Annotated in this window: 109 protein-coding genes, 3 tRNA genes and 1 other RNA gene (2 of these 113 running past the window's edge); 48 read left to right on the top strand and 65 right to left on the bottom strand. The window is 61.9% G+C overall.

Annotated features, from left to right (window positions below; translation table 11 throughout):
• Positions 1–31, bottom strand: partial view of a 3-dehydroquinate synthase gene (aroB, locus tag VWZ85_RS10840; RefSeq protein ID WP_416544386.1) — the beginning only. The gene continues 1,097 nt to the left of window position 1, outside the view; 31 of the gene's 1,128 nt are visible here — the first part of the coding sequence; it begins with the start codon at positions 29–31; its stop codon lies beyond the left edge, outside the window.
• Positions 31–621, bottom strand: coding sequence for a shikimate kinase (locus VWZ85_RS10835; RefSeq protein WP_416588253.1), 591 nt, complete (start codon positions 619–621; stop codon positions 31–33). Before VWZ85_RS10835 ends, aroB begins: the two co-directional genes overlap by 1 nt.
• Before the next feature lie 81 nt (positions 622–702).
• Between VWZ85_RS10835 and VWZ85_RS10830 the strand changes: the two genes are divergently transcribed.
• From VWZ85_RS10830 to VWZ85_RS10805, 6 genes are all read left to right on the top strand, one after another.
• On the top strand, positions 703–852 hold the full coding sequence (locus tag VWZ85_RS10830) for a hypothetical protein (RefSeq protein WP_340545428.1): 150 nt from the start codon (positions 703–705) through the stop codon (positions 850–852).
• Positions 842–2,590, top strand: a complete 1,749-nt coding sequence (locus tag VWZ85_RS10825; RefSeq protein ID WP_416542346.1) for a hypothetical protein — start codon at positions 842–844, stop codon at positions 2,588–2,590. The genes VWZ85_RS10830 and VWZ85_RS10825 overlap by 11 nt, the downstream gene beginning before the upstream one ends.
• Positions 2,591–2,614: 24 nt before the next feature.
• Complete coding sequence (locus VWZ85_RS10820) at positions 2,615–3,622, top strand: site-specific tyrosine recombinase XerD (RefSeq protein WP_416588251.1); 1,008 nt, start codon at positions 2,615–2,617, stop codon at positions 3,620–3,622.
• A 95-nt stretch (positions 3,623–3,717) separates the two neighbouring features.
• Positions 3,718–5,028: an HlyC/CorC family transporter gene (locus VWZ85_RS10815; RefSeq protein ID WP_340545425.1), complete on the top strand. Its 1,311-nt coding sequence runs from the start codon at positions 3,718–3,720 to the stop codon at positions 5,026–5,028.
• A 188-nt stretch (positions 5,029–5,216) separates the two neighbouring features.
• Positions 5,217–7,634, top strand: coding sequence for a GcvT family protein (locus VWZ85_RS10810; RefSeq protein ID WP_416588248.1), 2,418 nt, complete (start codon positions 5,217–5,219; stop codon positions 7,632–7,634).
• 245 nt (positions 7,635–7,879) lie between these two features.
• Positions 7,880–8,542 carry a nucleotidyltransferase family protein gene (locus VWZ85_RS10805; protein ID WP_416588245.1) on the top strand — a complete coding sequence of 221 codons (663 nt, stop codon included), beginning with the start codon at positions 7,880–7,882 and terminating at the stop codon, positions 8,540–8,542.
• A gap of 9 nt (positions 8,543–8,551) precedes the next feature.
• Here the strand turns inward: VWZ85_RS10805 and VWZ85_RS10800 are convergent, their stop codons facing one another.
• The 13 genes from VWZ85_RS10800 to VWZ85_RS10740 form a co-directional block, all read right to left on the bottom strand.
• Positions 8,552–9,139 carry a Hint domain-containing protein gene (locus VWZ85_RS10800; RefSeq protein ID WP_416588242.1) on the bottom strand — a complete coding sequence of 196 codons (588 nt, stop codon included), beginning with the start codon at positions 9,137–9,139 and terminating at the stop codon, positions 8,552–8,554.
• Positions 9,140–9,667: 528 nt separating this feature from the next.
• Positions 9,668–11,104: a xylulokinase gene (gene xylB / locus VWZ85_RS10795; RefSeq protein ID WP_416588241.1), complete on the bottom strand. Its 1,437-nt coding sequence runs from the start codon at positions 11,102–11,104 to the stop codon at positions 9,668–9,670.
• A 39-nt stretch (positions 11,105–11,143) separates the two neighbouring features.
• The gene (xylA, locus tag VWZ85_RS10790; RefSeq protein ID WP_416588238.1) at positions 11,144–12,448 is read right to left on the bottom strand and encodes a xylose isomerase; all 1,305 of its coding nucleotides are present in this window, start codon (positions 12,446–12,448) and stop codon (positions 11,144–11,146) included.
• A 2-nt stretch (positions 12,449–12,450) separates the two neighbouring features.
• The gene (locus tag VWZ85_RS10785; RefSeq protein WP_340545419.1) at positions 12,451–13,515 is read right to left on the bottom strand and encodes a LacI family DNA-binding transcriptional regulator; all 1,065 of its coding nucleotides are present in this window, start codon (positions 13,513–13,515) and stop codon (positions 12,451–12,453) included.
• 195 nt (positions 13,516–13,710) lie between these two features.
• Positions 13,711–13,800 (bottom strand) — tRNA-Ser (locus VWZ85_RS10780).
• Positions 13,801–13,892: 92 nt separating this feature from the next.
• A complete protein-coding gene (locus tag VWZ85_RS10775) occupies positions 13,893–14,624 on the bottom strand; it encodes an alanyl-tRNA editing protein (RefSeq protein WP_416553117.1) in 732 nt (243 codons plus the stop codon).
• Positions 14,621–17,155: a DUF3772 domain-containing protein gene (locus VWZ85_RS10770; protein WP_416538682.1), complete on the bottom strand. Its 2,535-nt coding sequence runs from the start codon at positions 17,153–17,155 to the stop codon at positions 14,621–14,623. The genes VWZ85_RS10775 and VWZ85_RS10770 overlap by 4 nt, the downstream gene beginning before the upstream one ends.
• The gene (locus tag VWZ85_RS10765) at positions 17,152–18,186 is read right to left on the bottom strand and encodes a cysteine synthase A (RefSeq protein ID WP_416588234.1); all 1,035 of its coding nucleotides are present in this window, start codon (positions 18,184–18,186) and stop codon (positions 17,152–17,154) included. Before VWZ85_RS10765 ends, VWZ85_RS10770 begins: the two co-directional genes overlap by 4 nt.
• 90 nt (positions 18,187–18,276) lie before the next feature.
• A complete protein-coding gene (locus VWZ85_RS10760; protein ID WP_416540256.1) occupies positions 18,277–19,395 on the bottom strand; it encodes an NUDIX domain-containing protein in 1,119 nt (372 codons plus the stop codon).
• Positions 19,396–19,424: 29 nt separating this feature from the next.
• Entirely contained in the window at positions 19,425–19,865 is a 441-nt protein-coding gene (locus tag VWZ85_RS10755; RefSeq protein WP_340545414.1) for a TrgA family protein, read from the bottom strand.
• A gap of 15 nt (positions 19,866–19,880) precedes the next feature.
• Positions 19,881–21,086 (bottom strand): class I SAM-dependent methyltransferase, encoded by a 1,206-nt coding sequence (locus VWZ85_RS10750; protein ID WP_416588231.1) that lies wholly within the window; start codon positions 21,084–21,086, stop codon positions 19,881–19,883.
• A 90-nt stretch (positions 21,087–21,176) separates the two neighbouring features.
• A complete protein-coding gene (locus VWZ85_RS10745; RefSeq protein WP_416588228.1) occupies positions 21,177–22,616 on the bottom strand; it encodes a cryptochrome/photolyase family protein in 1,440 nt (479 codons plus the stop codon).
• A gap of 32 nt (positions 22,617–22,648) precedes the next feature.
• Entirely contained in the window at positions 22,649–23,872 is a 1,224-nt protein-coding gene (locus VWZ85_RS10740; RefSeq protein WP_416542360.1) for an aminotransferase class V-fold PLP-dependent enzyme, read from the bottom strand.
• Positions 23,873–24,021: 149 nt separating this feature from the next.
• Here VWZ85_RS10740 and VWZ85_RS10735 point away from each other — a divergent pair, with 149 nt between their 5' ends.
• Positions 24,022–24,402 (top strand): VOC family protein, encoded by a 381-nt coding sequence (locus tag VWZ85_RS10735; RefSeq protein WP_416536081.1) that lies wholly within the window; start codon positions 24,022–24,024, stop codon positions 24,400–24,402.
• 67 nt (positions 24,403–24,469) lie between these two features.
• Here the strand turns inward: VWZ85_RS10735 and VWZ85_RS10730 are convergent, their stop codons facing one another.
• Together VWZ85_RS10730 and acuI are read right to left on the bottom strand one after the other, a co-directional pair.
• A complete protein-coding gene (locus VWZ85_RS10730; protein WP_340545409.1) occupies positions 24,470–26,107 on the bottom strand; it encodes a BCCT family transporter in 1,638 nt (545 codons plus the stop codon).
• Positions 26,108–26,598: 491 nt separating this feature from the next.
• Entirely contained in the window at positions 26,599–27,591 is a 993-nt protein-coding gene (gene acuI / locus VWZ85_RS10725; protein ID WP_416536082.1) for an acryloyl-CoA reductase, read from the bottom strand.
• A gap of 214 nt (positions 27,592–27,805) precedes the next feature.
• Here acuI and VWZ85_RS10720 point away from each other — a divergent pair, with 214 nt between their 5' ends.
• The 5 genes from VWZ85_RS10720 (at position 27,806) to VWZ85_RS10700 (ending at position 31,822) form a co-directional block, all read left to right on the top strand.
• A complete protein-coding gene (locus tag VWZ85_RS10720) occupies positions 27,806–28,555 on the top strand; it encodes a FadR/GntR family transcriptional regulator (RefSeq protein ID WP_416588831.1) in 750 nt (249 codons plus the stop codon).
• A gap of 60 nt (positions 28,556–28,615) precedes the next feature.
• Positions 28,616–28,968: a transfer-messenger RNA gene (gene ssrA, locus VWZ85_RS10715) on the top strand.
• Positions 28,969–29,331: 363 nt separating this feature from the next.
• Positions 29,332–29,772, top strand: coding sequence for a nuclear transport factor 2 family protein (locus VWZ85_RS10710; RefSeq protein ID WP_416536086.1), 441 nt, complete (start codon positions 29,332–29,334; stop codon positions 29,770–29,772).
• Between the two features lie 129 nt (positions 29,773–29,901).
• Positions 29,902–31,209: a chromate efflux transporter gene (gene chrA, locus VWZ85_RS10705; RefSeq protein ID WP_416588226.1), complete on the top strand. Its 1,308-nt coding sequence runs from the start codon at positions 29,902–29,904 to the stop codon at positions 31,207–31,209.
• Between the two features lie 136 nt (positions 31,210–31,345).
• The gene (locus VWZ85_RS10700; protein WP_416538673.1) at positions 31,346–31,822 is read left to right on the top strand and encodes an SspB family protein; all 477 of its coding nucleotides are present in this window, start codon (positions 31,346–31,348) and stop codon (positions 31,820–31,822) included.
• Between the two features lie 231 nt (positions 31,823–32,053).
• Here the strand turns inward: VWZ85_RS10700 and VWZ85_RS10695 are convergent, their stop codons facing one another.
• Positions 32,054–32,596: a hypothetical protein gene (locus VWZ85_RS10695; RefSeq protein ID WP_340545404.1), complete on the bottom strand. Its 543-nt coding sequence runs from the start codon at positions 32,594–32,596 to the stop codon at positions 32,054–32,056.
• 312 nt (positions 32,597–32,908) lie between these two features.
• Between VWZ85_RS10695 and fumC the strand changes: the two genes are divergently transcribed.
• Genes fumC through VWZ85_RS10675 form a run of 4 tightly spaced genes read left to right on the top strand, consistent with a single transcriptional unit; the run spans position 32,909 to position 34,944 of the window.
• Positions 32,909–34,303 (top strand): class II fumarate hydratase, encoded by a 1,395-nt coding sequence (gene fumC / locus VWZ85_RS10690; protein ID WP_340545403.1) that lies wholly within the window; start codon positions 32,909–32,911, stop codon positions 34,301–34,303.
• Positions 34,303–34,482 (top strand): DUF4169 family protein, encoded by a 180-nt coding sequence (locus VWZ85_RS10685; RefSeq protein ID WP_340545402.1) that lies wholly within the window; start codon positions 34,303–34,305, stop codon positions 34,480–34,482. The genes fumC and VWZ85_RS10685 overlap by 1 nt, the downstream gene beginning before the upstream one ends.
• Positions 34,475–34,693 carry a ribbon-helix-helix domain-containing protein gene (locus VWZ85_RS10680; protein ID WP_029601902.1) on the top strand — a complete coding sequence of 73 codons (219 nt, stop codon included), beginning with the start codon at positions 34,475–34,477 and terminating at the stop codon, positions 34,691–34,693. Before VWZ85_RS10685 ends, VWZ85_RS10680 begins: the two co-directional genes overlap by 8 nt.
• 29 nt (positions 34,694–34,722) lie before the next feature.
• Entirely contained in the window at positions 34,723–34,944 is a 222-nt protein-coding gene (locus VWZ85_RS10675; RefSeq protein WP_416588225.1) for an N-(5'-phosphoribosyl)anthranilate isomerase, read from the top strand.
• A 48-nt stretch (positions 34,945–34,992) separates the two neighbouring features.
• Here VWZ85_RS10675 and VWZ85_RS10670 read toward each other — a convergent pair whose 3' ends face one another.
• The 3 genes from VWZ85_RS10670 to VWZ85_RS10660 form a co-directional block, all read right to left on the bottom strand.
• Entirely contained in the window at positions 34,993–36,429 is a 1,437-nt protein-coding gene (locus VWZ85_RS10670) for a cytochrome P450 (protein ID WP_416588223.1), read from the bottom strand.
• On the bottom strand, positions 36,429–37,679 hold the full coding sequence (locus VWZ85_RS10665) for a hypothetical protein (RefSeq protein ID WP_416595462.1): 1,251 nt from the start codon (positions 37,677–37,679) through the stop codon (positions 36,429–36,431). Before VWZ85_RS10665 ends, VWZ85_RS10670 begins: the two co-directional genes overlap by 1 nt.
• 244 nt (positions 37,680–37,923) lie before the next feature.
• Positions 37,924–38,676 carry a cytochrome c biogenesis CcdA family protein gene (locus VWZ85_RS10660; RefSeq protein ID WP_416536090.1) on the bottom strand — a complete coding sequence of 251 codons (753 nt, stop codon included), beginning with the start codon at positions 38,674–38,676 and terminating at the stop codon, positions 37,924–37,926.
• A gap of 93 nt (positions 38,677–38,769) precedes the next feature.
• Here VWZ85_RS10660 and VWZ85_RS10655 point away from each other — a divergent pair, with 93 nt between their 5' ends.
• Positions 38,770–39,003: a sulfurtransferase TusA family protein gene (locus VWZ85_RS10655; RefSeq protein ID WP_340545398.1), complete on the top strand. Its 234-nt coding sequence runs from the start codon at positions 38,770–38,772 to the stop codon at positions 39,001–39,003.
• A gap of 82 nt (positions 39,004–39,085) precedes the next feature.
• On the opposite strand, the gene VWZ85_RS10650 is transcribed toward VWZ85_RS10655, so the two are convergent.
• From VWZ85_RS10650 to purC, 7 genes are all read right to left on the bottom strand, one after another.
• Complete coding sequence (locus VWZ85_RS10650; protein ID WP_416588218.1) at positions 39,086–39,508, bottom strand: DUF4440 domain-containing protein; 423 nt, start codon at positions 39,506–39,508, stop codon at positions 39,086–39,088.
• Between the two features lie 75 nt (positions 39,509–39,583).
• A complete protein-coding gene (locus tag VWZ85_RS10645; RefSeq protein ID WP_416588216.1) occupies positions 39,584–42,499 on the bottom strand; it encodes an Rne/Rng family ribonuclease in 2,916 nt (971 codons plus the stop codon).
• 565 nt (positions 42,500–43,064) lie between these two features.
• Positions 43,065–44,402 (bottom strand): sigma-54 dependent transcriptional regulator, encoded by a 1,338-nt coding sequence (locus VWZ85_RS10640; protein ID WP_340545395.1) that lies wholly within the window; start codon positions 44,400–44,402, stop codon positions 43,065–43,067.
• Between the two features lie 29 nt (positions 44,403–44,431).
• Positions 44,432–46,201 (bottom strand): ATP-binding protein, encoded by a 1,770-nt coding sequence (locus tag VWZ85_RS10635; protein WP_340545394.1) that lies wholly within the window; start codon positions 46,199–46,201, stop codon positions 44,432–44,434.
• Between the two features lie 37 nt (positions 46,202–46,238).
• The gene (gene purQ, locus VWZ85_RS10630; protein ID WP_416588214.1) at positions 46,239–46,907 is read right to left on the bottom strand and encodes a phosphoribosylformylglycinamidine synthase subunit PurQ; all 669 of its coding nucleotides are present in this window, start codon (positions 46,905–46,907) and stop codon (positions 46,239–46,241) included.
• Positions 46,904–47,137 carry a phosphoribosylformylglycinamidine synthase subunit PurS gene (gene purS / locus VWZ85_RS10625; RefSeq protein ID WP_416536096.1) on the bottom strand — a complete coding sequence of 78 codons (234 nt, stop codon included), beginning with the start codon at positions 47,135–47,137 and terminating at the stop codon, positions 46,904–46,906. The genes purQ and purS overlap by 4 nt, the downstream gene beginning before the upstream one ends.
• A 102-nt stretch (positions 47,138–47,239) precedes the next feature.
• Positions 47,240–48,001, bottom strand: a complete 762-nt coding sequence (gene purC, locus VWZ85_RS10620) for a phosphoribosylaminoimidazolesuccinocarboxamide synthase (protein WP_340545391.1) — start codon at positions 47,999–48,001, stop codon at positions 47,240–47,242.
• 280 nt (positions 48,002–48,281) lie between these two features.
• Between purC and VWZ85_RS10615 the strand changes: the two genes are divergently transcribed.
• The 3 genes from VWZ85_RS10615 to bmt all read left to right on the top strand — a co-directional run bounded on the left by VWZ85_RS10615 (position 48,282) and on the right by bmt (position 51,975).
• Positions 48,282–48,599, top strand: a complete 318-nt coding sequence (locus VWZ85_RS10615) for a DUF1476 domain-containing protein (protein WP_340545390.1) — start codon at positions 48,282–48,284, stop codon at positions 48,597–48,599.
• 113 nt (positions 48,600–48,712) lie between these two features.
• Positions 48,713–50,869 (top strand): phosphatidylglycerol lysyltransferase domain-containing protein, encoded by a 2,157-nt coding sequence (locus tag VWZ85_RS10610; protein WP_416588212.1) that lies wholly within the window; start codon positions 48,713–48,715, stop codon positions 50,867–50,869.
• 89 nt (positions 50,870–50,958) lie between these two features.
• Complete coding sequence (gene bmt / locus VWZ85_RS10605; protein WP_416536100.1) at positions 50,959–51,975, top strand: betaine--homocysteine S-methyltransferase; 1,017 nt, start codon at positions 50,959–50,961, stop codon at positions 51,973–51,975.
• Between the two features lie 86 nt (positions 51,976–52,061).
• Here bmt and VWZ85_RS10600 read toward each other — a convergent pair whose 3' ends face one another.
• The gene (locus VWZ85_RS10600; protein WP_416588210.1) at positions 52,062–53,168 is read right to left on the bottom strand and encodes a PA0069 family radical SAM protein; all 1,107 of its coding nucleotides are present in this window, start codon (positions 53,166–53,168) and stop codon (positions 52,062–52,064) included.
• Between the two features lie 222 nt (positions 53,169–53,390).
• Here VWZ85_RS10600 and VWZ85_RS10595 point away from each other — a divergent pair, with 222 nt between their 5' ends.
• Both VWZ85_RS10595 and VWZ85_RS10590 read left to right on the top strand, forming a co-directional pair.
• Positions 53,391–54,092: a corrinoid protein gene (locus VWZ85_RS10595; protein ID WP_340545386.1), complete on the top strand. Its 702-nt coding sequence runs from the start codon at positions 53,391–53,393 to the stop codon at positions 54,090–54,092.
• 1 nt (position 54,093) lies between these two features.
• Positions 54,094–54,819 (top strand): DUF1638 domain-containing protein, encoded by a 726-nt coding sequence (locus tag VWZ85_RS10590; protein ID WP_416588207.1) that lies wholly within the window; start codon positions 54,094–54,096, stop codon positions 54,817–54,819.
• Positions 54,820–54,865: 46 nt separating this feature from the next.
• Here VWZ85_RS10590 and VWZ85_RS10585 read toward each other — a convergent pair whose 3' ends face one another.
• Positions 54,866–55,495: a glutathione S-transferase family protein gene (locus tag VWZ85_RS10585; protein ID WP_416588206.1), complete on the bottom strand. Its 630-nt coding sequence runs from the start codon at positions 55,493–55,495 to the stop codon at positions 54,866–54,868.
• 95 nt (positions 55,496–55,590) lie between these two features.
• On the opposite strand from VWZ85_RS10585, the gene VWZ85_RS10580 reads away from it, so the two are divergent.
• Positions 55,591–56,301, top strand: a complete 711-nt coding sequence (locus VWZ85_RS10580; protein WP_416536944.1) for a helix-turn-helix transcriptional regulator — start codon at positions 55,591–55,593, stop codon at positions 56,299–56,301.
• Positions 56,302–56,334: 33 nt separating this feature from the next.
• Here VWZ85_RS10580 and VWZ85_RS10575 read toward each other — a convergent pair whose 3' ends face one another.
• The gene (locus tag VWZ85_RS10575) at positions 56,335–56,745 is read right to left on the bottom strand and encodes a SufE family protein (RefSeq protein ID WP_340545382.1); all 411 of its coding nucleotides are present in this window, start codon (positions 56,743–56,745) and stop codon (positions 56,335–56,337) included.
• Positions 56,746–56,908: 163 nt separating this feature from the next.
• On the opposite strand from VWZ85_RS10575, the gene VWZ85_RS10570 reads away from it, so the two are divergent.
• Entirely contained in the window at positions 56,909–57,433 is a 525-nt protein-coding gene (locus VWZ85_RS10570; RefSeq protein WP_340545381.1) for a hypothetical protein, read from the top strand.
• A 99-nt stretch (positions 57,434–57,532) separates the two neighbouring features.
• Here VWZ85_RS10570 and rnd read toward each other — a convergent pair whose 3' ends face one another.
• The gene (rnd, locus tag VWZ85_RS10565) at positions 57,533–58,690 is read right to left on the bottom strand and encodes a ribonuclease D (protein WP_416536108.1); all 1,158 of its coding nucleotides are present in this window, start codon (positions 58,688–58,690) and stop codon (positions 57,533–57,535) included.
• Between the two features lie 229 nt (positions 58,691–58,919).
• Here rnd and VWZ85_RS10560 point away from each other — a divergent pair, with 229 nt between their 5' ends.
• Entirely contained in the window at positions 58,920–59,114 is a 195-nt protein-coding gene (locus VWZ85_RS10560) for a hypothetical protein (protein WP_416588203.1), read from the top strand.
• Positions 59,115–59,143: 29 nt separating this feature from the next.
• Here the strand turns inward: VWZ85_RS10560 and purN are convergent, their stop codons facing one another.
• The 3 genes from purN to VWZ85_RS10545 form a co-directional block, all read right to left on the bottom strand.
• On the bottom strand, positions 59,144–59,740 hold the full coding sequence (gene purN / locus VWZ85_RS10555; protein ID WP_340545378.1) for a phosphoribosylglycinamide formyltransferase: 597 nt from the start codon (positions 59,738–59,740) through the stop codon (positions 59,144–59,146).
• Complete coding sequence (gene purM / locus VWZ85_RS10550) at positions 59,737–60,783, bottom strand: phosphoribosylformylglycinamidine cyclo-ligase (protein WP_416540276.1); 1,047 nt, start codon at positions 60,781–60,783, stop codon at positions 59,737–59,739. The genes purN and purM overlap by 4 nt, the downstream gene beginning before the upstream one ends.
• A gap of 123 nt (positions 60,784–60,906) precedes the next feature.
• Positions 60,907–61,884 (bottom strand): MBL fold metallo-hydrolase, encoded by a 978-nt coding sequence (locus tag VWZ85_RS10545; protein ID WP_416588201.1) that lies wholly within the window; start codon positions 61,882–61,884, stop codon positions 60,907–60,909.
• Positions 61,885–62,002: 118 nt separating this feature from the next.
• Here VWZ85_RS10545 and VWZ85_RS10540 point away from each other — a divergent pair, with 118 nt between their 5' ends.
• The 9 genes from VWZ85_RS10540 (at position 62,003) to VWZ85_RS10500 (ending at position 70,797) form a co-directional block, all read left to right on the top strand.
• Positions 62,003–62,938 carry a LysR family transcriptional regulator gene (locus tag VWZ85_RS10540; RefSeq protein WP_416544268.1) on the top strand — a complete coding sequence of 312 codons (936 nt, stop codon included), beginning with the start codon at positions 62,003–62,005 and terminating at the stop codon, positions 62,936–62,938.
• 34 nt (positions 62,939–62,972) lie between these two features.
• A tRNA-Ile gene (locus tag VWZ85_RS10535) sits at positions 62,973–63,048 on the top strand.
• A gap of 192 nt (positions 63,049–63,240) precedes the next feature.
• The gene (locus VWZ85_RS10530) at positions 63,241–64,272 is read left to right on the top strand and encodes a LacI family DNA-binding transcriptional regulator (RefSeq protein WP_340545374.1); all 1,032 of its coding nucleotides are present in this window, start codon (positions 63,241–63,243) and stop codon (positions 64,270–64,272) included.
• A gap of 114 nt (positions 64,273–64,386) precedes the next feature.
• Positions 64,387–65,688, top strand: coding sequence for an ABC transporter substrate-binding protein (locus tag VWZ85_RS10525; RefSeq protein ID WP_416538660.1), 1,302 nt, complete (start codon positions 64,387–64,389; stop codon positions 65,686–65,688).
• A gap of 116 nt (positions 65,689–65,804) precedes the next feature.
• Positions 65,805–66,671 (top strand): carbohydrate ABC transporter permease, encoded by an 867-nt coding sequence (locus tag VWZ85_RS10520; RefSeq protein ID WP_340545372.1) that lies wholly within the window; start codon positions 65,805–65,807, stop codon positions 66,669–66,671.
• A gap of 9 nt (positions 66,672–66,680) precedes the next feature.
• Positions 66,681–67,511: a carbohydrate ABC transporter permease gene (locus VWZ85_RS10515; protein WP_340545371.1), complete on the top strand. Its 831-nt coding sequence runs from the start codon at positions 66,681–66,683 to the stop codon at positions 67,509–67,511.
• A 12-nt stretch (positions 67,512–67,523) separates the two neighbouring features.
• Entirely contained in the window at positions 67,524–68,528 is a 1,005-nt protein-coding gene (locus tag VWZ85_RS10510) for an ABC transporter ATP-binding protein (protein ID WP_416588198.1), read from the top strand.
• Positions 68,525–69,298: an L-iditol 2-dehydrogenase gene (locus tag VWZ85_RS10505; protein WP_416588194.1), complete on the top strand. Its 774-nt coding sequence runs from the start codon at positions 68,525–68,527 to the stop codon at positions 69,296–69,298. Before VWZ85_RS10510 ends, VWZ85_RS10505 begins: the two co-directional genes overlap by 4 nt.
• 29 nt (positions 69,299–69,327) lie before the next feature.
• The gene (locus VWZ85_RS10500; protein ID WP_416588192.1) at positions 69,328–70,797 is read left to right on the top strand and encodes a mannitol dehydrogenase family protein; all 1,470 of its coding nucleotides are present in this window, start codon (positions 69,328–69,330) and stop codon (positions 70,795–70,797) included.
• A gap of 29 nt (positions 70,798–70,826) precedes the next feature.
• On the opposite strand, the gene VWZ85_RS10495 is transcribed toward VWZ85_RS10500, so the two are convergent.
• Positions 70,827–72,149, bottom strand: coding sequence for a cytochrome-c peroxidase (locus VWZ85_RS10495; RefSeq protein WP_416595491.1), 1,323 nt, complete (start codon positions 72,147–72,149; stop codon positions 70,827–70,829).
• A gap of 48 nt (positions 72,150–72,197) precedes the next feature.
• Between VWZ85_RS10495 and VWZ85_RS10490 the strand changes: the two genes are divergently transcribed.
• Complete coding sequence (locus tag VWZ85_RS10490; RefSeq protein WP_416544385.1) at positions 72,198–72,671, top strand: tetratricopeptide repeat protein; 474 nt, start codon at positions 72,198–72,200, stop codon at positions 72,669–72,671.
• Positions 72,672–72,730: 59 nt separating this feature from the next.
• Here the strand turns inward: VWZ85_RS10490 and dctP are convergent, their stop codons facing one another.
• The 6 genes from dctP to VWZ85_RS10460 all read right to left on the bottom strand — a co-directional run bounded on the left by dctP (position 72,731) and on the right by VWZ85_RS10460 (position 78,529).
• Complete coding sequence (gene dctP / locus VWZ85_RS10485; RefSeq protein WP_340545367.1) at positions 72,731–73,789, bottom strand: TRAP transporter substrate-binding protein DctP; 1,059 nt, start codon at positions 73,787–73,789, stop codon at positions 72,731–72,733.
• Between the two features lie 46 nt (positions 73,790–73,835).
• Positions 73,836–75,311: a TRAP transporter large permease gene (locus VWZ85_RS10480; protein WP_416588187.1), complete on the bottom strand. Its 1,476-nt coding sequence runs from the start codon at positions 75,309–75,311 to the stop codon at positions 73,836–73,838.
• Positions 75,311–75,901, bottom strand: a complete 591-nt coding sequence (locus VWZ85_RS10475; RefSeq protein ID WP_416588185.1) for a TRAP transporter small permease — start codon at positions 75,899–75,901, stop codon at positions 75,311–75,313. Before VWZ85_RS10475 ends, VWZ85_RS10480 begins: the two co-directional genes overlap by 1 nt.
• A gap of 62 nt (positions 75,902–75,963) precedes the next feature.
• Complete coding sequence (locus VWZ85_RS10470) at positions 75,964–76,485, bottom strand: flavin reductase family protein (RefSeq protein WP_416540284.1); 522 nt, start codon at positions 76,483–76,485, stop codon at positions 75,964–75,966.
• A complete protein-coding gene (locus VWZ85_RS10465; RefSeq protein WP_416588183.1) occupies positions 76,485–77,375 on the bottom strand; it encodes an aldo/keto reductase in 891 nt (296 codons plus the stop codon). The genes VWZ85_RS10470 and VWZ85_RS10465 overlap by 1 nt, the downstream gene beginning before the upstream one ends.
• Positions 77,375–78,529 (bottom strand): LLM class flavin-dependent oxidoreductase, encoded by a 1,155-nt coding sequence (locus VWZ85_RS10460; RefSeq protein WP_416588180.1) that lies wholly within the window; start codon positions 78,527–78,529, stop codon positions 77,375–77,377. Before VWZ85_RS10460 ends, VWZ85_RS10465 begins: the two co-directional genes overlap by 1 nt.
• A 101-nt stretch (positions 78,530–78,630) precedes the next feature.
• On the opposite strand from VWZ85_RS10460, the gene VWZ85_RS10455 reads away from it, so the two are divergent.
• Both VWZ85_RS10455 and VWZ85_RS10450 read left to right on the top strand, forming a co-directional pair.
• Positions 78,631–79,341 carry a GntR family transcriptional regulator gene (locus VWZ85_RS10455; protein WP_416588178.1) on the top strand — a complete coding sequence of 237 codons (711 nt, stop codon included), beginning with the start codon at positions 78,631–78,633 and terminating at the stop codon, positions 79,339–79,341.
• Between the two features lie 8 nt (positions 79,342–79,349).
• On the top strand, positions 79,350–80,456 hold the full coding sequence (locus VWZ85_RS10450; RefSeq protein ID WP_416588176.1) for a Gfo/Idh/MocA family protein: 1,107 nt from the start codon (positions 79,350–79,352) through the stop codon (positions 80,454–80,456).
• Between the two features lie 22 nt (positions 80,457–80,478).
• Here VWZ85_RS10450 and VWZ85_RS10445 read toward each other — a convergent pair whose 3' ends face one another.
• Positions 80,479–81,798: an ATP-binding protein gene (locus VWZ85_RS10445; protein WP_416588175.1), complete on the bottom strand. Its 1,320-nt coding sequence runs from the start codon at positions 81,796–81,798 to the stop codon at positions 80,479–80,481.
• Between the two features lie 84 nt (positions 81,799–81,882).
• On the opposite strand from VWZ85_RS10445, the gene VWZ85_RS10440 reads away from it, so the two are divergent.
• Both VWZ85_RS10440 and VWZ85_RS10435 read left to right on the top strand, forming a co-directional pair.
• The gene (locus VWZ85_RS10440; RefSeq protein ID WP_416588173.1) at positions 81,883–82,797 is read left to right on the top strand and encodes an MBL fold metallo-hydrolase; all 915 of its coding nucleotides are present in this window, start codon (positions 81,883–81,885) and stop codon (positions 82,795–82,797) included.
• An 86-nt stretch (positions 82,798–82,883) separates the two neighbouring features.
• Positions 82,884–82,958 (top strand) — tRNA-Asn (locus VWZ85_RS10435).
• A gap of 56 nt (positions 82,959–83,014) precedes the next feature.
• Here the strand turns inward: VWZ85_RS10435 and VWZ85_RS10430 are convergent.
• From VWZ85_RS10430 to VWZ85_RS10395, 8 genes are all read right to left on the bottom strand, one after another.
• Positions 83,015–84,220, bottom strand: coding sequence for an MFS transporter (locus VWZ85_RS10430; RefSeq protein WP_340545358.1), 1,206 nt, complete (start codon positions 84,218–84,220; stop codon positions 83,015–83,017).
• A gap of 153 nt (positions 84,221–84,373) precedes the next feature.
• Complete coding sequence (locus VWZ85_RS10425) at positions 84,374–85,807, bottom strand: sensor histidine kinase (protein ID WP_416588170.1); 1,434 nt, start codon at positions 85,805–85,807, stop codon at positions 84,374–84,376.
• A 25-nt stretch (positions 85,808–85,832) separates the two neighbouring features.
• Positions 85,833–86,510 (bottom strand): response regulator transcription factor, encoded by a 678-nt coding sequence (locus VWZ85_RS10420; protein WP_416588168.1) that lies wholly within the window; start codon positions 86,508–86,510, stop codon positions 85,833–85,835.
• 194 nt (positions 86,511–86,704) lie between these two features.
• Complete coding sequence (locus VWZ85_RS10415) at positions 86,705–87,073, bottom strand: glycine zipper family protein (protein WP_416540290.1); 369 nt, start codon at positions 87,071–87,073, stop codon at positions 86,705–86,707.
• Between the two features lie 119 nt (positions 87,074–87,192).
• Positions 87,193–87,675: a hypothetical protein gene (locus tag VWZ85_RS10410; RefSeq protein WP_340545354.1), complete on the bottom strand. Its 483-nt coding sequence runs from the start codon at positions 87,673–87,675 to the stop codon at positions 87,193–87,195.
• A 186-nt stretch (positions 87,676–87,861) separates the two neighbouring features.
• The gene (locus tag VWZ85_RS10405) at positions 87,862–89,262 is read right to left on the bottom strand and encodes a TRAP transporter large permease (protein WP_416588166.1); all 1,401 of its coding nucleotides are present in this window, start codon (positions 89,260–89,262) and stop codon (positions 87,862–87,864) included.
• An 11-nt stretch (positions 89,263–89,273) separates the two neighbouring features.
• Positions 89,274–89,924, bottom strand: coding sequence for a TRAP transporter small permease subunit (locus VWZ85_RS10400; RefSeq protein ID WP_340545352.1), 651 nt, complete (start codon positions 89,922–89,924; stop codon positions 89,274–89,276).
• An 86-nt stretch (positions 89,925–90,010) separates the two neighbouring features.
• The gene (locus VWZ85_RS10395) at positions 90,011–91,027 is read right to left on the bottom strand and encodes a C4-dicarboxylate TRAP transporter substrate-binding protein (RefSeq protein WP_340545351.1); all 1,017 of its coding nucleotides are present in this window, start codon (positions 91,025–91,027) and stop codon (positions 90,011–90,013) included.
• A gap of 603 nt (positions 91,028–91,630) precedes the next feature.
• Between VWZ85_RS10395 and acs the strand changes: the two genes are divergently transcribed.
• The 3 genes from acs (at position 91,631) to VWZ85_RS10380 (ending at position 94,977) form a co-directional block, all read left to right on the top strand.
• On the top strand, positions 91,631–93,592 hold the full coding sequence (acs, locus tag VWZ85_RS10390) for an acetate--CoA ligase (RefSeq protein WP_416588164.1): 1,962 nt from the start codon (positions 91,631–91,633) through the stop codon (positions 93,590–93,592).
• An 8-nt stretch (positions 93,593–93,600) separates the two neighbouring features.
• The gene (locus VWZ85_RS10385; RefSeq protein WP_416536148.1) at positions 93,601–94,284 is read left to right on the top strand and encodes an adenylate kinase; all 684 of its coding nucleotides are present in this window, start codon (positions 93,601–93,603) and stop codon (positions 94,282–94,284) included.
• A gap of 192 nt (positions 94,285–94,476) precedes the next feature.
• The gene (locus VWZ85_RS10380; protein ID WP_340545348.1) at positions 94,477–94,977 is read left to right on the top strand and encodes a flavin reductase family protein; all 501 of its coding nucleotides are present in this window, start codon (positions 94,477–94,479) and stop codon (positions 94,975–94,977) included.
• Between the two features lie 48 nt (positions 94,978–95,025).
• Here the strand turns inward: VWZ85_RS10380 and VWZ85_RS10375 are convergent, their stop codons facing one another.
• From VWZ85_RS10375 to VWZ85_RS10340, 8 genes are all read right to left on the bottom strand, one after another.
• The gene (locus VWZ85_RS10375) at positions 95,026–96,279 is read right to left on the bottom strand and encodes a 4Fe-4S dicluster domain-containing protein (RefSeq protein WP_416588162.1); all 1,254 of its coding nucleotides are present in this window, start codon (positions 96,277–96,279) and stop codon (positions 95,026–95,028) included.
• Between the two features lie 289 nt (positions 96,280–96,568).
• The gene (locus tag VWZ85_RS10370) at positions 96,569–96,787 is read right to left on the bottom strand and encodes a DUF6500 family protein (protein ID WP_416542393.1); all 219 of its coding nucleotides are present in this window, start codon (positions 96,785–96,787) and stop codon (positions 96,569–96,571) included.
• A gap of 137 nt (positions 96,788–96,924) precedes the next feature.
• The gene (locus VWZ85_RS10365) at positions 96,925–97,911 is read right to left on the bottom strand and encodes an ABC transporter substrate-binding protein (RefSeq protein ID WP_416536154.1); all 987 of its coding nucleotides are present in this window, start codon (positions 97,909–97,911) and stop codon (positions 96,925–96,927) included.
• A gap of 117 nt (positions 97,912–98,028) precedes the next feature.
• Positions 98,029–98,874: an ABC transporter permease gene (locus VWZ85_RS10360; protein WP_416588159.1), complete on the bottom strand. Its 846-nt coding sequence runs from the start codon at positions 98,872–98,874 to the stop codon at positions 98,029–98,031.
• A gap of 85 nt (positions 98,875–98,959) precedes the next feature.
• A complete protein-coding gene (locus VWZ85_RS10355; RefSeq protein ID WP_340545343.1) occupies positions 98,960–99,877 on the bottom strand; it encodes an ABC transporter permease in 918 nt (305 codons plus the stop codon).
• A gap of 105 nt (positions 99,878–99,982) precedes the next feature.
• On the bottom strand, positions 99,983–100,822 hold the full coding sequence (locus tag VWZ85_RS10350) for an ABC transporter ATP-binding protein (RefSeq protein ID WP_416553047.1): 840 nt from the start codon (positions 100,820–100,822) through the stop codon (positions 99,983–99,985).
• Between the two features lie 60 nt (positions 100,823–100,882).
• The gene (hydA, locus tag VWZ85_RS10345) at positions 100,883–102,337 is read right to left on the bottom strand and encodes a dihydropyrimidinase (protein ID WP_416588156.1); all 1,455 of its coding nucleotides are present in this window, start codon (positions 102,335–102,337) and stop codon (positions 100,883–100,885) included.
• 196 nt (positions 102,338–102,533) lie between these two features.
• A complete protein-coding gene (locus tag VWZ85_RS10340) occupies positions 102,534–103,784 on the bottom strand; it encodes a Zn-dependent hydrolase (protein ID WP_340545340.1) in 1,251 nt (416 codons plus the stop codon).
• 240 nt (positions 103,785–104,024) lie between these two features.
• On the opposite strand from VWZ85_RS10340, the gene VWZ85_RS10335 reads away from it, so the two are divergent.
• Positions 104,025–104,651 carry a TetR family transcriptional regulator C-terminal domain-containing protein gene (locus VWZ85_RS10335; RefSeq protein ID WP_416588829.1) on the top strand — a complete coding sequence of 209 codons (627 nt, stop codon included), beginning with the start codon at positions 104,025–104,027 and terminating at the stop codon, positions 104,649–104,651.
• A gap of 118 nt (positions 104,652–104,769) precedes the next feature.
• Here the strand turns inward: VWZ85_RS10335 and preA are convergent, their stop codons facing one another.
• The 4 genes from preA to VWZ85_RS10315 all read right to left on the bottom strand — a co-directional run bounded on the left by preA (position 104,770) and on the right by VWZ85_RS10315 (position 108,627).
• On the bottom strand, positions 104,770–106,074 hold the full coding sequence (gene preA / locus VWZ85_RS10330; protein WP_340545339.1) for an NAD-dependent dihydropyrimidine dehydrogenase subunit PreA: 1,305 nt from the start codon (positions 106,072–106,074) through the stop codon (positions 104,770–104,772).
• Between the two features lie 53 nt (positions 106,075–106,127).
• Positions 106,128–107,462, bottom strand: coding sequence for an NAD(P)-dependent oxidoreductase (locus tag VWZ85_RS10325; protein ID WP_416542396.1), 1,335 nt, complete (start codon positions 107,460–107,462; stop codon positions 106,128–106,130).
• A 315-nt stretch (positions 107,463–107,777) separates the two neighbouring features.
• The gene (locus tag VWZ85_RS10320) at positions 107,778–108,173 is read right to left on the bottom strand and encodes a RidA family protein (RefSeq protein WP_340545337.1); all 396 of its coding nucleotides are present in this window, start codon (positions 108,171–108,173) and stop codon (positions 107,778–107,780) included.
• A gap of 190 nt (positions 108,174–108,363) precedes the next feature.
• Complete coding sequence (locus VWZ85_RS10315; protein ID WP_014874404.1) at positions 108,364–108,627, bottom strand: DUF2312 domain-containing protein; 264 nt, start codon at positions 108,625–108,627, stop codon at positions 108,364–108,366.
• 233 nt (positions 108,628–108,860) lie between these two features.
• On the opposite strand from VWZ85_RS10315, the gene VWZ85_RS10310 reads away from it, so the two are divergent.
• Complete coding sequence (locus tag VWZ85_RS10310; protein ID WP_416542397.1) at positions 108,861–109,079, top strand: hypothetical protein; 219 nt, start codon at positions 108,861–108,863, stop codon at positions 109,077–109,079.
• Between the two features lie 116 nt (positions 109,080–109,195).
• On the opposite strand, the gene VWZ85_RS10305 is transcribed toward VWZ85_RS10310, so the two are convergent.
• Positions 109,196–109,426 (bottom strand): hypothetical protein, encoded by a 231-nt coding sequence (locus VWZ85_RS10305; RefSeq protein WP_340545335.1) that lies wholly within the window; start codon positions 109,424–109,426, stop codon positions 109,196–109,198.
• Positions 109,427–109,770: 344 nt separating this feature from the next.
• Between VWZ85_RS10305 and VWZ85_RS10300 the strand changes: the two genes are divergently transcribed.
• From VWZ85_RS10300 to VWZ85_RS10285, 4 genes are all read left to right on the top strand, one after another.
• Entirely contained in the window at positions 109,771–110,634 is an 864-nt protein-coding gene (locus tag VWZ85_RS10300) for an MBL fold metallo-hydrolase (protein WP_416536162.1), read from the top strand.
• Between the two features lie 61 nt (positions 110,635–110,695).
• Complete coding sequence (locus tag VWZ85_RS10295; RefSeq protein WP_416536164.1) at positions 110,696–111,124, top strand: YeeE/YedE family protein; 429 nt, start codon at positions 110,696–110,698, stop codon at positions 111,122–111,124.
• A complete protein-coding gene (locus VWZ85_RS10290; protein WP_416542399.1) occupies positions 111,124–111,555 on the top strand; it encodes a DUF6691 family protein in 432 nt (143 codons plus the stop codon). Before VWZ85_RS10295 ends, VWZ85_RS10290 begins: the two co-directional genes overlap by 1 nt.
• Before the next feature lie 11 nt (positions 111,556–111,566).
• Positions 111,567–112,016, top strand: a complete 450-nt coding sequence (locus VWZ85_RS10285; protein ID WP_416536168.1) for a TIGR01244 family sulfur transferase — start codon at positions 111,567–111,569, stop codon at positions 112,014–112,016.
• Between the two features lie 201 nt (positions 112,017–112,217).
• Here VWZ85_RS10285 and VWZ85_RS10280 read toward each other — a convergent pair whose 3' ends face one another.
• On the bottom strand, positions 112,218–112,828 hold the 3' end of the coding sequence (locus VWZ85_RS10280; protein ID WP_416588154.1) for a FliM/FliN family flagellar motor C-terminal domain-containing protein. Its footprint extends 748 nt past the window's final position; only the last 611 of its 1,359 coding nucleotides appear in the window; its start codon lies off the right edge, out of view; its stop codon occupies positions 112,218–112,220.

The following is a 112,828-nucleotide window of genomic DNA, read 5'->3' as shown; positions in this document are numbered from 1 at the left end:
GCACAACCCGTTCCAAGCTGAACTGCACCATCATATCCACTCCAGCACGTCCGGGCGGGCGCGCAGCGCCTCGATCACCCGGTTCACCATTTCATCTATCGACGCCTGCCCGTCCGACACCACGGTCAAATCCGCCTGCGCATAATAAGGCACCCGTTCATGATAGAGCGCCGACAGCGTCGCATGGGGATCCTTGGTGCGCAGCAGGGGCCGCGTGTCGCGGTGTTTGACCCGGTTCCACAGCACCTCAAGATCCGCATTCAGCCAGATCGCAACCCCGCGTTCGGAGATGATCCTGCGGTTTTCCGCGGTCAGGAACGCACCACCGCCGGTGGACAGCACGCCACGCTCCTCATCCAGAAGGCGACGGATGACCTGGCGCTCCTTCTGCCGAAAGAACGGCTCGCCATCGCGGGCAAAGATTTCGGGAATGGTGCGGTTGGCCGCGGCCTCGATTTCGTGATCGCTGTCCAGAAACGGGGCCTTCAGACGGGCAGCAAGGGCCCGGCCCACGGCCGTCTTCCCTGCCCCCATCATCCCCACCATGACGATGGTCTTCTTCAGCGCTCCGGGCACCCGGCGGTCACCCGCGCCACTGAGTGTTTGCTCTTTTTCGCTCATTCTTCAGTGAATGACGTGATATTGCTAAAAAGGCCATATATAACTTGCACAAAAGCCAAAGAAGCAGTCAGCGGGACACCCATGGGGCGATTGATCAAATACCTACTTTATTTAGTTATACTGGCAGCGATCGGATTGGTGATCTATGCCTATGTCGGGCCGTGGTTCGGGGCGGATTTCGACGCCCCCACCTCCGAGGTCCGCAAACCGGTGGTTCTGAATGCCGACTAGAAAACGGCGAGGTGAGTCGGCCCCTGCGCTCTCTCCCTCGGGCAGAGAATGCGAGGCCGCCCCCGCCCTGATCACCCAGCGACTGGCGCAGATCGCGTCCCTGACCCGCCCCCTGACGCTGAGCCTCGGGGTGGCGGTCGGCGTTGGCCTTGCCGCTTCGGCCCCGGCACAATCGCCCGCGACCACGCGCCCCCCCGCACCCGCTGCCACGCCCCCATCAACCACGCCCCCCGCGGCCAAGACGCCGCGACCGGGCAGCCGGGCCGCAAAACCGGATGATCCGCTCGCCGCCATCGACTGGCTGGCCACGCCGGCGCCGGATGCAGGGCTGCCCGGCACCGTTCTGCTGGAACCACCCGTCGCCGGGTCTGCCCGACGCCCCGAGGTCACCGTGACGCCGCTCGCCAGCCTTGTTGCGCCCGTCGGCCTTGTCAAACCCGCCTCCACCGGACTGCCTGTCGACCTGTGGCGCGGCAGCAGCGCCGAGGAGCTGGCCACCCTGCTGGCCGCCGTGCCTGTGCGCAACTCCCCGGCGATGCAGTCGCTGATGTTCACCCTGCTGCTGTCGGAAACCCGCCCGCCTGCCGAGGGCGGCGAGACGCTGCTGCTGGCGCGGCTGGACCGGCTGATGGATCTTGGCGCCCCGGACCCGGCGCAGGCCCTCGCCGAACAGGCAGGCCCCACCCGCAGCACCGCCCGGTTCAAGCGCTGGTTCGACGCCACCCTGCTGACCGGTGACGAGCAGACCGCCTGCCGTGCCCTGCAGGAACAGCCGCATCTGGCGCCCGATTACGCCGCCCGCATCTTCTGCGCCGCCCGGCTCGGCGACTGGCCGACCGCCGCGCTGCTGCTGGAGGCCGCCCATGCGCTTGAACTGGTCGACAGCCGCCAGCTCGACCTTCTGGACCGCTTCCTCAACCCCGATGTGTTCGAGGATGCCGCCCCCCTGCGAGCGCCCAAATCGCCGGATCCGCTGACCTTCCGCCTGTATGAAACCATCGGAGAACGCCGCCCGACCGCCAATCTGCCCCGCGCGTTTGCAGCGGCAGATCTGCGCGATATCGCCGGCTGGAAGGCGCAGCTGGAAGCGGCTGAACGGCTGACCCGCATCGGCGCGCTGAACCCCAATCATCTGCTGGGGCTCTACTCCGAACGCGCCCCCGCGGCGTCCGGCGGCATCTGGGACCGGGTTGCGGCGCTGCAACGCTTTGAAACCGCACTCGAAACCGGCAGCGCCGAGGCCGTCAGCAAGACCCTGCCAAAGGTCTGGCAGGCCATGCGCACCGCTGAGATCGAAACCGCCTTTGCCGATCTTTTTGCCGACCGGCTGGCGCGGATCCCGCTGGAGGGCAGCGCCGCACAGCTGGCCTGGCGCATCCGCCTGCTGGCCCCGACCTATGAAACCGCCTCCCACAGCCTGCCGGATCTGAAGGGCCACGCCGCCTTTGTCGCGGCGGTGGCGCAGGGCGTGCCCACGGCCGAGCTGGCACATAGCGGTCTTGAGCAGGCGATCGCCGCCGCCTTTGCCCCCGAAAGTGCTGCCCCCCGCAAGCTTCAGCGCCTGCTGGACAATGGCCAGCTCGGCGAATCGATCCTGCGCGCGATGCAGCTCTTTGCCCAGGGCGCCGAGGGCAATCTCGGCGATCTCACCGATGCGCTGGCAACCTTCCGCGCCGTCGGACTCGAGGATACCGCCCGCCGCGCCGCCTTGCAGCTACTGCTGCTGAACCGCCGTTAGGCCCGCCGCCATGGCCCCTCCCCGATGAGCAGCCCCGCCAATGCCCCGCAGGATGATCTGCAATGGATCTCCACCTTTCTGGATGCGCAGGCCGCCGATCTCGGTGCGGCGCGCAACACCTTGCTGGCGTATGGCCGCGATCTGAAGGATGTCGCCAGCTGGCTTTCCCATAAAAACCTCGGTTTTGGCAGGGCCTCCCGCGATGATATCGAGGCCTATCTGATCTCCTGCGACGCTGAAGGGCTGGCCCGCGCCACCCGCGCCCGCCGCCTCTCCGCGATCAAGCAGATCTACCGCTTTGCGTTTGACGAAGGCTGGCGCAGCGACAATCCCGCGATCCAGATCAAGGGGCCGGGACGCCAGAAGGCGCTTCCCAAGACCCTTGAGGTGATCGAGGTCGACCGGCTGCTCTATGCCGCCCGCCAGTCTGGCCGCAGCACCGCCGACCGGCTGCGCAACACCTGCCTGATGGAGCTGCTCTATGCCACCGGCATGCGGGTGAGCGAGCTGGTTGGCCTGCCGGTGGCGGCTGCGCGGGGCGATCCGCGCATGTTGCTGGTGCTGGGCAAGGGCGGCAAGGAACGCATGGTGCCGCTGTCGCCGCCGGCCCGCGATGCGCTGGCGGCCTGGCTTACCGCGCGCGACACCGCTGAGGAGGCCGCCGTTGCCAAAGGGGCTGCCCCCTCGCGTTTCCTGTTCCCGTCGCGTGGCAAATCCGGCCATCTGACCCGGCACCGGTTCTATCTGCTGATCAAGGAATTTGCCGTCGCCGGGGGCATCGCGCCCGAAGCGGTGTCGCCCCATACCCTCCGCCACGCCTTTGCCACGCATCTTCTGACCAATGGCGCCGATCTGCGGGCGATCCAGGCACTGCTTGGCCATGCCGATATTGCCACCACCGAGATCTACACCCATGTGCTGGACGCCCGGCTGAGCGAGCTGGTGCTGGACCATCACCCGCTGGCCCGCCCTGCCGGGGCCGCCGATCACCCCGCCCCACCGGGTAAAACCGACCTGTCGGGAACAGAATAGCTCCCGCACGGCGCGAGCGCGCCACCTCCCCCCTTGCGACAGGGCGGTCGGCACCCCATAACCATGGGGATCACAACATTTCTTTCGGGACTCTGATGGACAGCACCACGACCTTTGTCGATTCCACCTTCTGGACCACCGCCGGCGCAATTGTCTTTCTGCTGGTTCTGTCAGGGTTTTTCTCTGGCTCCGAGACCGCATTGACAGCCTCTTCGCGGGGCAAGCTGCGTTCGCAGGCCGACAAGGGCTCCAACGGCGCCAAACGTGCACTGGCGATCACCGAAGACAGCGAACGGCTGATCGGCTCGATCCTCTTGGGCAACAACCTGGTGAATATCCTCGCCACCTCGCTGGCCACCGCGCTGTTCACCCGCGCCTTGGGCGAAAGCGGTGTCGCGCTGGCCACCCTGGTCATGACCCTTCTGGTGCTGATCTTTGCCGAGGTCCTGCCCAAGACCTACGCCATCTCCAATGCCGAGAAAGCCGCCGCCGCCGTTGCCCCTCCGATTGGCATATTGGTAACCCTGCTGGCCCCCGTGGTGGGGGCCGTCCGCCTTCTGGTGCGCGGTGTGCTGCGCCTGTTTGGCGTACGCATCGACCCCAACAGCCACATCATGGCCGTCCGCGAGGAAATCGCCGGCGCCCTGCACCTTGGTCACTCCGAAGGCGTGGTCGAAAAGGAAGACCGCGACCGGATCCTTGGCGCCCTTGATCTCTCCGATCGCTTTGTCGAGGAAATCATGCTGCACCGCTCCAATATCGAGATGATCGACGCCAGCCTTGAGCCACAGAAGATCCTCGAACAATGTCTGACCTCGCCGCACACCCGCCTGCCGGTGTTCAAGGACGAGCCGGAGAACATCATAGGCGTGCTCCATGCCAAGGATCTTCTGCGGGAGATGTACGCCCAGATCGGCGGCCCCGACGGCGATGCCGCCTCGCTGCGCAACTTCAATATCACCAGCGTGACCAAACCGCCCTATTTCGTCCCGGAAACCACCACACTGGATGAACAGATGCGCCAGTTCCTGCGCGCACGCACCCATTTTGCGCTGGTGGTCGATGAATACGGCACCCTGCAGGGCCTGATCACCCTGGAAGACATCCTTGAGGAAATCGTCGGCGAGATCACCGATGAATTCGACCCGGATGAGGAAACCGTGGTGAAGAAAACCAGCGACGGCAACTATCTGGTCGATGGCGCCACCACCATTCGCGATCTCAACCGCGCAACCGACTGGTCGCTGCCCGATGACGAGGCCAACACCATCGCCGGTCTGGTCATTCACGAGGCGCAGACAATCCCCGTCGTGGGGCAGGTCTTTTCCTTCCATAATTTCCGCTTTGAGGTCACCGCGCGCGACGGCAACCGCGTGACGGAGCTGAAAATCCGCCCGCTGCAATAACGCAACCGCGCCCCCGCATCATCAGGCCGCCGCCCCACCGGGTGGCGGCTTTTTTTGATGCAGCGCCCCACGGCTGACGCCCGGTTCGTCCTCGCAGCGCTCAATCCCGACGGCTGATGTCGCGTTTTTGCTGGACTACTAAACACATCTGTCCAGAATAACCGCAAACAGCCAGTGGGGGATGCAAGATGAAGACGACAACACGGGTAGCGGTGATCGGTGGCGGCGTTGTGGGGTGCTCGGTGCTCTATCACCTGACCAAGCTCGGCTGGTCCGATGTCCTGCTGCTGGAACGCTCAGAGCTGACCTCAGGCTCCACCTGGCACGCGGCGGGCGGCTTCCATACGCTGAACGGCGACACCAACATGGCGGCGCTGCAGGGCTACACCATCAAGCTCTACAAGGAGCTGGAGGAGATCACCGGCATGTCCTGCGGGTTGCACCATGTCGGCGGCGTCACCCTCGCGGACAACCAGGAACGCTTCGACATGCTGAAGGCGGAGCGCGCCAAGCACCGGTTCATGGGGCTGGAAACCGAGATCATCTCTCCCGAGGAGATCAAGAAAATCGCCCCGGTCACCAATATCGACGGCATCATCGGCGGCTTGTATGACCCGCTCGATGGCCACCTCGACCCCTCCGGCACCACCCACGCCTATGCCCGCGCCGCGCGCATGGGCGGCGCCACGATTGAAACCCACTGCAAGGTGATCGAGACCAGCCAGCGCCCCGATGGCAGCTGGGATGTGGTCACAGACAAGGGCACAGTGCACGCCGAACATATCGTCAACGCCGGCGGCCTCTGGGCGCGCGAGGTGGGCGCCATGGCAGGCATCTACATGCCCCTGCACCCGATGGAGCATCAATATATCGTCACCGACGAGGTGCCGGAGATCGCCGAAATCATCAATGCAGGGGGCGAGCATCCGCATGTGATGGACCCGGCCGGCGAAAGCTACCTCCGTCAGGAAGGCCGCGGCCTCTGCATCGGCTTCTATGAACAGCCCTGCAAACCCTGGGCCGTCGATGGCACGCCATGGGACTTCGGCCATGAACTGCTGCCCGATGATTTCGACAAGATCGAGGACAGCATCGCCTTCGCCTACAAACGCTTCCCGGCGCTCGAACGCGCAGGCGTCAAATCGGTGATCCACGGCCCCTTCACCTTTGCCCCCGACGGTAACCCGCTGGTCGGCCCGGTGCCGGGGATGCGCAACTACTGGTCCGCCTGCGCCGTCATGGCCGGCTTTAGCCAGGGCGGCGGCGTCGGGTTGATGCTGGCGCAATGGATGGTCGAGGGCGAATGCGAGCGCGATACATTCGCGATGGACTGCGCCCGCTTCGGCGGCTGGATCACTCCGGGCTACACCCGGCCCAAAGTCATTGAAAACTATCAGAAACGCTTCTCCATCGCCTACCCGAACGAAGAGCTGCCTGCCGCCCGCCCGTTCCGCAGCACCCCGATGTATGACATCTTCGATGGCATGGGCGCGGTCTGGGGCGCGCAGTATGGCATGGAGGTGCCGAACTACTTTGTCGAAGGGGACGAACCGCGATACGAGACCCCCTCCTTCCGCCGCTCCAACGCCTTTGAGGCCACCGCACGCGAAGTGAAAGCCGTGCGTGAAAACGTCGGCATCAACGAGGTCCACAACTTCGGCAAGTACCTGGTCAAGGGTGCGGGCGCCCGCGCCTGGCTCGACCGCATCATGGCCGGCCGGGTGCCACAGCCGGGCCGCCTGTCGCTGACCCCGATGCTGTCGCCCAAGGGTCGCCTGATCGGTGATTTCACCATCTCCTGCCTCTCCGAGGACGAGTTCCAGCTCACCGCCTCTTACGGCGCGCAGGCCTATCATATGCGCTGGTTCCTGCAGAACCTGGACGCGGGCGTTCAGCTGGAAAACATCTCCGACACCCGCACAGGCTTCCAGATCGCAGGCCCCCGCGCGCGCGCGGTCCTGCAAGCCTGCACAAGGCAAGACATCTCGGACATGCGCTTCATGGATGTGCGCCGCCTGAACTTGGGCATGGCCGACTGCATCGTGCAGCGGGTCAGCTATACCGGGGATCTGGGCTATGAAATCTACTGCAACCTGCCCAGCCAGCGCGCCCTGTGGGATGCGCTGTGGAATGCAGGCCAGCCGCACGGCATGAAACCCTTTGGCATGCGGGCGATGATGTCGCTCAGGCTCGACAGGTTCTTCGGCTCCTGGCTGCGCGAATTCTCCCCCGATTACACGGCGGCGGAAACCGGCTTGGACCGCTTTATCTCCTTCAAGAAACCCGTTGATTTCATTGGCCGCGCCGCGGCTGAGGCCGGACGCGACACACCGCCAGCCCGCCGGCTCTGCGCCTTTGAGGTGGAGGCTGACGACGCAGATGTGACCGCCTATGAGCCGATCTGGCTGGACGGCGCAGTTGTGGGCTTCTGCACCTCCGGCGGCTACTCCCACCACGCGCAGAAATCCATCGCACTCGGCTTTGTCCCCACCGACCGCGCTCAGGACGGGCTCGAGGTCGAGATCGAGATCCTGGGCAAGATGCACAAGGCCCGACTGATCACCAGGCCGCTGTTTGATTCCGACGGCGCCCGGATGCGCGGCTGACAGCAGCAGGCGGGTCAATATTTCTGACCCGTCTCCCCCAGTGTTGCCATGTCAGCGCGCGCCGGGCCGCCGCTTTCGCGCAACAGATGGGTCCTGCCCCGGCCCCAATGTTTCGCACGCGAAACATTATGTCAGCCTCACTGACCTGCCCTGTCACTTTTTCTGGACCCCTCTCCTCTTCTGGCCCTAAATATCCCCGCCGGAGGCTTCCGACAGCGCGGCACCACGCCAGGGAGGCGACAGATATGACCGCCATCGCCATTCTGATCCTCGCTGCCGGCAGCGCCTCGCGGATGCGCGGGCGTGACAAACTGCTGGAGGAGATCGACGGAACACCGCTTCTGGCCCGGATCTGCGGGGCGGCCCTTGGCACCGGGCAGGACACCTATGTCACCTTGCCAGCCGCACCCCACCCAAGAGCCCAGCTGCTCAGCCGCGCCTGCCCCGCTGCAACAGCGCTCTTTGTGCCGGACGCGCAGGAGGGCATGGCCGCCTCCATTCGCTCAGGCATCGCAGGTCTGACCAAGAGCTACGAGGCGGTGATGATCCTGCCTGCCGATATGCCGGAGGTGACGCAAGCCGATCTGGCGCAGGTCGCGGGCAGCGCTATGGCGCTGCCAGACCAGATCCTGCGCGCGACCGGAACAGCAACCGGTGCAGCCACAGGCCCAATCACCGGGGCGCAGGAGCGGTTTGGACATCCGGTGGTCTTTCCCCGCCGGTATTTCGCCGCGCTCGGCCAGCTCAGCGGCGATCAGGGTGCCCGCGCGGTTCTAAAGGCTGCACAGGATCAGGGAGTGACCATTCACCCGGTGCCGCTGCCCGAGGCCCATGCGCTCACCGATCTGGACACGCCCGAGGCGTGGACGGCCTGGCGCCGCGCGCGAACGACATTCAAAAGCGATTAGGCCACAGGGCTAGTGGATGAACCACTGCGCCCCCGCCTTGCACCCCGGCCGTCGGCGTGACGGCTGCGCAGGGGGCGCACCGGGCACCGGCGGCCGTGTCTGCAACTCGGGAAACAGCATCAGCACCTCATCGCGCTGGGCGCGATCCAACCCGCGCTGGGACTGGTCGGCAGGCTGAAAACACTCGATCCACGCCCCGTCGGCACAGACCACCTGATGGTCCTCACAGACAAAATGCAGATAGTCGATGCTGGTGGTCTCTACCGCATCGACCCCGGACAATCCGGTCAGATGTTTGGCCGCGACCAGTATCTCGCGATTCTCGAAATAAAATGCGGTCTTGTCATTGCCGATCAGCACCCGATGGCTCGGGCTGAGCAGCAGATCCCGCTCCGGCATCCCATTGCCAAGCGACCCTGCCGCGATCAGCACCGGTTGCAGATGTGCCGCCGCCTGCAGGGCGCTGCGATCCAACCTCCGCCGCCCGATCCAGCGAATGGGCTGCAGGCCGTTGTCGCGGGTCATCACCCGATCCCCAACGCTCAGATCCTCGACAGCGCAGCTCCCCTGAGGGGTCGCAACAGTTGTTCCGGGCATAAAGCAAGGCACGTCATGATCTCCGTCCAAAAGCCCGACCACCCCGGTCGCACAGCCGTGCAACCGGTCCCTGGCCTGCCTTGGTATTGCAAAGGGGCGCCACACCTCGGGGTACAGCTTTGAAGAGAGCGCCACTCATCCTGTGGCAGCATGGGATTACCCTACGCGGGCAAATCTGCCTAAAAAAGAACAAAATCTTAATCAGCGTGCATCCGCCGGCCCGGCCGTCCGATGATCCCGTCCCCAGAGGCCGGGGATTGTTTCCGGTCTGACCGCCGTCACCGGGCGATCCCGCAGAAACTGCCGTCACCGCCGCGAAACAACCGCCGTTTGTCGCCATCCTGCAAACAATGGCAGATCATCAGAGCGCACAGCCGCCCTCTGTCAGATCCATCACGCGAACCGCTGGGCGCAGGGGTTGTCCCACGGCGCGCAACAATGGGGAGAATTTTAGACAACTTGTCGCCACCACGGGCTGATTTACGATTCGCCCGGCCCCGTGACGCCGCCTGAGGCGCCGACCAGCGCTTAGATCATGTCGCTGACCCGCTGGCGAAAGGTTGCATAGGCTGCGTCAAAACCATCGCGCAGGGCAGCATCAGGGGTGACCGTGCGCGCGATCTGCGGCGCGGTCAGAACCTCGGCGGGATCCTCACCTGTCACCGCCAGCCGGGCCAGTCGCGCCGCACCAAGCGCGGCGCCGAACTCGCCCCCCTGCGGGAGATGCAGCGGCAGGTCCAGCACCGTGGCCAGCAGCTTGACCCAATAGGGTGATCTGCTGCCGCCGCCGATGACCAGACAGCTGTCCAACTCAGCGCCGGTGCTGCGCAGCGCCGCCAGACAGTCGCGCAGCCCGTAGCAGACACCCTCCATCACCGCGCGGGCCATATCCTCGGGCGTGGTCGCGACCGACAGCCCCTGAAACCCACCGCGCAGGCTTGCCGAGTTATGCGGCGTGCGCTCCCCGGAGAGATAGGGAAGGAATGTCACCTCGCCGGGGGGGCGCAGCTGATCGCCAAGACCTGCTGTCAGATCCGCAGGGCTGCGTCCGGTGATCCGGCCCAGCCAGTTCAGGCAATCGGTGGCCGAGAGCATCACCCCCATCTGATACCAGCGCTCGGGGATCGCGTGACAGAAGGTATGCACCGCCGTTGCCGGATCCGGGTGGAACCCGTCGCGCGCGGTCAGCACCACACCGGAGGTGCCAAGCGAGACAAACCCCTGCCCCGGTGCCATCACCCCGGTGCCACAGGCCGCAGCGGCATTGTCGCCTGCGCCACCGGCCACAGTCACGTCTTTGCCAAATCCCCAGCGCGCGGCCAGTTCGGGACGCAGGATACCACCAGGCTCGCAGCCCTCGACCAGATCCGGCATTTGATCACGCCGCATGTGACCCGCGCGCAGCAGGGGCTCCGACCAGTCCCGCGCCCCCACATCCAGCCAGGAGGTGCCTGCGCTGTCGGACATGTCGGCCACATGGCGCCCGGTCAGATGCAGGTTCAGATAGGCCGCAGGCAGCAGGACCTTGGCCGTATTGGCAAAAATCTCCGGCTCGTGGCGCTGCACCCACAAAAGTTTCGGCGCGGTGAACCCCGGAAAGACGATATTGCCGCTCAGATCGCGGACCTTCGCCGTTGCGTCCAGCTCAGCCGCCTCAGCGGCGGAACGGGTGTCGTTCCACAGGATGCAGGGCCGCAGCACCTGATCGGCGCCGTCCAGCAGCACCGCACCGTGCATATGCCCTGCCACTGCAATGCCGCATATCTGACCATAGCCGGGGGTATCCCGCAGCTGGTCCATCGCGCGATCCAGCGCCGTGATCCAGTCGCCGGGATCCTGTTCCGACCAGCCGGGATGGGGGGTCTGCACGCAATACTGCGCCTCAGCCGAGGCGACGGGCCTGCCCGCCGCATCGGTCATCAGCGCACGCAGTCCCGATGTGCCAAGATCAATGCCTAGATACATATCTGTACCCTCTCCCCATTACGCCGTGGTCCTGCCGCCTCAGACGAAGCGGTTGACCAGCGCCTCCAGCTGTTCCTGACGGCCAGAGACCGGCTGCGGATCAAGCGCCCTGGCCTCGGCCTGATCGGCGATGGCCTCCAGCGTTGCGCCCTCGGCCAGATAGGCCTGCGCCTCGGCAGTGGTCCAACCGGCGTAACGGTCGCGGCGCTTGGCCTCGAGGCTATCACTTTCCAGCATGGCAGCGGCGGCGCGTAGCCCCCGCGCGCAGACGTCCATGGCCCCCACATGGGCCGCGATCAGATCCTCGGCATCCAGCGACTGACGGCGCAGCTTGGCATCGAAATTGGTGCCGCCGCTGGTAAAGCCACCGCCGCGCAGAATTTCATAATAGGCCAGCGCCACCTCCGGCACGTTGTTGGGGAACTGATCGGTGTCCCAGCCGGACTGGTAGTCGTTGCGGTTCATGTCGATGGAGCCAAAGATCCCCAGCGCATTGGCCATGGCGATCTCATGTTCAAAGCTGTGACCGGCGAGGATCGCGTGACCCTGTTCAATGTTCACCTTCACCTCATCCTCAAGACCAAAGCGTTTGAGGAAGCCGTAAACGGTGGCAACGTCATAGTCATATTGATGTTTGGTCGGCTCCTGCGGCTTTGGCTCGATCAGGATCGCGCCTTTGAAGCCGATCTTGTGTTTGTAGTCGACCACCATCGACAGGAAGCGGCCCATCTGCTCCAGCTCACGCGACAGATCGGTGTTGAGCAGGGTTTCATAGCCCTCGCGTCCGCCCCAAAGGACATAGTTCTCGCCCCCCAGACGGTGCGTCAGATCCATGCAGGCGCGCACGGTGGAGGCGCAATAGGCAAAGACATCCGGGTCAGGGTTGGTGCTGGCGCCGGCCATATAGCGGCGGTTGGAGAACATATTGGCCGTCCCCCACAGAAGTTTCGGACCGCCATCTGCCATTTTCTGTTCCAGCAGATCGCCCATCTGGTTCAGGCGTTTGTGGCTTTCGGCGAGGCTTGCGCCTTCTGGCCGGATATCATGGTCGTGGAAACAGTAGTACGGCACGCCGAGGATGCGGAACATGTCAAAGGCGGCCTCCGCCTTCATGCGCGCCAGACCCATGGTATCGGCGGGGAACCACGGCCGATCAAAGGTCTGCCCGCCAAAGGGGTCGTTCCCCTCCCAAACAAAGTTGTGCCAGTAGCAGACGGCAAAGCGCAGGTGATCCTCCATCCGTTTGCCCATGATCATTTCATCGGGGTTGTAGTGGCGATAGGCCAGCCCGTCGCCATCTGGATTGTAGGTGATTGCTGCGATATCGTCGAAATAGCCAGCCATGGTCAGGCCCTCTCTTCTGGCCCGACCGCAGGCTGCGGGGGCATGTTGTGTTTGAAATGGACGGCGGGAATGATCTGCGCGGTCAGCGGGTCGAACGGCAGCCCGTCGCTGAGCGCGACAAGGGCCGCAAGGGCGGCGGTGATTTCCTGCGCCGGTTTCTGGTCGATCACCGCATCAATAAGGCCCTGCGCCACGGCATCGCGGGTCGCGGCGCAGAGTTCGTGGCTGATCACCACCGGAGGGTGCGGCCGTGCCGTCGCCGACAGGGCCGCAACCAGCCCCGGAATGCCGGCACCCAGATTGTAGACCCCGGTAATGTCTGGGTTTGCATCAAGCGCGCGGCGCAGCGCCTGTTCCAGCACATCGGGGTCGTCGCCGGTCTCCAGCGGTGGCAGCACCGGCAGACCGGGCGAGACCACATCGCAGAACCCGGCGTAGCGGTCGGCATGATCGCGGGCGCTGAGACTGCCGGTGATGGGAAGGATCCGGCCCCGCCCTTCGGAGGCCGCTCCGCGATGGGCCAGCACCATCAGGTCGCCTGCGGTGCGACCTGCGGTCCGGTTGTCGATCCCCACATAGGCATCCCGCGTGGTTTCCGGGCTGTCGGCGACCAGTGTGACCACGGCAACACCCCTGGCCCGCAGGCTGGTCAGCGCGGCCTCAACCTGCGGATCCTCCACCGCCACAAGGCAGAGACCGTCGTAATCCTCGGCGGCGCAGTTTTCGATCGCCCGCACCAGCGCCGCCGCATCAAAGGCAGGCACATGGGTGATGGTGATCTGCTGGCGCGCCTGCGCGCGGCGGGTCTGTTCGCTTTGGACATGCTCATGCAGCCGGGCAAAGAAGCCCTCCCCCGCCATCGGCAGCAGAAAGGCAAACCGGTAGCGGCGACGGCGTGACAGATTGGCGGCGGTGATATCGCGCTGATAGCCCAGCTCGGCAATGGCGGCGCGCACCCGGTCCTGCGATTTTTTCGCCACCCCGCCGCGATTGTTCAGCACCCGGTCCGCCGTGGCGTAGCTGACCCCGGCCGCGGCAGCGACATCATGTAGGGTTGGTTTTCCCATCCTTGCAGCCCATCTGTTTCCGGCAGTTTTGACAGACGTATATCATTTTCTGATAGACGTCTATCATTTTGTCGATCAAGCCGCGGTCGCCACGATCTGACAGGTGGCTGATGGAGCGCGGGGGCAAGGTCTGAAACGCAAAAAGCCACCACATGCTGTGGCGGCTGTCATAAAACCATCTTGGTCTAGATGTTATGGCGGAGAGACAGGGATTCGAACCCTGGAGACGGTTCCCCGCCTACACACTTTCCAGGCGTGCGCCTTCGACCACTCGGCCACCTCTCCGTTGGGCGGACTTTTGACGGATCACGGAAGCAATTGCAAGAGCGAAAACAGCAAAAAATTCACTCTTGCAGAAACTTATTTGCAGCCCGTGCTCAAGCCCCCAGATGCAGGTAGACACGGCGGTTCTGCTTGCCCTTTTTTTCAACCTTTCCAAGGCGGATAGGACCAATTTCAGCGGTGCTGCGCACATGGGTGCCGCCGCAGGGTTGCAGGTCGATCTGCTCCTGCATCGTGCCGATCCGCACCAGCCGAATGCGGCCATTGCCACGGGGCGGCGCCACCGACATGGTTTTCACCAGATCGGGGTTTGCATCCAGCTCCTCTTCGGTGATCCAGCGTTCGCTGACCTCCAGATCGCGGCTGATGAGGGCGTTGAGCGCATCCTCCAGCGCCTGTTTGTCCTCCGGCGCCTCGGGCATGTTGAAATCAAGCCGCCCCTTGTCGGCGCCGATGGAACCGCCGGAGACCGGCAGGGGAATCACCACCGAGAGGAGGTGCAGCGCGGTATGGATGCGCATATGGCCGAGGCGGCGGTCCCAGTCGAGGGTCTGCGTCACCTCCTGCCCGACGCTGGGCAGCGGCTGGTCAGGTTCCGGCAGCAGGACAATGGCGCCCGCCTCCCCCTTTACCGTATTGGTGATGGTCAGGCGGTGCGCCCCTGCCCCATCGGACCAGCTGAGATGACCGGTATCGCCCGGTTGCCCGCCCCCGGTTGCGTAAAAGACGGACTGGTTCAGCACCAGCCCGCCTTCGGTTGTGTGGTCAATGATCTGCGCCGGGGCCTGTTGTGCATAGGCATCCGTCAGGAACAATTGGTCGGTCATCGATCGCCGTCTCCGTCTTCATCGCCGCTGTCGGCTGCATCGTCCCGGTTGGAGAGGTCCTCCAGATCCGGGGTTTCGGGGCGTTTGCTGGCGGGCGCCGCTGCCGCAGCCGGTGATGGCCGGGCCGCGCTGTCCTGAACAGATCCGGGGCCAGAGTCGGGGCCAGAGTCGGGCGCAGCTTCAGGCGCCGCGGCGGCCGCCGCCGCCCCGGCCAGCGCCTCGGGGTTGCGGATCCAGATATCGCGCTGGGCGAAGGGGATCTCGATCCCGGCCTCGTCGAAGCGGCGGGCGATGTCGTAGTTCATGTCGGATTTCACCGACAGGACCCAGTTCACATCGCGCAGGATCGCGCGGATCTCAAAGTTGAGACTGTCCGCCCCAAAGCCCTGAAACACCACCGATGGCGGCGGGTTCATCAACACCATCGGATGTGCCTTGGCGACCTCGATCAGGATGGCCTCGACCTTGCGCGGGTCGGTGCCGTAGCTGACCCCGACAGGCACGATCACCCGGCCCACGGTATTGCCGCGGGTGTAATTGGTGACGGTGCCGGTGATCAGATCCGAGTTCGGAACAATCACATCGGTGCGGTCGAAGGTCTCGATCCGGGTGGAGCGCACGGAGATATCGCGCACATAGCCCATCAGGCCGCCAACCTCGATCCAGTCGCCCTTGGACACCGGGCGCTCGACCAGAAGGATGATGCCGGAGACAAAGTTCGACACGATGGTTTGCAGACCAAAGCCGATGCCCACAGAGAGCGCACCGGCGACAATGGCGAGCGACGACAGATCCAGACCGGCCATCGAAATCGCCACCAGAGCGGCCAGAAAAATCCCGACATAGCCCATGCCGGAGACGATGGCATTCTGGCCGCCGACATCAATGCGGGTCTTGGGCAGCAGCGCGTTGCGCAGGCTGCCCTGCACCAGCCGGGTCAGACCGTAGCCGACGGCAAAGATGGTCACAAAGGTCAGAAAGGCGGTGGGCGAAATACGGGTGTCGCCAATCTGGAAGCCCTCGAGGAAGTTCGACCACAGCTCCGTCAGATCCGCAACGCGCGCGCCCCAGATCAGCGCCAGCATCGGCAGCGCCACCAGCGCCAGCGCAAAGCCGATCAGCGCCGTGAAGAGCGAGTCGCGGGCGGCGCTACCCTTGCCGGTGACAAAGCCGTAGAGATCGGCAAAGAACCGTTGCAGGACAAACAGGCCCGCCAGCATCGCCAGCGTCAGCATGGCCGGGTAGATCACCGCCTCGGCCGCGTTGAGATAGCCCACCGCAGCCAGCAGCGGCCCGGCAAAGCCGAGAAGGTAGATCGCCCGGCGCACCACCGCGATGATGCGATTGGCCCCGGCGGCGATGGCGCCTTCCTCGGGCTCCTCCTCGCTCTGTGCCTGACGCTGCTTGGCCCCGATGCGGTGCAGACGCAGCAGGATCAGCGCAGCACAGCTGATCAGCGGAAAGGCATAGACCGCGGAACTGCTGTCCGGGATGTTCTGGATCCGCTCGATGGTGGCAAAGACATCCTGCAGCACCAGGATCACCGCCATCATGTCGATCAGAAAGCGGGTCTCGGCCTGATTGCCCTCCTGTACGGGCAGCAGATCATTCTCGATCTGATTGGTATAGAGCTGCTCGCCCAGCCAGTGGAACGACAGCATGATAAAGGCCCAGGCCGGCACGGATTCGAGGAAGATGCTGCCGCGCACCCCAAGAATGCCCGAAAGATCGACAGCTGCGACCAGAAAGATGACACCGATCAGCGGCAGCAGCACCTGTAGCAGCGAGACGACAAAGGTCCAGACGCCGGTGCCCCGCGCGCCGTAGCGCCGCAGGTAATCACCCGCCAGATGCGCCCATGGGCGCCCGCGCAGGATCAGCAGCATACCGATCAGCACCAGCACAAGAATGCCCACCAGATCGCCGCTGATGCGTTCGCTGGTGGTGTCATTGCGCAGCTGCGACAGGGTTTCATTGCCCACAGCGCGGCTGGCGTGGACCAGATCCCGCAGCGCGCCGGGCCAATGTTCGGGGTTGAGCGGCGAGGTGCCGCGTTCAAACAGTCGTTTGGTCAGTCGTTCGCGGACAATCTTGTCGATCTCGTTGATCAGGCCGTCGGCGCGGCTGTAGGCCTCTTCGGCGACGATGCGCGGCACCCGCAGCTCATTGAGCTGCTGGGTCAGCGCGTCGCGCAGCTGGGCGATGTCTTCGGGCTCTTCCTCGCCCTCGCCCGGTGGGGCGCCAAGCGCGTCCAGCTGGCCCTGAAGGGTCTGGATACGCTCGCCGTTTTCCCCACGCTTGGTCTGGAAGGTCTGCCGGAATTCGGCCAGCTCGCTGCGCAGCTGTTCCAAGGCGATATTGGAGGCGCGGCTGGCATCAATGACGTTTTCGGCCCGGTTCGCGGTGCGCAGCCAATCCTCGTAATAGGATTTCGAACGCGCATCGAGCTGGGCCAGAGCGGGAAAGGCCAGGCTGATCAGAAGAACCAGCCCGGCCAGACATTTCACAAAACCACGCATGAGGGCGATCATACGTCCTCGAACACGCCGGGGATAGAGGCCGGGGTGTGAGTCATCCAATCCGGCACCGGCAGGTTCTTTTCACGCAGGAAGTCGGGGTTGAACAGTTTCGACTGGTAGCGCGTCCCATAGTCACAGAGCACGGTGACGATGGTCTTGCCCGGTCCCATGTCCTTGGCCATGCGCACGGCACCGGCGATATTGATCGCCGAGGAACCGCCCAGCACCAGACCCTCTTCGTGCAGGAGGTCGAAGACATAGGGCAGCGCGTCGCGGTCCTCGATCTGGTAGCAGAAATCCGGTTTGAACCCTTCAAGGTTCTTGGTGATGCGCACCTGGCCGATGCCTTCTGCGATGGAGCCGCCTTCGGTCTCGATTTCACCGGTGGTGTAGTAGGAATAGAGCGCCGCGCCCATCGGATCGGCAAGGCCGATTTTCACGCCCTTCGGCTGGAGCACATCGGCCACACCTGCCAGCGTGCCGCCAGAACCGACCGCGCAGACAAAGCCGTCCACCTTGCCGTCGGTCTGCTCCCAGATCTCGGGTGCGGTGGTTTCGATATGGGCCTGCCGGTTGGCGACATTGTCGAACTGATTGGCCCAGATCGCGCCATTGGGTTCGGTCTTGGCCAGTTCCTTGGCCAGACGTTCCGAATAGCGGACAAAGTTGTTGGGATTGCGATAAGGCGCTGCGGGGACCTGCACCAGCTGGGCGCCGGCCAGTCGCAACATGTCCTTTTTCTCTTCGGACTGGGTTTCGGGGATCACGATCACCGTTTTGAAGCCCATCGACGCGCCAACCAGCGCCAGGCCGATCCCGGTGTTACCGGCAGTGCCCTCGACGATGGTGCCGCCCGGCTTCAGATCACCGCGCGCGATGGCGTCCTTGATGATATAAAGTGCGGCGCGGTCTTTGACCGACTGGCCGGGGTTCATGAACTCGGCCTTTCCCAGAATCTCACATCCGGTTTCATCGCTGACGCGGTTCAGGCGGATCAGAGGCGTGTGGCCGATCGCGTCGGCCAGATCATGTGCAATGCGCATGGTATCCCTTTCGATCATTCCAGTTGAGGTGTAGCCAAGGCATTGGACAACCACAAGCCGAGATAGCGGCGCGCCGCGCGGTTGGCGGGGTCAGCCCTGCCGCAAGCGCTCACGATGGCGTGACAGCCAGAGGGCGGCGGTGACCAGTGGCATGTCCTGATAGGTCTGGTCATCTACGCCCTGTATCAGCGCCTCATAGGGCAGGATCTGGCTGCGGATATCTTCGCCCTCGCTCTCCAGTCCGCCGCCGCCAGCGATCTCATCAAAGTCGCAGAGACCCACAAAAATATGCAGAAATTCGCCTGAGGCGCCGCTGGAGGGGTAGACCTGGGCGACGGTTTCCAGCTGGTCGATCTTCAGCCCTGCCTCCTCCATCGCCTCGCGGCGGGCGGCCTGTTCGGGGGTTTCGCCGGGGTCGATCAGCCCGGCCACCGGCTCCCACATCCAGGGGCGCTGGTTGCCCGCGATATAGGTGGCAGCGCGGAACTGTTCGATCAGCAAAACCGCGTCGCGGCGGCGATCATAGGGCAGCACCACCGCCGCCTGCCCCACCAGCGCGACGCCCCGGTTGATCACCGGGCTGAGGCTGCCGTCATAGCGGCGGAATTGCAGGTCCATCTCCTCCATCGCGAAGAAGTTGAGATAGGCGCGTTTATGCTGGTGGACGACGACGTCGCGGGCCAGATCGTGATCTGGATCGCCGGGGCGGTTCTGCGCCGCGAGCCAGGCGGCGGCGCGGATGCGGATCGGGCGGAACCGCTCGGCCACCTCGGCGGCGGTCAGGCGACCGCGATAGGCCATGACCTCCTCTGCCGCGCGCAGGGACAAGGCGCCCCATTTCTGCTGCCAGTCGCCCAGATCCCAGGCCGCCCCGGTCTGCCACAGGCCCGGCTCTGGGAAATAGACCTCCGCCGGGGCGCTGCCGCCTGCGTCCAGCGCGACCGTGACAGGGCGCAGCGTATAGTCGAACCCGCCTTCGTAGAAATTCAGCGCCGCCATATCGTCCGGGGTGAGACCGCGCAGCAGCAGCCCCGGTGCGCGGTGGCCGACGCGGGCCTCTATCGCCGGGAAAGGCTGATCCACCACCGCAAAGGCACCGTGATCGGGCAGATGTGCAGGGGTGACATCCAGCGCGGCACCTGACCGCCCCAACACCAGTTCAAGCAGCGGCATATGGCGCAGCGTGCCATAGACAAAAAGATCAACCACGGTCTGTATCCTGTTGGAATTCTGTTATCTCAGCGCCAGCGTCTTGCGGCATTCTCGGTCACCAGACCGCTGAAGATGCCGCCGATCACCAGCGCCAGCAACACATGTGGCACCGCCATCACGAAAAAGAAATCCAAACCGATGACAAAAATCGCCGAAAGCGCCTCAAACGGGCCGTCATAGCGGTTGCGCATGGCGAGGCGAAACATTTCCCAGGCGCCTTGCAGAAACAGCCCCCAGAGCACCAGCAGGGCCACACCGGTGACGCCGTTGTTGATCGCATTGACCACGCCGCGGCCGACATGGCGGCCGACCCAGACCCAGCCGATCAGCGCGCCAAGCGCGGCGTTGAGCGGCACGAAATAGCCGAAATCGGTGCCCTCGGGCATCAGTGGCATGATCAGGAAAGAGGCGGCAATCGCGACAAGCGCCATGCTGACGGCGGCGATAAGACGGGCGGCTGTGGGCATGATCCGGGCTTTCGTTCAGCGGTGGGCCAGCGTGATCTGGGTCACGTCGCAGGTTTGCGCCTTGAACGCGGCGGCGCAGGAGGTGAGGTAGAAATTCCACATCTTTTTGAACCGATCATCAAATCCCATGGCCGCAATCTCGTCCCAGCGACTGTTAAAGGTGGTGTGCCAACGCCGCAGCGTCTGATCGTAGCTATCACCGAATTCGAGCGATTTCATGACCTTTAACCCGGCATTTTCAACCTGCTGGCGCAATATCCCGGGCGCAGGGAGCATCCCGCCGGGAAAGATGTGTTTCTGGATGAAATCAACGCCGCGTTTGTAGACCGTCCAGCGCCGGTCGGCGACGGTGATGATCTGCAAGGTGGCCTGACCGCCGGGGCGCAGCCGGTCGTGGATCATCCTGAAATAGGCGGGCCAGTATTTTTCGCCCACCGCCTCGAACATCTCGATAGAGGCAATGCCATCGAAGGTGCCGTCACAGTCGCGGTAATCCTGCATCCTGAGCTCGACCCGGTCGGAAAGCCCCGCCTTTTCAATGCGCTCGCGGGCGTATCTCAACTGTTCGGCACTGATGGTGAGGCCCGTGACCCGCAGGCCGCGTTCGCGGGCTGCATATTCGGCAAACCCGCCCCAGCCGCAGCCGACCTCCAGCACGTGATCGCCGGGCTGCACGCCCATCTGGTCGACCATGGAGGCATATTTGGTGGTCTGCGCCGCCTCCAGGCTTTCCTGCCCGGTTTTGAACAGGGCGCTGGAATAGGTCATCGTGTCATCAAGCCACAGCCCGTAGAAGGCGTTGCCGAGGTCATAGTGATAGGAGATATTCGCCTTGGCCTGCGCGCGGTGATTGCGTTGCAGCCAGAAGCGAAACTGTTCATAGGCGCGGATCAGCCCGCGTCCCGGAAAGCCATCATAGACGGTTTCAGACCCCAGATGCACCAGATCCATGAAGGCCTGAAGATCGGATGTGCTCCACCAGCCATCAAGATAGGCATCGGAGAACCCCAGATCCCCCTCGCGGATCAGCCGGGCGAAACAATCGGGGTTGTGAATGCGCAGATCGGCCACCGGACCGGGGCGGTCGCCAGTGACACGGAACACCCGCCCGTCCGGCAGATGGATGTCCAGCTGCCCCACCTCGAGCGCCTGCAACTGGTCAAAGATCGCCGCGAAATAGCGCGGCAGATTGGCCTGTCCTTCGGTCTGTGTGAGCGCCATTCTCTCCTCCCCTAGACGGGTCCGGTGGGTTCACGGCCCCTGTCCAGAGAAAAGGCTAGGCCAAATCAGGCGCTTCTGGCAAGGGATCTATCAGTCCTCGGGCAACTCGCGCTGGCCATAGACCTCAAGCGCGCGGGCGCGACCCTCTTTCAGATCAACGAAGGGGCTGGCGCGTCTGTCCTGAGGCGACAGCTCCCAGGACAGGGGTGTCGCGCGGTAGAAATCCAGCGCCGTCTGCGGCGGGCTGTCCTGACCTTCGGCGATCCACGCGGATTGGTAGCGGCCCTTGGGGTCGAATTTCTCCAGCTGGCCGTCGGGGTTGAATATCCGAAAAAACGGCGAGGCATCGGGGCCGGAGCCGGCCACCCACTGCCAGCCCATGGCGTTGGAGGCCGGATCCCAGTCCACCAGACACTCCTCGAACCATTTCTGACCGATGCGCCAGTGGGTGAGCATATGTTTGGTCAGGAAACTGGCCACGATCATCCGGGCGCGATTGTGCATCTTGCCGGTCACATAGAGTTCGCGCATGGCGGCATCGACGAAATTGTAACCGGTCTGACCACGCCGCCAGGCCTCGACCCGGTCGTCGTCCTGCTCGGACCAGCGGAAGCTCTCCCATTCGGGGCGCCAGTTGCGGGTCAGGATATGCGGAGTGTGGAACATCAGGTGGTAGGCGAATTCGCGCCAGACGATTTCCTTGAGAAAATGCTCAGCGCCGGATTTGCCTGCGCGACGTGCCTCCAGCCCGTGATGCCACATGCGGCGCGGGCTGATTTCTCCCCAGGCGAGGTTTTCAGACAGGCCGGATGTGGCATCCACCGCGGGAAAGTCTCGGTCCTGTTTGTAGTCGGCCACGCGGGAGTCGAGGAATTCCGCCAGCCGCTCCTGCGCGGCATCTTCCCCGACCCGGCAATACTGCGCCACGATGTCAGCGCCGCGGCGCATGTCAGCGGCGAGTTTCCAGCTGTCCAGATCATCAGAGGCGGGCCATTGCTCCGGCGCCGGTATTCGGGATGGGGCGGCGATCAGATCCGCGACATCGCGGTCGCGCACGGATTTCCAGTAGGGCGAATAGACCCGGTACATGCCGCCGGTCTTGGTCTCGACGGTCCAGGGTTCAAACAGCAGATGACCACCAAAAGACTGCGCCGCAACGCCCTGCCCATTCAGCTGTTCCTTGATGGTGGTGTCGCGGGCGATGGCGTCGGGATCATAGGCGCGGCTCCAATGCACCGCCCCTGCCCCGGTCTCCGCGATCACCTGCGCCAGCACCTCGGCTGCCGGACCACGCCGCAGGATCAGGCGGCTGCCGCGCTGCTCCAGCACCTTGGCCAGATGGGCAAGCCCCAGCCCCAGCCGGAACTTTGGCGCAGCGCCCAGGTGTTCATCCAGCGTGTCAAAGACAAAGAGCGGGATCACCGGGGTGCCCCGGGCGACGGCCGCCTCAAGGGCGGGGTTGTCGGCGAGCCGCAGGTCTCGGCGCAGCCACCAGATCACCGGCGCCTGTGGCGGGGTATGGTCAGTCATGAAAGATCAAGGTCCCTGTATCGCTGCGGTTTTCACAACACGCGATCTAGGGCCTCGATCAACTGTGTCATCTCTTTTTTCGAGGTGTAATGCGTAAAACTGAGCCGCAGCACGCCGTCACCGGTAGAGACACCCATCGCGTTCAGGGCACGCAGGGCGTAGAAATCACCGCCCCCCGCCATGATGCCATGTTCGGCCAGTTCACCGGCTACGGCTTCGGCGGGGCGATCCAGCGCCAGTGCCACGGTGGGCGCGCGTCTGCTGGCATCAGAGGGGCCGATCAGGCGCAGATCATTGCGGTCCTTCACCATATCGAGCAGCGGTTGCAGCAGCTCCACCTCATGGGCGCGCATCAGATCGTGGACAAAGGCCCCCTGTGCCGCGCCTTCGGTTAGCGGGCCGCCGTGATGATGGGCCAGCGCGGCGATGTAGTCGGCCATGCCCGCGCAGGCGGCGACCTGAGCGTGGTCCGGCCCCGCCGGAGTGAAGCGTTTGTAGAGCGTGTCACCGTTGAAGAAATGTCCCTGATTGGGCAGCAGCTCCCCCAGGGCGCGGCGGATCACCATCAGCCCCTGATGCGGCCCGTAGGTCTTATAGGCGGAGAACAGATAGATATCCGGCCCCAGCTCGCCGACATTGGGCAGGCCATGGGGCGCGTAAGAGACACCATCGACGCAGACAAAGGCGCCGGCCGCATGGGCCAGAGCGGTGATTTCGGTGACCGGGTTCAGTTCCCCGACCACGTTGGAACAATGCGGAAAACAGACCAGCCGGACGTTTTCGTCCAGAAGATTTTCCAGATCTGCCGGGTTCAGATGGCCGGTTTGCGGGTCGATCTGCCATTCGCGCACCTCGATCCCGGCATCCGCAAGGCGCCGCCACGGGCCGCTGTTGGCCTCGTGATCCTGATTGGTGACGATGATCGCCTCCCCCGGAGACAGGAACTGGCGAAAGGCCTGCGCCAGCACATAGGTATTCTGGGTGGTCGAGGGGCCAAAGCTCAGCTCATCCCGTGCCACCCCGAGGATGCCGGAAAGCCGGTGCCGCGCCTCGTCCATCTCGTCGCCCGCCAGCGTCGAGGCCTCATAGGGGGCATAGGGCTGCACTTTGCGTTCGGTATAAAAACGGGTGAGCCGGTTGATCACCTGCTGACAGGTATAAGAGCCACCGGCGTTCTCGAAAAAGGCCTGACCTTGCAGGTTGGGCGCTGCAAAGGCCGGAAACTGGCTGCGGACAAAGTCGATATCAAGGGCCATGGTCTCTCCTCTTTCTGTCTCAGAAGAAGTGACGGCGATGATGCGCAAGGTCAAGCGCGGAGAGACTGCGGCCACCGCTGACCTGATGTCATTTTCTGTCAACAGTGGCGGGTAGCTAGGGGATACATCAACACGAAAGGATGCAGATGATGGCCTATACGCCCAAGGATTTTCTGGTCTGGGGAGAGATCCCCGTCACCGACATGGACGGCGCGCGCAAGTTCTACGAGCATGTGACCGGCGCCGCGCTGGAACTGGTCAGCGATGGACCAAACCCGATGCTGCTGTTTCGCCCCAAGGACCCGGCAACCGGGGTCGCGCTGAGCATCTATCCCGGCACCCCGGCCCCGGATGGTGTTGGCCCGACCCTGCATCTGGCCGCCGAAGGTGCGCTGGCCGATGTGATGACGCGGGTGACCGACGCCGGTGGGCAGGTGGTGTCAGAGGCGGTGCCGCTGCCCGACGGGCAGTTCTTCTACGCCAAAGACCCCGACGGCAATTCGGTCGGCTTCTATGAGGCCAAGAGCTGAACGGCAAACGCCCCGGAGTTCTCCGGGGCGTTTCTGGGCATTGCCGGTCCGGGATGGCGGCGCGGGATCAGCGCGCCTCGGTCTGCAATCCGCGCAGGATCGCCCAGCACATCAGCAGCAGCACGATGGTGAACGGCAAGCCGGTGGAGATCACCATCGCCTGCAGGGCCACAAGACCACCGCCGAGCAGCAGCACGATCGCAACCGCACCTTCGAACACGCACCAGAAGACCCGTTGCGGCAGCGGCGCGTCGACCTTGCCGCCTGCGGTGATGGTGTCGATCACCAGCGAGCCGGAATCCGATGAGGTGACGAAGAACACGATCACCAGAAGGATGCCGACAAAGGAGGTGATCGAGGCCAGCGGCAGCTGATCCAGCATCTTGAACAGCTTCAGCTCAAGTGCGGCATCCTGCGCGCCGGTATAGCCATCAGCCACCACCTGATGAATGGCGGTGCCGCCAAAGACGCTCATCCACAGGACGCAGACCAGGCTGGGGATCAGCAGAACGCAGATGATGAACTCGCGCACGGTGCGACCCCGGCTGACGCGGGCGATGAACATGCCGACAAACGGCGACCAGCTGATCCACCACGCCCAGTAAAAGGCGGTCCAGCCCTGGCTGTAGTTGGCATCCTCGCGGCCGAAGGGCATGGAGAGCGCCGGCAGATACTGCACATAGGCCACCAGACTGTCGAAAAAGCCGGTGATGATCAGCAGCGTTGGCCCGACCAGAAGCACGAAGATCAACAGCAGGAAGGCCAGCCCCATGTTGATTTCGCTCAGCACTTTCACACCGCCATCAAGACCGCGCACAACCGAGATCAGCGCAACCGCGGTGATGGCGGAGATCAGCAGCACCTCGGTGGTTGAGCCAACCGGCACACCGAACAGCTCGTTCAGGCCCGCATTGGCCTGTGTCGCGCCAAAACCCAGCGAGGTTGCAAGGCCAAAGAGCGTGGCGAAAACCGCCAGAATGTCGATGATATGGCCGGTCCAGCCCCAGACCCGCTCGCCGAAGATCGGGTAGAAGGCCGAGCGGATGGTGAGTGGCAGCCCCTTGTTGAAGGAGAACAGCGCCAGCGACAGGGCAACAATCGCGTAGATCGCCCATGGGTGCAGGCCCCAGTGATAGATTGTCGCCGCCATGCCCAGACGCACGGCTTCGGTGCTGTCCCCGGCTGCGCCGCCCAGCGGCGCCCAGTCGGTGCGGGCGCCATTTTCACCCATGCTCACGCCACCAAAGGCGGTGGAGTAATGGCTCATCGGTTCGCTGACGCCGTAGAACATCAGGCCGATGCCCATGCCGGCCGCAAACAGCATCGCAAACCAGCCGATGTAGGTATAATCGGGCGCCGCGTCGGCCCCGCCAAGGCGCACCTTGCCCCAAGGCGAGACGATCAGGAAGAAACAGAACAGCACGAAGATATTGCCCGCGCTGAGGAAGAACCAGTCGAACGAGCTGGTCACGGCGGGGCGCAGCCAGCCAAAGAAGGTAGCCGCCTGTTCCGGCAGAACCAGCGCGTAGAACACAAACAGCATGATGCTGATGCCGGAGACCATGAAAACCGGGTTATGGATGTCAAATCCAATCGGTCCCACGGATCCTTCCAGATTGTCCTGTCCGATTTCATATTCAGTGTCGATGACGGCGGCCTCACCGTCGGGGGCGGGTATGCCCTGATTGGCCGTTTCGTCTGTCATGGGTGTCCCTGTTCTGTCTTATGTGAACGTCCAGTGTCTCAACCGTCGCGCGCTGCGCAGGTTCCCGCCGATCGCGAAAAAATGCAGCCCCCGCACGGGCGCCTCTCCATGACCGGCGCTTGTTGAGCAGGCGGTCGGGCGCGATCATCACAGCGCTCATGCCGACAACGATCGCCGATAGATCCGCGTCAGCCCAGTCACGCGCTGCGGTCAGGCAGCGGCTGGCGTGGCCATGGACAGATCACCAGCCTAGCAGAAAACCATGCAAATGTCGCGCCTTGTGGGGCGATCTGCGTGACAGCGTTGCAATCGCTGCGCGACATGCGCCCGGTTGCCGGGTCTATGACGCGGGGATTGACCAGCTGGCCCCACGGACGCGCAAAGAACGCGCAGGCTGGCTGCGCGTTCTGACAGGTTTCCCTGTGATCATCGCCCGATCAATCTCTGATCTGTCGACCTTCAGGCGGGTTGCCCCGTCAGCAGAGGCCGTGTCAGCCGTTCACATCAACGACAACGCGGCCCTTCACCTGCCCTTTCAGGATATCGGCGCCCAGCTGTGGCAGATCGGACAGGGTGGCCGGCTGCACCATCGCCTCCAGCTTATCCATCGGCAGATCGGTGGCGATGCGCTGCCAGGCCCGCAGGCGGTTGTCATAAGGCTGCATCACGCTGTCGATGCCGAGAAGGTTGACGCCGCGCAACAGAAACGGGATCACCGTGGCGGGCAGACCGGCCCCGCCTGCAAGGCCAACCGCCGCCACCGAGGCCCCATATTTCATCTGGCCCAGAACCCGCGCCAGCATCGCACCACCGACCGCATCAATGCAGCCCGCCCAGTTCTCGCTTTCGAGCGGGCGCTTTACCGTCTCGTTCAGCTCTTCGCGCGGCACGATCTGGGTGGCGCCAAGGGCGGTGAGATAGTCGGATGTCTCAGGGCGCCCGGTGACCGCCGCAACCTCATAGCCGAGGTTGGAGAGGATCGCGGTTGCCACCGACCCCACGCCACCCGCAGCGCCGGTCACCAGCACCGGGCCGTGGCCCGGTGTCAGCCCGTGATCCTCAAGCGCCATGACGGCCAGCATTGCGGTAAAACCCGCTGTGCCAACAGCCATGGCCTGGCGCGTGTCGATCCCATCCGGCAAGGGCACCAGCCAATCGGCGCGCACGCGGGCCTTTTGCGCATAACCGCCCCAATGGGCTTCGCCGACGCGCCAGCCAGTCAGCACAACCTTGTCGCCGGGTTTGTAACGCTCATCGCTGGAGGTCTCGACCGTGCCTGCAAAATCAATGCCCGGCACATGCGGATATTTGCGCACCAGTCCGCCGCCCGGACCAAGACAGAGGCCATCCTTGTAGTTCACGGTTGAGTAGTCCACTGCCACGGTCACCTCTGCATCCGGCAGCTGCTCGAGGCTGAGCGTTTGCACGGCGGCGGATGTCTCGCCGCTGTCTTCGTCCTTGGTCACAACCAATGCGTTGAACATGATGGGTCCTCCTCTGAATTCAACCTGACGCGCCAGGAGCGCGGACCCGCCGTGCAGCCGAAACGGCGATGGCGGGCGACTCAACTCTTGCCAATCAAATGTCAGACTTTTAAATGTCTGACAAATGATTTCTGCCGAGACGCGCGCCACGCCACAGGTCATCACAGAGATCATCACACAGGCCAAGACACTGGCCACCACACAGGGCACCGACATGAAGCTGAACCCCCGTAGCGCCGCGGATCTGTCGGCGCAGATTGCCGAAGCCATCCGCGATGCGATCATCAGCGGCGCCCTGCCTGTGGACCAGCGCCTGCCCTCGGAGGCCGAACTGGCCGAGCAGTTTCAGGTGTCCCGGCCAACAGTCCGCGAAGCCCTGAAGCGGCTGGCCGCGCAGGCGCTGATCCGCACCCAGCGCGGCGCCACCGGCGGCGCCTTTGTCAACCGGCTGAGTTTTGAGGATGCCTACGCCCAGCAGGTGACCACGTCGACGCTGCTGCTGAGTATGAATGCTGTCAGTTTCGACACTGCCTGCGAGGCGCGCTATGCGCTGGAACGGGCCTGCGCGCCGCTGGCGGCGGCACGTCGGACGGCGGATCAGCTGGCGACCATGCGCGCCGAGATCTTTCGTCAGGGCCAGCCCGGGCTGACGGATGAGGCGTTCTGCGCCTCGGATGTGGCCTTTCACCGGGCGCTGGTCGATGCGGCGAGCAATCCGGTGTTGTCCTACCAGCTGGCCGGAGCGGTCGAGGCGATGCAGCCGCTGATGAATATGATCACCTTTACCGCGCGCGACCGCGCCCGGATGGTGGCACTGCATGGCGCCATTGCCGATGCGCTGGAGGGGCGCGACGAGGCCGCCGCCACTGCCGGGCTGACCGCATTGGAGGACGAGACCCGCACGCTGGCCGCTGCGGTCTTTGCCCGGCGGGCTGCCGAAGCGACCAGGGGCGACCATGGCTAAACCACCGCCCCGGCGTCGTGGTGCAGCCGCTCCCGCCGGGACGTATTTTATGTGTCATTTCCCCTTTAACTCCGTATCGGCACGGCCTATATTCAGGGTGTTCCTTCGGGAACTATGGACATAAACGCGCTCGTAATAAGCGGATCGGACCCGGGGGCGGTACCCGGCGACTCCACCAAACATCCTTCATTTGGGGATCATGGGGTCGAAACAGGATCGACGAACGTCTAAAGGGGTTAGCTTTGTCTCGGCTGTCTGCCACCGTTATCGGCGAAACTTGTACAATTGCAAATGACAATCGTGCTCCGGCAATGGCAGTAGCAGCGTAAGCTGTTAATGTCGCCGAAACTAAGTCCTTGCGCCTAGCCGCGTAAGGCGGGGTTCGCAGGTACCTGGCAACAGAAACCTGCACTTCCTCCTCGCCTACTCCAGACTTCGATCTTGGCCTCGGCCCTACCGCAATATCTGTTTCTCACAATGCAGGCATCTCGGTACCACAGGCGCCCCCTGACGCCACATCCGGGGCCACGCCGAAGGTCGATACACCAGCGCAGATGCGCGGGAGGCACCAGAGGCGATCAAACTCGACTGCGGGCAGCGCCAACCGGAGCGAATGCCCATTGAATTGTTGTTAACACTTGTGCTTCAGTCTCATGTCTGACGACGGTCCAGTCTCGCGTCAGGCGTTGTTTCGACCAATGCTGCAACCCTGAATAAGGCTGCCTGCGCAACCCCGATGCTTCAACCGGTGTCAGTTTCTGACCCTTAGGGAATAAATGAAAAACAGTGAACGGCTCTTTCGATGGTTTCACGATGTCTGGGTCGGTCTGGACCTCGACCAGATTGAGCCGATGTTTCATCCTGAGCTTGAGGTAAACGGCCCTCTGCATGGCGCAATCGCAATTGCCGCGGACTACCGCGAAATTGTCGGCACGCTGCACAATCTCATGGAGGATCTTGACCTGACCCTGACCCATGCGCTGGATGACGGCGACTATTGCGCGATCCGGGTCCACGTGCGGTGCTATGGCCGCAGTTCGGATGACAAACTGGACTACTACGGCCAGCTGATTGTGCGGATGCAGGATGGTCAGATCCGGGAATTCCTGTCCAACTTCGACTATATGACCATGTTCGAGCAGCTCGGCCAGCTGCCACAGGACTGTCTGCCGATCTGCATGACCGGTGAGCGGCTGACCTGGATGGATGACACCTGACCAGGCAGCCGCAGGCGGCACTGTGAAGTTTCTGTAACCTCTCCGGTTTTCGGCCTCTCCACGGTCCGCGGCCACTGGCACTGGTCGCGCAGAATGCTACAAGGTCAGCGTCCAGCCAATGGTGCGCCTATGACCGACATGTCCGCAGACCCCGAGATTAGCCCAGCCCCCCCCCAGATCGCGATGGCGGATCTGATCCGGGTGTTTGGCCGCATTGGGCTGCTGTCCTTTGGCGGGCCTGCGGCGCAGATTGCATTGATGCACAAGGAGCTGGTCGAGGATCGCCCCTGGCTGAGCGAGGCCGGATTTCTGCGTGCGCTGTCGTTCTGCATGATGTTGCCGGGACCGGAAGCGATGCAGCTGGCCACCTACGCCGGCTGGCGGCTGCGTGGTGGCATCGGCGGGCTGATTGCAGGGCTGTTGTTTGTCCTGCCGGGCGCGCTGGTGATCGCCGCCCTGGTCTTTCTATACGTGAACTTTGGCACCCAACCTGTTGTTCAGGCGGCTTTCCTCGGCATCAAGGCAGCGGTGGTCGCGATTGTCCTTCAGGCGCTGCAACGGCTGGGAAAGAAGGCGCTGCATGGTGTCACCGATTATGGGCTGGCGGCTTTTGGCTTTGTTGCACTGTTCCTGTTCGGGCTGCCGTTTCCGCTGGTGGTTCTGGCGGCTGCGCTGATCGGCGCGCTGGGGGCCCGGCCCGCGCCCCCCTCTCCCGCCGGGCCGATCGGTCACGGGCCCGAGGCCGCAACGCCGTTCTGGTCGACACTGCTGATCTGGGGCGGGCTCTGGCTGCTGCCGCTGGCTGCTTTGAGCCTGTTCGGCCCGCAGCTGCTGGCGGATATCGGCTGGTTCTTTGCCAAGTTGGCGGTTGTCACCTTTGGCGGAGCCTATGCGGTTCTGGCCTATATGTCGCAGACGGTGGTCGGGCAGTACCAGTGGATCGATACCGGCCAGATGATTGATGCGCTGGGGCTGGCGGAAACCACACCGGGGCCGCTGATTCTGGTGACGCAATTTGTGGCGATGCTGGCCGGTGCGCTGGCCTCCGGGGCATGGATGGCGATTGCGGCCGGGCTGGTCGCGCTTTGGGCGACCTTTCTGCCCTGTTTTCTGTGGATCTTTCTCGCGGCTCCACATGTGGAGCGGATTGCCAGCCATCCCCGGCTGGGCGCTGCGCTGCGCGCAATCACCGCGGCCGTGGTCGGCGTCATCCTGAACCTGTCGGTCTGGTTTCTGCTGCATGTGCTGTTTCGCGAGATTGCGGTTCTGGAGCTGCCCGCGCTCACCCTGATGATGCCAGTCATGGCCAGCCTGAATGTCAGCGCTGCGCTTTTGGTGCTGGCCGCACCGGTGGTGGCGCTGGCCTGCGGTGGACGACTGGCGCTGATACTGCCGGTGATGGGCGGACTTGGCATCCTTCTGGCGCAGGTCATCTGAGCAACGCAATCCCAGCGCAAATGTCGGGCATTCCCCTGCTAGTGTCAGAAATTATTTACGAATCCCTAACGAGCGGGCCTTTAGTTTCCGGTAGAAATCCGTATTCTGAAACCAATAGAGACTTAAGGGTATCGGAATGTCCCGCGAAATTGACTATGGAAATCTGATGCATTCGGCCATGCGTGGTCTGATCCGATCTGTACTGGATGGGGTGGCTGAACACGGGCTGCCCGGAAATCATCATTTTTTCATCACCTTCGACACCTCGCACCCTGATGCGGAGCTGGCAGATTGGCTGTCGGATCGCTACCCTGGCGAGATGACCGTGGTCATGCAGCACTGGTTCGACAATCTGGAGGTCGGCGAGGACGGCTTTGCCATCACGCTGAATTTCGGCGATGCGCCGGAGCCTCTCTATATCCCCTATGACGCCATCAAGACCTTTGTCGATCCCTCGGTTGAGTTCGGCCTGCGGTTTGAGACGCCAGAGGATGACGACGACGCCGAAGAGATGATTGCCGAACTGGACGATGGCATCGAGATCGAGGTCGACGAAGACCCGGACGCGAAGAAGGCCGCCGACGTGGTATCGCTGGACAGTTTCCGCAAGTAACACGCGGTTCCACGCGCCCATTCATTCACATCTGACCGCTAAGGTTCGTGAACCGGTGCTTGCATCGGTGCGCTCCTGTGGAGCCACTGAATGGGCCTCGATAGACGGTGTCCCGTGCGGTGCAGCCCTGACACGCCCCGTAGCCGCGCCTGTTTGACGCCGCCCGTGACGCCTTAGCTTTGCGCCGCAAGAGACTGTTAATAAAATATTTCGCCGGATTCGTCGCGGCGGTCAGTGACGTTCGAGGAAAGTTTTCAGCTCCTTGCGCGGCAACCCGTTGCGATGAGAGGAATAGACCAGATCCAGCCCGCCCTCTGCCAATGTCCGGTCATATTGCTGCATCTCGTAGTCGCCATTGGGGCCGATGAACATCGAGAAGACCGTCAGCGTATCGCCCACGATGCGGCCCCAGACATAGGGTTCGCCCTTCATCGGATCGAGCTGCACGGTATGGCCAAACACATTGCGTTTCATCGCGGCGGCAAAGATATCGTCCCGCTCGGTCGGCTGGAACTCGACACTATAGGACTTGGTCTTGCGCCGCCCATCCTTCTTCAGCGAGGTGGTTGTCCATTGTACATAGAAGCCTTCATCGCTTTTGGCGATCGGGCCGATCTGCACGGTGGCATCACGGTGTTCCTCGCTGCCGTCAGCGTTGGGCACCACCAGAGAGCCCTGATAGCGGCCAAAGAATGGCCGCACATCAGCGGCCAGCGCCTGCCCGGCAAAAATCACGATCAGCGCAAGTGTCAGAAACCCGGCCTGAAGACGCATCTGCAGCCGTGATACACACCGCGTCGCCGCCTCGGGCGTGCAGTGGCGCCTGCCCTGTGAGGTGGCCAAAGATGGCTGCAATGGTCGGTGTCTGAGCACAGGCGGATCCTTCGGTTTGGGCTGACGTCGGATTGTCTGAGCCTAATCTAGCGGTCTTCTGCCCCGGTGCAATGGCTCATCCCGCATTGGCCTCTATACCTCGGGTGCGGAATGGCTATGCTGCGCGAAACTGCGCAATTGCCTCGTGGTCCGGCACGGGGTAGACGGCATACCAACGCATACATTTAGTCATCATCAGACGGAGAGAGACTTATGTCCGATACCCGCACCGAAACCGACAGCTTCGGTCCGCTTGAGGTCCCTGCAGACAAGTACTGGGGCGCTCAGACCCAGCGCTCGATCATGAACTTCCCTATTGGCTGGGAAAAACAGCCCGTCGCCATCGTGCGCGCGCTGGGGGTGATCAAACAGGCCTGCGCCATGGCAAACAAGGCCTCGGGCGCGCTGGATGCGACGCTGGCGGATGCCATCATCCAGGCTGCGGGCGAAGTGATCGAGGGCAAGTTCGATGACAACTTCCCGCTGGTGGTCTGGCAGACTGGGTCCGGCACCCAGTCCAACATGAACTCCAACGAGGTGATCGCCAACCGCGCCATCGAGATCCTCGGCGGCACCATCGGTTCCAAGGATCCGGTGCATCCGAATGATCACTGCAACATGGGCCAGTCCTCAAACGACACCTTCCCCACCGCGATGCATATCGCCACCGCGATGATGGTGCGCGACGTGCTGGTGCCGGGGCTGACGAAACTGGCCGAAGGGCTGGAAGCCAAATCCGAGGCCTTCAAGGATATCATCAAGATTGGCCGCACCCATACGCAGGATGCCACCCCGCTGACGCTGGGCCAGGAATTCGGCGGCTACGCCCATCAGATCCGTCAGGGTCTGGCCCGGGTCGAGGCGGCGATGCCCGGCATCTACGAGCTGGCACAGGGCGGCACCGCCGTTGGCACCGGACTGAACACGCAAAAAGGCTGGGGCGAGACGGTCGCTGCCAACATGGCCGAGATCACTGGCCTGCCGTTTGTCACTGCGCCGAACAAGTTCGAGGCACTGGCCGCCCATGACGCCATGGTGTTCCTGTCCGGCGCGCTCGCGACCATTGCGGGCAGCTGCTACAAGATCGCCAATGACATCCGCTTCCTCGGCTCCGGCCCGCGCTCCGGCCTTGGCGAGCTGATCCTGCCGGAGAACGAGCCCGGATCGTCGATCATGCCGGGTAAGGTGAACCCGACCCAAGCAGAGGCGCTGACCCAGGTTGCCGCCCACGTGATGGGCAATGATGCCGCGATCAAATTCGCAGGCTCGCAGGGCCATTTCGAGCTGAACGTCTACAACCCGATGATGTCCTACAACCTCCTGCAGTCGATCCAGCTCCTGGGCGATGCGGCGGACAGCTTCACCGAGCGGATGCTGAACGGCATCGAGGCCAATGAGCCGCGCATCGACAAGCTGATGAAGGAATCGCTGATGCTGGTCACCGCGCTGGCGCCGACGATTGGCTATGACAATGCCACCAAGGTTGCCAAGACCGCGCATAAGAACGGCACCACGCTGAAGGAAGAGGCCATTGCGCTTGGCTTCGTGGATGAGGCGACATTTGACGCGGTGGTGCGGCCTGAGCAGATGATCGGTCCCAAGGGCTGATGGTGAAACCGGTCAATCTGAACCGGTATCGCAAAGACAAGGCGCGGGCCGAGAAAAAGGCCCGCGCTGACCGAAACGCCGTGACCTATGGCCGGACCAAAGCCGAGAAGGATCTCGACAAGGCGCGCAATGCGCAGGAGATCGACCGGCTGGACAAGCACCGGCGCGACGATGACTAACCGGCCCAGAAAACACTCTCTGACCCTGCGGGGCCACCGCACCTCGGTCTCGCTCGAAGATGAATTCTGGCAGGCCTTCCGCGAGATTGCAGCCGAAGACGGGCGCGCCATCAATGATCTGGCCGCCGAGATCGACGAAACGCGCGGCGTGGATTGCGGTCTGGCCTCGGCCATCCGCCTGCATGTCTTGCGACGCTTAAGGTCACGTTAATCAGGGCTTGGGATCGTATCGCCATACCGATGCCCGCCCCGCCTACCACCGACAGCTGGCTGTTGCGGCTGTTCCAATCTCAGGCCACTGCCCGAGGTGGCGTGATCCGCCGCCAGAATCGCGACATCGACCGGCTGCTGGGTTGGGAGCGTTTTCGGCGCGAGCTGAAACGCAGGGGCGTTCACGCGGTTGAAAACGTAAGTCGGGTGATCCTCTTTTGCCATCAGGACGCATTGCGCATCATTCAGTGACGCAAATATCCTAGACGAAATTTGCCAATAGAATTCGAATTTCCTTGGCTAGCGCGGTGTCAGCTGCAGCCAGATCCCGTTCTTTGACCGAACCGTCAGATGGGCCACCGGGATCGGCTCTTTGCCTGATACCGGCGCCACGCGAAACCTTCGCAGGATCATCGACAGGATCAGCGGCCCCTCGACCATGGCAAACCCCGCGCCGGTACAGACGCGTGGTCCGGCCGAAAAGGGGATATAGGCCTCGCGCTGACAGGTCTTGCCATTCTCGGTCTGCCACCGCCCCGGATCAAACCCGTCCGGGTTCTCCCAGAGCCGCGTATGGCGGTGCAGGTGCCAGGGGCTGAGCACGACCTGAGCGCCCTTTGGCAGGGTGCGGCCACGAAATTGCTGCGGACAGGTCGTCTCGCGCACCATCATTGGCACCGGCGGGTAAAGCCGCAGCGCCTCGCGGAATACATCACGGCTGACCCTGAGCTTGCCCACTTCCGCGAAACTGTCGAGTGACAGATCCTGAGCCTCCGCCGCGATCCTGTCCTGCCAGTCGGGCGCAAGGGCCACCAGATAGAGTGCCCAGGCCAGGGCCGAGGCACTGGTTTCATGCCCGGCCAGAAAGAAAATCGCGACCTGATCGACCATCTCCTGGGTTGAGAACAGATCTCCGGTTTCGGGGTCCGCCGTGGTCATGATCTTGGTGGCCAGATCATCCGGGGCGCCGCCTGCCGCGATGGTCGCCATCCGCTGTTGGGTGAGATCGGTGATCAGAGCCCGGATCCGCGCGGCGTTGCGGCGTGTGGCAAGGCGGTGAAACCGCGGCATCCAGCGCGGCAGCGGCACCAAGGCGGCAATATTGAGGATCGGCTGCGCCTGCTGATAGGCCCGAAAGCGATGAAAGACCTCCTGCGCCATATGATGCTCTATCGGGATCGAAAACAGCGTGCGAAAGATCACATCGGCCGCCGCATGAGAGGTCACGGATTCGATTTCAACTGGGTGGCCGGGGGTTTCGCGCTGTTGATCGGTGAGTCGCGCCACCGCGGCCTCGGCGGCGTCATGGATGGCCGGATAGATCTGGCGCAGGCGGCCACCTTCAAAGGCCGGGTCAATGATCCGGCGCTGGCGCTTCCAGACCTCGCCATTGGTCAGAAACACCGAATTCCCGAGCAGCGGGCGCAGCCCCTCGCTGATGCGGCTGGATTTCGGGAAGCTCTCCGGGCGCTGTTTCAGCACCGTATCAACCAGATCCGGCTGATTGACCAGATAAGAGCGAAAGAAGGGTGTGCGAAACTCTGCCATCCAGGCGCGGTAGAGTTTGGCGGGCTGTGCCGATAGAAGATCGGCGCGAAACAGCCGCAGATAGCGCCAGAGCGAGACCTTGTCGGCGCGCGCGGGCGGCTTGGGCGGGGTTACCGTTGATCCTGCGGAACCGGGCGCCGAGCCGGGTATGGCTGTGGTTGGATCTGACGTTTTGCCTTTGCCCGCCATCAGTCCCCCAACGAGGTATATTTGGACGCGGTGACATCAATCCGGGACCGCGAGGGGTTGCGGTTGCGATAGCGGCTTTCGAGCGTCCTTGGCCCTGCCGTGATCTGAAAATAATCGTAATCCCCCGGCTGGTCGAAGGCGCAGAGATATTGAAAATGCAGCCGGAAAAACCGCCACCGCAGCGCGGCCCATCGTTCCGGGCTGAGGGTCTGGGTAAAGGCCGCCGAGATCACCAGCGGCCAGCGTTTTGTCGCGGGAGCAACGCCGCTCACGGCAACCGGATCACAAAGCGCAAAGGCACAGCCATCTCCCGGCGCCGTGACATCCACCCAGCACAGATCCCCGCGCCCGGACAGGTCGTGCAGATCACGGCGCAGCCGATGTGCCTCGGGCAGGAAGGAGACCATCGGGACCACCTGGCCGAGGCTCAGAAAGCCGAGGGTGGCATGACGTCCGGCCAGCCCGCTGCGCTGCACATCGGCCAGTACGCTGACCCCGATATAGGCGCCGGAGGAATGACCGACGACCAGCACCTCGTCATAGCTGGGGTCACTCAGGGCGACGGCAACCTCCCCGGCGAATTGTGCAATACGCTGTCCCAGTTCGGGCGCATAGGCGCCGCGCAGCGCGGCGGAATGGGCGTAATCATGCATCAGGTAATAGGCAAACAGCCGACCGTCCTGACGCCGGAACCAGCGCATCAGCGCCGCCGCCGCAATCAGCCCCAGCGCCCAGAACACCACCGCTGCCGCCGCAGCAGCCCAGCCCGCGGAGAGACCAAGCCAGGCAACAGCGCCCTGCCCGAGCCGGGCGATGGTCACGGCAAGCAGACAGGCAAGCACCAGCTGAAGCAGCAGCATACCCACAGGATAAAGCGCCGCGATCACCGGGCCTTTGCGCAGCCACATGAGCCGCCGCAAGGTGCCGGTGGAGATATAGATCCAGGCGGTGCGCAGCATCTGCCAATAGGTCTGCGCAATCGACGGCGCCATGCTGCCCTGAACAATGTCCGACCAGATCAGCACATCAACATCGGTGTGGACCTCGCAGCCCTCGATCTGTGCGGTGACCTGCCAGCCGAACCCGGGTGTTGCGGCAGCTGCCTGCGGTCTCTCGGATCGGGGCGAGAGCGACAACTGGTAGCCGGAAATCTCCGCCTGCCGGGCGCCCTCCGTCCGGTAGAGCTCGCGGTAGCGGCGCGGTGGCATCGGATCATAGCCCGGGATGTAGAACAGCTTGCGGCGGCGCACGGGCGGATCCTGCCCGTCGCACGGGGAGGCGCCACTCTTTTGCGCATCGGGCTTGCCAACGGCGGATGTCTTGGTTGTTTGCTCTTGCACGGACTGCGCGACCCGATTTGCCTGTTTGTCGTCGCGCCAGCTTAGCGGTGCCTTACAAAAAGAGTAAGCCCCGCCGGACCTCTGTCAGACGGGGCGATCTCGGGCGGGGATGTCGTGGCAACGGCGCAAAGCGACCGCCAGCCCGGACGGCAGGTCAGCCGAGGGTGGCCAGCGCCGGGAAGGTCTCAAGCAGCCAGAAAGAGAACTCAGAGAAAAGGCCGGTGACCAGCATGAACCCGACAACAATCAGCAGCAGGCCCATGAACTTCTCGATCACCCCCATGTAGGGTTTGATCCGGTTCATCAGGACCATCGACCGGGTCAGGAAGATCGCCGCCAGCAGGAACGGCACGCCAAGACCAAGCGCGTAGATCCCGAGCAGCAGCGTACCGCGCGCCACCGATGCCTCGGTCGCCGCCAGCGAAAGAATGGCACCGAGCTGCGGGCCGATACAGGGCGTCCAGCCAAAGGCAAAGGCGAGCCCGAGAATATAGGCCCCCACGGCCGAGCCACCGGATTGATCGGTTTCCATCCGCGCCTCGCGGTCAAGGATCGGAATGCGGAAAACCGACAGGAAATGCAGGCCGAAAATGATTACGACAACGCCTGAGATCTGCGCAAAGAGTTCCTGATTCTGCAGCACAAAGGCACCAAAAGCCGAGGCCGTGAACCCAAGCAGCAGAAACACCGTCGACAGCCCCATGACAAAGAACAGCGCTGCGACGATGGCCTTGCGCCGGGCATGGGTCGTGCCCTGAATCTCGCCAATGGAAACGCCGCTCATATAGGCCAGATAAGGTGGCACGATGGGCAGCACACAGGGCGACAGAAAGCTGATCAATCCAGCCGTCAGCGCCACCAGCATGGCAGGGATCAGCCCTGCGTCGATGATTTCAATACCAAACATGCCCAATCCTTAGACCAGCCTCTTGCAAAGGTCACGGGGGGCGCCGGTCACAACCTTGTGGACAGGATGAAACAACCGGATTATCTGCAAGGTATGACCGACACCAAAGAGACTCTGGACGCAATCGGGCTGCTGTGCCCCCTGCCCGTACTGAAGGCGCGCAAACGCCTGAAACCATTGGCCTCTGGCATGGTTCTGGAGGTTCATGCCGACGATCCGGCAGCGGTGGTGGATATCCCGCATTTCTGTCATGAGGCGGGCCATGAGCTGCTGGAAATCCGCGACAATCCGAAGCATCAGACCTATCTGATCCGCAAAGGCGGCTGAGCCTATCAGCCCGTGCAACCCTCTGTTCAGGGTACGGACATGGACAGGCTGTGCGCCTGGGCGGGCTGGTGATCGCCAGCGCCTAGGGGAGCGGGTTTTCCGCCCCCTCTGGCAGGGCCTCGGTGTCCTGGCTGAAGATATTGATCCAGACCGCATCGACGCGCTGCCAGATTGAACTGACATACATTGTGGCGGCCTCTGCATCCCCGCCGGTCTGGTCCGGGCGGGCATAGGTGGCACGATAGGCGAGCAACGCGCAATCGGGTGCCAACGACAGGACGCGCGCCTGCTCAAGTCTGAACCATGCCACTGTGGGTCCGTTGGCCAGCTGTTCGCAATGATCGTCGCGCCCGGCAAAGCCGCTGGGGTAGACGCCCAGAAACTGCGGATGCAGCGCGGCGCGGTCCGCGGCAACATCACCCCGCCGCAACGCCGTCCAAACGGCGGTTTCCGCCGCCAGCAGTTGGTCCAATAACGGATCCATCACGGGGGGCTCGCTCTGCATGGAGGTGCTCCTGATGTCTTGAGACCTGACATGAAAAAGGCGGGCTAAACGCCCGCCTTTCTTTGGTTTTGCTGATCAGCTACCAACCGACCACCAACCGCGCCGCTTGGGCTTGGGCGGGCTGACTGGCTCCGCCTCTGCGCCTGCCAGCGCAGGTTCGGCCTGGTCCTCAGGCGCCGCTTCGCTAGGCGCTTCGGCAGCGGTCTCCGTCGGCGCCTCGACGTGATCTGCGGCCACATCCTGCGCGGTCGCTTCATCGGTCTCGATCGGGTCGGCCGTTGCCGGTTCGGCTGGAACCTCCTGCGCGGCGGTCGGCTCAACCTCCGCAGTGTCTGGCTGTTCGGGTGTGGAGACGGTGTCTGCCGCTTGGGTTTCTTCCACCGGAGCCGCCCCGTTGAGAGCTGCTGCTGGTGTGGGTGCCACCTCCTCCTCGGTCGGGGCCTCCACAGACGCCTCCTCTGCCGTCGCCTGCTCATCCGAAGGCTCCGGGGCGGGATCCGCCTCCTCTGCGCCGGCTTCGGCCGGTGTCTCACCATCGGCTGCCACGGTCTCATCGGTCTTCTTCTTGCGGCTGCGCGAACGGGTGCGGGTGCGGGTGCGTTTCTTCACCTCGCCCTCACCCTCCTCGGGTGCGGCGTCCTTGCCTTCTGCGGCATCAGCTTTGTCGTCGCTGTCGTCTGCGTCGCCATCTGCCGAGTCTGCGGCCTTCTGGTCATCAGATTTCGCATCCGCCTGAGCGTCGCCGTTGGTCTCATCGCCCTCACCGCCGGAGGACTTCCGCCGCCGCCGACGACGACGCTTGCGCTTGGGTTTGTTGTCCCCATCGCCCTCGTCGCCAGAGGCTTGGGTCTCTGCGACATCCGCGTCATTGGTATCGGTCTCGACCTCATCATCGGCCTCCTCGGCCGCCTCGTCGGCGTCGACCTGATCCATGATCGAGGTATCAACGGATACCACCGGCGTCGTGACAACAGGAACCACACGCGAGGCGGTCTTGAACTTCTCGAGCGAGAAATCCGGGCTGACCAGATGCGGGTCACCCTCGATCCGCACGGACAGTCCATAACGGGTTTCGATCTGGGCGATATGCTCGCGTTTCTGGTTCATCAGATAGTTGGCAATGCTGACCGGGCAGCGCACCAGCACCTCGCGGGAGCGACGGCGGGTGCCCTCTTCCTCGATCTGGCGCAGGATCGACAGCGCCAGCGAGTCATCCGACCGGATCAGACCGGTGCCGTGACAATGCGGGCACGGCGCGGTGGTCGCCTCGATCATGCCGGGACGCAGACGTTGACGCGACATTTCCATCAGGCCAAAGCCGGAGATCCGGCCCACCTGAATACGGGCGCGGTCGGTCTTCAGCTTGTCCTTCATGCGCTTTTCGACGGCGGCGTTGTTCTTGCGCTCGTCCATGTCGATGAAGTCGATGACGATCAGACCGGCAAGGTCACGCAGACGCAGCTGGCGCGCCACCTCTTCGGCGGCCTCCAGGTTGGTCTTGAGCGCGGTTTCCTCGATCGAGCCTTCCTTGGTGGCGCGACCGGAGTTCACGTCGATTGCCACCAGCGCCTCGGTCACGCCGATCACGATGTAACCGCCGGATTTCAGCTGAACGGTCGGATTGAACATCGCACCGAGGTAGCTTTCGACCTGGAACCGGGCAAAGAGCGGCAGCTGATCCTGATAGTTTTTCACGTTCTTGGCGTGGGACGGCATGATCATTTTCATGAAGTCCTTGGCGATGCGGTAGCCGCGTTCGCCCTCAACCAGAACCTCGTCGATCTCGCGGCTGTAGAGGTCGCGGATCGAGCGTTTGATCAGATCGCCCTCTTCGTAGATCTTGGCCGGTGCGATGGATTTCAGCGTCAGTTCGCGGATCTGCTCCCACAGGCGCTGGAGGTATTCATAGTCACGCTTGATCTCGGATTTCGTGCGTTTGGCACCGGCGGTGCGCACGATCAGCCCCGCGCCGCTCGGCACGTCCAGTTCAACCGCAATATCTTTCAGCTTTTTGCGGTCGGCGGCATTGGTGATCTTGCGCGAGATACCACCACCGCGCGCGGTGTTGGGCATCAGCACGCAGTAGCGGCCAGCCAGCGACAGATAGGTGGTGAGTGCTGCGCCTTTGTTGCCGCGCTCTTCTTTCACGACCTGAACCAGCAGGACCTGACGGACCTTGATGACTTCCTGGATCTTGTAGCGACGCGGGCGCGGTTTGCGCACCGGACGAATGTCTTCGCTGTCGTCTTCCTCGGCAACGGATTCGATATTCTCATCCTTGGCCGTCGCATCGGCAGCGGTCTCGGCATCGTCACCGTCGTCATCGGCAGCCGCATCAGAAGCGTCTTCTGCCTCTGCCGCAAGATCGTCAGCGGAGCTGTCGTCCTGTGCTTCCGGCTCTGGCGAAGCTTCCTTCACCGCTTCTTCGACAACCACCTCTGCGGCGGCGGTCTCATTGCCGTCTGTGGCCTCGGGCACATCCGCCAGCTTGGTGTCAGCTGCGGCCATGTCATCGGTCAGGTCGATGGTTTCCATACCCGCGATGTCGGCGCCGCCTTCGCTGGCCTCCGGGCTGACATCTTTCGTCTCGACGACATCGGCGGATTTCACCTCGGCAGCCCGAGTGCGACCACGACGCGACCGCGACTGGCGCTTGGCAGGCCTTTCCTCTTCCTCGTCATCACGGGCGCGTTGTGCCTCGGCATAGGCGCGCTCTTCCTCCATCAGGGCCTCACGGTCGGCGACGGGGATCTGGTAATAGTCGGGATGAATTTCCGAAAAAGCGAGGAAGCCATGGCGGTTGCCGCCATAGTCCACAAAAGCTGCCTGCAGCGAAGGTTCGACGCGGGTTACTTTTGCGAGGTAGATATTGCCAGCGAGCTGACGTTTGTTTTCGGATTCAAAGTCAAATTCCTCAACCTTGTTTCCATCGACCACCACAACGCGGGTCTCTTCCGCGTGGGTGGCATCAATAAGCATCTTCTTTGCCATGAGTCCTTGGTGCACCTGCCGCGCACGCGCGCATCTGGCCCGTTTCCGGGCGGACGTGAACGATTGGGGTGGTGTCTTGTCTGGGCGATGTCTTGAGGCGCGCGATTGGCCCATGCAGTACAGCGGTTAGCCCCGGAACATCTGTCCGGCCCTCCTGCCTGTCTGCTGTTCTCTCTCGCGCGCGTCATCGCGTTTCTTCTCCGACAGGTGGGAATATCCGCGCCCTGCCCTGATTATATCCCTGCTGGGAAACCCCAGTCAGGTGCTAAACTGCCCCGAAATACTGCGGGGCCAATCGGTCTGACTTTGCTTTCTCGGATCTTGCCGGACAAAAACAAAGGCAGCGAATCTCATCAAGAGGGGCAGGATCACTCTAGTCCCGTCCCCATTTAGGCAGCATAAGACCTGTGGATAGGTAATGACAATGGTCATTCGTCACACCTGCAATCTAAATGCTATCCCCTTGGTTCCTAGACTGAAAATCATGAATATTCCGTTACCGGAACGACAAGGACCGCCCCCAGGAGGGAGGCGGCCCAATCTTGGTTAACGCGCGGTTTGGCGGTCAGGACAGATAGTCGGAGCGTTGCAGCCCGTATTTGGCCATCTTTTCGTTGAGCGTCCGGCGCGGCAGGCACAGCTCATCCATGACGCTGGCGATGGACCCTTTGTGGCGCCGCATGGTGTTGTCGATCAGCATCCGTTCGAAGGCTTCGACATATTCCTTCAGCGGCTTGCCTTCGGTGGTCATCACCGGTTGCATATCCTCGTGGTCCGACATCAACAGCGATGCAATGGTGCCAGAGCCACGACGCGACTGCAGCACGGCCCGCTCGGCGATATTGATCAGCTGGCGCACATTGCCCGGCCAGGGCGCCTGCAACAGCTGCGCGGCCTCCTGGGCGCTCACCTGAGGTGCGTCACAGCCGTATTCTTCGGAAAACTGTTCGGACAGGCGGGTGAACAGCGTCAGGATATCCTCGCCGCGCTGGCGCAGTGGCGGCACGGTGATCCGAAGCGCGGCAAGCCGGTAGAACAGATCCGGGCGCAGCGCGTCTTCGCAGGTCTTGCCGGCTTCCTGCAGGTTGGAGATCGCCACGATGCGCGTCTCCCCCGGAATGCCCTGCTCATTGATGACGCTAAGCAGCTTGGCCTGGAGCGTTTCGCTCAGGGCTTCGACATCTTCCAGCACCAGGGTGCCGCCACGGGCCTCCTCAATGGCGGGGAGCGAGCTGTCTTCGGGCTGCATCGGACCGAACAGGCGCTTGGACAGCGCCTCCTCTTCCAGCGCGGCGCAGGAGACCAGCACGAATTTCTTGCCCGCCCGGCTGCCGACCGCGTGCAGCGCGTGGGCCACCAGCGTCTTGCCGGTGCCGGTTTCGCCGTCGATCAGCACATGGCCATCCGCCTGCCCCAGATCCAGGATATCCTCGCGCAGGCGCTCCATCACCGGGCTGGAGCCGATGAGTTTCTTCATGATGGTGCTGCCGTCGGAGAGCTCGCGCCGCAGCACCCGGTTGTCGAGCGTCAGGCGGCGGGCCCCGGTGGCGCGCTTGGCCAGTTCCGACATGCGATCCGGGTTAAAGGGTTTTTCGAGAAAGTCGAATGCGCCAACCCGCATCGCCTCAACCGCCATTGGCACATCACCGTGACCGGTGATCATGATGACCGGCAAGGCTGAGTCGCTGCCCATCAGTTTCTTCAGGAACTGCATCCCGTCCATGCCCGGCATCTTGATATCCGAGATGACAATCCCGGGATAATCCGGCCCCAGCACCTTTAGCGCGTCCTCGGCGCTGGCAAAGGTCTCGGTGTCATAGCCAGACAGCGCCAGCCATTGGCTGATCGACTGTCGCATATCCTGTTCATCATCGACGATCGCGATTTTCATGGCCTGTGCCATTCGCGTGCCCTCCATCCAGTGATACCGCGCTATTCCGCGGCCTCGATACCGTCCACAAGGATCGGCAGTTGCATTTCAAATACGGCGCCACCGCTCTGCCCGTTGCGGGCGGTCAGCCGACCGCCTAGGTCGTTCACGATACCCGAGGAGATGGCAAGCCCCAACCCAACCCCGTCCCCCGGCTGCTTGGTGGTGTAGAAGGGTTCAAACAGGCTGCCGAAATCCTTGATCCCCATCCCGTTGTCGCGCACCGACAGAGTGGCTGTCTCGCCCGCCGCCAGCAGGATTTCGACCTCCGGGTCTTCGACTGACTTTGTAGCATCTAGTGCGTTTCGCAACAGGTTCACCATCACCTGCTCAATCCGCATCCGATCGCCCATCACATAGACCGGTTCCTCGGGCAGGATACGGGCGATCTTGACGTGCCGCTGACGCAGCTGCGGCTCCATCATCGACAGCGAGGAGGCAAGCGCATCGCCCATATTTACGGGGCTGAACGTATCACCGCCCTTGCGCGCGTAGGACTTCAGCTGGCGGGTGATCGCGCCCATCCGTTCAATCAGATCGTCGATCCTGCCAAAGGAGGCCAGCGCCTCCTCGGGGCGGTTGCGATTGAGCAGCAGCCGCGCCCCCGCCAGATAGGTTTTCATCGCCGCCAGCGGCTGGTTCAGCTCGTGGCTGACGGCCGCCGACATCTCACCCAGAGCGGCCAGTTTCGAGCTCTGCGCGAGGCTCTGTTCGGCCACTGCGAGGGTCTCCTGCATGCGTTCGCGTTCGGCAATTTCCCGCTGTAGCCGTGCGTTCAATACGCGAAGCTCTGCCGACTCGCGCTGGAACAGCGCCATGCGCAGCGCGGTGCGACGGCTCAGCGCATAGAAAGCCAGCGCCAGCAGAATGGCGAATCCCATGATCTCAAGCGCCAAAACCGTGTTCACCCGTTCGCGGATCGACGCGTAGGTGGTGAAAGAGGTCAGCCGCCAGCCCTGAAACGGGATCCGGGATTCCAGCCGCATCACCGCTTCGCCCTGGAGATAGGCATCGGCGGGCAGCGCGGTCCAATCCGTGGTGGCCCGGATCGCGCGCTGAATGGCCCCCTCAGGGGTCTGCAATTGCAGCGCATCCGCCTCCGACAGGCCGCGCCAGCGCGACTCCGTCGCCAGAATGATGGTGCCGGTGCTGTCGGACACCATCACCGCATCCGAAATCCCTGCCCATGCGCGCTCGAACTTCTGCAGATCGACCTCCACCACGATCACCCCGAGGATGCCGGAGGTGTCGACGATACGGCGCGAATAGGTGAAACGATAGCTGCCGACCTCGCTGCGGATCGCCGAGAACACGGTGGTTTTGGAGCGCAGCGCGTCGACGAAATAACCCGCATTGCGGTGAGTTTGGCCCAACCGGTTGCGATCGGTGGCGGCCACGGTGCGCCCGTCCTGCGCCATCAGCATGATGGAGGCGGCGCCGATTTCCTCGACAAAGGAGATCAGCCGCTGGGTCGAGAGCGAAAAATCATTCGATTGCAGCGCCGAGATCAGTGCCTGATCCCTCGCCAGAAGCTGCGGCACGATGGCGTGGCGCCCCAGCTCGCTCACCAGGTTGCCAGAGTAGAGCGCAAGACGCAGCTCAGCCCGGTTGCGGGTGCTTTCGGTGAAGCGATCGGTCAGCGCCCGATTGGTGACCCAGACGGTCACCGCAGCGACGGCCATAAGCAAGAGCAAAGCAAGACGCACCCGCCACGAGGTCGTGCGGGAGCGCGGTTTTCCAGAGGATAGGGTTGCGTCACGCGCGGCAGTCATAGGCAAAACCTAACGCAAGCCGCCGCGCATTCACAAGTCACGCCGCAGTGAATAGCCCGGCCAATGCGCGGAACACTGCCGCCCCGTCGGTGCCCCCGTGGCCTGCATCCGCAGCCCGCTCCGGGTGAGGCATCATGCCCAGAACCCGGCGGTTTTCCGACAGGATACCGGCAATATCGGCCACCGAGCCATTGGGATTGTCGACATAGCGGAAGGCGACGCGGTCCTGATCCTGAAGGGCGGCGATGGTGTTGGCATCGGCATAGTAGTTGCCGTCGTGATGCGCGATCGGCACGCCGATCACATCACCTGCCGCATAGCCTTCGGTAAAGACGCTGTCGGCTGTCGCCACCTGCAGATCGACGGTGCGGCAGATGTATTTCAGACCGGCATTGCGCAACAGCGCGCCCGGCAGCACGCCGGTTTCGGTCAGAATCTGGAAGCCGTTGCACACGCCGATGGCATAGCCACCGCGATTGGCATGATCGACAACCGCTTGGCAGATCGGTGACTGGGCGGCAATGGCGCCGCAGCGCAGATAGTCGCCATAGGAAAACCCGCCCGGCACGCCAACGATATCGACACCCTCGGGCAGCGCGCTGTCCTTGTGCCAGACCATGGAGACGTCACAGCCCGCCTGTTCAAACGCCACCGCCAGATCGCGGTCGCAGTTGGACCCGGGGAAGACAACAACAGCCGCCTTCATCCCTGCATCTCGATGCTGTAGGATTCGATCACGGTGTTGGCCAGCAGCTTTTCGCACATCGCGGTCACATCCGCCTCGGTGGCATCATCCGCCAGATCGAGGTCGATCACCTTGCCCTGACGCACGCCGCCCACCTTGTCAAAGCCCATGGCGCCAAGCGCGTGGCGCACGGCCTCGCCCTGCGGATCCAGAACCCCGTTTTTCAGCATTACATGCACGCGTGCCTTCATCGCATTTTCCCTCAGGTTTCGATGGCAAAGCCCGGATTAGGGGCCTCTAAGTTAGATAGTCAAAATCCCGCCCTTTGGTCAGGGCGGGATCCATGAATCAGGTCAGTTTACCAGCGTCGGCTTGCCGCTCGCCGGCGGGTTGTTCGGCATCACGCCCAGACGCCGGGCCACCTCGGTATAGGCGTCGGTCAGATTGCCAAGGTCGCGGCGGAACACATCCTTGTCCAGCTTCTGACCGGTTTTCATGTCCCACAGACGGCAGCTGTCAGGGCTGATTTCATCGGCGACGACCAGACGCTGGAAATCGCCGTCATAGATCCGGCCGATTTCGATCTTGAAATCCACCAGCTTGATCCCGACCGCCAGCATGACACCGGAAAGGAAGTCGTTCACCCGAAGCGCGAGGCTGAGGATATCATCCATATCCTGCTGGCTGGCCCAGCCGAAGGCGGCGATATGCTCCTCGGTGACCAGAGGATCCCCCAGCGCGTCGTCCTTGTAGCAGTATTCCACAATCGGGCGCGGCAGCTGGGTGCCCTCGTCAATGCCGAGGCGTTTGGAGATCGACCCGGCCGCATAGTTGCGCACGATCACTTCCAGGGGAATGATCTCGCAGCTGCGCACCAGCTGTTCACGCATATTGAGCCGTTTCAGGAAATGGGTCGGCACGCCGATCTGCCCCAGACCTTGCATGAAGAACTCGCTCAACAGGTTGTTGAGCACGCCCTTGCCTTCGATGACATCCCGCTTTTCCGCGTTGAAAGCGGTGGCGTCGTCCTTGAAGTACTGAACGATGGTGCCCGGTTCGGGACCTTCATAAAGTGTCTTCGCCTTGCCTTCGTAGATCTTCTTGCGACGTGCCATGCGGAGCCTTTCGGGAAAAAAGCGGGAATCTCATGCCCGGGAACTGTCGCCCTCATACGGCAAGGGGGGCCGTGCCGCAAGCTTGGTCCCTGCCCGCCCGCAATCACGATTGGGGAGACGGGCTTTTCGTCCCTGCGGGCTTGCTGTGCTATGATGGCCCGGCGTGGTCGGGGAGCCACGCGGATTCTGGGATCAATTGCCCCGCCCGCCTCTTGTTGGCGCAGCGCGCCATCCACATATCACAATGATCTACGACACTTATCGCCCTGAGGGAGGATCCATGACCACTTTCGACGACCGCGAACACGCCTTTGAAGCGAAATACGCCCATGACGAGGAAATGCAGTTCAAGGCGCAGGCCCGCTGCAACAAGATGCTCGGGCTGTGGGCCGCTGGGCTGCTGGGCAAAACCGGCGCTGATGCCGAGGCCTATGCGCATGAGGTGATCAAATCCGATTTCGAGGAACCGGGGTTTGAAGATGTGCTGCGCAAGGTCAGTGCTGATCTGGAAGGTCGGGCCACCGCGGATGAGGTACGCCAGAAGCGGGCCGCCCTGCTGCCGGAGGCCAAGGACCAGGTCCTGAACGACAGCGCATGATTTTACGCGCATTTCACGCAGGACCGGCAGCGATGGGACTGGCATTAACCGGGTGACAATCCATCAGGTGTAGCGTGTCGGATGGCGACCTGCCATTTGACACAAGGATGCTGATGCCCAGCCTACTGTCCCCTGCCGCCCGCATCTTTGCGCGGACTGCCGCACGCGGTCTGCGCCTGATGCTGCCTGTCGCCGTGATGATCGGCTGTCTGGCATTGCTGCAGGCCCATGTGGCGCTGCCCGATCTGGCGGAACTGCGCGGGATATTGCGCTCTCTTGCGCCGTGGCAATGGGGCGCTGCGCTGATGGCCACCGCGGTAAGCTTCTGGGCTCTGGGCCGCTATGACAGCGTTGCGCACAGGCACCTCGGGACCGGGCTGGATGGCCCGCAGGCGCGGCGCGCCGGTATGATAGCCATCGCGGTGTCGCAAACCCTTGGGTTTGGTCTGGTCACCGGCGCCTTTGCCCGCTGGCGCATGCTGACGGGGCTGCGCCCGATCCGTGCTGCCCAGCTGACCGGAATGGTCGCCATCACCTTCCTGATTGCACTGGCGGGTATCTGTGGCGGTGCCCTGATCCTGAGCCCGCCCCCGGTGTCCAGCCCATGGCTGGGATCGGCTATTCTCCTTGCAACTTTCGCCATGACCGCTGCCATGGTGGCGGTGCCGGTGGTGCGGATCGGCCGGATGACCCTGCGCTGGCCCTCGCTGATGGCGATTTCCGCGCTTGGGTTCTGGGCCATGATCGACGTGGTGGCAGCTGGCACAGCGCTGTGGCTGCTGCTGCCTGCCTCTGTCGAGCTGTCTCTTGCTGCAATGTTGCCCGCCTATTTTCTGGCGCTTGGCGTTGCGATCCTTTCCTCGGCGCCCGGCGGCGCCGGCGCATTCGAACTGGCGCTTTGCGCGATGTTGCCCGCAGATATCACCCCCGAAGTTATCGCGGCTATCCTCGGGTTTCGTCTGGTCTACTACCTGCTGCCGGCGATCATTGGCGGGATCTGCCTCGGGTGGCCTGCGCTGGCCGAACTGCCACGACGATTGGCAAGCAATGCGCCCGACGCTGAGCTCTCTGGTCCCGAAGACATGCAGGCCCTCAGCGGCAGTCGGATGCGCCCAGCCGCACAGCTGCCGCAGATCCGTCCTGTCGCCGAAACCGCGGTGATCCAGCAGAATGGCGGACATCTGCATGCTTTTGGCTTCAATCAGGTGGCGCTGCTGGACAGCCCGCAGGCCTCAATCGCGCTCTTTGGTGCGGTGAGCGGTCATCTAAGCGAACTTCTTCCGGGCCTTCACCACCATGCCAAACACCGCAATGCCGTTGCCTGCCTCTATAAGTGCACGGCCCGCGACGCGGTTGAGTGTCGCCGTGCCAGCTGGCGGGTGCTTCGGATCGCGCAGGAGGCGGTGCTTCACCCCGCGACCTTCAGAGAAACAGGCTCAAGCCGGCGCCAGCTGCGACGCAAACTCCGGCAGGCCGAAAAGGCGGGCGTCTGCGCCCTGCCCGCAACCGCCGAGCTGCCGATTGAACAGATGAAAGCCATAGATGCCGCCTGGCAGTCCACCCACGGACAAGCCAAGGGCACGACGATGGGACGGTTTCAGGTAGAATATCTGGCACAGCAGCAGGTGTTTATCGCCTGGCATGACAAGCGCATGGTCGGCTTTGTCAGCCTTCACGCCATCGCACATGAATGGTGCCTCGATCTGGTGCGCCTGCTGCCCGATGCCCCCGATGGCACCGGCCACGCGCTGATCCGCGCGGCGCTTGCTGCGGCGGCGGAGAGCGGCGTTTCGCGCCTGTCACTCGCCGCGGTGCCCGATCATCGTTTTGCCAAGCGCCTGGATCCCGGCTTGCGCCGCTTCAAGACCAGCTTTGCCCCGACGTGGGAAGATCGCTATGTGGCCGCGCCCTCATTCCTGCACATGCTCATCGCCCTTGGCGAACTGCTGCGGCTGGTCCATCATCCTGCGCCGCTGCCCCATTGGCCCAGATCGACCGAAACCGATGGCAGCGACGACACAGCACCGCGCGATGGCGACCGTGGACCGGATGGCGAGCGGCTGAACGGCAGCGTTGCCGACACAAACGCCCGGACCGAAGAGAGCCTGTGGCGCAAATTCGAGCGCCGCGCAGCAGCTGCCCGCGCGGCCCGAAAGCAGGCCTCGGGCAGATGGTCCGACGTGGCAGATCGCGATGATCCGCCGCCCGATGGTGATCGTCTTCATAATGAAGATGAAGAAAATGAAATTGCCCTCACCCGCCGCGCATGACAGACCGGGCCATTGACACAAGCCGACCCCAGGTGCCGATAGCGGCGAGCCGCGGCCCAACAACCGACATCACCCCACAGGAACATCCCATGACAAATACTTTCACAACCCTGCTGGAAACCAAGGACGCCCTGCTTGCCGATGGGGCCACTGGTACCAATCTGTTCAATATGGGACTGCAATCCGGTGACGCGCCTGAACTGTGGAATGTGGACGAACCCAAGAAGATCACCGCGCTTTATCAGGGATCGGTCGATGCAGGCAGCGACCTCTTTCTGACCAACACCTTTGGCGGCACCGCAGCCCGGCTGAAGCTGCACGACGCGCAGCGCCGTGTGCGGGAGCTGAACATTGCCGGCGCAGAGCTGGGTCGCAATGTCGCCGATCGCTCCGAGCGCAAGATCGCGGTGGCCGGATCCGTTGGCCCGACCGGCGAAATCATGCAGCCGGTGGGCGAATTGAGCCACGCGCTGGCCGTCGAGATGTTCCATGAACAGGCCGAGGCCCTGAAGGAAGGCGGCGTTGATGTTCTGTGGCTGGAGACGATCTCCGCGCCCGAGGAGTTTCGCGCCGCGGCGGAGGCGTTCAAACTCGCCGATATGCCCTGGTGCGGCACCATGAGCTTTGACACCGCAGGGCGCACCATGATGGGCGTGACCTCATCCGACATGGCGGAGCTGGTCGAGGAGTTTGATCCGGCACCGCTGGCGTTTGGCGCCAACTGCGGCACCGGTGCCTCGGATATTCTGCGCACCGTGCTTGGCTTTGCTGCGCAGGGCACCAGCCGCCCGATCATTTCCAAGGGCAACGCGGGCATTCCCAAATATGTCGATGGTCACATCCATTATGACGGCACGCCAGCCCTGATGGGCGAATATGCCGCCATGGCGCGCGATTGCGGCGCCAAGATCATTGGCGGCTGCTGTGGCACCATGCCCGATCATCTGCGCGCCATGCGCGAGGCCCTGGATACCCGCCCTCGCGGGGAGCAGCCGACGCTGGAGCAGATTGTCCAGATCCTCGGGCCGTTCAGCTCAGACAGCGATGGCACCGGCGAGGATAACGCGCCCGAACGGCGCAGCCGTCGCGGCCGCCGGCGCGGGTAACACCCGCCCGACCGGCATTGCGTTTTCAGCCCGAAGCGGTCTCAGGATGGCTTCGGGCGATCACCTTCGCAGCCCTGCGACGACTTTTAGAACAGCGCCAGCTGATCCCCGGCCTGTGCCGGTTTTGCAAAGAGATCGCAGCGCAGCTGAGGCGCGCGCTGCGCAAGGCCCAGCCGTTTGCACGCGGCATTGAACCGGTTGGCGATCACCGCCGCATAAGGCCCCTCGCCACGCATACGATGCCCCCAGCGCGGGTCATAGTCCCGCCCTCCGTGCATTTCGCGCAGCCGTGCCATGACTTTTTCGGCGCGCAGCGGCACATGCTCCGCCAGCCATTCCTGCCAGAGCTCCGACACGTCACGCGGCAGCCGCAGCATGATCCAGCTTGCCGCATCGGCGCCGGCATCGGCCCCGGCGGCCAGCAGCGCCTCCAGCTCATGGTCGGTCAGCCCCGGCACGACGGGCGAGGTCATGATACGCACCGGGACACCCGCCTCAGACAGGCGCCGGATGGTCGCGAGGCGACGGGCAGGCGTCGGCGCGCGCGGCTCCATGCGGCGCGACAGCTCCGCATCCAAGGTGGTGACGGAGATGCCAACCCGCACAAGGCCACGCCCGGCCATGGCCGACAGAATATCAAGATCCCGCTCAATCAGGGTCCCCTTGGTGACGATGGCGACCGGATGGGAGAACTGATCCAGCACCTCCAGACAGGCGCGGGTCAGCCCGAGATCACGCTCACACGGCTGGTAGGGATCGGTATTGGTCCCGATGGCAATCGGCGCCACCTTGTAGCGCGGCTGCGACAGTTCGCGGCGCAACACCTCGGCGGCATTGGGGCGCGCGATCAGCCGGGTTTCGAAATCCAATCCCGGCGACAGCCCCAGATAGGCATGGCTGGGACGGGCAAAGCAATAGATGCAGCCATGTTCACAGCCGCGGTAGGTGTTGATCGAGCGATCAAACGGCAGATCGGGCGATTTATTATAGGAAATCAACGAGCGCGCCACCTCATGCCGGATATCGGTTTCGATCCTTGGCGCGCCGCTATCATCGCCGTCATCACGCGAATCCTGCAGCCCTCCCCAACCGTCATCAATGGCATCTCGCGCCAAATCAAACCGCCCTGCCGCATTGCTGAGGCTGGCGCGGGCTTTGCGACGTTGTGGCGGTGGTGGCAAGATCTCGGTCATCGGGGCATCTTGCCGCAAAGTTGAGAACAAATAAAGAACAAACGCAAGAAACCGAAGATTTCCATGCGAAATCTTCATTATTATTCCGCCATTTTTGCGCCTATACGTCGGTTCGGACCAAGGCAACGTCGCAAACAATGCAGTCTCTTGGGGTCAATCTGGACCAATACGAGTTAAACGAGGCCAAACCGGGGTCACCCCGCCCAGTCAAGGAATACACCCATGTCGGAAGACGCAGATGACATCATCCTGGCAGATCTCAATGACGAGGAACTCGTCCAGCAGATGTTCGATGACCTCTATGACGGCCTCAAGGAAGAGATCGAAGAGAGTGTCAATATTCTGCTCGAGCGCGGTTGGGCACCCTACCGGATCCTGACCGAGGCGCTGGTAGGTGGCATGACCATCGTGGGCGCCGACTTCCGCGACGGCATCCTGTTTGTGCCCGAGGTGCTGCTGGCGGCCAACGCGATGAAGGGCGGCATGGCCATCCTGAAGCCGCTGCTGGCGGAAACCGGCGCGCCGCGCATGGGCTCCATGGTGATCGGCACCGTGAAGGGCGACATTCACGACATCGGCAAGAACCTCGTCTCCATGATGATGGAAGGTGCCGGTTTCGAGGTGGTGGACATCGGCATCAACAACCCGGTCGAGAACTATCTGGAAGCTCTGGAAGAGCACAAGCCGGACATCCTCGGCATGTCGGCCCTGCTGACCACCACGATGCCCTATATGAAGGTCGTGATCGACACGATGATCGAACAGGGCAAACGCGACGATTACATCGTTCTGGTTGGCGGCGCGCCGCTGAACGAAGAATTCGGCAAGGCAATTGGCGCAGATGGCTATTGCCGTGACGCGGCTGTGGCCGTGGAAATGGCGAAGGACTTCGTTGCGCGCAAGCACAACCAGATGAGCGCCTGATTTGGCACGCAAAGGACGCGCCGCCCGCCTGACTGAGCGGGCGGCGTTCCAACCGCCCACCGGGCGGTCGCTTGAGGAAACCTCCCTCACCGAGCGGGGCCTGGCCGCACCTTTGAGAAAAACGGGCCGTATCCTGTTGATTGCCTGCGGTGCGCTGGCCCGGGAAATTCTGGCTATCAAAGATGCCAACGGGCTTGATCACATTGATCTCACCTGCCTGCCGGCCAAGCTGCACCTTTACCCTGAACAGATTGTTGATGCGGTGGACGGGGCCGTCGCCAAACATTCCCGCGTCTATGACAGCATCTATGTCGTCTATGCCGATTGCGGTACGGGCGGCGCGCTGGAGCGCAAATGCGCCGAGCTCGGTGTCGAGATGATTGCCGGCCCGCATTGCTATTCGTTCTTCGAAGGCAACGACCAATTTACCGCCCATGGCGAGGCCGGAGAGATCACCGCCTTTTACCTGACGGATTTTCTGGTGAAGCAATTCGACGCCTTTGTCTGGCGGCCGATGGGATTGGATAAGCACCCGGAACTGCGGGACATGGTGTTCGGCAACTACACCAAGCTGGTTTACCAGTCGCAGATCGATGATCCGGCACTGCTTGAGAAAGCTGAACTCTGCGCCAAGCGCATGGGGCTGGCGTTTGAACATCGCCACACCGGTTATGGGGATCTGAAAACCGCGGTGATGGCCTGGAGCGATAAGACGGCGCGCGATTAGACCGCGCGCCGCAGATTTATCGGAATGGGTGGCTGCCCTGACCCGCTCAGGCGTCTTCCAGCGCGCTCAACTGCGCGGTTGTTTCGGCCTCGTAGGCCGCGATGGCCTGACCGTCCTGCGCGGCGCTGACCCGCTCCACCCAGGCCTTGATCACGGCGCTGTCGGGCATCAGATGCGGCGCCCACTGAAATGGCGACGCCAACAGGATATCCGCGAGGCAGAGCGTATCGCCCAGCAGGAAGTCACCTTCGGCCAGCGCTGTTTCCAGCGCCGTGCAGACTTCAGCCAAACCGCGATATGCCCCGTTGATGGCCGGATGATCCAAGCCTGAGAAGGCCGCAACCAGAACCGGATCCAGCACGCCGCCGGCGTAGGTCATCCAGCTGAGATAGCGGCCACGATCCGGCGTGCCGATCTTGGGGCTGAGCGGCTGACCGTACAGCTCATCCAGATACATCATGATGGCAGCGCTCTCGCGGACACCCTGCCCCTCATCGGTGACCAGATAGGGGACTTTCCCCTCGGGATGAGGATTGCGTGGATCACGGCGACCGGTGCCATCAAAGCGCTCTACGCTGACGGGAACGACCTCGACCGCATCCAGTTTGCCGATGAGCATAAGCTGCGCAATGACACGAGAGGAGCGGCTGTTGGGGCAATGATAAAGCGTCGGCATTTCAATGACTTTCCATTTGTTATGTTGCTGATGGTAGTGATATGCGACTACCCTCCTGCCAAATTCTGTCAGGATGCTTGCGGATAGATGGACCCATGCCTAAAACAGATCGCCTTTTTCGTCTGCTGCATCTGATCCGGGGGTTGCGCCCGCCGGTCACGGCGGCCCGGCTTGCCGCCGCGATGGAGGTGTCGGAGCGTACGATCTACCGTGACATCGACAGCCTGCGCGCGGCAGGGGCGCGGATCGAGGGAGAGGCGGGGCTGGGTTATACGATGACCGAAGATCCGGCGCTGCCGCCGCAGACCTTTTCCCAGATCGAGCTGGAAGCGCTGACCCTTGGGCTGTCGGATGTGAATCAGCGCGGCGACCCCGATCTGGCGAAGGCAGCGACAGATGCGCTGGTCAAGATCCTCGCTACATTGCCCGAACGCCAGCAGCGGCAGGCCATGCATGCGGTCAATCTGGTCCATCGCTATTATGCACCGGCCAAACCCACCATTGACATGACCCTCCTGCGCGAAGCGATGTGGGCGGAGGAGGCGCTGGATATAGGTTATCGCGACCTGAAAGACGCCCGGACCACGCGGCGGATCTATCCGCTGGCGCTATCCTATCACGACCGCAGCGTGATGCTGCTGGCCTGGTGCTGCAAACGCGAGGATTTCCGCAGTTTCCATGTGACCCGGATTGATGGTTACAGCAAGACCGGAGAAAGCTTTCGTCCCCGGCGTGTCACCCTGCTGCGTGCGTTCATTGACCACCTTCATTCGCGGGATCGCGGTGGCGAAGGCGCGGCCCGATGACGGGCGATGATCACCCGGGACCGGCCCGCTGGATCAGACGGCCGCCGCTGCCGTTTCGCGAATGCGCTGGACCATTGCAGTCAGCCCATTTGAACGCTGCGCCGACAGATGATCATTGAGACCCAGCCGCGCCAGTTCGGCCCGCGCGTCGACCGCCAGCACCTCCTCAAGGGAGAGGCCGTTATACAGCGCACGCAACACCGCGATCAGCCCGCGCACGATCATTGCGTCGCTTTCACCGTCGAAGTGGAACACACCGTTTTCGATGGTGGGATGCAGCCAGACCTGACTGGCGCAGCCGTCAACCTTGGTTGCGGGCACCTTCAGCGCGTCTTCCAGCGGATCCATCGCCTTGCCCTGTTCGATGACATGGCGGTAGCGATCTTCCCAATCGTCGAGAAACTCGAAATCTTCGACAATCTCTTCAAAGGCGGCACTGGCCATGGGGGTGTTCCTCGTCTGGTTTTGCGGCCCGGTGTCCTGCGCTGATCGACGCAACCACCGGCACCGCTGGACCTAAGGCGCAAACAATGGCTTTTCAACTGCTTTTCAAGTGGCTTGCAATCGGGTAACCACATGCGAGGACATATCGAACGGGTGAACCATCATGCAACGATCTCTCGCACTCCTCCTGATTGGAGCCGTGGCGCTATCTGGCTGTGGGTTTCGCGATTCGCGGGTGAACCCGTTGAACTGGTTTGGCGGCTCCGATGAGGTCGAGGTGCAGGAGACCAGCGGTGAGCCGGTCAATCCGCTGATCCCGGTGAAGACCCGCGTCAGCGTCTTTGCCCGCCCCGATGCGGTGGACAACAGCGTGCTGGTGCAAAGCGTCAGCGAGATGCGGGTGGAACGCACGCCAACCGGCGCAATCGTCTATGCTACCGGCATTGCCGCACGGCAGGGCGCCTATGGGGTCGAGCTGCGCCTGGACGAGGCCGATCGCGACGTGCGCACCCGTGACGACACGCTGGATTTCACATTCCGCGCCACCTACCCCGAGTATCGGACGGCTGTTGGCAGCGACCGCACCCGGACCTTGCGGGCTGCTTTCAGCCTCAGCAAGCAGGAGCTTGCCAGCGTACGCAGCATCCGGGTTGTCGCCGCACAGAACGCACGCGAAAGCCGCCGCTGAGGTTCACGCCCAACATAGGCTGAATATGCAAAAGGCGCCTGCAACGGGCGCCTTTATTGTTTTATGTCCCGGTGCCCCGGCGACGTGATCGGGCAGCGATCAGAGGGTTACAACCTTCACGTACTGCCCCTTTGCAGCCAGCGCGATCTCGCCGTTGCAGAGACGCAGCGCATCGGCGCCAAACACCTCGTGACGCCAGCCATTAAGCGCGGGAACATCGCGCTGACCGGCCGCGATGGCGTCCAGATCGGAGCTGGGGGCAATCAACTTGGCCGCAACACCGGAGGCCTCGGTCTTGGCCTTCAGGAGCACCCGCAGCAGATCGGCGAGCGCCGGATTCACCTGCATTTTCTCACGGCTGCGATCCGGTTGCGGCTGTGATCCCGCCGGGCAGTTCACGCCCTTGGCAACCGCCTGAAGGATGCCTTCGGCGATTGCGCCCTTGCGGGCCTCGCGCAGCAGCAACCGCGAATTGCCGAGGTCTGAGCTGTTCTTCGGCTTGGTCGAGGCCAGCTCCACCAAGGCGTCATCCTTGAACACACGGTTGCGCGGGACATTGTTGGTCTTGGCGTAGCTCTCGCGAAAAGCCGCCAGCTCGCGCACGATTGCAAGGAATTTGCCGGAGTTGGTGCGGGTTTTCACGCGCCGCCACGCCTCTTGCGGATCGACATCATAGGTCGCCGGATCGGTGAGCACCTGCAGCTCTTCGGCCACCCAATGGGCGCGTTCGGTGCGCTGCAGCTCGGCCGCGAGATGTTCGTAGATCTGGCGCAGATGGGTCACATCCGCCAGCGCATAGGTTTTCTGCGCCTCGCTCAGCGGGCGACGCGACCAGTCGGTAAACCGCGAAGTCTTGTCGACCCCCTGTTTGGCGATCTTGCGCACCAGTGTCTCATAGCCCACCTGTTCGCCAAAGCCGCAGACCATCGCCGCGACCTGCGTGTCAAACAGCGGCTTGGGAAAGACCTGCGCGTCAACCCAGAAGATTTCCAGATCCTGCCGCGCGGCATGGAACACCTTGACCACATTCTCGTTGCGAAACAACGCATAGAGCGGTTCCAGAGAAATCCCGTCAGCAAGCGGATCAACCAGAACGGCGTCAGTCTCTCCGTCACCGGAGAAGGCCAGCTGAATCAGGCAGAGCTTGGAATAATATGTCCGTTCACGCAGAAACTCGGTATCCACCGTGACATAGGCGTGCTGCGCTGCAGCTTCGCAGAAGGCCTGCAGTTCTTCGGTAGAGGTCAGAGTTTTCATCAATTACGGCTTTTTCTTTATCTGAATTATTGGGCCGTGATACGCGCTTGTCCCGGTCAATGCAAACATGTGCAGAGGGGGCCAGAGGATTTCAGCCCCGCCGTGATGTAGCAGGCGCACAGTCGCTGAAAATGTTCAATTTACGTGATGACAGGGCAATCAAACATTCATTTTCGGAATACCTAACGGATGGCTAGGTTGGTCATATAGCAAAAAAGGAGCATGAACGATGACCGCCCTGACCCCCTGTGAAACCAGCCCCCTTGCCCTCGCCTGCCCCGGGTCGTCCGCCGCCGGCCTGGCAGCCGTGGCGCTTGTCCTGGTGCTTGGCCTGCCCGCCCTGATGGCCCCGTCACCACAGGGGGCGACGCCGGACTGGCATGGCAACAGCGCGACACTGCCTATGCCAGGACCGAGCAATTAGACCGGGAAGATAGTCGTCGGGGCAGATCGTCAGGGCAGATAGACTGGCGTGCGATCTCCGGCGGCATAGCGACGCAACACGGCCGGATAGAGCTGATGCTCCTGCACCAGAACTTTTGCGGCCAGGCTCTCCGGCGTGTCGTCAGCAGCGACATCGACCCGCGCCTGCCCCAGGATCGGCCCGTCGTCGAGCACGGCCGTCACCTCATGTACGGTGCAGCCATGCTGGCGGTCGCCCGCCGCGAGTGCCCGTGCATGGGTGTTGAGACCGGTGTATTTCGGCAGCAGCGAGGGGTGAATATTCAGCATCCGCCCCTGAAACTGCGATACAAAACCATCAGTCAGAACGCGCATGAACCCCGCCAGACAGACGATATCCGCGCCGGAGGCAAGGATCGGCTTGACGAGTTCCGCCTCAAATGCGGCGCGATCCTTGCCATAGGGTTTGTGGTCCACCACCGCAGTTGGAATGCCTGCGGCGGCAGCCTTCGTCAGGCCACCGGCGCTGGCGATGTTGGACAAGACCAGACAGGGCCGCGCCGGATGATCGCCGGTCATGCTTTCGACCAGCGACACCATGTTGGAGCCGCCGCCCGAAATCAGGATCGCGACCTTCTTGTGGCTCACAGCAGCTTGCCCGAATAGCGCATACCGGCGCCTGCTGTGACGGTGCCCAGACGCGAGACGGTCTCGCCCTCGGTTTCCAGCACCTTCACCAGTTCATCCGCGCGGTCGGCAGAGACAGACAGGATCATGCCAATGCCGCAGTTGAAGGTCTTCAGCATCTCTGCCTCGGCAATACCGCCAGTCTCGGCCATCCATTTGAACACGGGCGGCAAGTCCCAGGCATTCAGGTCGATGTCAGCGCCCAGATCCTCGGGCAGGACACGCGGCAGGTTTTCGGTCAGACCACCGCCGGTGATATGAGCCAGCGCATGAACGCCGCCCGCCCGCACGGCAGCCAGGCATTGTTTTACATAGAGACGGGTCGGCGTCAGCAGCGCCGCACCCAGCGTGCCCTCGCCGAAGGGGCAGTCCGCGTCCCAGCCGAGGCCGGAGACGTCAACCAGCTTGCGCACCAGCGAGTAACCGTTGGAGTGCACGCCGTCAGAGGCCAGCCCCAGAAGCACGTCGCCTTCTTGCACGTCGGCAGGCAGCGCACTGCCGCGTTCCATTGCGCCCACCGCAAAGCCCGCCAGGTCGAAATCCCCTGCGGGGTACATGCCCGGCATTTCGGCCGTCTCACCGCCGATCAGCGCACAGCCAGAGCGCACGCAGCCCTCGGCGATGCCTTCGATGATGCGGGCCGCCACGTCGGTTTCCAGCTTGCCGGTTGCGAAATAGTCGAGGAAGAACAGCGGCTCAGCACCCTGGCAGACCAGATCGTTGACGCACATCGCCACCAGGTCGATGCCAACGCCATCCACCACACCGGTGTCGATGGCAATCCGCAGTTTGGTGCCGACACCATCGGTGGCGCCAACCAGAATGGGGTCGCTGTAGCCTGCGTCCTTCAGATCGAACAGCGCGCCAAAGCCGCCAAGGCCGCTCATCACGCCAGAACGGTTGGTCCGTTTCGCGGCGGGCTTGATGCGGTCCACCAAAGCGTTGCCTGCATCAATATCCACCCCCGCGTCCGCGTAGGTCAAACCGTTCTTGCCGCTGGTCATCTCAGTGCTCCTTCAAAGACGTTGGGCAGCCTTTAGCGCAAGGCGCATCAGAAGGGAACTAGGGAATCCGCTGCGCCATCCCGGACGGCGCAGCAGGCTGTTGTTCGAGACGGGACAGCTGTCTCAGATGCCAAACTGCCAAGGCGCTGCCTGATAGGCAAAGGCGTCCCCCTGCCGCAGCACCCGGCCGAGCGCCGGGAAGTCGAGATGCGCGCCAGTGACCAGCAGGTTGTCCGCCGCCGCCCGGTCCATCATCCGCCGCCGTGTTTGAGCGGTCTGGGCCGGATCGGTGTCAAAGGCGATGGTCCACTCCGGCAGCGCGAACTGCAGCGCGGCGCTGTGGATCAGGTCACCCCAGAACAGCAACCCCTCGCCGCCCGCATCCAGCATGAAGCCGGTATGGCCCGGCGTATGGCCCGGCAGTTCCAGCGCGGTGAAGCCAGGCGCGGCCTCGCCCTCGCCCTGTAGGAGGCGCAGGCGGTCCGCATAGGGGGCAACCGTGCGGCGCGCCATTTCAAAGAAACCGCGGTTGCTTTGCGGTACGCCCGCCATGATGGCATCGTCATGCCAGAAATCCCATTCCCGCTGCGCCACGACCAGCTCAGCACTGGCAAAGGCCGCAGCACCGTCGGGCGTGATCAGCCCGCCGGAATGATCCGGGTGGATATGGGTCAAGAGTACCGTATCAATACTCTCCGGCGCGACGCCCGCTGCGGCCAGTCCGGCACCCAGCGCCCCCAGCCCCGGCCCCATCAGCTGCGCGGTGCCGGTGTCGATCAACAGCTTCTTCCCGCCCCGCTCCACCAGGTAGCCGTTGACAGGGATCTGCAACGCATCGTTCTGAAGCCGGTGCAGGCCCTGTGCCAGGACGGTTTCGGCCTTGGCAGCATCGTAGTCGTTGAAGAGCTGCGTCCCCAGCGGCAAGTGGCCATCCAGCAATACCGTGATTCTGGCATCCCCAAGTGTGAATGCGTGGATAACCGGGCTCGCCGTTACAGCCCCTTCTGCCGCCCAAGCCCAGCTGCCGCCCGCGAACCCGGTTGCCACTGCCGCGGGGGCCGCTACCAGCCCGCCCAGAAATGCCCTGCGATTGATTGTCATAAGAAACTCCAATATCTGTTTCAGGAAATATTCCCGTGCACCGGACTTAAGGCCGTAATTTCACGGCTTGCAGCCCGGCAGCACCGATAACTGTTATTAGCAACTCTTATAGGCCACCATGGACAAACTGACGCTGCTGGAAACCTTCACCATCGCCCTGGACGAAGGCAGCCTGAACCGCACTGCCCAGCGCCGCGGCATTACCCAGTCTGCAGTTAGTCAGCAGATCAAGCAACTAGAGGCGCTGATGGGCCAGCAATTGCTGCACCGCACCGCCAAGGGCATTCACGCCACCCGCGCAGGCGATCTGGTGTTCAGCCATGCGCAGGCCCTGCTGTCCGGCTACAACCGCATGACAGCCGAAGTGGACGCCCTGGAAGGCAGCGTCTCCGGCACCTTCCGCATCAGCGTGAACTCCTTTCTGGGGCGCAGTGTGATTGGGCCGATGCTTTTGGATCTGAACCGCGAACACCCGGACCTGAATATCGTGATGCGGCTGGAGGACCGGCTGGTCCATGTGGTGCGCGAAGGCTACGACCTTGCGATCCGCACCGGGAGACTCGGCGACACAGACGGTTTTGGACGCAAGATCTCCACTCTGGAAACAGTGCTGTTTGCCACCCCGGACTATCTGGACCGCGAAGGTCGCCCGCAAACGCCGGAGGAGCTGAAACGACTCAAATTCATTCAGCACCACGAGGATCAGACCCGTGGCTTCTTTCCGCTGCGCCGCGGCGGGCAGGAATACCCGGCACCGGTGCAGGTTGGTTTCACCGCCGACGACCCGGACCTGATCATGCGCGCCGTCAGCAGCGGCTCCGGCTATACCCGCGCGCCCCGTTTCATGGTGGAGGATCAGCTGGCCAGCGGGGAATACGAACAGGTTCTTCCCGGCTTTGAAGCCCCTTTGAAGGACGTGTTTGCCGTCTACCCGTCGCGCCGCACGCCAGACCGCCGCCGGGACCTGACCATCGAACACACCGTGGCACGGCTGGACGCCCTGCTGCGGCCCCAAGCTGCGGAAACACCGGCGCCCTCTGCAATCACCGCTTGACCTTGGCTGCCCCATTTCCTAACCAACCTGTGGCGGGCCTGTAGCTCAACGGTTAGAGCAGAGCGCTCATAACGCTTTGGTTGCAGGTTCGAATCCTGCCGGGCCTACCATTCCTCCGCTACAGACCAGGGTGATACCACTACCGGAGCACCCGCAAGGAATTTGACGCGCGTCAACTTGCGTGACACAGTCCACATCCTGCGCGGCGCACCGCGGCGACGGGCGCTGGCATTCAGACCGCAAGGATGCCCCCGGACGCCCCCTCTCCGTACGCCCAAGGACGACAACAAGGACCGCGACTGATGAGTGATCCCAAGATCAAGAACATGGATGAATTCGCGGCCGTTAGCGGCATCTCCCGCCCGACGCTGTCGAAGTTCTTCAACGATCCGGCCAGCGTTCGAACCTCGACGCGCAAGCGGATTGAAGATGCGCTGGAGAAATTCGACTACCGGCCCAATCTCTATGCGATGAACCAGAACCGGCGGCTGACCAAGACCATCGGCATCGTGGTTCCAAATCTCACCGATCCGTTCTTTGCCAAGATCGCCGGCCATATCGAAGATCATGTCATCGCCGCAGGCTATCGGCCGGTACTGCTGGGATCAAACGGCACGCCGTCACAGGAATTGGAGAACCTGACCAATCTGCGTATGCTCAAACCCGCCGGTGCGCTGCTGGCGCCCCTTGGGCGCGGGTCCGAGGTCCCGCAGATCCGGCAGTTCTGCGAAGAGGTGCCGACCGTCCTGTTTGATGCCAATCTGGAAGAGACCGGTGCCGCCTTCATCGGCTCGAACAATCAACAGAGCATCGGCACGATCGTGGAGTATCTGTGCCGTACTGGCGATGCGCCGGCCTTTTTCGAGATGAAGACTCCGACGAACCCCAATGCGGTGAAACGGCGCAACGCCTATATTTCCGCGATGCAACAGCTGGGTCACGAACCCGAGCTGATCCAGGTCGAAGGTGACGGCTGGGACTTTGAAGAGATCGGCTTTCGCGAGGGCACCCGGGTGCTGTCTGGTCAGCGACCGCAAACCGATACCATCTTGTGCAGCAATGACCGGCTTGCCATAGGGCTGTTGTCCGCTGCCTATCAGCAGGGGTTGCGCGTCGGCCTTGGGGATGGCTGCGCCCTGCGGATCGCAGGGCATGATGACCACCCGTTTTCCCGCTACACCTGCCCGACGCTGACAACCGTTTCGCAGGATTACACCGCAATCGCCCGCACCAGTGCCGAAACACTGGTGGCCCGAATCGAAGGCAGCGCGGCGGCGGCGCCCCGCCGGGAAATTCTGTTTGACGGACAGCTGGTCATGCGCGGATCCGCATAGGCACTCCCATTCATCCAGCTCTTTCAAAACTTTACGCGCGTTAAATTTAAATTGACGCGCGATGATCCGTTCCGGTATCCTCACGTGGCAACATCCAATCATGGGAGGATAAGGATGTACCTTAAGAGCGCATTGCATGCGGCAACGGCCTTGACCGTTTTTGCCAGCACCGCCGCCTTTGCCGATACGATCACAATCGCCACCGTGAACAACGGCGACATGATCCGAATGCAGGGGCTGACAGAGGATTTTACCGCCAAGACCGGCCATGAGGTGGAATGGGTCACGCTTGAGGAAAACGTGCTGCGGCAGCGTGTCACCACCGACATCTCGGCCAAGGGCGGTCAGTTCGACATCATGACCATCGGCATGTACGAAACCCCGATCTGGGGCAAGAACGGCTGGCTGGTCCCTCTGGATGATCTGCCTGCCGAGTATGACGTAGACGATATCCTACCCGCCATGCGGGGTGGCCTGTCCCATGACGGCACGCTTTATGCGGCGCCGTTCTACGGCGAAAGCTCCATGATCATGTATCGCACCGACCTGATGGAAAAGGCCGGTCTTGAAATGCCCAGTGCACCGACCTGGGACTTTGTCGCCGATGCGGCACGTCAGATGACCGACAGGGACAATGAAATCTATGGCATCTGCCTGCGCGGCAAAGCCGGCTGGGGGGAGAATGCGGCCTTCCTTACAGCGATGTCCAACTCCTTTGGTGCGCGCTGGTTCGATGAAAACTGGGTGCCTCAGTTCGACAGTGATGCCTGGTCGAACACGCTCAATTTCTACATCGACCTGATGAATGACGCAGGCCCTCCCGGGGCATCGGGCAACGGGTTCAACGAAAACCTTTCGCTGTTCCAGCAGGGCAAATGCGGCATGTGGATCGACGCCACAGTTGCGGCGTCTTTCGTGACCAATCCGAATGACTCCACCGTCGCGGACAAAGTCGGCTTTGCCCTCGCGCCGGATACCGGGCTCGGCAAACGCAGCAACTGGCTCTGGGCCTGGGCGCTGGCCATTCCGGCAGGAACACAGAAGGAGGCCGCCGCAAAGGAATTCATCCAATGGGCCACTTCGAAGGACTATATAGAGCTGGTGGCCGAGAAAGAAGGCTGGGCCAATGTCCCGCCGGGTGCGCGGACCTCGCTCTATGACAACCCGAACTACAAGGATATCCCCTTTGCCAAGATGACACTGGACAGCATCCTGTCGGCGGATCCGAACAATCCGACGGTTGATCCGGTGCCCTACGTTGGGATCCAGTTTGCGGCAATCCCCGAGTTCGCAGGCATTGCGACGCAGGTCGGTCAGGAGTTCTCGGCGGCCCTCGCCGGGCAACAGACCGCTGACGAGGCGCTGGCCAAGGCGCAGGCGCTGGCCGCAGACGAAATGGAAGCGGCAGGGTACTGACGCCTCCTCCCTCCCAGAGGGCGGCGCCACGATCTGGCCGCCCTCTGGCCCCCCGGAACTAACAAGCCAATATTGCTCACGACGGCCTCAGCCCCCGGCGAGAATGGAGATTTGCCATGGCGACCCAGCATTCCCGGTCGGCAGCACGCATCATGATGGCCCCCGCAGTGATCCTGCTTCTGGGCTGGATGCTGGTCCCGCTGACGATGACGCTCTACTTTTCCTTCAAGAAATATCTGCCCCTGCGTGGTGGCGATCTGGGCTGGGTGGGATTTGACAACTACGTCCGGTTCCTGTCCTCCAGCTCGTTCTGGCCAAGCGTTCAGGCGACGCTGATCATCGTTGGTGGAGTGCTCCTCATCACCGTGATCCTCGGCGTGTGCCTCGCGCTGCTGCTCAATCAGCCGATGTGGGGACAGGGCATTGTCCGCATTCTGGTGATCGCGCCGTTTTTCGTGATGCCCACGGTCTCTGCGCTGGTCTGGAAGAATATGTTCATGGATCCTGTGAACGGTCTCTTTGCTCACCTGTGGAAGGCCTTCGGAGCCGAGCCGGTGTCATGGCTGTCCGAGGCCTCGCTGCAATCCATCATCCTGATCGTCAGCTGGCAGTGGCTGCCCTTTGCCACGCTGATCCTGCTGACCGCGATCCAGTCGCTGGACAGCGAACAGCTGGAGGCTGCTGAAATGGATGGCGCCCCGCCGGTTGCACGCTTCGGTTATATCACCCTGCCCCATCTCAGCCGCGCGATTACCGTCGTGGTGCTGATCCAGACCATTTTCCTCCTGTCGATTTTCGCGGAGATCTTCGTCACCACCCAAGGCTCGTTCGGGACCAAGACGCTGACCTATCTGATCTATCAACGCGTGCTGGAAAGCCAGAACGTCGGATTGGGATCCGCCGGTGGTGTCTACGCCATCATCCTCGCCAATATCGTTGCCATCTTCCTGATGCGCATCGTTGGCAAGAACCTCGACGCATAGGAGGCCACCATGGCACGAGCCGTTACACCTAGACGCAAAGCCATCAATACTGCGCTGGCCTGGGCTGTTGGGTTGCTGATCTTCTTTCCAATCCTCTGGACCATTCTGACCAGCTTCAAGACCGAGGCACAGGCCATCAGCGATCCGCCCGTCTTCCTGTTCTTTGACTGGACGCTTGAGAACTACAGCATCGTCCAGGAGCGCTCCGACTATATGCGCTTTCTGTGGAACTCGGTGATCATTGCCGGCGGCTCCACCATATTAGGCATAGTCATCGCCGTTCCCGCCGCCTGGTCGATGGCCTTCGTACCCTCGAAACGGACAAAGGATATCCTGCTGTGGATGCTCTCGACCAAGATGCTGCCAGCGGTCGGCGTGCTGTACCCGATCTATATCCTGTTCATCAAAATGGGTCTTCTGGACAACCGCTTTGGCCTGGTTGTGGTGCTGATGCTGATCAACCTGCCGATCATCGTCTGGATGCTTTACACCTACTTCAAGGAAATCCCCGGCGAGATCCTTGAGGCGGCGCGCATGGATGGCGCCACCCTGAAGGAGGAGATCCTCTATGTGCTGACGCCCATGGCCATTCCCGGCATCGCGTCCACGCTGCTGCTGAATATTATCCTGGCCTGGAACGAAGCCTTCTGGACGCTGAACCTGACGGCGGCGCAGGCTGCCCCCCTGACCGCCTTTATCGCCAGCTATTCCAGCCCGGAAGGCCTGTTCTACGCGAAACTGTCAGCCGCCTCGACCATGGCCATCGCGCCGATCCTCATCCTTGGCTGGTTCAGCCAGAAACAACTTGTCAGCGGCCTGACCTTCGGCGCAGTGAAATAAGGAAGATACCCCATGGGACAGATCAAACTTGAACGCGTGACCAAGCGCTTTGGCTCCGTTGAGGTTATCCCGCCGCTGGACCTGACCATTGAAAATGGCGAATTCACCGTCTTTGTCGGCCCCTCCGGTTGCGGCAAGTCCACGCTGCTGCGGCTGATTGCAGGGCTTGAGGATATTACCACCGGCACCATCCGCATCGACGGGCAGGATGCCACCGACATTCCCCCGGCCAAACGCGGGCTGGCGATGGTATTTCAGTCCTATGCGCTCTACCCGCATATGACAGTGCGCAAGAACATCGCCTTTCCGATGAAGATGGCGGGCATCCCGGCGGATGAGCAGAAGCGACGCATTGAAAATGCCGCGGCGGCGCTGAACCTCACCAATTATCTGGATCGCCGTCCGGGGCAGCTGTCCGGCGGTCAGCGCCAGCGGGTAGCCATCGGTCGCGCCATCGTGCGTGAGCCCGCAGCCTTTCTGTTCGACGAACCGCTGTCCAATCTGGATGCCGCCCTGCGCGTCGGGATGCGTCTTGAAATCTCCGAACTGCATAAGCGCCTTGCCACAACCATGGTCTATGTGACCCATGATCAGGTTGAGGCGATGACCATGGCCGACAAGATCGTGGTCCTGAATGCCGGGGTCATCGAACAGGTTGGCAGCCCGCTGGAGCTCTATCGCGCACCGCGCAATGTATTTGTGGCAGGCTTCATCGGCTCGCCCAGAATGAACCTGCTGACCGGACCGGCGGCAGCGGCGCAGGATGCCGCAACGATCGGCATTCGACCCGAGCACATCGCGATTTCCGAGACCGAAGGATCGTGGGAGGGAACCATCGGCGTTTCCGAGCATCTGGGCTCCGATACGTTTTTTCATGTTCAATGTGAGGCCTTTGACGATCCGCTCACTGTTCGTGCCGGGGGCGAACTCGATCTTCGCTATGGAGCGCGCGTTTTTCTGACGCCCGATATGGCGCATCTGCATCGGTTCGGCTCTGACGGGCTGCGGATCGGATGATGCGGCTGCTTGGAAAACGCGCCCTGATCACCGGGGCCGCGCGTGGCATCGGCGCAGCCTTTGCCGAAGCATATCTGCGCGAAGGTGCACGGGTGGTGATCGCCGATATCGATCATGCGCGCGCCGAGGCTACCGCTGCGCGTCTCGGCGACGCCGCCATTGCCATCGACCTTGATGTCACCGATCAGACCAGCATTGACCATGCGCTTGCCCGCACGGTGGAGGCGCTGGGAGGCCTGGATATCCTGATCAACAATGCCGCCGTGTTCACCGCAGCGCCGCTGGTCGAGGTCACGCGGGAGGCCTATCAGCGCACCTTTGATATCAATGTCTCCGGCACGTTGTTCATGATGCAGGCCGCCGCGAGGCAGATGATCGCGCAGGGCAATGGCGGCAAGATCATCAACATGGCCAGCCAGGCCGGCCGCCGGGGAGAACCGCTGGTGTCGGTCTACTGCGCAACCAAGGCCGCGGTGATCAGCCTCACTCAATCTGCCGGACTGAACCTGATTTCGCATGGCATCAATGTGAACGCCATCGCGCCCGGCGTGGTCGAGGGCGAGCATTGGGATGGTGTCGATGCTTTCTTCGCCAGATACGAAGGCAAGGCACCCGGCCAGAAAAAGGCCGAAGTGGCACAATCCGTTCCCTATGGCCGCATGGGCACCGCAACGGATTTGACCGGAATGGCAGTCTTTCTTGCAAGCGACGAAGCCAATTATATCGTCGCCCAGACCTACAATGTCGACGGCGGTCAATGGATGAGCTGATGCGGGAACACAAGCGGGAGGCAGCGGCCATGAAACTATCGAATGACACCCTGACACAATTGCCGCAAACAATCGCGCGCCCCGGCTACGACCGGGCACAGATCACGCCCGGCATCGTCCATATCGGGCTTGGGAATTTTCACCGGGCACATCAGGCCTGGTATCTCCACGCGCTGATGCAGCGCGGTCTTGCGATGGACTGGGGCATTATCGGAGCAGGTGTGCGCGCCGCCGACGCCAGAATGCGCGACCGGCTGCTTGCGCAGGACTGCCTGACAACTTTGATCGAACTCGACCCCACCGGGCGCTCGGCCGAAGTGATCGGCCCGATGATCGACTTTCTCCCCGTGGAGGCGGGCAACACAAGCCTGATCACGACGATGGCGAGCCCCGCGATCAGGATCGTATCGCTTACGGTGACAGAGGGCGGCTATTATCTGGACCCGCAGCAGGGTGGGCTTGACCTCAAACACGAGGATATCCGTCACGACATCGCCCATCCGGGCCATCCTCGCAGCGTGTTCGGCGCCATCGTCGAAGCGCTGAGGCGGCGCAGAAGCCGCAGCCTGCCTGCCTTTACCGTGCAGAGCTGCGACAATCTGCAGGGCAATGGTCAGATCACCCGCACCGCCGTTGTCACCCTGGCACGACAAACCGATCCCGAGCTTGCGGCATGGATTGATCAGAACGCAGCCTTTCCGAACTCCATGGTCGATTGCATCGTTCCGGCCACCGGCCCGGCAGAGGTGGCACTGGCGCGCGGATACGGGCTTGAGGACAGCGCCCCAGTGACCCATGAGAATTATCGCCAATGGGTGATCGAGGATGATTTCTGCACAGGCCGCCCCGATTGGGATCAAGTTGGTGCGATTATGACCGATGACGTGCACGGTTATGAAAGCATGAAGATCCGCGTGCTGAACGCAGGGCATCAGGTGCTGGCGAATGTCGGCGAGCTATTGTCGATCCCAACCATCGCCGATTGTATGGGTGACCCTTTGGTGGCGGCCTTCTTTCGCAAGGTCCAGCAGGAGGAAATCCTGCCCTATGTCGCGGCGGTCCCGGACATGGCGCCGAGCGATTACCTCAACCTGATTGAGGCGCGGTTTTCCAACCCGGAGATCCGCGACACGACGCGGCGGGTGGCCTATGATGGCTCGTCTCGCCATCCCGGTTTTGTGCTGCCCATCCTGCGCGATGCGGTGCAGCAGGCCGGAGCAATTGATGGCTTGTGTCTTGTCGAGGCGCTATGGGCGCGGATGTGTACCGGCATTCGCGAAGATGGCAGTCTCATCCCGCCAAACGATCCGGACTGGGAGGTCCGTAATACCCACGCCGAACGTGCACAGCACACCCCGGAAGCCTGGCTACAGCAGAGCGCGATCTACGCGGATCTGTCGGTTGAAGTGCCTTTCGTTCAGCGGTTTTCCCACTGGATGCAGGTCATAACGGCGCAGGGCTGTCGTTCGGCACTTCGCACCTATCTCGGCCCGGCATGAACATGTCCTATTGCGGAATGCTGGACCGGTCAGCGATTGGTCCCATCAACGGGCAGGCCGCTTGGAACGGATGCGGGCACTGATGACGTTTCGGCGCGGGCCTCTGCCCCGGTGAGTGCTGTGAGGAAAGCGATCAGCGCTGCGATGTCCTGATCGCTGAGGTCCCGGCGTAGATAGATATCCCGCGCGCGCGCCTGTCGCGCCATCTCGAACCGGTCCTGCTGTACCACAAAATCCGTGGCGGCCAGCCAGGGCACATCTGGCAATTGCAGATCGTCAGGCGTCCACGCCGAACGGCTTGCGACTGGATCGAGGTGATGCCGGATCATCCGGTCAAGCGTCGGAAAAGCGCCATTATGGCCATAAGGCGCGGTCAGTTCCACATTGCGCAGCATCGGCGTGCGAAAGCGGTAGGCATCTGACAGATCGTCGCTTTCTCCCATTCGACCGACATCCCGGGCGTAGGGGTCAAAGCGGCGCGCGCGACCGGGGCCAAAGGCCGGCAGACCAAGGGCGTAGAAGTTCTGATCCGAAAACAGCGGCCCAGCATGGCAGCCGCTGCATCCGGCGCTGCCAAAAAACAGATCGGCACCGGCTTTTTGCTGCGCGGTCAGCGCCGTCGCATCCCCGGCCAGATAGGCGTCAAACGGGCTGTCGAACGAGGTGAAATCCTGCACCATGAACTGGGCCAGAGCCTCCGCGATATCGGTGATCTGCACATCCTCAGGCGCCATGATGTGGTCAAAGGCGGCGACAAACCCTGCCGCATATGTCGGCAGGCCGCGGACGCGTTTGGCAATGATCGGCCAGGCCAGATCAATCCGGTCGCGGCTGGCACCGATGATTTCATTCTCGCCGACATTCCCGGCCATTTCCACGCTGGACGTCATCGGAAACAGCGCCTGCGCCGCCAGCAGGGATTGCAGCCCGTCAGGCAGCCATTCCTCTGCCGGGGTGTTGAAGCCATTGCCATAGACCGGATCCGCGCTGATCCGCCCGTCGTGCATCAGAACCCGGATGGATTTTGCCCCGAGGTTCCAGAGCGCGGGTGCATTGCGGGGGATGCGTTTCTGCACCCGGTTGCGGCCTCTGGTAGAAACCCGCGCCCGGCCCAGCCCCTCGCCGCCTTCTCCAAGGCCTAAGGATAGTCCGTCAGAGGTGCCATGGCGCGGATGATGGCAGGTTCCGCAGCTGATATTTCTGTTCCCGGACAGGATCTTGTCGTAAAATAGCAGCCGACCCAACTCGGCCTTTGCGGGGTCTACGGGTAGAAAATCGCTTGCCCCCAGCGGCGGCGGAAACCGCGGATCAGTCGCAGCCGCCGACCCCGCAAAAAGGCCAAACGCCAGCACAACACAGGAGAGCACATGCGCAAGAGATGGAAACCGGTTCTGGCCGCGATGGCGCTGTCCACGAGCAGCCTGGCGCTGCTGGTCCCGCAGCCTGCGCGGGCCGAAATCGAGCAGGCGCGCGACCTGATGGAGGCCGGCGAATTTGCGGCTGCGCGCGAGGCGCTCTGGCCAGCGGCGCGCTCCGGCAACGCAGACGCTGAAGAGCTGATCGGGGTGATGTATGCCATGGGGCTGGGTGTTGACCGTGACGACCAGCGGGCCTTTGAATGGTATCTGCGCAGCGCCATGAAAGGGCACCCCGGCGCGCAATCGGGTATCGGTTGGTACTATGAAATCGGCCGTGGGCTGCCCGCCCCCGACTTGGTGCGCGCCTATATGTGGTACACGCTGTCGGCCATTGGCGGTGATCCCGATGCGGCGATCAGCCTTGAAGAGGTGGTCAAGAAAATGACCCCTGCGGAGATCGAGAAAGCGCATGTTCTGGTCGCGGACTATAAGGTCTGGATGTATCCGTTTCGCTAGCCAACGGGGCAGCGGCGCGGCTAGATCCCGCACCGCCGGTTGGTGTTGCAGCCTACTGATCAGTTCAGATCGGCGGCACGGGCCGCGTTGACGTCGGCTTCGGCCTTGGCGACTGCATCGGTCAGCGCGGTAAAGATCTCATCGCCGCGCGTCACGTTGGATTTGAACCAGTCATAGACCGGCTCGGCTGCGGATTTGAACGCCGCCTTCTGTTCGGGCGTCGGAACATAGAGATCGCCGCCACCGGCAACAAAATCCTCATAGGCCTGGATCGACTTGCGCTTGGGCGAGGCAAATGTGGCCTGTTGCAGCGCGTAGAAGCCATCGACCACGACCTGCCGCATGTCTTCCGGCATACTGGTGAAGGTTTGGTTCGACATCCACCACAGCGCCCCCATATAGGCGTGTCCGTCCAGCGTCACATATTGCAGGCCAGCGTCGGGGAATTTCATGCCCATGATATCGGTGATGCCGTTCTTGGAGCCTTCGACCACGCCGGTCTGGAACGAGGTAAACAGCTCCGGCCAGGGGATCGGTGTCGGAGAGGCCCCGAGCGCCTTTACCAGCTCCTGCGGCAGGTCGGCGACGACCGTTCGGATTTTCAGACCTTCCATGTCGGCAGGTTCCGCGACCCGGCGTTTGGTATTGGCGAAGTTGCGCCAGCCGCCGGTGTTGCCAATGGTCATCAGGCGGATCGCATCGCCGGAATCCTCCAGTGCCATCCGGCGCATGGTGCGGGTGAAATCGCCCGACAGCACATGTTCGGCAATCCGGTCATCCGCCATCAGATAGGGCAGATCCAGCACCTGGACGTAAGGGAACAACCCCGACGCGCCACCGGAGGTGGAAATATAGATGTCGATTGAACCATCCGCGACGCCTTGCAGGCATTCTGCCCCGTTGGAGCAAAGCTGGGTGCCGATGAACAATTCAACCTCGATTGCGCCATTGGAGGCCGCTTCGACGTAGTTCTTGAACACGACCAGACCGTCGTAATCCTCGTCATTCTCGTTGGAATTGGCGGTCGCGCGGATCTTGTAGTCTGCGGCGTAGGCCGACAGCGCGGTGCCTGCCATCAGGGCCGACAGGGCCAGTGTCTTCACCATTTTGCTGAGCATTCGTGTCTCCTCCTGTTGCTCTCTTATTCTGGGTATCGGGTCGTCCTTAGTTCAGAAATCCGGTCAACCGCGGAATGGTCAGCGAAATGGCCGGCACAAAGGTGATCAGAAAGATCACCGCAATTTCAATCGCAAGAAAGGGCAGGATCGCCCGGGCAATTGTTGTGACCCGCTCTTGCGAAACGGCGGCTGCCACAAACAGCACCAGCCCCATCGGCGGTGTCGCCAGACCAACCGTCAGGTTCACACACATGATGATGGCAAAATGGACCGAGTCGACGCCAAGATCGGTGAACACCGGTCCGAGGATCGGGCCAAGGATGATGATCGCAGGGCCCGCATCCAGGAACATGCCCACGACAAACAGCAAGAGATTGATCAGGAACAGCAGGATCAGCGGATTTTCCGAGAGGGTGAGGATGAAATCCGCCAGCTGTTCCGGCGCGTGACTGAGGCTGACGACGGTCTTGAACGACATCGCGGCGCCCACCAGCAGCAGCACCACGGCGGAGGTGATCCCCGCCCTCGTGAACACCTGCGGCAGGTCCGCCAGCCGCATCGACCCCAGCACCAGAAAGCTGATCAGCAGCGCATAGGCCACCGCCACGGCAGCGGCCTCGGTCGGGGTGAATACGCCGGCAAGAATGCCACCAAGGATCAGGACAGGCGTCTGCAACGGCACCACCGCTCGTTTGCAAATGGTGCGAAACGCCGGGCTGACCATCCGGCGCAGCCCCAGCATCAGCCCATGGGCAAACAGAACCGCGCCAAGGAACACCAGCCATTTGATCTGCGCTCCGGCCCCCTCGCCCAGCGGGACAAACTGTGCCAGCAACAGGCCAAGGTTGAGCCGCACCAGCCCAAAGGAGAACCAGCGCTCCATCGCGCCGATCTCAACGCTGTCGAACACCACCCGCCGTGCGGCCGGCAGCTCATACCGGTTGGCCATGGCGCGGACCATGATCATCAGGCCGACGCCGACCAGAACACCCGGAACGATGCCTGCGAGGAACAGCGCGGCAACGCTTTCGCCCATGACATAGGCATAGATGATCATGATGCCGGATGGCGGAATGATTGGCCCGATCACCGAACTGGCGGCAGTGACGGCCGCGGCGAATTTGCGACTGTAGCCTTCGCGCTCCATCGCAGGGATCAACATGGACCCAAGGGCAGAGGTATCGGCCACGGCAGAGCCCGAGAGGCCGGCAAACAGGATCGACGACAGGATGTTCACCTGCGCCAGACCGCCGCGCAGATGACCCATCAGCGCCTGCGAGAATTCGACCAGCCGAACGGTGATACCACCGCGATTCATCAACTCGCCCGCCAGCATGAAAAACGGGATCGCCATCAGCGGAAAGCTGTCCATCCCGTTATAGAGGTTGCGATACAACAGGGTGAGATCGCGTTCTTGGCCATTCAGCCACAGCAGGGCACCCGGGGCTGCCAGAAGACAGAAAAAGACCGGCAGACCGACCAGCAGAAGAAACAGGAACAGCGGCAGGAACCAGATCAGCATCACTCGGCCCCTCCGATGGTCATGCCCGGACGGTCCGGCAGGCGATCACCCTGACCGAACAGTCGCACGATGCGTTCCAGGATCAGCTCGATATTGACCAGGATCAGCAGGCCCAGGCCCACCACAAGCGACAGCATCATCCAGCTGCGGGGCACCCGGTGCCAGCTGTCAAAACCGAGAGAGGTCGGAACATAGAGCGAGGCGGTGGCAAACCGCCCGCCAAGACCGGTGACCTCCCTATATCCGATCTGAATACCAACGATCAGCACGGTCAGGCCAATCGCCAATAGCAGCAGCTGCAGCAGGTGGAACAGCCGCCCACGCAGCAGGGAGTCGATAACATCAATGGCCACAAAACCACCGTTGCGCAGTGCGGTCGGCGCCATCAGGCCGATCATCCACAACATGCAGAACCGCGCGGCCTCATCCGGCCAAGGCAAGGCACTGCCCAGCACGTAGCGAAAGAAGACCTGAATCAGGATCGCCAGAACCATCAGGCCAATGGCAAAAACGCCCACCCATCGGCCGAGCGCAAGCAGGCCGGTGTTGAGCGGGCGCAGTATGTTCAGGACCGACAGAACTGCCGTCATCGCGTCTCTCTCCTCCCCCCAATGTGCCCGCACCAACCTCCCTTGGTGCAGGCAGCCGGTCGCTAGCGTGACACGGCGATCTGGCCCATCTGGCCCTTGTAGAATGTCAATGCGTCCCCTTCTTCGCGCATGGTGGCGCGGTCAACGTGACCCAGCACGATGGCGTGGTCTCCCCCGTCATGGATGGCTGAACGGGTGCATTCAAACCGCGCCAGACAGTTTTCCAAGAGCGGCACCCCGTTTTCGTTGCGCTCCAGCTGCAAATGGTTCAGCCCAAAAGCATCTTTTGCGACCTGCCAACACAGATCATCCTGATCCGCCGCCAGAACGTGGATGGCGTAGTGGCGGGCTCTCTCGAAATAGGGAAAGCGCCGCGAGTTGCGGTCGGGCGACCACAGCACCAGCGGCGGCGTCAGCGAGACCGAGGAAAAACTGTTGGCGGTGATCGCCACAACCCCCTGATCGGAGGCTGCGGTCACGATGGTGACCCCAGTTGCGAACCGGCCAAAGGCGTCACGCAGCAGCCGCGTGTTGTCCGGTGCCGGAACAAAGCTGTGTTTGCCCTGCCCTGCATGTGCCGACATCATGCGACCTCCCGGCCCAATGCCGCCTCGTACAGGGTGAACCAGGTCGGGCGGTCCAGCTCGACCTTCAGCGCGTCAGAGGCCTGTTTGATCCGCTCCAGATTATTGGTGCCCAGCACCGGCAGGATCTGAGCCGGGTGCCGCAACAGGAAGGCTATGGCGACGGCGGCGCGGTCAACGCCTTGCGCGGCAGCAATCACATCCAGCCGATCGGCCAATTGGCCGCTCCCGGTCATCAGCCCCCCACCGCCAAGCGGTGACCACGCCATCAGCGCATGCCCCTGCCGCTGATGAAAGGCCAGATCGCCGTTGGTGAAGGGGCTGATCTCGGACAAAGAAAGTTCGATCTGATTGGTGGCCAGCGGCGTCTTCATCGCCGATTGCAGCAGCTCCCAATCCCAGGGACGGAAGTTCGACACGCCGACGGCGCGCAACTTGCCTGCGGCGACCAGCGCGTCCAGCGCGGCCCCTGTCTCGACATGATCCATCAGCGGATCCGGCCGATGGATCAGCAAGAGGTCGATATGGTCGATGCCCATTTCCATCAGCGACGTCTCAACCGAACGGGTGATATGGGCGGCGGAGGTATCGTAATGTTTGACCGTCGCGTCCGCATAGCGCCCGACTGGAGCCACGATATCGCATTTGGTGACGATCTCCATCTGCTCACGCAGGGCTGGATTCGCCTTCAGCGCCCGCCCCAGGATCCCTTCGGCTGTATAGCCGCCATAGATATCGGCCTGATCAAAGGTGGTGATCCCCTGCGCCAGACAGGCCTCGATCTTGGCCTCGACATTGGCGGTTGAGGTATCGCTGTCATCGCCAAGACGCCACATGCCATAGACCAGACGGCTGAACTCCAGCCCTTCTGCGATCTCGATCCGTTCCATCAACGACGTTCTCCGTTCCCTAGGGGTGTCGCCGGGGTCGATTGCGGCACCCGGCCATATTCATGCGGCAGTGAGCAGGTTTTCAGATGTGGCATCACCCGCGCCCCGAAATGCCGCGCTTCCTCCAGATGCGGATAGCCCGACAGCACAAAGGCGCGGATGCCCATCTTCTGGTAGGCTTCCAGCTTTGACATGACCTGATCGGTGGATCCGACCAGCGCCGCCCCGCAACCAGAGCGTGCCCGCCCTATCCCTGTCCAGAGGTTCGGTTCGATAAACCCGAATTCATCCGCAATATCGCGGTTCTTGGCCTGATGCGCCACGCCCAGCGAGGTGGCATCCAGCGCCCGCTCCCGAATGGCCTTGCCCTGCGCATCATCCAGTTTCGATACAAGGTGATCGGCGTATTCATAGGCTTCTGCCTCGGTGTCGCGGACAATCACATGCACCCGCAGACCATAATCAAGCGTACGCCCATAAGTTTCCGCGACGCTATGAACCGCCTGCATCCGACCGGCCAGATCTTCCATCTTTTCCGGCCACATCAGGTAGACATCGCAATGTTCACCGCAGAGCTCCAGCGCCGCCGGGGAATAGCCCCCAAAGTACAGCAGCGGCCCGCCGGTCTGATAGGGTTTCGCCGGATCGGTAGTCAGCCCTTCGAATTGGTAAACCTCGCCCTTGTGGTTGATCTCATCCCGGGTCCAGGCCTGTTTCAGGATCTCCACCACCTCGCGTGAGCGCTGATAGCGAAAGCCGCTGTCGGCGGTCTCCCCCGGAAAATCGGAGGAGATAATATTGACCGTCAGCCGCCCCTTCAGCATGTGATCCAAGGTGGCCAGGGTACGCGCCAGCATGATCGGCTGCATCTCGCCGCAGCGCACCGCTGCCAGCATGTTGATCCTGTCAGTGATCGGCGCACAGCCCGCCACAAAGCTGAGCGTATCCTGACCCACCTGATAGGACGACGGGCAAAGGATATTGCGAAACCCCTGCGCCTCTGCCTCTTTCACGATGTCAGAGCAATGCGCCCAGGACGACCGCAGGTCACCATCCGGTACACCAAGAAACTGGTAATCGTCCGAGCAGAGTGCCGCAAACCAGGACACTTCGACCGCATCAAGATCCGCGGATGTTACCGGAACAACGCTCATCGGTCTCTCCCTCGCAGTTGGCAACTTAACTCTTGCATAGCCTGCGCCTTGATGTAGATCAATGGTGTATCAATTTTTCTCACATGGTGACGATTGGCCCCATGCCCACTGCCCGCTCCACTGCCAGCGCGCTGCCGCTTTACCTTCAGATCAGCGAGTCCCTGACCCGTGAGATCGCGGCCGGAAGGTTGGCCGACGGGGAGCGACTGCCGCCCGAGCGTCAGCTGGCGCAGCAGTATGGAACCACCGTAAGAACCCTGCGCAAATCCCTGTCGGAGCTAGAAAAACAGGGGATGCTCGAACGGATTCAGGGATCGGGAAACTACATCCGCACCACCCAGTCAGTGCAAAGCGTCTATTCGATGTTTCGGCTGGAGCTGCCCGGCGGTGGTGGCTTGCCCACGGCAGATGTTCTGTCGGTGACCGCGCTCGCCAAGCCCGAAACACTGCCCGAATTTGGCAGGTCAGGCAGTGGCACCCGGATCAGGCGGCTGCGGTATCTCGATGATGTGGTGATCGCCGTTGAAGAGATTTGGCTGGATGGTGGCGCGGGACAGGTTGATGCCGGACAGCTGTCCGATTCCCTCTATAGATATTATCGGCTGCATCTGGGCTTCTGGATCAGCCGAGCCGAGGATCGGGTATCGCTTGGTCGGGTGCCCGACTGGGCGCCGACACGGTTTGGCAAGCCCCCGGGCGCGACGGTTGGGTATATCGAACGGCTAAGCTGGGCACAGGATGAGGCCGCCGTGGAGTTCTCACGCACTTGGTTTGACCCGGACATGGCGCTTTATGTGCAGCGCCTGACGTAGGAGGAAACATGTCACACCCCACCACCTATGGGATCATCGGCTGCGGCATGATGGGCCAGGAACATCTGCGCAATATCGCCCTGCTGGACAACACGCGGGTCGGTGCGATCTATGAACCCAATGCGGCCATGCGCGAGATTGCCGCCACGCTGACCCCTGATGCAGCGTTCGTGGACAGTATCGAGGCCCTGCTGGCTGTCGCTGAGCTTGACTGCCTGTTGATCGCCAGTCCCAATTTCCGCCATCTGGAGCAGCTGGAGACCCTGTCCCGCCTGCGCCCGTTGCCGGTGCTGGTCGAAAAACCGCTGTTCACCAGTCTTGCCGATCTGGCACGACTGGACGGTTTTGCAGCAGATTATCCGGCCCCCGTTTGGGTGGCGATGGAATATCGCTATATGCCCCCCATTGCGGCTTTCCTGAAGCAGGCCCAGACAGCGACCGGCGGCATCAAGATGCTGAGCATCCGCGAGCATCGGTTTCCATTTCTCGCAAAAGTCGATGACTGGAACCGGTTTGACGCCAAATCCGGAGGCACCTTTGTTGAGAAATGCTGTCACTTTTTCGATCTGATGCGGCTGACGCTCGGTTCTGAACCGCTACGGGTTATGGCCAGCGGCGGTCAGGATGTGAACCATCTGGACGAACGCTATGCCGAGGGAACCCCGGACATCCTCGACAATGGTTATGTTATCGTCGACTTCAGCTGCGGCGCCCGGGCGATGCTGGACCTGTGCATGTTCGCAGAAGGCGCTGAATATCAGGAAGAGGTCGCCGCTGTCGGACCCACAGGCAAGATCGAAGCCTTTGTGCCCGGACCGGGGCGGTTCTGGCCCACCCATCTGGGCGCGCCGCCGCTGCCGAAGCTGGTGACCTCGCCACGCTCCCCCAAAGGCCCTGTAAAACAAGAGATTCCTGTTGATCCCGAACTTCTTGAGGCGGGTGATCACAACGGATCCACCTTTTATCAGCACCAGAAGTTTCTCGAACTGGTCCGCGGCGAACGCGCAACACCTGAGGTGACCCTTCATGATGGGCGGATGGCAGTGCTCATGGGGATGGCGGCGCAGATCTCCATTGCCGAGCGGCGCAGCGTAGAGATCTCAGAGTTGATCTGAGCGCGCCCCGGTGACGGGGATATTACAAGCCGATCACGATATCGGCCTGTAGCCCACCCAGCTCGGCGCTGATGCCCAGCCGGAGCGTCCCACCATGCGCGCGCGCAATATCGGTGACAATCGCCAGCCCCAGACCAACCCCGCTGCCAAGATCCTGATTGCGGGCAGGATCAAGCCGGGTAAAGGGCCGGGTCGCCTCGGTCCGGTCCGCCTCTGCAATGCCAGGACCGTCATCCTCGACCCTTATGCGCAGGAATTTCTCGGTCATGGCAACGGACACCCGTGCGCGGGTGCCATAACGCACTGCGTTTGAGATCAGATTCTGCACGGCCCGACGCATCGCTGCGCCGCGCAGCATCACCTTGCCTTCGCCGCTCATCTCGCCGAGCATCACATCCTTGCCCTGCCGCCGCCAGCCATCGACCAGCAGCGTGATCATCACATGCGGATCCACTTCTTCCGGCTCGCTGGTGGAGACACCGCGCGAGAAGTCGAGAAAGGCATCCAGGAGCGCCTGCATCTCGTCGACATCCTGACGCAGCGGCTCGGCCTCCTCGTCATCCAGCATTGACAGGCCCAGTTTCATGCGCGTCAGCGGCGTGCGCAGATCGTGGCTGACACCGGAGAGCATCAGCGTGCGCTGCTCCATCTGACGTTCGATCCGCGCTCGCATGTCCAGAAAGGCGCTGCCGGCGGCGCGCACCTCATTGGCCCCACGCGGCGAATAAGGCTCCGTTCGTCCCCGCCCAAAGGCCTGTGCCGCTTCCGCGAGCTGCTTGATCGGGCGCAGCTGGTTACGCATGTAGACGAATGCGATGACCGTCATCAGGAAACCAAAGACGATCATGGTGACAATCAGCTGATGCGGCGCCGCTGCCGTCAGTCGCCGCCTGTCAAACACCAGCGCCAGTGGCCCGTGTTCGCTATCCAGCACCAACTGCACCCGGCGCGTGTTGGGGAACTGGGCAGAGATGAACCGTGGCGCCGTCGCCTGCAAGGTGTCCCGCACCACCCGGCCCGAAAACTCCAGTAGCCCCATCTGATCCAGCGGTACCGGCTCCTCCGGCTCGAGAAAGCGCAGCTGCATCTGGAGCGGTCGCAGCAGCGGATCGGCCAGTTGCAGGGCCTCCTCGCGACTGCCAGCCGGTGCCATCATCTGCTCCAGCAGGCGCAGCTCGCGCAGCATTGTGAGCGTCATCTGGACCGTCAGATCCTCAAGGTCACGCTTGATGAACACAACCGAAATCACCAGTTGCAGCGTTACGATCGGCACCAGCAGGATAAGCGCCGCCCGCCCGTAAAGGCTGCGCGGCATATAGTGTTTGAGCCATTGAAAGAACATGCGCTACACCTACCGCGCGACCCCGCCGCTGAAAAGCAAAACGCGCATCTTCCGCGCCCCGTTTATCACCAAGGATCAGAGCAGATGCAGGCACCCGACGATTTCAATCCCCCCGCAGGCATCGCGGAGAATGTCGAACCGGGTCTGCGCCGTATCCTCGCACCGAACCCCTCTGCGATGACATATCGCGGCACCAATACCTATCTGCTGGGCCACAGCGATATTGCCATCATCGACCCCGGCCCAATGAGTGACGCCCATCTGCGGGCGATCCTTGACGCCGTGGAACCGGATCAGCGCATCAGCCACATTCTGGTCAGCCACAGCCATCTGGACCATTCCCCCCTCGCCCGGCCGCTTGCCAAGGCCACCGGCGCGCCGGTCTACGCCTTCGGCGATGCAACAACAGGGCGAAGCGCTGTGATGACGGAGCTGGCCGCCGCCGGCCTCGCCGGTGGCGGTGAGGGCATCGATGTGGATTTCACGCCAGACATTAGGCTGCGCGACGGTGATATCGTGGCCGGCCCGGACTGGCAGCTGGAAGTGATCCACACGCCCGGACATCTTGGCAATCATATCGCTTTTGCCTGGAAAGACGCCTGTTTTACCGCCGATCACGTGATGGGCTGGGCCAGTTCGCTGGTGTCGCCTCCCGATGGCGATCTGACAGATTTCATGGCTTCCTGCCAGCGATTGGCCGCGCGCAACTGGCGCGTCTTCTACCCCGGGCACGGCGCACCGGTTTGCGACCCTGCGGCCCGGCTCGCCTGGCTGATCACCCACCGCAAAGGGCGTGAGGCTGCGATCATGGCGGAGCTTGCGAAAGGACCGGCCACCGTGGCAGAGCTGACCGCGCGCATCTACACCGAAACTCCGGCAGCGCTGCGCATCGCCGCCGAGCGCAATGTTTTTGCCCACCTCGTTGATCTTGCAGGGCAATCCCGCGTCACATGCGCAGATCCTCTGTCATTCGGCGCGCTGTTCGCTCAGCTCCCATAGACAACCGGATGACCGCAGATTTTTTCAAAAAATCGCAAAACGACTCTGGACCTCATCAGATCCGACCGCTATACGGCACAAACCGTTCCGGCGTAGCTCAGCGGTAGAGCAGTTGACTGTTAATCAATTGGTCGTAGGTTCGATCCCTACCGCCGGAGCCAAAGATTTCAAGGGCTTGGAGATTACATCTCCAGGCCCTTTTCTTTTGTGAAGGCCGTCAGCCGGTGTCATGAGCCCTGAGACGCAGTACCAGCGGCACCATCGCCACCACAAGCACAGCGGCGACCAGAAACGGGGCACCGGGCAGATACCAGCCGGTCTCGCCGACAAACCGTTCAAACACCCCGGTAAGCACCAGCGGAGCCGCGACAGCAGCAACCGACGACAGCGAAGCGATGACGCCCTGAACCACACCCTGCTGATCCTCGCCAACCCGGTTGGCGGCAAATGCGGTGATCAGCGGCGGAGCCATATCTGACAGGGCGGCGATCGGCAAAAACACAATGACGACCCAGATGGCACTGGCAACGCCAAACCCGATCATGGAAATCACCGCCGCCACCATCGCGATGATCAGTGTTCTGAAATCCCCCAGGCGTTTGGTGAGCTGCGGCAGGATGCCCGCCTGTACCACGGCGATCAGAACACCATAGGCTGAAAGGGTCAGCCCGATGGTGAACCCGTCCCAGCCAAACACCTCGCGCCCCCAGAAGGACCAGAGTGTCGGGTAGACCAGATTGGCAAACTCGAAGACAAAGATACAGATCAAGGGGATCGCCAGACCGGGGATGGCAAAGGCGCGGAGGAGGGTCGCGAAGGGGTTGATATCACGGCGGCCAAACGGGCGACGGTTCTCCGGCTTCAGGGATTCCGGCAGAATGATCAGCCCGAACAGCACGTTGACCGCCGAAAGGCCCGCAGCGATCCAGAAGGGCGCGCTGATGTGCAGCCCCGACGCCATGCCGCCAATTGCAGGCCCCAGCACAAAGCCGATACCAAAGGCGGCACCGATCATCCCAAAGGCAGCGCCACGCTCTGCCGGTTTGGCGATATCCGATATATAGGCGGTCGCCGTGATATAAGTCGCCCCCGCCATCCCGGCGATGACCCGACCAACCAGCAGCATCCAATAGGTCTGGGCCAGCGCCATGATGACATAGTCGATCGTCAGGGTGACAAGCGCGAGGATCAGGATCGGCCGACGCCCATAGGCATCGGAGAGGCTGCCGACAATCGGGCCGAACAGAAACATGGCGGCGGCATAGGCCGACATCATGATGCCGCTCCACAACGCGCCTTCGGCGGTACTTTCGGCCCCCACTCTCAGCATTAGATCGGGCATGATCGGAAACACGATGCCAATGCCAATCGCATCAATCATCAATGTCGCAAGAATGAACAGAAAGGGGCCGGTCAACTTCATGGTGCTTGTCTTTTTTGATCTGAAACAGCGCCAACACGCGGCACAGCACTTAGTAGCTGAGGCGCGCGCGCAATGGGTAACCCTATTTCCGCAGCTTCGCGGCTTTTTGGCGCAGCGGTACAGAATGGCATCCTCGACGGCAGGCGGGCGACGTCAGCCCTCGGGAAATCTCACCTCGACCCGCAGTCCGCGCTGATCTGGTCCCGACATCAACGCCAGCTCCGCTTCGTGAAGGTCTGCAATCGCTTTTACCATGGCCAGCCCAAGCCCTGCCCCGGCGGTGTTGCGGCTGCGATCGAGCCGGTAGAGCGGATCCAGCACGCGGCTGCGTTCAGCCTCGGGTATTCCCGGGCCAGTGTCGGTGACTGACAGCCTGCGACCGCTCAAGTCGATTGCAATGCTGGCTCCCTCGCCGGCGTGGCGGATTGCGTTCTCGATCAGATTTGCCAGAAGCTGCATGATCAGGCTGCGGTCCGCATTGATAGTGACGGCATCGCTGACGCGGCAGGACAGCTCTTGCCCGGCGTCCTGCGCCACCGCCTCGTATATTTCATGCACCTGCTCCACGACTGCCGCCAGTTCGACGGGTGCAAAACCGTCCCGCCGCCGCTGGCTCTGCATCCGCGCAATCCGCTGAATGGCGCCAAAGATGGCAATGATATCATCCATCTGCGCAATCGCGGCCTCTCTATGGGCGGCCTGATCCTCGGCGTCTTCCGCCTGATCGAGATGCAGCCGCAGACGTGTCAGTGGCGTGCGCAGATCATGCGCAATATTGGCGGAAAAATCAGACATCTGCCGCATCGAGGCCTGCAAACGTTCGGTGGCACCGTCAATCCGCGCGGCCAGTTCATCAATATCATCGCGGATCACCCGGGGCGCCAGCCGAAGATCAAGATTGCCATCGGCAATACGGTCAAACCCCGCGCCGATCCGGTTCAGACGTCGCTGTGCCCGGATCCCGAAGATCAATCCGATGACCAGCGCAGGCAGCGACAGGATGATGACGAAGATAAGGATGACGCCGGTAAGATCCGCGCCAAAGGCACTGACACCGGGCGCATAGACCAGAAGGCGGCCATCCAGCACCGCACCGCTATAGATGCGCCAGCCGAGATCGGCGTCGCTGTCAAACTCCACATCGAAGCCCAGCTGGCGAGCGGTACCAGGGTTCCGCCCCGGCTGGTCAGAGGATATATCGTCCTCTTCATCTTCATCCTCGATCAGCTCAAAGATCCGGTCCAGAGTTTCCAGTGCCGCAGGTTGAAACAGCTGTTCGCCCTCCAGGATATCAAACCCCGGCCTGTCAAAAGCTCCCCGCAGCACGGGGCCGAGAACCTTGCCATCTGCGCGCAGAACGGCATAGCCGACACCGCTGTCGGAAAACACTTCGGCAGTCACGATCTGATCGGGGAAGCGCCCGGTGCGTGTCAGCCGATCGCTGATGCGCTGATATTCCTCCCGCAGCGCCGCTTCCGTCTCGGCGCGGAACTCTTCGGTGATGACATCGTCAAGCAGCAGCCCGCCAATGGTCAGCAGAACCAGAAACGCCAGCGACAGGGCAATCGCCTGACGCAGGGCGCTCATCCGCAACAGGCTCTTTATGAAGGATCTAATCAAGGAACATATACCCGGATCCGCGCACGGTTTTGATGAACTCCGTTCCGAAGGGTTTTTCAATCTTGTTCCGCAAGCGGCTCATATGGGTTTCGACAACGCTGGTGGCGGGATCGAAATTAATGTCCCAGACCCGTTCCAGCAGCATGGCGCGGGTCTGGATCCGCCCCTTGGAACGCATCAGAACCTCCAGCAGGCGAAACTCCTTGGGGTTCAGCAAGACGATCTGGCCATTGCAGGTACAGGTCTGGCTCAAGAGATCCAGCTCAAGCCCGCGATGAGAGAGCCGGGTTGTCATTTCTGCGGCCTCAGCCCGTCCGCGACGGCTCAGGGCGGTGATACGGGCCAGCAGCTCAGACATGGCGAAGGGTTTGCTGAGATAGTCGTCAGCACCGGCTTCCAGCCCCTCGACACGGTCCTCAACCGCGCCGAGCGCGGTGAGCAGGATCAAGGGGGTGGCAATCCGTGCAGAGCGCAGGGTTTTCAGCGCCGAAAGTCCGTCAAGATCCGGCGTCATCCTGTCAAAGATCAGGACATCATAGTCGCGGGTTGTTGCAGCCAGCAGCGCCTCGCGACCATTCTCGATCCAGTCGACCACATGGCCCGCTGCCATGAGGCCCTTGACCGTCCAGGTGCCAATTTCAGGATCATCTTCGAGCAGGAGAATTCGCATCAGGACTCCGCCGGTTTCAGCATCGCGCCCAAGTGACCAAGCCGGCCCCCTGGCGCTGCAATTGGGTGCAAGCTCGTTTCGGATGACCGGAGTTCAACGGATCACAATTAAGCTCCCCAAGGTTGAACCCGGCGCACCGGACGATCGGCAGTATTTGCCGACCGACAAGTCGGCGACGGGAGCTGGACAGGGCATCACGCCAGCACACGATGCCCGCGCCCCTGCATGCAGCGGATAAGAATGGTGCGGCGCTGTTTGTCGCGTTCATTCTGCCCGTCAAGCGCCCCGATACCACCGCCGAGTGCAGCTCCGATCCATGCGTCATCGGCGCGGTCTCCATCCTCACTGTCTACCGCTCCGATGATGCCACCGATCACCGCACCTTGAACAGCGCTGGATTTCAACGTTTTGTCTACGTGTTGTTCGGCCAACGCACGGCAGGCGCCCAAATCGGAGTGAAACCCGACTTGCTGCGGCCCATCTAACAGGAGCGGTTCTTCATAGCTGTCGCCACAGGCTCCAAGGGCGACTGCCGCGAGGCAGCCAAGATATAGCTTTTTCATGAATGGTCTCCGGCCAGCCGCCTGATCTGTCTTTCTCGCGGCGGCAAGGATGGTCTAGGGAATACTTCGATAAGGCCGGAGCCCACGCTCCGGCCCGTCATCAGATCCGGACGAGGTAATCAGCCTTTGTGATCGTCATCCTCATCGTCGTCATCGTCGCAATCGCACTCATCATCTTCGAGTTCATCAATCAGGCTTGCGAAGTCCAGCCCGTCCTCGAACTCATCGTCCAACAGCTGCTGCATCATTTCGGGTGAGGCCGCGGTTTGGGTCGCGGTGTTCAGGATCGAGCCATCGGTGGCTGACACCACGATCTCTGTCAGGCTGGTCGGACTGGCGACAACCGCAACAAACACAGGCGTGTCGTGAAGGTCATCAAGGCTGATTTCCACCAGTCGGCCTTCGGCGTTTTCCAATGCTGTGCGCATGACCTGATCAAAGGTGACAGGCACGGCGAGCATATCCGCATAGGTCAGCTCGGCCTCTGCCACCTCGACCGGGGCCACCTCCGGCGCCTGCTGCGCGCGCAGGCTCTGTGCGGCAAAGCCACCTGCAATCAGGGTTGCGGTCATAACGATACGTGTCGTTGTCTTGGTGATCATCTTCCATTCCTCTCATCTATTGCGCCAGGGCGGTGGACGCCGTGTCTGGCTGATGAGACGAATATGCAGGTCCAGTCTTACAGGGTCTCTGCGCGGAGCTTACAATTCTGTAAGCTTGGGATTTTTTGGGCCACGGCAGAGGATCTGTCGTGGCCCGAAGCTGTATTCTTTATATCTGGCAGAACCTTAGGCGAGGCTTGGCAGCCAGAGCACGATAGAGGGGAAAGCAACCAGCAAAGCGATGGTAATACCATCGGCAATGAAGAACGGCGTCACGCCCTTGAACACATCCTGCACCGTCAGATCGTCCCGCACACCCGCAACGACAAAGCAGTTGAGACCGATCGGGGGGGTGATCAGGCAGAACTCGGCCATTTTCACCACCAGAATACCAAACCAGATCGCACACATCGGCCCGGACATGCCAAATGTGCTTTCCGCCGCTGAAACGTATTCACCTCCGTTGAGCGCCATCACCGCCGGATAAACCACCGGAAGCGTGAGAAGCAGCATACCGATGGCGTCCATGAACATGCCGAGCACCGCATAGGCCAGCAGGATGCAGATCAGGATCAGCATCGGCGACAGGGTGAGCGAGGTGATCCAGTCGGAAAACGCCGCCGGCAGTTCAGCAAAGCCAAGGAAGCGGACGTAGATCAGGACGCCCCAGATGATTGTAAAGATCATCACCGACAGTTTTGCGGTTTCCAGCAGCGCGTCCTTGAACTCCGCCCATCGCATCCCGCGATACAGCGCCATCAGAAACACCACAAAGGCCCCGATTGCGCCACCCTCTGTCGGGGTCCCCCAAGCATCGCCCCCAAAGGGGTTGTAGACAAACAAAATGATCGTCGCGACCACAAACAGGATCGGCAGCGCAGGCGGCAGCGAGACAAAGCGCTCGCGCCAGGTAAAGCCGGTGACAGCAGGGCCAAAGCCCTTGATCGTCATCGCCATGCCGATGATCAGCAAACCGTAAATCAGTGCCGAGAAGGCACCGGGGATAAAGCCTGCCAGCAGGAGCTTGCCCACGTCCTGTTCGACGATAATCGCGTAGATAACAAGGATCGCAGAGGGCGGAATCAGCGAGGCCAGCGTGCCGCCGGCCGCCACCACACCTGCGGCAAAGCGTTTGTCGTAACCGATTGCCAGCATCTCGGGGATCGCGATCCGGGCAAAGACGGCGGATGTCGCAACAGAGGCGCCAGAGACGGCGGCAAAGCCCGCCGTGGCAAAGACGGTCGACACCGCCAGCCCGCCCGGCACCCAGGCCAACCAGCGTTTTGCGGCCTCAAACAGCGCTTTGGTGAGGCCTGCGTAATAAGCGAGATAGCCGATCAGGATGAAGGTCGGAATGAGGCTCAGCGCCTGGCTTGAGACCTTGGAATGGGGCACCTGCCCTGCGGTCTTCACGGCGATGGTCAGCGCCTTCGTGAACCGCGCCGGATCATAGCCAAACTTGGCCCAGAAGATCCAGACAAGGCCGACCAGCCCAGCGAGACCGGCGGCAAAGGCCACCCGCATCCCCAAGAACACAGTTATCAGAAGAAAGCCGCTGACCCAGAGGCCAATTTCGATAGGTTCCATAGTCTGCCCCTTTAGTCGCGGTCACTGGCGGTGGTCGACACCCCGCCCAGATGTTCAGCCTCGGCCGCTGCCTGCTCTGCGGCGCTCTGCACCAGCGGAACCGCAGCCGGGCTGTCCAGCCCCAGAACCAGCGCGCGGCCATAGCCCCAGACCTGCAGCAACAGGCGCAGGCACAGCACGCCAAATGCGACCGGCGCCAGCAGCTTGGCCGGCCAGATCGGCAGACCGATATCGATGGAGCTGTCGCGGCTCCACAGGGGGGCGGCAAAATCGAAGGAGCGCTGGAAATGCGACCAGCTGCCCCAGAGCAGCGCCAACATCAGGGCCAGGATCAATAACACCGAGAACAGCTCAAACAGCCAGAGTGCACGCCCCCGCAGCGACGAGATCACCAGATCCATGCGAATATGGCTGCCGTCGCGCTGAACAAAGGAAATGCCCATAAAGGCGATCAGCGGCATCACCTGTTCGATCCAGTCCACATAGCCAGGTAGCGGCGCGTTGAAACCATTGCGCCCGCCAACCGAGACCACCGCAAGTACCATCAGCGAAAACACCGCAAGACCACTGACCAGGGCCAATCCGCGTTCCAGCCGCAGCAGACGCCTGTCCAAACTGCTGATCAGGCTGTCATCTACCAGCACCGCCGCACTGCCTGCCATCGTCTGCCCCCGTCATATCTACTTTGCAATCACGTAAGAAAGGGCCGGCGCAGCTTTGCCCGGCCCTTTCATCACTTGGATGAAAATCAGCTTCCCGAACGCAGGTCGCTCAGGGTTTTCTGCACCAGGTCATAAAGCTCCTGCGCAGGCAGTCCCTGCGCGCTCATGTCGGCGATCCACTGCTCGCGGATCGGATCGGCGGCAACCTTGCGGAATTCAGCCAGCTGATCCTCGGAGATCGTGACCTTCTCGACGCCTTTTTCGGCCAGAACACTGTCCCATTTCTCAAGCAGCACGCCATAGTTCGCAAGGTAATGGGCAATTGCCTCATCCACCGAGCTGTCCAGGGCTTCACGCTCGGCATCGCTCAGCGCGTCGTAGGCATCGGTGTTCACGACCACCGGGCAGTTCACGGTGCCGGGGTTGAGGTTTTCGGTCCACCAGTCGGCCTTGTTGATGGTGCCAAAGCTGAGATGCGCGTGCTGGGCAAAGGCAACGGTATCGACAACGCCGGATTCCATCGCGTTATAGGCTTCTGTTGCAGTCACGGATGTCGGCACCGCGCCCACGGCAGAAAATGCCTGACCGATGCCGCCGGTGGCCCGCACCCGCATATCCTTGAACTCACCCAGCTCATCGCGCGCTTCGCCGGTGCCGACGATATTGTACTGCGGCATGGGTGAAGTCATCAGCAGCTTGGCGTTCCAGCGCGCCAGATCCTTTTGTACGGCCGGATGTGCATAGACCGCATGGCTGACAGCGACTTCCTCTTCCAGCGTATTCACGCCAAGGAACGGCAGTTCCAGCACTGTGATCGACGGGTTCTTGTCGCGGTGGTAGCCCGCGCAGAACTGCGCCATCTCGAAGGCACCGATGGAAATCCCGTCAAGATTTTCCTTGTTCTTCGACAAGCCACCATAGCTGATGTTCATGGTGAATTCGCCGCCGGTTTTCTCGGACACGAGCTCAGCCAGCTTTTCGACATGTTCGGTAAAGGCGCGGCGTTTGCCCCAGACAGAAACGTTCCATTCGGTGGCCGCAGCGCTGCCTGCAATGGACAGGCCGACAAGCGCCGCAGTTGCGGCGGTCAAATTGGTCTTCATGAGTACCTCCCAGTTTGTGCCCTTGTCCCTCTTGCGCCCCCCCCTGCACCTTGGCGTCGCCGGGTGCCGGGCTTGCTGTGATCCTGCGATCACAGCCCTCAGGTCCGCAGAGTTGCGAGCATCTGGCACCACGCTAGCGCTAAGCCAGGGCGCTGCCAACCCCACAAGGCGCTGGTGCGCCATGGGCACAAAACCTGCCTGACAACTTGGCAGCGGTCCGCAGACGCGCCCGGCCCCATGGACCGACAGGCACCCGAGGGCGTCGCACCCTGGCACAGTTTGCCGCAGGCGATGGTGCCAGTCGGTGCCCGTTGATAGCGCCAGCATTGGGCAGGCCGCTGATTTGCCAGCACGGGCGCTCCGGTCGATATTTACACCTAACATCATGATAAACAAAATATTAATTTGCCAACGCCATAATAAGTTTACTACCTCAGACCAACCTCGGAAATAGATTTACAGGTAAATCCTTATTCCTCGGACACTTATTTCCTTATTTTCAAGCTTGGGTATTATCGCTGTGGAGGACGGAAAAGGTTTGACACATCTCGCTGTGCGCTGTGGTGTGCCATTCCGAGAACAGACTGGAGGGAGGGACACAAGATGACCCAGGAGAGCGACAGCAAAGCCTATGCGCCGTCGGAGGAGACGGTTGCACGCGCCCATGTCAACGCTGCACAATACGACGAGATGTACGCCGCTTCGATGCGGGATCCCGAGGGGTTCTGGGGCGAACAGGGCAAGCGGATCGACTGGATCAAGCCCTTCAGCCAGGTGAAGGATGTGGATTTCACACTCGGCAATGTCTCGATCAACTGGTACGCGGATGGCACATTGAACGTCTCCGCCAACTGTATTGATCGCCACCTGGACACCCGAGGCGATCAGACCGCGATCATCTGGGAACCGGATGATCCGCAAGAGCCTGCCCAGCATATCTCTTACAAACAGCTGCATACCCGTACCTGCCGGATGGCAAACATCCTAGAGACCATGGGCGTGCGCAAGGGCGACCGGGTGGTGATCTACCTGCCAATGATCCCCGAAGCGGCCTATGCCATGCTGGCCTGCGCCCGCATTGGCGCCATTCATTCCATCGTCTTTGCAGGCTTCTCCCCCGATGCGCTGGCGGCCCGGATCAACGGCTGCGACGCCAAGGTGATCATCACCGCCGACGAGGCGCCGCGCGGCGGCCGCAAGACCCCGCTGAAATCAAACGCCGACGCAGCCCTCTTGCACACAAAAGACACAGTGAAATGTCTCGTGGTGAAGCGCACCGGCGGTCAGACCACCTGGGTCGACGGGCGCGACTACGACTACAACGAAATGGCACTGGAAGCAGATGATTACTGCAAACCGGCCGAGATGAATGCCGAGGATCCGCTGTTCATCCTCTACACATCCGGCTCAACCGGCCAGCCCAAGGGCGTGGTGCATACCACCGGCGGCTATCTGACCTATGCCGCGATGACCCACGAAATCACCTTCGATTACCACGACGGCGACATCTACTGGTGCACCGCGGATGTGGGCTGGGTCACCGGCCACAGCTATATCGTCTATGGCCCGCTGGCCAATGGCGCCACCACGCTGATGTTTGAGGGCGTGCCGACCTACCCGGATGCCTCGCGCTTCTGGCAGGTCTGCGACAAGCACAAGGTGACGCAGTTCTACACCGCACCCACCGCCCTGCGCGCCCTGATGGGTCAGGGCAATGAATGGGTCCAGAAATGCGATCTTTCCTCGCTGCGCACCCTCGGCACCGTCGGCGAGCCGATCAATCCGGAAGCCTGGACCTGGTACAATGATGTGGTCGGCAAGGGGAAATGCCCCATTGTCGACACTTGGTGGCAGACTGAAACCGGCGGCCATCTGATGACCCCCCTGCCCGGCGCCCATGCGACCAAACCGGGTGCTGCGATGAAACCCTTCTTTGGTGTGGCCCCCGTTGTTCTGGACCCGCAGTCCGGCGAGGAAATCGACGGCAACGGCGTCGAGGGCGTGCTCTGCATCAAGGACAGCTGGCCCGGCCAGATGCGCACCGTCTGGGGTGATCATGAGCGGTTCGAGAAAACCTATTTCTCCGACTACAAGGGGTACTACTTCACCGGCGACGGCTGCCGCCGCGACGGGGACGGCGACTACTGGATCACCGGTCGGGTCGATGACGTGATCAATGTCTCCGGCCACCGCATGGGCACCGCTGAGGTCGAAAGCGCGCTGGTGGCCCACGCCGCCGTGGCCGAGGCCGCCGTGGTTGGCTACCCGCATGAGATCAAGGGCCAGGGCATCTATTGCTATGTCACCCTGATGAACGACCGCGAGCCCTCGGATGAGTTGATGAAGGAGCTGCGCACCTGGGTGCGGACCGAGATCGGGCCGATTGCCAGCCCGGATGTGATCCAATGGGCGCCGGGTCTGCCAAAGACACGGTCGGGCAAGATCATGCGGCGTATCCTGCGCAAGATCGCCGAGAACGATTTCGGCTCGCTTGGTGACACTTCGACCCTCGCCGACCCCTCCGTGGTCGACGACCTCATTGCAAACCGGGCCGACAAAGGATGATTGCTGACATGGAGACTGATGTTCTCACCCGCCCTGCGGTTCTGATCCTGCTTGGACCGCCCGGCGCTGGCAAAGGCACCCAGGCGCGTAAACTGGAACAGAGTTTTGGCCTTGTCCAGCTATCCACCGGCGATCTGCTGCGGGCTGCCGTCGCTGCGGGCACTCCGGCGGGCCTCGCGGCAAAAGCCGTAATGGAGGCAGGCGAGCTGGTCAGCGACGAGATCGTGATCAACATCCTGCGTGACCGGCTGGCGGAACCGGATTGTGCAAAGGGCGTCATCCTGGATGGCTTCCCCCGCACGACGGTCCAGGCGGAGGCACTGGACAAGCTGCTGGCGGAAACCGGTCAGCGGATCAACGCCGCTGTCAGCCTGGAGGTGGACGATGCCGCAATGGTGGCGCGGGTTGCCGGACGGTATACCTGCGCAGGCTGTGGCGAAGGTTATCACGACCAGTATAAACAGCCACGCGTCGAGGGCACCTGTGACGCCTGTGGTGGCACCGAGATGACGCGTCGGGCGGACGACAATGCCGAAACCGTAGGCAGCCGTCTGGCCGCCTATCATGCCCAGACCGCGCCGCTCATCAGCTATTACGACGACAAAGATGTGTTGAACCGAATCGATGCAATGGGCGAGATCAACCAGATCGCGAACTCGCTGAGCAAAGTTGTGCGTGCTGCAACCGCTTGACGAAGGTCAGCGCGACGACGTTCAATCAAAGCGTGTTGTCGAAAAACATTAATTACCAGACAGGTCCGCAGAAATGTGGGCCTGTTTTCAATCCTCTCTGGCTTTTGAGGGGATGCGTGCCACATTGGTAGCTGGTGGACATGGGCTGGTTCCCATGGCACCCAGCACAGAACTGAACCAAAGGCGCGCGAGATGTCCGAAACCAGCTTTATCCCCGGTCCCGACAGCCTGCGGGCCTACCGAGACGCCCTAGGGTGTTTCGGCACTGGCGTGACCGTGGTAACCACCCGCACGGACCGTGGGCCGCTGGCAATCACAGCCAACAGCTTCACCTCGGTCTCGATGGATCCGCCACTGCTGCTCTGGTGTCCCGCCCGCGCGTCCAAACGCCACGATCCCTTTGTTGCTGCCACCCATTTTTCGATTCATGTCATGGCCGAGGATCAATTGGACATGGCGATGCATTTTGCCCGCAACGGCGAAGATTTTTCCTGTATTCCAGCGCGAGACAATGACGAGGGAATACCCGTTCTGCCTGATGTCATTGCCCGATTTGATTGCCGCACCCATGCCTGCCACGACGGCGGCGATCATAGTATTCTTGTCGGCGCGGTGCTGCGAACCACCAGCCGCCCGGGCAAGGGTCTGATCTTCAAACGCGGCCAATACGGCGGGTTTATGGAGCAGAGCTAACTTCGGATCTCCAGATCTGTCGCCCCCCTGCACAGCCACGCCAAGGTCCTAGGACAGCGGATCTTCGCGCCGTTTTGCCATAAGTCCCGTCAAACGCGCCCAGTCAGGCCAATGCGCGCCCAGATCATTCAGCCGCAGCAGCGACGAACCCGTGCCAGCCCCCCGGTCTGTCCTCTCCCGGACAGTATGCCCGGACCAGTCAGCGCCGCCACCGCCCATCCAATCATCGGGATCGTCATGATCATCATCGATCTCGGTCTTGCCCGATGCCGCTGCGTCAGTCGCCCGAGCAGCGCCCGGCGTATCGATGGTCGGCCCGGAACCGCAACTGGCCGTCTGCGGCGCCGTCTCCACCATTGCGGTTTCGGCCCCGCCGGACAGCCCATCCGACCAGAAGAAATCCGGCTGGGTCAGCGATACCGGCAGCCGGTCCCGCTTCAGCTCCAGCCGTGGCACCAATCTGATCGCATTCTGGCGGCACACTGATACGCATAGCCCGCATTGCATGCAGTCCGCCTCTATGAAGTCCAGCCCGCCTCCGTTCTCCGCTCCGATTAGCGCATTGGTGGGGCACATCCAGGTGCAGGCCTGACAGAGGGTGCAATCCCCAGTCAGCTCGATCCCGCCATAAGGGGCGTCCTGCGGCAACGCGATGACATCAGTGTCTTGCGACAGGGTCACACTGGCAAAGAGCTGCAGCGCCTCGCGCCGACGGCGCGGCTTGGCGTTGCTCTCGGTGTCGACACACCGGTGCTCCATCACCGGCAGCTGCGCAATACCTTCCGCCAGCAGCTGCTCCAGATGCGCCGCCGAATGGAACAGGACCACCCGCCCCTCAAGCCCCAGACAAGCGGCCAGCTCCATCTCCCGCAGTTGCGCCAGACGCGCGTTCTCTTCAATTGCGGATTCCAGCAGCACCCAGTCAAACCCGTCGGAAATCGCGTGTAACAGATCCGCGTGACCAGCGCGTTCCAGACCGCTGGTGGCCGCGGCTGTGACATCCATACCCGCAACCGGGGGATGGTTCTTCAACCAGGATAGCTGCTCCACTGCGCGGGCATCATACATCACCAGCACCTGATCGGAGCGCGGCGCCGACGCTCCCAACCGCGAATGCTGCTGACGCCGCCGCACCGCCGCCTCACAGAGATCTGCCAGCGGCCAGCGCACCTGGCTTTCGGGGTTATACCGTCGATAGGAGGCACCGGGATGCGACACCCGGACCGCAGTCCGCAGATCAGCCATTTCGCGCACATTGGGTTGAGAGCGCAGGCAGAGTTGCACATTTTCCCAGACAGTCATGGCCTCTCCCTTCAGATTGAGAACCAAACCACAGCCGAAAATCCCCATCGTTTGATGAGATGAGGCTAACATGGAATTTCGACCTGTAACGTGTAATCGAAAATAAGACTCAACTTTTAACTGTCATTTATTCTGAAAGATCCGCCCTATCCGATCGGCGGTCACGCCGTTTCTGTCGGCGTCAACAGCTGCTGAAGGGACAGGGAAATGGGCCACCTGCCCACAGACCGGGCGCAACTGGTGCAGAACCAGCCGCCGCACCGGCTGCAGCGCAACAACGACGGCAGGGTCACAGACCTGTCTCCACCATCTGGCGAATCTTTACAGCCTTTTCAAAATGGTCCAGCTCATGATGCTTGATCCACCATTCTGCCGCCTCCATCAGCGCCTCGGGATCGTCATTCCGATTGGCAAAAAACGCATAGAAGGAAAGGCCAACGCCATCCCCCTTTTTCGCGATCTTGTCGTTGCAGACGGCGATGATCTTTGCCCTCAAACTGTCTCTCATAAGATGCTTCCGCCCCCACCGCTGGCCTGCCGAGACAGGCGAGGATCACAGCGCCCAATAGCGCGCCTGTGCGCAATACAATAGAAAAGCCCCCGCCCGCAGAACAGCGGACAGGAGCCAGATCACTGCACTAAAGCTCAGTTCAGCGCGGCATCGGTGATGACATGGGTCCAGGCGCCTTCCGGCTCCTTGGTGATCACCGGGCTTGAGCCGCCATCAAGCAGCGTCTTCACCGTGCGCTGGTAATCAGCCTCGCTCAATGCGCCGTTGCTGCCAGCTGTCAGCTTGGCGACTTCCGACATCATCCGCTTCTGATGCTCTTCGGTCTGCGCGCCCGAGGCATCATTGTCCAGGACGATCTCTGCTGCGGCGTCCGGGTTCTCCTCAGCCCATTTCCAGCCCTTCATGGAGGCCCGGACAAAACGCTGCATCTTGTCGACAAAAGCCGGATCAGAAAGCTTGTCTTCGAGAACGTAAAGACCATCCTCAAGCGTTGCTACGCCCTGATCCTCATATTTGAAGGTAATCAACTCATCCGGCGACACGCCGGCATCAATCACCTGCCAATACTCATTGTAGGTCATGGTCGAAATGCAGTCGGCCTGACGCTGCAGCAGCGGATCGACATTGAAGCCCTGTTTCAGAACCTCGACGCCCTTCTCACCCTTGCCCTCGGTGGAAATCCCGAGCTGGCTCATCCAGCTCATGAAGGGGAATTCATTGCCAAAGAACCAGACCCCCAGCGTACGATTTGCCAGATCTTCAGGCGCTGCGATGCCAGTGTCCTTCCAACATGTCAGCATCATGCCCGAGCTTTTGTAGGGTTGCGCGATATTGACCAGTGGCAAGCCCTTTTCACGCGCCGCAAGCGCGGCCGGCATCCACTCGACCGTGACATCCGCACCGCCGCCTGCAATCACCTGCGTCGGCGCAATATCGGGACCGCCGGGCAGAATGGTCACATCGAGATTCTCGGCCTCGTAGAACCCCTGATCCAGCGCGACATAATAGCCCGCGAACTGGGCCTGCGTGACCCATTTCAGTTGCAGCTTCACCTCATCGGCAGCCTGCGCAACCGATGCCGTTCCCAGCGCCAATGCGGCGGCGGTCAGCAGTGTTTTCATCTGTCTTCTCCCTGTTGTTATGTCTGTTGTTCTTTGCGAACTCTGCGCGAATTTCCCTGTGTCTCCAAAGGTTTTTTCCAGTTTTTACGGGGCCGGGCAACGACGGCCCGCCCCCGCCTATCCCCGTTGCGACGGGTGCCAGAAAGTAAGCGTTTTCTCAACCAAAGCCATCATGCCGTAGAATGCCGACCCCGCCAATGCAGCCACCAGGATTTCGGCCCAGACCATGTCCAGCGCCAGCTGTCCGACCGAGGTCGAGATCCGAAATCCCATCCCCACCGTCGGTGAACCAAAGAACTCCGCCACAATGGCCCCCACCAGGGCCAGCGTTGTCGAAATCTTCAGACCATTGAAGATGAAGGGCAGCGCCGCAGGCAGGCGCAGTTTGAAGAACCCCTGCCAGTAGCTCGCCGCATAAGTCTGCATGAGATCGCGTTGCATGGCCGAGGTTTCCCGCAGCCCGGCCACGGTGTTCACCAGAACCGGGAAAAACACCATCACCACCACAACGGCCGCTTTTGACTGCCAGTCAAAGCCGAACCACATCACCAGAATCGGTGCGGTGCCGACAATCGGCAGCGCGGCCACAAAATTGCCAACCGGGAGCAATCCCCGCCGGAGGAAGTCACTGCGGTCCACCGCAATGGCCATCAAAAGCGCCGCGACGCAGCCGATGATATACCCAGACAGCGCCCCTTTGAGAATGGTCTGCTGAAAATCCTGCCAGAGAATGGGCAGGCTGGTCGCAAACCGCTCCGCAATGACCGAAGGCGCAGGCAGGATCACCAGCGAAACCGCAAGCCCCCGCACCAGAAGCTCCCAGACGACAAGAAGCGTCACGCCAAAAATTGCCGGGACAAGCAGCTTCACAACACGGGTATGGGCGCGTGGACCATTGGCCAGACTGCTGTTCAGCCACCAGCCTCCACACCAGACCAGCAGCGCAATCGCAACCATCGTCATGATCTGATCCCCTTGTTCTTCTGGCCGAAAATATCCCGGGTGAGCCGCGCAGCGGCGAGGGCAGAGCCCTTGGCCCAAACATCAATCATACGGTCACCCCCATCCGTTTCAGCACCAGCCGTTCGATCAGTCCCAAGAATGCAACCAACGCGGCGGCCAAGATCGCAGCCGCAAAGAGCGCCGACCAGATCTGTACGGTCTGCCCATAGTAGCTCCCCGCCAGAAGCCGCGCGCCTAGGCCCGCAACGGCGCCCGTTGGTAACTCCCCGACGATGGCCCCGACCAGCGATGCGGCAATGCCGATCTTGAGGGAGGCAAAAAGATAGGGAATCGAGGCAGGCAACCGCAGCTTCCAGAACCCCTGCCCGACACTCGCATTGTAGGTCTTCAGCAGGTCAAGCTGCATCTGGTCCGGGCTACGCAAGCCTTTCACCATCCCCACAACAACCGGGAAAAAACTCAGATAGGCCGAGATCACCGCCTTTGGCAGGATTCCCTGTACCCCGATGGAATAAAGAACCACGATGATCATCGGTGCCAGTGCAATAATCGGGATGGTTTGGCTGACGATGGCCCATGGCATCACCGACATATCCATCACCCGGCTGTGTACGATTCCAACCGCCAGAAGAATGCCCAACCCGGTGCCGATCACAAAGCCGAGAAGCGTCGCCGACAGCGTCACCTGACCGTGATAAATCAGACTGCGCTTTGAGGTGATCCTCTTCTCAACCGTGGTCTCCCAAAGCTCCACCGCCACCTGATGAGGAGCCGGCAGTCGGGGCCGGTCCTGCGACCAGACCTGTGTCACCACAGCGGGGTTGCCAAAAACCAGCCCAAACGCCGCCATATCTCGCCGCTCACGCGCGGTGGCCGGTGTCACCTCGGCACCCGCGCGTTCAGCAGCGTCCAGAACTCCCTTGATGTTCATCGGCACACAGGCCGCGTACCAGATCGCGGTTATCGCAGCGAGAACACTTAATATAGCAAGTGCGGTTTTCATGATCCTGCCCCTCCGGACCCAGCGCTCCGCGACCCCCTGTTTCTTCCACGAAAATGTCCCGGAAAATTGGAATCTTCCGGTGCCCTGCCCCGCAAACAGACCACATCAGTCATCGGCATGCCCCGCTCGCAGACCGTCACGAACACGATGCGCAATCTCGATGAACTCCGGGCTGTCGCGAATATCCAGCGGTCGGTCCTTTGGCAGCGGGCTGTCAATCACGTCATGGATCCGTCCGGGTCGCGGCGACATGACCACAATCTTGGTCGACAGATAGACCGCCTCCGGGATCGAGTGGGTGACAAAGCCGATGGTCTTGTTGGTGCGCGCCCAAAGCTTCAAGAGCTGCTCATTCAGGTGGTCGCGCACAATCTCGTCCAGCGCCCCAAAGGGTTCATCCATCAGGAGGATATCCGCATCAAAGGCGAGCGCCCGCGCGATCGAGGCCCGCTGCTGCATACCGCCCGACAGCTGCCAGGGGTATTTGCCGCCAAACCCGGTGAGTTCCACGAGGTCCAGAACCCGTTCGACCCGCTTGTCCTGCTCCGCCCTTGAGTAGCCCATGATCTCCAGCGGCAGCTTGATGTTCTTGGCGATGGTTCGCCACGGATAGAGCCCGGCCGCCTGGAACACATAGCCATAGGCCCGCTTGCGCCGCGCTTCATCGGGGGTCATGCCATTGACGCTGAGACTGCCACCGGTGGGCTGTTCCAGCGCCGCGATGCAGCGCAGGAAAGTTGTCTTGCCGCAGCCGGACGGCCCGATAAAAGAGACAAAGTCGCCGCGATTGATCTCCAGGCTGACATTCTTCAGCGCGTGCACCGGCCCGTCATTGGTCTGAAACGTCAGATCGAGCGCCTTCGCCTCTATGACAGGGCCAAGCGGGGTGATGTCGGAAGCGGCGGCCTGGGAGTTGAGCGCCTGGGTGGTCGTTTCCATGTTCATTTCTTCGCCTTGATTACACACAGGAAAACGGGCCGCCATAGCTGGCAGCCCGTCCCTGGATTACACACCTGTTGCCGGAATTCCCGACCGCTCCACCGGGCGCGGCGCCGTCAGCTCCTTCCAGGTCGACAGCGCCTTGTTCACAGTGGCATTGGCCTCGCGGGCGACGAACTTGCCATGGCCCTCCTGACAGCGGATCTCGCCGTCATGCACCGCCACATGGCCGCGGGTCAGGGTAAAGCGCGGCAATCCCTTCACCTCATGTCCCTCGAACACGTTATAGTCGATCGCCGACTGCTGGCTGGCCGCGGAAATCGTCTTGGTCTTGGCCGGATCCCAAACCACCAGATCGGCATCGGCGCCAACCAGAACAGCACCCTTTTTCGGATAGCAATTCAGGATCTTGGCAATGTTCGTGGAAGTCACGGCGACAAACTCATTCGGGGTCAAACGTCCGGTTTCCACGCCATGGGTCCACAGCATCGGCATCCGGTCTTCCAGACCGCCGGTGCCGTTCGGAATCTTGGTGAAATCGCCAACGCCATAGCGTTTCTGCTCGGTGGTAAAGGCACAGTGGTCCGTCGCCACCACTGACAAGGAGCCCGACTGCAAGCCGTTCCAGAGCGAGTCCTGATGCTGCTTGTTGCGGAACGGCGGCGACATCACCCGGCGTGCGGCGTGGTCCCAGTCCGTGTTGAAATACTCGCTCTCATCCAGCGTCAGATGCTGGATGAGCGGCTCGCCCCAGACGCGCTTGCCCTGCATGCGGGCGCGGCGAATGGCCTCGTGGCTGTCCTCGCAGGAGGTATGCACGACGTACAGCGGCACACCTGTCATGTCGGCAATCATGATGGCGCGGTTGGTGGCCTCGCCCTCCACCTGCGGCGGGCGGGAATAGGCGTGTGCTTCGGGGCCGGTGTTGCCTTCTGCCAACAGCTTGGCCGACAGCTCCGCCACCACATCGCCGTTTTCAGCATGCACCATGGCTATGCCGCCAAGCTCAGCCAGCCGCTGGAAGGAGGCATAGAGTTCGTCATCATTCACCATCAGCGCGCCCTTATAAGCCATGAAGTGCTTGAACGTGTTGATGCCGCGCTCCTGGATCACGGTCTTGATATCGTCAAAAACCTGCTCGCCCCACCAGGTCACCGCCATGTGGAAAGAGTAGTCGCAGTTGGCGCGGGTCGATTTATTGTCCCAGCGTTTCAGCGCGTCCAGCAGGCTCTCGCCTGGATTCGGCAGCGCAAAATCCACCACCATGGTGGTGCCCCCCGCCAGCCCGGCCCGGGTGCCGCTTTCAAAATCATCCGAGGAATATGTCCCCATAAAGGGCATTTCGAGATGCGTATGCGGGTCAATCCCCCCCGGCATCACATAACAGCCGGTGGCGTCCAGCTCCTCGTCGCCTTTCAGGTTCGGGCCAATCTCGGTGATCACCCCGTTCTCGATCAGCACATCCGCTTTATAGGTCAGATCGGCCGTCACGACGGTGCCGTTCTTGATGACTCTACTCATGGTAACAACTCCCTGGATTGGGGCGTGTTTCTACGCCTCCGCGTGTTCTTTAAGAACAGGTGCCCTGTTCCTCTGGTTGTTCTTCTGGCCGGAAATATCCCGGGGGAGCGGCCCGGCGGGCCGCGGGGGCAGCGCCCCCTTCACTGCACGCCGCAGATTGCCGCAACCCACACCCCAAACCTTTCCGGGGCGCATCTCACGAGACGATCTCTGCAGTTTCCAGCACCGCATGTAGCATGACATCGGTTCCGGCGGCCGCCCAGTCCTTGGAAATATCCTCGGCTTCATTGTGGCTCAGACCGTCCACACAGGGGCACATGATCATCGCCGTCGGCGCCAGATCATTGATCCAACAGGCATCATGTCCTGCACCTGACACGATATCCATATGGCTATAACCGAGCCGCTCGGCCGCCGAGCGCACCGCGCTGACGCAGCCCTCATCGAAGGTGACAGGATCAAAATGACCGACCGGTTCAATCTCCAGCCCAAGGCCCAGCTCGTCGGCGATCTCCTTCGCCTTTACCTCGTATTTCGACCGCATCGACGTCAGCTTTTCAAGATCGGGCGACCGGAAATCGACGGTGAAGACCACCTTTCCGGGGATCACATTGCGCGAGTTCGGGTAGACGTCACAATGTCCGACTGCCCCGACCGCATGGGGCTGATGCGCCATGGCAATCTGATGCGCCGCCTCCGTCATGCGCGCCATGCCAAGGCCTGCATTGACACGCATGTTCATCGGGGTCGATCCGGTATGGGCGTCCTTGCCCGTGACCGTACATTGCAGCCACCACAGGCCCTGGCCATGGGTCACCACGCCGATATCCTTGTTTTCCGCCTCAAGGATCGGCCCCTGTTCGATGTGCAATTCGAACATCGCGTGCATCTTGCGCGCGCCAACCTCTTCATCGCCCACCCAGCCAATGCGTTTCAGCTCGTCACCAAAGGTCTTTCCCTCGGAATCTTCCCGCGCATAGGCCCAGTCCTGCGTATGCTTGCCTGCAAAAACACCGGAGGCCAGCATCGCCGGAGCGAACCTCGTGCCTTCCTCATTGGTCCAATTGGTTACCACGATCGGATGTTTGGTCTTGATGCCTAGATCATTGAGTGTGCGGATGACTTCGAGCCCGCCCAGCACCCCAAGGACGCCGTCATATTTACCGCCAGTGGGCTGCGTATCCAGATGTGATCCCATATAGACCGGCAGCGCATCGGGGTCGGTTCCTTCGCGACGGGCGAACATATTGCCCATCGTGTCCAGCCCCATAGTGCAACCTGCCGCTTCGCACCATGTCTGAAACAGTGCGCGCCCCTCGGCATCTTCATCGGTGAGCGTCTGGCGGTTGTTGCCGCCCGCGACGCCGGGTCCGATTTTTGCCATCTCCATCAGACTGTCCCACAGCCTGTCACCATTGATCTTCAGATTCTGTCCAAGCGACGTCATCTCAGCTTCCTTCCCTGTTGCCCTGCTTTTTTGCAGGGTCCCGCGGCTTTGCGCCTTGTCGGTGGCTTTGAAACGCTGGTCATGATTTGACCAACTGGTCAAACTCAGGCTATCACGGGTGGACATTCAGTCAAGAAATTGCGTCTAACAAGACAAGAAAACTCCGGCGCGCAGAGCCGGTTGAGCGAAATTCAGGCGCGCAGCGGTGTTGCGGCCACCAGCGAGAGCCCAAACAGCCCCATGCCCAAGGATCGCAACCCCACCCGCATTCAGAAAAAGAATCGCGCCACCATTCTGGAGGCCGCATTGGAAGTATTCTCCAACAGCGGATTCCGCGGCGCCACTGTCGACCAGATTGCCCGTGCCGCCGGGTTAAGCAAGCCCAATCTTCTCTACTATTTCCCCTCGAAGGAGGCGATTTTCACGGAACTGCTGTCGGGGCTGCTTGACACCTGGCTGGATCCGCTGCGCGCCATCGACGCCGCGGGTGACCCGCTGGAGGAACTGCTGTCCTATGTACAGCGCAAGTTGCAGATGAGTCGGGATTACCCGCGCGAAAGCCGCCTGTTTGCAAATGAAATTGTCCAGGGCGCCCCACGAATGCTGGAAACCCTGTCCAAGGATCTAAAACCGCTGCTGGAAGAAAAAGCGGATCTGATCGAAGGCTGGATGACAAACGGCAAGCTGAACCCGACCCATCCGAAGCATCTTCTGTTTTCGATCTGGTCGCTGACCCAGCATTATGCGGATTTCGATGTGCAGGTCCGCACATTGATGGGGGATGAGGATCCGTTTGATGCGGCACCAGAGCATCTCGACCGGATGTTCCGCCGGATGCTGACACCTCCCGGTTCCGGCAGGTCCTGATCCTAGCCGCCCCCCCCGTTCAACAGTGTGATGCGATCAATAGCAAACGGCGCGCCGATCAGGACGCGCCGTTTCCAATTATGTCAGTCGGGCAGCGTGTTAGGCCGCCAGCCCCCCCCTATTCGGCCGCCGTCACCGACGGATTGTTGGGATGGGTTGTCCAATTTGCATATTCATCGGACACCACTTTGCCCGTGCGTTCGTCGATCTGACCGGCGGGCACCTCCTCCATGGTGATGCAGCCTTCGACCGGGCAGACATTCACGCAAAGATTACAGGCGACGCATTCGTCATCCTTGACGGTAAAGACGCGGTCCTCGCTCATCGCGATGGCCTGATGCGAGGTGTCTTCGCAGGCGGCAAAGCAGCGACCACATTTGATGCAATCATCCTGATTGATCTTGGCCTTAGCGACGTAGTTCAGATCCAGATACTGCCAGTCGGTGACATTGGGCACGGCTTTACCAACAAAATCATCTAGACGGTTGTAGCCTTTGTCATCCATCCACTGGTTCAGGCCCGAGATCATCTCCTTCACCACGTTGAAACCATAGGTCATGGCAGCGGTGCAGACCTGCACGTTGCCTGCACCCATGGTCATGAACTCAGCCGCATCGCGCCAGGTGGTGACGCCGCCAATGGCCGAGATCGGCAGGCCATGAGTCTGCGGGCATCGGGCGATTTCGGCCACCATATTCAGCGCAATCGGCTTCACTGCCGGGCCGCAATAGCCGCCATGTGTGCCCTTGTCGCCGATGGTTGGCTCAGGCGCCATGGCATCAAGATCCACCGATACGATCGAATTGATCGTATTGATCAGGCTGACCGCGTCGGCACCGCCCGCTTTGGCCGCCCGCGCTGGGTGGCGAATGTCGGTAATATTCGGTGTCAGCTTCACAATCACCGGCTTGGAGTAGTATTTCTTACACCACTCCGTGACCATCTGGATGTATTCCGGTACCTGCCCCACGGCAGAGCCCATACCACGTTCGGCCATCCCATGCGGGCAGCCAAAGTTCAGCTCGATCCCGTCAGCACCGGTGGCTTCGACACGCGGCAGGATATCCTTCCAGGCCTGCTCCTCGCAGGGCACCATCAACGAAACGATGATGGCGCGATCTGGATAGTCCTTTTTCACGCGGGTGATTTCTTCCAGATTCACCTCAAGCGGGCGGTCGGTGATCAGCTCGATATTGTTGAGCCCCAGAAGGCGGCGGTCCGCCCCCCAGATCGCGCCATAGCGCGGACCGTTCACATTGACCACCGGCGGGCCTTCGGAGCCGAGGGTCTTCCAGACCACCCCACCCCAGCCGGCCTCAAAGGCGCGGCGCACGTTGTATTCTTTATCCGTCGGCGGCGCAGAGGCGAGCCAGAACGGGTTCGGAGATTTGATCCCCAGAAAATCTGCTGTCAGATCAGCCATTTGTCTGTTCCTTACACTGGCAACACAGGGCCGGGTCCGGCCCTGCTGCTGGCTTAGCCCATCAGGCTGGCGTGAATATCCATGGCCGCATCGCGACCTTCGGCGACGGCCGTCACTGTCAGATCCTCGCCGCCAGAGGCACAATCACCCCCGGCCCAGACCCCCGCGACCGATGTCCGGCCCTGCGCGTCCACCTTGATCTTGCGCCCATCAAGCGCCAGCGCGTCCGGCTGGCCCTCAAGCGTCTGCCCGATCGCCTTGTAGATCTGGTCAGCTGCGATCCGCACCGTCTCGCCGGTGCCGGTCAGCTGACCGCCTTCGCTGGTGGTATACTCCAGCTCGATTTCCGCACAGGCGCCATTCCCGTGCACAGCCACCGGCTGAACGTTGAACATCAGCTTTACACCCTTGGTGGCCGCAAGGTCCTGCTCGAACCGGCTCGCCCCCATGGCGTCACGGCCGCGGCGGTAGGCGATGGTGACATTCTCGGAACCAAGAAGCTTCGACTGCACAGCCGCGTCAACCGCAGTCATGCCGCCGCCGATCACCACGACATTGCGACCGACCGGCAGGTTTGCCAGATCATCGGCCTGACGCAGCTCGGCGATGAAATCGACTGCATCACGCACACCGTCCTTGTCCTCGCCCGCCGCCCGCAGGGCGTTCACACCGGCAAGACCGATGGACAGAAACACTGCGTCATATTCGGCCTTCAGAGCATCGAGGCTCAGATCGCCACCAAGCTTCTTGCCGTATTCCATGGCAATTCCACCGATCTGCAGAAGCCAATCGACTTCTTTCGCCGCAAAATCATTGGTGGATTTATACGCGGCGATCCCGAATTCATTCAGGCCGCCCGCCTTGGACCTGGCGTCATAAACGACAACGTCATGGCCCAACATCGCAAGACGGTGCGCCGCAGAGAGACCCGCCGGACCGGCACCAACCACGGCCACTTTCTTGCCGGTTGTTTCGGCGCGGCTGAAAGGGTGCACGCCCTTTTCCATCAGCGTGTCGGTTGCATAGCGTTGCAGACGGCCAATCTCGACCGGCTTGCCTTCGGCCGCTTCACGAACGCAGGCCTGCTCGCAGAGGGTTTCGGTCGGGCAGACCCGCGCGCACATCCCGCCAAGGATGTTCTGTTCGAGAATAGTCTTCGCCGCCGTTTCCGGGTGGCCGGTCTGGATCTCGCGGATAAACTGCGGAATGTCGATGGAGGTTGGGCAAGCCGTAATACACGGCGCATCATAGCAGAAATAGCAGCGATCCGCTGCCACCGCCGCCTCATGCGCCTCATATTGCGGATGCAGATCTCCAAAGTTGTCGGCAATTTCTGAGGCGGACAAACGCCCTGCCTGAACGCCGGATGCCTGATGGCTGGTCGCCATTGGGTGTCTCCCTGGATTTGTTTATTATGCAAACCAGAGTGCCACAGTTTGATTTTTTATCAACTGGTAAAATTTTTGAAATGACGTTTTTCTTAGCCTGCCCTGCCGATCCTCTACTCAAGGTGTTAAAAACAAAAACGAAAACCGCGCCGCCCAGAATATGGGCAGGCGCGGCATCCCTCAATCTACCCGCGCGCTCGGGGCAGTATTGGTGTCAAAAAAGGTCAGGAAAACTGATCTAAAACAGCGCCCGCAGCGCTGCCAACAGGACCATTCGCATGGAGAGATTCAGCGCGCGGCTAAGCCCCAGCCACCTCAGGCAAGCATGGCCGTCGCTTCGATCTCGATCTTGGCACGGTCTTCCACCAGGTCTGCAACAACGACCATTGTCATGGCTGGAAAATGATAACCCATCACCGCACGATAGGCGGCGCCAACCTCCGCCTGATGGGCCAGATACTCCGCCTTGTCGGTGACATACCAGGTCAGCCGGGTGATATCGCTGGCCTGCCCGCCTGCCTGCTGCACCACGGTCAGGATATTCTGAAGCGCCTGGCTCATCTGGCCGATGAAGTCATCGGTTTCAAACACCTGATCGGCAGTCCAGCCAATCTGGCCACCGACGAACAACATCCGCCCCTCGCCGATCATGCCATTCGCATAGCCTTTTGCAGGTTTCCAGCCATCGGGGTGCACGTTGATTGTGGGCATTGGGGACTCCTGCATCGGCGGACGGGGGACAATTATCCGCCAATATCGGTCACCTAAGATAATACTTCAAGCTTAAAATTTACAGACCTAAAGCATAACCGGGATCAAAGGCCCAGAAACAACAAAGCCCCCCGCATTGGCGGAGGGCCGATGTCGTCACCTTGCAGTCACGCGCGGTCTGAGGCCGCCGTTACATGCCAAGCGCTTCTTTATACATTTCAAGAACCGCTTCTTCCTCGGCGATATCGTCCTTGTCTCGCTTGCGCAGGGCGATCACCTTGCGGATCACCTTGGTGTCATAGCCGCGCGCTTTGGCTTCGGCCATGATCTCTTTCTGCTGCTCTGCGAGATCTTTTTTCTCGGCATCCAGACGCTCGAACCGTTCGATAAACTGGCGCAATTCACCAGCGGTCACACGGTAGCTGTCGCTTTTTTCGTCTTCGGTCATATCCATCGTGGGCTCCGTCGGCAAAGGGTAGACATTCGGATCAGCCCTCCAGATACAAGTGCGCACCTCAGTCCGCAAGCAGTGATAGGACAATCCCGCGCAGCGCCCGCCCCAATAGGCAAAATCTGCCACATACCATAACCCACCAGGCCCGCGCGGGTTGCCCCGGGCGCAGCAATCCGATAGGCGCTGCCCCTGAAAACGACCGGCGCATTGGCGCGCCGCCATCGGAGAGTGCGATGTACGAGATTCTGGTTTGGGCTGGTGCGGCTGTATCTGTGGCCGGTCTTTTTGGGCTGATGTGGAGCGTTCTGCGCGTGATGCAGGCCAAACGTCAGAAGCTGGACGACGACGCCCTGCGGGCCGTCATCCAAAAGGTCCTGCCCTATAATCTGGGCGCGCTATTCCTGTCGGTTATCGGCCTGATGCTGGTCATGCTGGGGCTCAGCCTGGGCTAAGCCCCGCCTTGCGGTGGCGCCGTTTTCTCCACCGTGTCGGTGACGCACTGCCCCCCGGGCAGGCCGACCGTGACCATGACAGGCCAGCGGCTGACCGCCGGACACAGCGCCATCTTTCAAACCGGCATATTGTCGAACATATCCTCGGCGGATTCCTCGCTAAGGATCTGCTCCAGTCGCACCATGCGGGTCGGCACACGCCCACCCGCCACACGCAGACGTGCCAATGTCCGGTTAAAATCAGGATGCAGCGCAAGCCGATCCTGGCGATGTGCGGCCAATATCTTGCGTTCGAGCCCTTCGGCCCGCTGTATCAGACTGTCGATCCTGCTATTGTCGTTGGTCATTCCACACTCCTCCCTAGAGCCTGCGCGGCGGGCATCACCCGCGCCGCAACACGGGGGTATGAACCGGGACGGAGAGGGCTGAACAACGCCCTTCTGCCCGCTCCCGACACCCCTTGTGTTCTGCACAAGGCATCGCGGTTCACCTCACCACAATCGCCACAGTAGCATAGTATCCGCAGCATGACTTTGAGCGAGATCAACCATAGCGAGAAAATGAGCAGGTACAAGCCAGGGCACCGACCCGGCGCCCTGATTTACGGTCGATTTTTCGCAGCCCCGGGTGAATGCCCACTTGAACATATTCATTATTTAATATATGTAAAAGACACAGCAGGAGGGTCCCCATGAAGCCGATCGTCAAAGCCTTTTTTGATGAACAGACAAATACCGTATCCTATGTGGTGCGGGAGCCGGACGGCAGCGCCTGCGCGCTGATCGATTCCGTGCTGGATTTTGATCATGCCGCAGGGCGCACCGATACCCGGTCCGCTGATGAGATGATTGCCTGGGTCAAGGCCGAAGGGCTGCGGGTGGAATGGATCCTCGAAAGCCACGTTCATGCCGACCACCTGTCGGCAGCGCCCTATCTTCAGGAACAGCTGGGCGGGAAGATAGGCATTGGTGCCAATATCACGCTGGTACAGGACACTTTCGGCAAGGTGTTCAACGAAGGCACCGAGTTTCAGCGCGACGGCAGCCAATTCGACGCATTGTTCAAACATGGCGATAGTTTTCACATCGGCCAGATGCGCGGCGACGTGCTGCACACACCGGGCCATACCCCGGCCTGCCTCACCTATGTGATTGGCGACGCAGCCTTTGTCGGTGATACGCTGTTCATGCCGGACTTCGGCACCGCCCGCTGCGATTTTCCGGGTGGATCCTCTGAGGCGCTGTTTCAATCCATCCAGAAAATTCTCGCCCTACCCGATGAGACCCGAATCTTTGTCGGTCACGATTACAAGGCGCCCGGCCGCGACGACTATGCCTGGGAAACCACCGTTGGAGAGCAGAAGGCGCTCAACATCCATATCGGTCAGGGCCGTCCCATCGAGGAGTTCGTGGCCATGCGGGATGCCCGCGACGCCACTCTGGCCATGCCCCGGCTGATCCTGCCATCACTCCAGGTCAATATGCGGGCCGGCCGGATGCCAGAACCGGAGGACGACGGCCATGTCTACCTCAAGGTGCCGATCGACAAGCTTTGATCGGGCCTGACACACACTGCGCCGAACTGGGCACAAGCGGCCATAAACAAGGGATATCACGATGAATGCAGATTGGATCTGGGGACTGATTGGCGGTGCGCTGATCGGCACAGGCGGGGCAGTTTATCTGCTTGGCAACGGCCGTATCATGGGCGCCAGCGGCATCCTTGGCGGGCTGATCGACGGCAGCGGGCGCAATACGTCGGGCGAGCGCATCGCGTTCATCGCCGGTGTCATTCTGGTGCCGCTGGTGATCTGGCTGACCGTGGCCGACGCCCCTGACACCCATCTGACCAGCAACACCGTGGTGATCATCGCAGCGGGCCTGCTGGTTGGTCTTGGCACCCGTATCGCCAATGGCTGCACATCCGGCCATGGCGTCTGCGGCATATCGCGGCTGTCACTGCGCGGGCTGGTGGCAACTCTCATCTACATTCTTGCAGGCGCCGTGACATTGGCCCTGTTTCGTCATCTCTGGGGGCTGATCTAATGCGGGTACTGCTGTCCTTCGTCGCCGGCGGTTTTTTTGGTCTGGGACTGTTTCTGTCAGGGATGACCGACACGCAAAAGGTCCAGGGCTGGCTGGATATCTTTGGCAACTGGGACCCCACGCTGGCCTTCGTAATGGGCGGCGCGATCCTGCCAATGGCAGTGGCCTGGCAACTGACAGACGGACGCCGCCCACTGGTCGGTGGCTCCTTTCCCAGCCTGCCACGCCAGGAACTGGACAGGCGCCTGGTGATCGGTTCGGTCCTCTTCGGGATGGGCTGGGGGCTTGCCGGTCTCTGCCCCGGACCAGCAATGGCCTCGCTCAGCTATGGTGGGTTTGGAGGCGTCATTTTCCTGGTCTCGATGGGCGCCGGCATGATTGCGGCACCGCCCGTCGTCCAGCGACTGGACCGAACCGCAGCAAGCACGTAAAAGACAGATCCATGGATGCACGCACATTGACCCCCCGCTATTCCGTCTCGCCGCAGATTTCGGTTGAGGACCTGCCACAGCTGGCCGAGGCCGGTTTCACCACGGTGATCTGCAATCGGCCCGATGCCGAGGTACCGCCAAGCCATCAGGCCGAGGCTATCCGCGCCGCCGCTGAGGCGCAGGGGCTTCGGTTTGAGGTGCTTCCCCTGACCCACCAGACCATGACGCCTGAGAATGTTGCACAGCAACAGGCCTTTATTGAGGCTTCCGAAGGTCCGGTTCTGGCCTACTGTGCCTCGGGCACGCGCTGCTCGGTCATCTGGGCCCTTGGGCAAGCGCCTGTGATGCCGGTGGATGAAATCCTCGCCGCAACCGCGCAGGCGGGCTATCAGCTGGACGGGCTCCGGCCGACTCTGATCGCCGTCGCAACCCAATCCGCCCTTGCCGAAGGCGACAGCTGACGTCGTGGCCAAAGCCCGCAACGCCAGATAAGCTTCGCCATATAAGCATATGAAAAATAAAGACAGTGCCGATCGTGCACTGTCTTTTTTGTTTCTGTCGATAGCGGGTGTTCAGCTGAGCTTTCGAAAGGGTGGCATTGCCGCGCACCGTGCGGAGACTGGCAGGACAGCATCAGGCGCGATGGGATTGCGTTATCGCGGTCAGCCGGTACCGCTGTTCAGCCCGGCCAGATCGGAGATTTCCATCGCGGCGGCGTCGGCGTTGAACTCGCCCAGCCCATCTCCCAGCCCATCTCCGAATCCATCACCCAGACCGTCCCCCATGGGCATCGCGCCAAGGTCCGGCAATTCGCCAAGATCCGGCAGATCACCAGACATCGCATCACCAAGACCGTCGCCAAGCCCATCACCGAGGCCATCGCCCATTGGCATTCCGCCGAAATCGCCGCCAAGGTCGGCTCCAAGATCACCGCCGAAATCCCCAAGATCGCCGCCCATATCGCCAAGCCCATCACCTAGCCCACCCATGCCGCCCATCGGGTCTTGCAACCCGTCGGCCGCAATGGAGAGATCCAGCGTCGGAGGTTCATGGTCGAGCGCAGCGGCATCGCCGCCCATATGAGTTGAGAATGAGCCCTGATCGGCCGCACTATCATTCACAAGTTTGGTCCGGGGATCTGTCAGCCGCACGGCGCGGGCGCCATTCATCTGCCCCAGACGTCCCTGCGCAACGGCTTGGCCGCTGATCGAGATCATTTCCGTCTCATAGAGATAGGCCTGATCCAGCGGCAGAAGATCCCCCTCCTCAAGCG

It is taken from the genome of Phaeobacter sp. JH20_29, from assembly GCF_048056175.1.
Classification (GTDB): Bacteria; Pseudomonadota; Alphaproteobacteria; order Rhodobacterales; family Rhodobacteraceae; genus Phaeobacter; species Phaeobacter bryozoorum.
The sequence above is the reverse complement of the archived record's forward strand: the minus strand, read 5'-3'. Positions and strand labels throughout refer to the sequence as shown.

Coding starts and splice junctions, on each gene's coding strand:
- VWZ85_RS10835 (WP_416588253.1), bottom strand. CDS start 621: ATGAGCGAAAAAGAGCAAACACTCAGTGGCGCGGGTGACCGCCGGGTG.
- VWZ85_RS10830 (WP_340545428.1), top strand. CDS start 703: ATGGGGCGATTGATCAAATACCTACTTTATTTAGTTATACTGGCAGCG.
- VWZ85_RS10825 (WP_416542346.1), top strand. CDS start 842: ATGCCGACTAGAAAACGGCGAGGTGAGTCGGCCCCTGCGCTCTCTCCC.
- VWZ85_RS10820 (WP_416588251.1), top strand. CDS start 2,615: ATGAGCAGCCCCGCCAATGCCCCGCAGGATGATCTGCAATGGATCTCC.
- VWZ85_RS10815 (WP_340545425.1), top strand. CDS start 3,718: ATGGACAGCACCACGACCTTTGTCGATTCCACCTTCTGGACCACCGCC.
- VWZ85_RS10810 (WP_416588248.1), top strand. CDS start 5,217: ATGAAGACGACAACACGGGTAGCGGTGATCGGTGGCGGCGTTGTGGGG.
- VWZ85_RS10805 (WP_416588245.1), top strand. CDS start 7,880: ATGACCGCCATCGCCATTCTGATCCTCGCTGCCGGCAGCGCCTCGCGG.
- VWZ85_RS10800 (WP_416588242.1), bottom strand. CDS start 9,139: ATGCCCGGAACAACTGTTGCGACCCCTCAGGGGAGCTGCGCTGTCGAG.
- xylB (WP_416588241.1), bottom strand. CDS start 11,104: ATGTATCTAGGCATTGATCTTGGCACATCGGGACTGCGTGCGCTGATG.
- xylA (WP_416588238.1), bottom strand. CDS start 12,448: ATGGCTGGCTATTTCGACGATATCGCAGCAATCACCTACAATCCAGAT.
- VWZ85_RS10785 (WP_340545419.1), bottom strand. CDS start 13,515: ATGGGAAAACCAACCCTACATGATGTCGCTGCCGCGGCCGGGGTCAGC.
- VWZ85_RS10775 (WP_416553117.1), bottom strand. CDS start 14,624: ATGACCGACCAATTGTTCCTGACGGATGCCTATGCACAACAGGCCCCG.
- VWZ85_RS10770 (WP_416538682.1), bottom strand. CDS start 17,155: ATGATCGCCCTCATGCGTGGTTTTGTGAAATGTCTGGCCGGGCTGGTT.
- VWZ85_RS10765 (WP_416588234.1), bottom strand. CDS start 18,186: ATGCGCATTGCACATGATCTGGCCGACGCGATCGGCCACACGCCTCTG.
- VWZ85_RS10755 (WP_340545414.1), bottom strand. CDS start 19,865: ATGCCCACAGCCGCCCGTCTTATCGCCGCCGTCAGCATGGCGCTTGTC.
- VWZ85_RS10750 (WP_416588231.1), bottom strand. CDS start 21,086: ATGGCGCTCACACAGACCGAAGGACAGGCCAATCTGCCGCGCTATTTC.
- VWZ85_RS10745 (WP_416588228.1), bottom strand. CDS start 22,616: ATGACTGACCATACCCCGCCACAGGCGCCGGTGATCTGGTGGCTGCGC.
- VWZ85_RS10740 (WP_416542360.1), bottom strand. CDS start 23,872: ATGGCCCTTGATATCGACTTTGTCCGCAGCCAGTTTCCGGCCTTTGCA.
- VWZ85_RS10735 (WP_416536081.1), top strand. CDS start 24,022: ATGGCCTATACGCCCAAGGATTTTCTGGTCTGGGGAGAGATCCCCGTC.
- VWZ85_RS10730 (WP_340545409.1), bottom strand. CDS start 26,107: ATGACAGACGAAACGGCCAATCAGGGCATACCCGCCCCCGACGGTGAG.
- acuI (WP_416536082.1), bottom strand. CDS start 27,591: ATGTTCAACGCATTGGTTGTGACCAAGGACGAAGACAGCGGCGAGACA.
- VWZ85_RS10720 (WP_416588831.1), top strand. CDS start 27,806: ATGAAGCTGAACCCCCGTAGCGCCGCGGATCTGTCGGCGCAGATTGCC.
- VWZ85_RS10710 (WP_416536086.1), top strand. CDS start 29,332: ATGAAAAACAGTGAACGGCTCTTTCGATGGTTTCACGATGTCTGGGTC.
- chrA (WP_416588226.1), top strand. CDS start 29,902: ATGACCGACATGTCCGCAGACCCCGAGATTAGCCCAGCCCCCCCCCAG.
- VWZ85_RS10700 (WP_416538673.1), top strand. CDS start 31,346: ATGTCCCGCGAAATTGACTATGGAAATCTGATGCATTCGGCCATGCGT.
- VWZ85_RS10695 (WP_340545404.1), bottom strand. CDS start 32,596: ATGCGTCTTCAGGCCGGGTTTCTGACACTTGCGCTGATCGTGATTTTT.
- fumC (WP_340545403.1), top strand. CDS start 32,909: ATGTCCGATACCCGCACCGAAACCGACAGCTTCGGTCCGCTTGAGGTC.
- VWZ85_RS10685 (WP_340545402.1), top strand. CDS start 34,303: ATGGTGAAACCGGTCAATCTGAACCGGTATCGCAAAGACAAGGCGCGG.
- VWZ85_RS10680 (WP_029601902.1), top strand. CDS start 34,475: ATGACTAACCGGCCCAGAAAACACTCTCTGACCCTGCGGGGCCACCGC.
- VWZ85_RS10675 (WP_416588225.1), top strand. CDS start 34,723: ATGCCCGCCCCGCCTACCACCGACAGCTGGCTGTTGCGGCTGTTCCAA.
- VWZ85_RS10670 (WP_416588223.1), bottom strand. CDS start 36,429: ATGGCGGGCAAAGGCAAAACGTCAGATCCAACCACAGCCATACCCGGC.
- VWZ85_RS10660 (WP_416536090.1), bottom strand. CDS start 38,676: ATGTTTGGTATTGAAATCATCGACGCAGGGCTGATCCCTGCCATGCTG.
- VWZ85_RS10655 (WP_340545398.1), top strand. CDS start 38,770: ATGACCGACACCAAAGAGACTCTGGACGCAATCGGGCTGCTGTGCCCC.
- VWZ85_RS10650 (WP_416588218.1), bottom strand. CDS start 39,508: ATGCAGAGCGAGCCCCCCGTGATGGATCCGTTATTGGACCAACTGCTG.
- VWZ85_RS10645 (WP_416588216.1), bottom strand. CDS start 42,499: ATGGCAAAGAAGATGCTTATTGATGCCACCCACGCGGAAGAGACCCGC.
- VWZ85_RS10640 (WP_340545395.1), bottom strand. CDS start 44,402: ATGGCACAGGCCATGAAAATCGCGATCGTCGATGATGAACAGGATATG.
- VWZ85_RS10635 (WP_340545394.1), bottom strand. CDS start 46,201: ATGACTGCCGCGCGTGACGCAACCCTATCCTCTGGAAAACCGCGCTCC.
- purQ (WP_416588214.1), bottom strand. CDS start 46,907: ATGAAGGCGGCTGTTGTTGTCTTCCCCGGGTCCAACTGCGACCGCGAT.
- purS (WP_416536096.1), bottom strand. CDS start 47,137: ATGAAGGCACGCGTGCATGTAATGCTGAAAAACGGGGTTCTGGATCCG.
- purC (WP_340545391.1), bottom strand. CDS start 48,001: ATGGCACGTCGCAAGAAGATCTACGAAGGCAAGGCGAAGACACTTTAT.
- VWZ85_RS10615 (WP_340545390.1), top strand. CDS start 48,282: ATGACCACTTTCGACGACCGCGAACACGCCTTTGAAGCGAAATACGCC.
- VWZ85_RS10610 (WP_416588212.1), top strand. CDS start 48,713: ATGCCCAGCCTACTGTCCCCTGCCGCCCGCATCTTTGCGCGGACTGCC.
- bmt (WP_416536100.1), top strand. CDS start 50,959: ATGACAAATACTTTCACAACCCTGCTGGAAACCAAGGACGCCCTGCTT.
- VWZ85_RS10600 (WP_416588210.1), bottom strand. CDS start 53,168: ATGACCGAGATCTTGCCACCACCGCCACAACGTCGCAAAGCCCGCGCC.
- VWZ85_RS10595 (WP_340545386.1), top strand. CDS start 53,391: ATGTCGGAAGACGCAGATGACATCATCCTGGCAGATCTCAATGACGAG.
- VWZ85_RS10585 (WP_416588206.1), bottom strand. CDS start 55,495: ATGCCGACGCTTTATCATTGCCCCAACAGCCGCTCCTCTCGTGTCATT.
- VWZ85_RS10580 (WP_416536944.1), top strand. CDS start 55,591: ATGCCTAAAACAGATCGCCTTTTTCGTCTGCTGCATCTGATCCGGGGG.
- VWZ85_RS10575 (WP_340545382.1), bottom strand. CDS start 56,745: ATGGCCAGTGCCGCCTTTGAAGAGATTGTCGAAGATTTCGAGTTTCTC.
- VWZ85_RS10570 (WP_340545381.1), top strand. CDS start 56,909: ATGCAACGATCTCTCGCACTCCTCCTGATTGGAGCCGTGGCGCTATCT.
- rnd (WP_416536108.1), bottom strand. CDS start 58,690: ATGAAAACTCTGACCTCTACCGAAGAACTGCAGGCCTTCTGCGAAGCT.
- VWZ85_RS10560 (WP_416588203.1), top strand. CDS start 58,920: ATGACCGCCCTGACCCCCTGTGAAACCAGCCCCCTTGCCCTCGCCTGC.
- purM (WP_416540276.1), bottom strand. CDS start 60,783: ATGACCAGCGGCAAGAACGGTTTGACCTACGCGGACGCGGGGGTGGAT.
- VWZ85_RS10545 (WP_416588201.1), bottom strand. CDS start 61,884: ATGACAATCAATCGCAGGGCATTTCTGGGCGGGCTGGTAGCGGCCCCC.
- VWZ85_RS10540 (WP_416544268.1), top strand. CDS start 62,003: ATGGACAAACTGACGCTGCTGGAAACCTTCACCATCGCCCTGGACGAA.
- VWZ85_RS10530 (WP_340545374.1), top strand. CDS start 63,241: ATGAGTGATCCCAAGATCAAGAACATGGATGAATTCGCGGCCGTTAGC.
- VWZ85_RS10525 (WP_416538660.1), top strand. CDS start 64,387: ATGTACCTTAAGAGCGCATTGCATGCGGCAACGGCCTTGACCGTTTTT.
- VWZ85_RS10520 (WP_340545372.1), top strand. CDS start 65,805: ATGGCGACCCAGCATTCCCGGTCGGCAGCACGCATCATGATGGCCCCC.
- VWZ85_RS10515 (WP_340545371.1), top strand. CDS start 66,681: ATGGCACGAGCCGTTACACCTAGACGCAAAGCCATCAATACTGCGCTG.
- VWZ85_RS10510 (WP_416588198.1), top strand. CDS start 67,524: ATGGGACAGATCAAACTTGAACGCGTGACCAAGCGCTTTGGCTCCGTT.
- VWZ85_RS10505 (WP_416588194.1), top strand. CDS start 68,525: ATGATGCGGCTGCTTGGAAAACGCGCCCTGATCACCGGGGCCGCGCGT.
- VWZ85_RS10500 (WP_416588192.1), top strand. CDS start 69,328: ATGAAACTATCGAATGACACCCTGACACAATTGCCGCAAACAATCGCG.
- VWZ85_RS10490 (WP_416544385.1), top strand. CDS start 72,198: ATGGCGCTGTCCACGAGCAGCCTGGCGCTGCTGGTCCCGCAGCCTGCG.
- dctP (WP_340545367.1), bottom strand. CDS start 73,789: ATGCTCAGCAAAATGGTGAAGACACTGGCCCTGTCGGCCCTGATGGCA.
- VWZ85_RS10480 (WP_416588187.1), bottom strand. CDS start 75,311: ATGCTGATCTGGTTCCTGCCGCTGTTCCTGTTTCTTCTGCTGGTCGGT.
- VWZ85_RS10475 (WP_416588185.1), bottom strand. CDS start 75,901: ATGACGGCAGTTCTGTCGGTCCTGAACATACTGCGCCCGCTCAACACC.
- VWZ85_RS10470 (WP_416540284.1), bottom strand. CDS start 76,485: ATGTCGGCACATGCAGGGCAGGGCAAACACAGCTTTGTTCCGGCACCG.
- VWZ85_RS10465 (WP_416588183.1), bottom strand. CDS start 77,375: ATGGAACGGATCGAGATCGCAGAAGGGCTGGAGTTCAGCCGTCTGGTC.
- VWZ85_RS10460 (WP_416588180.1), bottom strand. CDS start 78,529: ATGAGCGTTGTTCCGGTAACATCCGCGGATCTTGATGCGGTCGAAGTG.
- VWZ85_RS10455 (WP_416588178.1), top strand. CDS start 78,631: ATGCCCACTGCCCGCTCCACTGCCAGCGCGCTGCCGCTTTACCTTCAG.
- VWZ85_RS10450 (WP_416588176.1), top strand. CDS start 79,350: ATGTCACACCCCACCACCTATGGGATCATCGGCTGCGGCATGATGGGC.
- VWZ85_RS10445 (WP_416588175.1), bottom strand. CDS start 81,798: ATGTTCTTTCAATGGCTCAAACACTATATGCCGCGCAGCCTTTACGGG.
- VWZ85_RS10440 (WP_416588173.1), top strand. CDS start 81,883: ATGCAGGCACCCGACGATTTCAATCCCCCCGCAGGCATCGCGGAGAAT.
- VWZ85_RS10430 (WP_340545358.1), bottom strand. CDS start 84,220: ATGAAGTTGACCGGCCCCTTTCTGTTCATTCTTGCGACATTGATGATT.
- VWZ85_RS10425 (WP_416588170.1), bottom strand. CDS start 85,807: ATGAGCGCCCTGCGTCAGGCGATTGCCCTGTCGCTGGCGTTTCTGGTT.
- VWZ85_RS10420 (WP_416588168.1), bottom strand. CDS start 86,510: ATGCGAATTCTCCTGCTCGAAGATGATCCTGAAATTGGCACCTGGACG.
- VWZ85_RS10415 (WP_416540290.1), bottom strand. CDS start 87,073: ATGAAAAAGCTATATCTTGGCTGCCTCGCGGCAGTCGCCCTTGGAGCC.
- VWZ85_RS10410 (WP_340545354.1), bottom strand. CDS start 87,675: ATGATCACCAAGACAACGACACGTATCGTTATGACCGCAACCCTGATT.
- VWZ85_RS10405 (WP_416588166.1), bottom strand. CDS start 89,262: ATGGAACCTATCGAAATTGGCCTCTGGGTCAGCGGCTTTCTTCTGATA.
- VWZ85_RS10400 (WP_340545352.1), bottom strand. CDS start 89,924: ATGGCAGGCAGTGCGGCGGTGCTGGTAGATGACAGCCTGATCAGCAGT.
- VWZ85_RS10395 (WP_340545351.1), bottom strand. CDS start 91,027: ATGAAGACCAATTTGACCGCCGCAACTGCGGCGCTTGTCGGCCTGTCC.
- acs (WP_416588164.1), top strand. CDS start 91,631: ATGACCCAGGAGAGCGACAGCAAAGCCTATGCGCCGTCGGAGGAGACG.
- VWZ85_RS10385 (WP_416536148.1), top strand. CDS start 93,601: ATGGAGACTGATGTTCTCACCCGCCCTGCGGTTCTGATCCTGCTTGGA.
- VWZ85_RS10380 (WP_340545348.1), top strand. CDS start 94,477: ATGTCCGAAACCAGCTTTATCCCCGGTCCCGACAGCCTGCGGGCCTAC.
- VWZ85_RS10375 (WP_416588162.1), bottom strand. CDS start 96,279: ATGACTGTCTGGGAAAATGTGCAACTCTGCCTGCGCTCTCAACCCAAT.
- VWZ85_RS10370 (WP_416542393.1), bottom strand. CDS start 96,787: ATGAGAGACAGTTTGAGGGCAAAGATCATCGCCGTCTGCAACGACAAG.
- VWZ85_RS10365 (WP_416536154.1), bottom strand. CDS start 97,911: ATGAAAACACTGCTGACCGCCGCCGCATTGGCGCTGGGAACGGCATCG.
- VWZ85_RS10360 (WP_416588159.1), bottom strand. CDS start 98,874: ATGACGATGGTTGCGATTGCGCTGCTGGTCTGGTGTGGAGGCTGGTGG.
- VWZ85_RS10355 (WP_340545343.1), bottom strand. CDS start 99,877: ATGAAAACCGCACTTGCTATATTAAGTGTTCTCGCTGCGATAACCGCG.
- VWZ85_RS10350 (WP_416553047.1), bottom strand. CDS start 100,822: ATGAACATGGAAACGACCACCCAGGCGCTCAACTCCCAGGCCGCCGCT.
- hydA (WP_416588156.1), bottom strand. CDS start 102,337: ATGAGTAGAGTCATCAAGAACGGCACCGTCGTGACGGCCGATCTGACC.
- VWZ85_RS10340 (WP_340545340.1), bottom strand. CDS start 103,784: ATGACGTCGCTTGGACAGAATCTGAAGATCAATGGTGACAGGCTGTGG.
- VWZ85_RS10335 (WP_416588829.1), top strand. CDS start 104,025: ATGCCCAAGGATCGCAACCCCACCCGCATTCAGAAAAAGAATCGCGCC.
- preA (WP_340545339.1), bottom strand. CDS start 106,074: ATGGCTGATCTGACAGCAGATTTTCTGGGGATCAAATCTCCGAACCCG.
- VWZ85_RS10325 (WP_416542396.1), bottom strand. CDS start 107,462: ATGGCGACCAGCCATCAGGCATCCGGCGTTCAGGCAGGGCGTTTGTCC.
- VWZ85_RS10320 (WP_340545337.1), bottom strand. CDS start 108,173: ATGCCCACAATCAACGTGCACCCCGATGGCTGGAAACCTGCAAAAGGC.
- VWZ85_RS10315 (WP_014874404.1), bottom strand. CDS start 108,627: ATGGATATGACCGAAGACGAAAAAAGCGACAGCTACCGTGTGACCGCT.
- VWZ85_RS10310 (WP_416542397.1), top strand. CDS start 108,861: ATGTACGAGATTCTGGTTTGGGCTGGTGCGGCTGTATCTGTGGCCGGT.
- VWZ85_RS10305 (WP_340545335.1), bottom strand. CDS start 109,426: ATGACCAACGACAATAGCAGGATCGACAGTCTGATACAGCGGGCCGAA.
- VWZ85_RS10300 (WP_416536162.1), top strand. CDS start 109,771: ATGAAGCCGATCGTCAAAGCCTTTTTTGATGAACAGACAAATACCGTA.
- VWZ85_RS10295 (WP_416536164.1), top strand. CDS start 110,696: ATGAATGCAGATTGGATCTGGGGACTGATTGGCGGTGCGCTGATCGGC.
- VWZ85_RS10290 (WP_416542399.1), top strand. CDS start 111,124: ATGCGGGTACTGCTGTCCTTCGTCGCCGGCGGTTTTTTTGGTCTGGGA.
- VWZ85_RS10285 (WP_416536168.1), top strand. CDS start 111,567: ATGGATGCACGCACATTGACCCCCCGCTATTCCGTCTCGCCGCAGATT.